Source organism: Novosphingobium sp. (assembly GCF_030699305.1).
Taxonomy (GTDB): Bacteria; Pseudomonadota; Alphaproteobacteria; order Sphingomonadales; family Sphingomonadaceae; genus Novosphingobium.
Genome location: NZ_JAUYNB010000008.1, coordinates 56,226 through 168,856 on the forward strand (window position 1 = coordinate 56,226; position 112,631 = coordinate 168,856).

The window sequence follows — 112,631 nt, forward strand, 5'->3', positions numbered from 1 at the left end:
ATGCGGGCCAACCATGATCCGGCGCGATGAAAAGTGATCGGCGTCAGCCAGCACTTTGGCCACGGTTTCATGGCTGTGGGCGATCCAGTGGCCGCCGTTGCGCGGGGTCCACAGCACAGGCGCCGGGTTGGCCCCCAGAATGTCACGCATGGAGCGCTGGTATTCCAGCCCGTCCACGGGGAAGTGAAAAAGATCGAAATCGATCACCCGGTTAGCCGGAACGTGCGCCGGATGGTCCAGTGTTGCAGTGGTCATGGTCTATGCTCCTCTCCTGCCGGTCCGCTGCTCAGGCAGCGTTCGGCCCGGTTCCCAAAAGTTCAGTCAAAATCGCAACCATCCGCTGTCCGGAACTGGTTCCGGGATCGCCCTCTCCCAGCCGCGCTTCGGTAATCAGCTGATGCGCCAGCGATTGCAGCAGCACCCCCAGCACGTCCGCCGAAACCCGGCTGGTCCCGGCGCGGGCGATGAACGCGGCGGCGAGCTGACGGGTGCGCACGGCGATTTCGGCGGAAAAGCCACGGTACCGTTCAGCCACGGCGGGGTTGCGCAAGGCTTCCAGCTGCAACTCGGTCGAGAACAGGAAGCCATCGGCATCGCGCGCAAAGGCATCGAACCGGTCCCGCAGCGCAGGCAGGACATCGGTCAGCGGACCGGCCGTATCGAGCAGCGCCTGCCAGACGTCGATTTCCGCTGCCTGATGCTGCGCCTGCAATTCCAGCAGCAATTCGTGCTTGTCCGCAAAGTTGGAATAGAACGCCCCGCGCGAATAACCGGCACGTTCGCTGATCCGGTCAATCGACGCCGCCGCCACCCCGCGCCGGGCAAATTCATGCCGCGCAGCCTGGGTCAGCCGGCCGCGGGTCTGCGCCTGGCTTTCGCTGCGGCTGAGGCGTTGGGTACGCATGTTCATTCGGATACATCCTTGTATCTGGATGCTTGTTGTTAGGCGCGTTCGGGGGCGGGTTTCCTTGACGCAGATCAAGCGCCGCGACCGCCTTTCCAGAATAATTGATTATACGTCAGTTTTCGATTGAGCCGCGCGGGCAGCGGCGTTACCGTCTCCCCAACTGAAACAGCGACAACACGGTGGGAGAGACAGATGGCAGCCGATATCCTGGGCTATGCGGACAAACGCGTGGCAGTAATGGGGTGCTTTTCCGGAACGGGTGAGGCCCTCGCCCGCCAGCTGGTGGCGCTCGGCGCGGAAGTGCACGGCGCGGATATCAAGCCGTCGCCGGTTGAAGGTCTGGCCTCGTTCACCACTGTCGACCTGAAGGATCCGGCCTCGATCGCGGCGGGTGTCGCCAGCATCGGCGGCGAGATCGACGCGCTGTTCAACGTGTCCGGCCTGCCACAGACGTTCCCCGGCGAAGATGTGGTGACCGTCAACTTCCTGGGCCTGCGGCTCTGGACCGAACTGTGGCTGCCGCGCATCCGCGCAGGCGGGGCCATCGTGACGGTCTCGTCGCTGGCAGGGATGCGCCATCTGCTGCGCCAGCCGCTGCTCAAGGAATTCATGGACCTGACCGACTTCGCCGCCGCGCGGGCATGGTACACCGCCAATGCCGAGCGGGCGGGCGATCCCTATACGCTGTCGAAGGAAGCGATCAACACCTGGACCCAGCAGCTCGCCCCCGGCCTGATGGCCCGCGATATCCGGATCAACTGCACCATGCCCAGCCCGATCGACACACCGATGCTGAACGATTTCCGCAAAGTTGCGGGCGATGCCGTGCTGGGCGCCTTTGCCAAGGCCAAGGGGCGATTTTCCACCGCGCTGGAACAGGCCTTGCCGCTCATCCTGCTGAACAGCGATGCCGCGCGCTTTATCAGCGGGGCCTGCGTTCCCGTCGATGCCGGATTGTCGGGAGGGTTGGCCACCGGCGTGCTCAACATGGAACAGATGCTGGCCGAAGCCGCAGCGGGGTGACGCTCAGCCGCGCGCGCCGAGCATATTGGCCAGAGTATAGGCCGCCGCTGCCTTGAGCGCGGCGTAGTTGATAGTCTGATCCTCGTGCGTGATCGGGCCGACTGCGGCGAGCCGTTCCAGCATCATCAGCACGGTCCCGGCGCAGGCCCGCGCTGACAGGTCGGCCGGGGTGCGCCCGGCGGCCTGCGCCCGCGCGATCTGTTCGGTCAACGCCGCCATCAGCGGGGTCGCCGCCAGCATCCGCGCCTTGTAGAACCGGTCATCCCCTTCTTCCGCCGCCAGATTGCGCACGCGGAAGATGGTGCTGTTGCTGTTCCATAGAGCCGTATAAGCCTCGACAAACGGCAGCGCATTCTTGTCAGCTCCGGGCGACAGCCAGTCCTGCCCCAGCAGCGCTTCCAGTTCGGGCGAGGTTTGCGAGGCGGTTTCCAGCGCGGCCAGCACCACTTCGGGCACGCCGCGAAAATAGACATAGAACGTCGCCGGAGAGGTATTGGCCGCGCGCGCCACGTCCACCACCGAAACATCGCGCAAACCGTGCGATTCCAGCAGATCGACGGTGATGTCGATCAGCAGCTGGCGGGTCCGTTCGCCCTTCGATCCGATCTTCTGGCCGTAGTGGTTATAGGCGTCCTGCTTTGGCCGGGGCGCAGGTCTGGACTTGGTTGGCGCGGTTGCAGTCATGTTCGTCGTTTTTCCGGGGGCCGAAATGCCCGGCCCGGTTGAAATCCCTTTGCCGATCGCTTGCCATAAGGCAAGAAATTGACGTAACGTCAATAGCTGGACGAGCGGGACCAACCACGCCGGACCATGCGGGAGAAGCGCAAAATGCACGAACTGGCAGGCAAAGTCGCGGTCGTTACCGGCGCATCGAAAGGCATGGGGCGGCATTTCGTGGCGGCGCTGGTCGATGCAGGGATGCAGGTTGCGTGCCTGGCCCGCGCTTCGACGGAACTGGACTCGCTGGCGGCGGAACTCGGCGATGCGGTGCTGGCAATCCCCTGCGATGTGGCCTCCTCCGCGCAGGCCAGCGCCTCCATCGCGCAGGCCGCGACCCACTTTGGCCGGATCGACGTGGTGGTGAACAACGCCGCGATCTATCACCCGTTCGCGTTCGATACCGGGTCGGACGAGATCATCCGCGCGCACATCGACGTCAACGTGCTGGGCGTCGCCTGGATCATCCGCGCCGCGATCCCGCACTTGCGCCTGACGCAGGGCCAGATTTTCACGATCAGCAGCGAATCGGTGCGCCTGCCCTTCCCGATGCTGGCGCTCTATGCGGCGACCAAGGCGGCGGTTGAGACCTTGTCCGAGGGCCTGCGCGAAGAGCTGCGCAGCGATGGCATCCGGGTCGGCATCCTGCGCTCCGGCTCGGTATCGGGCGGCGCTGGCGGGGCCAGCTGGTCCGATGAAACCAAGGCCGCGTTTTTCACCAAGATCCTCAGCACCGGCCATGCCGCGATGAGCGGATCGCCCGCCTCGCCCGAATCGATGGCCCGCGCGCTGGTCGCCGCGCTGGCCCTGCCGTGCGACATCAGCGTTGACCTGATCGAAGTCCGCGCCGCGCAGGAAGGCCTGCCCGAAGGCGCGAAAGCCGTCGCTGCCGGAGCCGCCGCTTGACCGCGCACCGCATGCCCTGGGGGCTGATCGCCGCGCTGTGGGTCGCCGAAATGGCCAGCGCGTTCGAAAGCGCAATGATCCTGGCCGCGCTGAAAGTGCTGGTGGCGCAGTTCCACGATCCGGCGCTGGTCGGCTGGCTGGTCACGGGCTTCCTGATTGTCGGGGCGGCAGCTTCGGCAGTCGTGGGGCGGCTGGGCGATCTCTATGGCCGCCGCCGGGTCCTGTTGATCGTGCTGACGCTGGGCGCGGTGGGATCGCTGATCAGCGCGGCCTCAAACTCGTTCGGGATGCTGCTGGCGGGCCGCGTGCTGCAAGGCGTCACCGCAACGATCCTGCCGCTGTGCATCGGACTAGTGCGCGAAAACCTGCCGGAAGACCGGGTGCCGAGCGGTATCGGGCTGATGATTTCCGGCGCGTCAGTCGGCACCGCTGCGGGCCTGATCGCTGGCGGCGTGATCGTTGATCACTTCAGCTGGCACGGGATTTTCGTTGCCAGCGCTGGCTTTTGCGCGGCGGCGTGGATTGCGGTGCGGGCGCTGGTGCCAGTATCGCCCGCCGGCGTTTCGGGTGAACCGATCGACTGGCTGTCCGGTCTGTTGTTCGCGCCCGGCGTCACGCTCGTCCTGCTCTACCTGATGGGCGGCAAAGCCTGGGGCTGGTCCAGTGCCCCGGCGCTGGGGCTGCTGCTGGCGGGAATCGCGCTTTGCGTCTGGTGGGTCCGCCTCAGCCTGCGCAGCGCCAATCCGCTGATCGATGTCCGCACGCTGGGCAACCGCGCCATCGCCGTCTGCTGCGGCGCCAGCGCGCTGGTGGCGATGGGGACGATGCAGATCACGGTGTTCTTCTCGCTGCTGCTGCAAGCCCCGACCTGGACGATCGCCGGGCTGGGCCTGACCGCCACGGTGGCGGGCCTGGCCAAGCTGCCATCCAACCTCACCTCGATCCTGGCCGGCCCGCTGGGCGGCTGGCTGACCGGGCGCGGCGGCGGGCGGTTCGCGATGGTCACCGGCGGCCTGATCACCACGCTTGGCTGGGTGCTGGTGATGATCGATGCCAGCAGCGTGCCGATCATCATTGCCGAACTGATCGTGATCTCGTTCGGCACGACGATGCTGTTCGCGGTCGCCCCGACGATCATCGCCGCCGCCGCCCCGCCGCAGCGCACCAGCGAAGTGGTGGGCATGCTGGGCGTGATCCGCAGCCTGTTCATGGGGATCGGATCGCAGCTTGTCGCCACCCTGCTGGCGGTGGACAGCGTGACGAACGGCCGGGAAACCTATCCCTCGCCGTTCGCCTATCAGGTCACGCTGGGCGCGATCATCGCGCTGTCGCTGGGGGCAGTCGCGGTGTCGCTGGCGCTGCCGGGCCGGAAAGTGCCGCGCTAGCGCGTCACTTCCACGCCCGCAGCGCTTGCAGCATCCGCTGGAAGTGGCGGCCGTTCCAGACGTCCTGGTCCTCGCCCCAGCCGATCTTGCCGTCATAGTCCCACCGCATCAGCTGGTTGGTGCCGTAACCGGCCTCGCTCATCCGGCTGATCGCAGTGCCTTCGATGGCCATCGTCCGGCCCAGCGTGTCGACCAGTTCGACCTGCATGTGGCTGCACCAGCCGGTTTCGGGATTGCGGAATGACCGCATCCGGCTGCCTTCCTTGGCCAGATTGCCGAACGTGCCATCGCGCAGCAGATAGCCGCCGTTCATCGGGCTCCACCCTTCGGCATCGCCATCCTGCGGACGGACAAAGCCCAGGAAGCCGCTGTCGCCATCGGCATGGCCGAAGATGTACTGGATCCGGCCCCGGCCGCGTTCGCGCTCGATCTCGCGCCAGCGCGCCCCGCCGGGGTGCTTCACCCGGTCCAGATCGGTGGCATAGTTCTGCTTCTTGCTTTGCGCATAAGGCCCGCCGCGCGGCCCCCAGGTGCGGTCGCGCACGCTCCATGAATCGAACGCGATATCCTCGCCGTTCAGGCGCATCGTGCCTTGCACCCGGCCCAGCTGGTCATAGTGCGGGGTCTGGATGAACGGCGGCTCACCCGGTTCGAACCGGCGCGGCGGATGGACACCGGTGAACACGAAATCGAGCGCGAAATCCCGATCCGGATCGGCATATTGCAGCTGATACTTCATGCCCGGCTCCAGCATTTTCAGGGTATAGCCGCCGCTGGGGAACGTGATGTCGCGCAAGTCCGGATTGTCCGGCATCGGCGCTTCTTCGACCTTCTTGTAATAGGCCATGCGGGTGGGATCATAACCCGCGTCGTCCCACACGAAGATCCGCCAGGTCACCGTCTTGCGGTTGGGATAGAACGGCGTGTGGATCCAGCAGCCGATCTTGCGCGCCGGAATGTTGAACGACCACCAGTTGGTTTCCGTTTCATAGGGATCGTCCGACAACTGGTGATAGCAGTCGTCCTCCGGCTTGAAGGCATAGGGATCGTTTTCAGGCGCGCTCATCAGGGCTCTCTTCCACTCACAGTTTCGCGCTAATAGTAAACCTGGTTATATATGTTTCAAGCCCTGTTCGGCAGATTGCACTTGACGGCACGGTCGTTTCAGGTGGAAAACTGACGCAACGTCAATAATGACCGCCCCACGGGAGATACCGCTTGCGCCCCCTGCCCGAACTTACGCCCGAAAACACCGCGTTCTGGACCGGTGGCGCGCGCGGCGAACTGATGATCGCCTGCTGTAATGATTGCAACACCGCGATCCATCCGCCGCAGATCGTCTGCCCGGCCTGCCTGTCGCGCAATGTCGCGGCGCGGGCGATGGCGGGAACGGGCACGGTCTATACCTTCACGGTCAACCATCAGCCCTGGCTGCCCGATATGGCCGTGCCGTTTGCGCTGGCCGTGGTCGATGTCGATGGCGCCCCCGGCGTGCGGGTGACCGCGCCGGTGATCTCGGACCAGCCTGAGACGGTTCAGATCGGCCAGCGGATGCAAATCCGGTTCGAGGCGGCAGGCGATGTCTGGCTGCCGAAATGGCAACCGCTTGAAACGGGAGCATGCGCATGACCATGGGCAAAGCCGCGATCACCGGCACCGGCATGTCGACCATCGGTCGCAACACCGGCCGCCCCGCGATGGATCACCTGCTCGAAGCCGCGCAGCAGGCGCTGGCCTCTGCCGGGCTGACCCGCGCCGATATCGACGGGATCTGCACCTATCCGGGCAAGACCGACAACTCCCCCGGCCAGTCCCCGCTGGGCACGGGCGAGGTGCGCGGTGCGCTGGGCCTCAAGACCCGCTGGCACAGCGCCGTCCCCGATGGCCCGGCGCAGATGGCCCCGATCATGGTGGCGGCGATGGCGGTGATGACGGGACAGGCGCGCCACGTGCTGTGCTTTCGCGCGCTGACCGAAAGCTCATCGCAAAGCGCGGGACGGCGCGCCAGTATTGCGGGGGCAGGCAAACCCCAGATTGGCGGCTGGCTCAGCTGGCTGGTTTCCGTAGGGGCCATGTCGGCCTCCAACTGGGCGGGCTGGATGGCCACGCGCTATTTCCACGAATTCGGGATGACGCGCGAGCATCTGGGCATGGTCGCCACCGGCCAGCGCCAGTTCGCGCTGATGAACCCGGCCGCCGTGATGCAAAAGCCGCTGAGCATGGCCGACTATCACGACGCGCGGATGATCTCGTCCCCGCTGGGACTGTTCGATTGCGATATCCCGATTGACGGCGCGGCGGTGGTGATTGTCTCCGCTGCGGACGCAGCCCGCGATTGCGCGCGTGCGCCATTGCGGATCGAGGCGCTCGGATCGGCGCTGCAATCGCAGGAAACATGGGACCAGCGGCCTGACCTTACCACCATGGGTGCGCACGATGCCAGCGCGGACTTGTGGGCGCGGACCGATTTCAAGCCCGCCGATGTGGATGTGCTGGCGCTTTATGACGGGTTCAGCATTTTTGTGCCGATGTGGCTGGAAGCACTGGGCTTCTGCGGCCACGGCGAGGCAAAGGACTTCATCGCCGCCGGCAACATCGGCCCCGGTGGGCGGTTCCCGGTCAACACCGGCGGCGGGCAACTGTCGGGCGGGCGGCTCCACGGGTTCGGCCTGCTCCACGAAGCCTGCCAGCAACTGTGGGGCGATACGGGAGCGCGGCAGGTGGCGGATGCGAAGACCGCCGTCTGCGGCATGGGCGGCGGGTTCATTGCCGGGGCCATGCTGCTCAACCGCGATTGAGTTTTGTCGGCAGCAAATCAACCACGCCCGTTCGTGTCGAGCGAAGTCGAGACACATCGCGCCGCGCCAGCGTGTCTCGACTTCGCTCGACACGAACGGGGGGTTAGTTTGAAAAAGCTACTGTACCGCCGATAATCGTTGCCCGCACCCGCTCGGCGCAGAGGTCAGCCAGCACATCGGTCATGGTGCCTGCACACAGGATCAGGTCAGCCGACGCGCCCACGGCAATCTCGCCCTGGGCATAGAGCGCCAGCGCAGCTGCAGCGGCAATCGCCTCGCCCTGCCCCAGCAGCTGGCCATCGCGAGTCAGCCGGTCGCGTGCAGTGCGCATGCCCAGCCACGGGTCGATGCCCGCATAAGGTGCGTCCGATCCGGCCCGCAGCGCAATGCCAGCGGCCAGCAGGCTGCCTGCGCGATAGAGTTCGTCCCACTGCTCCGCCCCCAGCGTCGCGCGATAGCGGTCCCCGCGGTCGTGAATGAAGGCCGGGTTGGTCACGACCGTCAGCCCGGCCTCGGCCATCACCGGGATGAAGGCGGCAGGGATCATACCGCCGTGTTCGATCCGGTCGCCGGCGCGCGCGCCGCCTGCCTGATCGAGCGCGGCGATGAACAGCGCCAGTTCCGCCTCGGTCACGCAGTGCGCGGCGACGTTTCGCCCGGCCTGCCGCGCCCAGCCGATCCGCGCAGCCAGCGCATCCAGCGCGGGCGGATCGCGTTCGTCGATCAGCAGCTTGAGCGGCCCCAGCGCATAGCCCGCCCCCGGCTTCAGCGCCTCGCTGCCCATCAGCACCAGCCGCTGCGGCAGCTTGCCCACCAGCAGCGCGGCTTCGGCGGGGCCGTTGTTGGCGCCCGCGTCGGTCAGCCCGGTCAGACCAAGTGCAGCCAGATCCTGCCCCAGTCCGGCCAGATCGGGCACGGCGGCGGGCAGCGCGGCGGCAAGCCACTGATCCTCGCGCCAGAACCGACCGGTTGGCTGCCCGTGCGCATCGCGCTCTGCGCCTGATGGCGGCGGCGTATCGCCGAGCAGCGCCAGCGCGGCGGAATTGAGCGCCCACAGCGCCCCGGTGCGGTCTTGCAGCCGCAGCGGGGTGCCTGCCAGCCACTGATCCAGCAGCGCGGCATCAGGCAACCCGCCCGCACGCTCGTCATAGCTCACCGCCCGGACCCACCCACCATGGCGCCGCCCCGCGACCAGCGCCTGAGCAACCGCCGCCGCATCGACCAGCCCGGTCAGGTCCACCGAATGCCGCCGCGCAGCAGTCGCCAGAATGTGCAAATGGTGATCGTGCAGCCCCGGCAACAGCACATCGCCGCGCCCGTCGATTTCCGCCGTGCCGCGCGGAAGGTTGCGGCCAATTGTGGTAATCCGTCCGTCCGCCAGCGCGAGATCGACTGCCGCCCCGCCCCACGGACGCACATCGCGCAGCACCAGCGTCATGCCAGCCGCTCCGCATAGGCCGCCGCGACCCGCGCCATTGCCATGTCGATCAGCCCGCGCTGGCCCGCCAGCACTGCCAGCGCGGCTTCCAGCCCGGTCAGCGGATCGGCCAGCGCATCGCCCAGGAAGCGCGGCTCGCCCTGCTCCCACCGGACCAGCCCGCCCGCCGCCGCGCAATCATCGCCAAACCCCACCCGCGCCGCGCCCGCCCCGGTGAAGCCGTGCGCGGTGATTGCCGCCCAGGTGAGGTGCGGGAAAGCCGCAGGCCTCAGCCCCAGCCGCGCAAGCGCAGCAGGCCGCGCGCTGGTGACCACCACATCGGCGTTGGCCAGTTCAGCCAACAATCGCTCGCGCCCACCGGGCGTGCGCAAATCGAGCGCCAGCCGCGCCTTGCCCGCATTGATCCGCGCATCGAGCCGCGGCGATCCCGCCGGGGTGGGATCGGGCCGCCCCACACTTTCGATCCGCAGCACCTCTGCCCCGGCCCGCGCCAGCAATCCCGCACAGAGCGGCCCGGCCCAGAGCGCCGACAGGTCCACCACCCGGCACGGAACCGTGCGGCCGCCCGGCGGCGCAAGGGCTTGCGGTGCACTTTCCCCCACCACAGCGACCGGCAGTTGCAGTTCCGCCGCGCGGTGCATGAAATCTGCCGCCGCGCTCTCCCGCGCTGCTGCCGTGACAGCCTCCCACGGATCGCCATCCCGTCCGGTCAGCGCCGGGATCAGATCCAGATCATCCTCGCGCGCCAGATTGAGGGCGATCCAGCCGTCCTGCGCGGCGATCAACCGGCAGGAACCGTTGGCCGAAACCCGCCCCGGCGCGGCCAGTCCGCCCGGCGCGTCGCGGGTCAGCAAATCTGGCGGAGACAGGCCCAGTCCGGCCAGTCGCAGCGCCAGCAACTCGTGCAACCGCTCCATCATGGTTCAATGCTGTGGATCAGACCCCAGTCAAACGCCTGCCCTGCCCCGATCCGGAACGCGCCGAGCGTCAGCCACAGCAGCCGGTGCCGTCCGATGGCGCGGGCGAGACTGACCGTGCCGCCCGCGCCGGGGATCAGCCCCATGCGCAGTTCGGGCAATTGCACAATCAGGTCGGGCGCGCCGGTTCGCCTCGCAGCGGCAGCGGGCACTTCGATGCCGGAGCCGATGCACGCGCCGTGCAGATGGGTTGCGGCCCGGCTCCCCAGCCGGTGCAGCAGCCGCCCGCAGGAGCGCTGGGTGCGGATCACGTGCGCGGCGGCGAGATCACGCGCGGTGCCGAATTCAGGCAAATCACCGCCGGTCGAAAAGCACCGCCCCTCACCGCGCAAGGTCAGGCTGGGCAGGCTGGGGTCTTCCAGCACGTTGGCAAGCGCCTCATACAGCGCATCGCGCATCGCGGCGGTCATGGCGTTGCGGTTGCCGGGCGAGGCCAACGTCAGGGTTACGTGATCATCGGCGCGGTCATAGCGCACCGGGTCAGCGGCTTGCGCACCGCTTTCGCCGTGCGGCGCGGCGGCCAGCCAGCGGGCGAACTCGGCCCCGCCCAGCAGCGTGGAATAGGCCAGCGATTCCAGCTCCAGCGCGGCTTCGAACTCCAGCCCCTCGCCCAGCCGCAGCACCCGCGCCAGCATGGCGGTAGCAATCGGGCTTTGCGCCGCCGTTGCCCGCACGGCCGCCAGCTGCGCATCCAGCCGGTCCGGCGCAATGCGGACCCACGGCGCGGGTGCATCAGCCCGGGTCGTGACCATGGCGTCGTAATCAGCGGGATCGAGCATGGGCAGCGCGCCCGCGCGGTCCACCGCAACGATCACCCCGCCTGCAGGCAGGGCATCGCCCGCCTCGACCAACACCAGCGGCGATCCGGTCAGCGGAGAGTGCGCTTCGGCGCCGATCAGGTCGGATGGAATGGTTGGCATCGCCTGTTCCATCGACCAAACGGGCCTGCCACGCAATGGGTCAGGCAATGGCCCCCTTGCCCTTCAGTTCCTCGATCCGGTCCCAGTCGAGGCCCAGTTCCATCAGGAACAGTTCGGTATGCTCACTGGCCTCTGGCGCGCGGGTGTTGGTGACGGCGGCCTTGTCGAACTGCACCGGGTTGGCGACCAGCTTGATCGGCGGGCCTCCGTCTGCGCTGTCGACTTCGAAGATCCAGCCGTTGGCCTGAACCTGTTCGTCGTGCTCGACATCGGCGGGGGATTGATAGGCCGCCCACTGGCCCTTCATCGTCTTCAGGCGTTCCAACCAATAGGCGAACGGCTGAGCGGCCATGGCCCGCTTCACTTCGGCAAAGGCGGCCGCAGAGTTTTCCCACAATTTCTCAATCGTCGAAAACCGGGGATCGTTCGCACAGTCCGAGATGCCAAGGTGGGCGAACGTATCCGCGATCAGCGGCGCGGGTGACAGCACGGTCAGGTTGATGAAGCCGCCATCACTGGTCTTGAACACGCCCATGAACGGATTGGTGCCAACCACGTCCTGCCCGGGCAGCGCGTTGGCGAACGGATTGACGTTCAGTTCCATGCACACATCGATGCTGCACGCGGTCGCCCAGATGCCCGATGACAGCAGCGAAACGTCCACCTCGGTCGCCTCGCCCGTGCGTTCGCGGTGGAACAGCGCGGCGGCGATCCCGCCCGCGATGTTCATGCCGCCGATAGTATCGCCGTAAGCCGGTCCCGGCTGGGTCAGCGGCCCTTCCAGTTCCCTCGGCGTGACCAGCACGGCTGATCCGCCGCGCGCCCAATAGGCCGTGGAATCGAACCCGCCCTTGTCGCGTTCCGGCCCCTTTTCGCCAAACGCCGACCCGCGCACATAGATGATGTTCGGATTGGCCGCGCGGATTTGGTCGACGTCGATCCCCAGCTTTTGCCGGGCCGATGGCAGGTAGTTGGTCAGGAACACATCGCAGGTCTTGGCGATGGCATAGATCAGCTCGCGGCCCTCGGCGGTCGAAATGTCGATTCCCACGCTGCGCTTGCCACGGTTGGGGTGCTGCATCAGCGAGGAGCGCTGCGGATTGACCGCCAGACGCTGCAATTCCTTGATCCCGCGCTGGGCATCGCCGCGCACCGGGTGCTCGATCTTGATCACGTCCGCGCCCCAGTCGGTCAGCACCGCGCCTGCCGCCGGAACGAACGTGAACTGCGCGACTTCAAGGACCCGCACGCCCTCCATTACCTTGGTCATGTCCTGCCCTTTCAAGCCGCGTGGAAGCTGATCACTTTTTGATAGGTGAACTCGTTCAGCCCATCCTCGCCATATTCGCGGCCATAGCCGGACCGCTTGATCCCGCCGAACGGCGCGTCGGACAGCATCGTGCCGCCGCCGCCATTGATCGAAACGCTGCCGGTCCGGATGCGCAGCGCCATTTCAAACGCGCGGCCCGCGTCAGCCGAACAGATCGCGCCGGACAGGCCGAAATCGCTGGCGTTGGCGAGCGCGATGGCTTCATCGTCATCGTCGAACCCGATCACGGCGCCAATCGGGCCGAACACTTCTTCCTGCGCCAGCCGGCTGTCGTTGCGGACATTGTCGAACAACGTCGGCTGGAAATAGAACCCCTTGTCCAGGCCGTCCGGGCGCTGCCCCCCGGCGACCAGCGTGGCGCCTTCATCCTGCGCGATGGCCACATAGCGTTCGGTCCGCTCGCGCGCGACGGCGCGGATCAGGGGGCCGTAATTGACCGTGGGGTCCGCCGGGTTACCGATCTTCAGATGGCCCAGCATGGCCTGCAAGGTCGCCACGAATTGCGGGCGCACCGAGTTGTGGACCAGATGCCGCGTGGTCAGTGCGCAGCCCTGCCCGCAATGGACGGTGAACCCGCCGAGCGCCGCCGCTGCCGCTTCCTGGATATTGGCATCGGCCCGCACGATCAGGGCCGATTTGCCCCCCAGTTCCATCACGATCCGCTTCAGCGTGGGCGCGCCCTGCGCCTGGATCATTTCGCCGACTTTGTCCGATCCGGTAAAGTGGACCAGATCGACGCGGGGATCGGTGGTGAGCAGCTTGCCCGCTTCGATATCGCCGGTGACGATGGACAGGACGCCCCTCGGCAGGCCGACCTCGTCCGCGATCTCGCCCAGGATAAGCGCCTGCATCGGGGTATAGGGCGACGGTTTCAGCACCACGGTGCAGCCCACCACCAGCGCGGGCACGACTTTGCCGATGTTGAGGAAGAACGGGAAGTTGTAGGGCGAAATCGCCGCCACCACGCCCACCGGCTCGCGGCTGACCACGCCCGTGCCCAGCGTCTTGCCGCCAGCGGCGTTGGGGGTCAGCTCGATCGGCAGCGGGGTGATCGCCGGGCGGCTCGCCAGTTCCACGGTGCGGCGAGCGTGCTTCATCGGGATGCCGTATTGCAGGAACTCGGCCAGCATCCGGGTCGATCCTGCCTCGGCCACGATCATGTCGACAATCTCGGCCTTGCGGGCGTCGATGGCGTCGAGGAACCGGGTCATCAGGGCCTGCCGCCGGGCCACGGGCCAATGCGGCCAATCGGTGTGATCGAACGCATGGCGCGCCGCTGCAATCGCGGCGTCAACTTGCGCGGCGCTGCCCACGGGAGCGTCGATCAACAGGCTTTCATCGGCCGGGTTGATCACCGGTTCGCGCGTTTCGGTCGGCTGCCATTCGCCGCCGATGTAGATGCAACCGGGGTGTTTCAGATAGGCCATCGTCGATCCTTCAAGACTTGGCGGCAACGTCCCAGACGATGGGCAGGTTGCGAATGGACAGCAGACCGGCGGTCACGGTGGTGTCCGCGCCGGGTTTCACCCGGAACGTCGGCACGCGGGCCAGAAATTCTTCCAGCAGGATGCGCAGTTCACGCCGGGCGAGATGCGCGCCAAGGCACAGATGGACCCCGCCAACGAAAGTGTAATGCCGGTTGGCGCTGCGGGCCGCATCGAACGTGCGAGGATCGTCGAACTGAGCGGGATCGAAATTGCCGCTCGTGTTGAGGCAGGTCATGTAATCGCCTGCTTTCAGCGTCACCCCGTCCCAGTCCAGATCCTGCTTCACCAGCCGGAACGAATTGACCAGCGGCTGCATGCGCAGGAATTCCTCGACCGCGCTGTGGTTCAGTTCCGGATGATCGCGCAGGCGCTGCTGAAGCGGCTGATCCAGCGCCATGCGGCGGAACATCTGACTGATCGTGGAGGCGACCGTATCCAGCCCGCCCAGCCACAGGAACCAGGTCATCCCGATGATCTCGTCCGCGCTCATCGGCTGACCATCGATCACGCCATTGGCGATATGGCTGCCCAGCTTGTCATCGGGGTTGGCCTGCTTGTCGGCGATTAATTCGCGCAAGTAGGCGATCACCTGCCGCACCGCCGCGCCCATCCGGGCGTGATCGCGCGAATGCAGGATTTCGTATTCCCACGCCAGGAACTGTTCGAACATCGCGAACGGCAGGCCCATCAGGTCCAGGAACACCCGCACCGGATAGACCCGGCCAAAGTCATACGCGATGTCGACTTCGCCGAGGTGCGCAAAGCTGTCGATCATTTCCACCGCCATCGCCCGCACTTTGGGTTCCAGAACCTTTAGCGCTACGGGCGTGAAATGGCCGTTCAGGAACTTGCGGTACTTGCCATGCTGCGGCGGATCGATCCCCAGCGGGATCGATGGAAACGTCTCTCCGGCGAGCGACTGGAACTGCGCCACGCCTTTGGTGGAGAAGGTATCGTTGTCCTCATAGACCCGGCGAATGTCCTCGTAATGCGCCACCGTCCAGGTGCCGGACGACTTGTCGCCGAACGGATAGGGGCTGTAGAGCAAACGCGGCACGCCGGGCGCGCGCAGCGCATCGGTTGGGGCATAGGGGTCCAGCAGGTCGTTCCGGCCACCACCCAGGGCAAACCGCACATCCACCACGCGATCGCGCGGGACATGTGCGGGGGCGGGTTCATCAACCCGCCATTCCGTCAGCATGCTCATGCCGAGGCGAACATCCGTTCGATATCGCCCGATGTGACCGCGCGGCGCGCCTTGCCGATGGCGTCCATGCTGTCGGTCTTCAGCCCGCCCAGATTGTGGCGCGGGGAAACGTCCACGTCCTTGCCCAGTTCGCGCAAGTGACCGACCGTGCAGTTCGCCTTGCCGCCGTTCAGACCGAAGGCGTCAAAGCTGTATTCGCGGATCACGTTTTCATGCGTGATCTTGTCCACCACCTTGGGGTCCAGCCCGTTGACCGACGCCCACAGGTATTCCGGCACATTCGGCCAGACGGTGTCCGAATGCGGGTAATCGCATTCATAGGCGACCATGTCGGCGTTCATGTAATCGAGGTTCTTGATCCCGAACTGGTCATCGATGAAGCAGCTGATGATGTGCCGCTTGAACACGTCGGACGGACGCTCTCCCGCAAAGTCGCTGAACGTCCATTCGTGGTGGTGTTCATAGGTGAAATCGGCCCGTTCCAGGAAGTACGGCACCCAGCCGATGCCGCCTTCGGACAGCGCCATGCGCAAGTCCGGATAGCGCTTCCAGAAGCTGGCGAACGTCCAGTCCGCCGCCGAATTGGCAATCGAGATCGGCATGGCCGTAATCCACGCGTCGATCGGGCTTTCCGGGCTGGGATGCATCGCCCGCGCGCCGGTGCCGATGTGGCAGTTGATCACGATCTTGTGATCGTTGCACGCCTTCCAGAACGGTTCCCAGTATTCGTTGTGGATGCTGGGCAGGCCGATGTTCGACGGGTTGTCGGAAAACGACACGGCGTGAACGCCAAGGTCGCTCATCCGCTTCAGTTCCTTCAGCGTTTCGGCCATATCCCAGGCGGGCACCAGACACATCGGGATGAACCGGCCCGGCGCGCTGGCGCACCATTCCTGCACGTGCCAGTCATTCCACGCCTGCACCGCCAGCAGCGATGCCGCCGGGTCTTTTTGCGCCATGCCGACAAACACCCCGCCCGCAAAGCTGGGCATGGTCGGGAAGTTCAGGCTGGCCAGCACGCCGTTGGCATTCATGTCATCGACGCGCAATTTCGGATCGTACGTGCCGGGGCGGAGCTGGTCGAACGTGGTCGGCTCCATCCCGTATTCGCTGCGCGGGCGGCCGACCACGGCATTCAGGCCGATGGTGGGAAAGCGCGCGCCGTTCCACTGCCAGATGTCCTTGCCATCTTCCTGGACAATGCGCGGGGCCTGATCCTTTTTGCCTTCGGGGTAATGCCGGATGAACGCTTCGGGCGGCTCGATCGCGTGATCGTCAACGCTGATGATGACCATATCGTCCATTTGCATCGCATCTCTCCTGCCTGGCCGCGCATCGCTCGCGACTCAAAAACTGATGATGTGTCAATTTATCCCATGGACGCGTTCGCTGCAATCGGATATTTCACACCTGGTTAGATAAGTGACGGCAGAGGACGAGGATGCACACCCCCACACCGCCCGCCCGGATCCTGCCCGCCGTGGACATGGACACCCTCCCCTACTGGACCGGCGGCAAGAATGGGCAATTGCTGATCCACCGCTGCGGCGATTGTGCCTATCTTGTGCACCCGCCGGTTCCGTTCTGCCCCGCCTGTGATGGCCGCAACGTCGCGCCGGTGCCGGTCTCAGGGCGCGGGCGCGTGACGACGTTCACGATCAACCACAAGCCATGGGTGCCCGGCCTGCCGGTCCCTTATGTGCTCGCGCTGGTCGAACTGGAGGAACAGGCCGACGTCCGGCTGGTCAGCAACATCACCCACTGCGATCCCGCCGAGGTCACGTTCGGCATGGCGGTTGAGGTTTATTTTGAGCCAGTTGAGGACTTGTATGTGCCGCTGTTCCGCCCGGTGGAGCGCCTCGCATGACCGGTTATACCGAAAAAAACACCGCGATCACCGGAATCGGCATGTCCGATGTATCGCGCGGGGCGACCAAATCGGCACTCGCGCTGACCGTCGACGCCTGTCTGGAAGCCATCGCCGACGCCGGCCTGACCCGCGCCGAGATCGACGGAATCGCCACCTGGCCGGGCGAACGCGCCGATGGATCGGGCTTCTCGGCGGTCGGCTGCGCGGCGGTGCAGGATGCGCTGCGGCTGAAGCTGGGGTGGTATGCCGGGGGCGGCGAAGCGCCGGGACAGTACGGCGCGGTGTTCAACGCGATCGGCGCCATATCCGCAGGATTATGCCGTAACGTTCTGATTTTCCGCACAATGTATGAGGCAACCGCGCGCAAGACCGCCTTCGCCAACGCGCTGCTGAAGGAAGGCCAGCGTCAGGCCGGACCGTTCGCGTGGTACGCTCCGTATTACACTTATGCCGCCTCGCTCCAGCAGGCGCTGTTCTTCAATCTCTATGTCCACAACAGCGGGATCACGCCTGAACAGGTCGCGCAGATCCCGATCAACCAGCGCCGCAATGCCGGACTGAACCCCAAAGCGGTCTATCGCACCCCGATCACGCTCGACGATTATCTGGCCTCCCCGATCATCGCCACCCCGCTGCGGCTGTATGACTGCGATGTGCCGTGCGACGGCGCGGTGGCGATCATCGTCTCGCGGCTGGACGTGGCCCGCACCTTGCGCAACCCACCGGTGCGGATCGAGGCAATCGGATCATCGATGCAGTATCGCAATTCGTGGACCCAGCTCGACGCGCTCGACACCCAGGCCCAGCCCAAAGTGGCTGAGATGATGTGGAGCCGGACCGACCTGAAACCCGCCGATGTCGATATTGCCCAGCTCTACGACGGGTTCACGTTCCACACGCTCAACTGGCTGGAAAACTTTGGTTTTTGCGAGCGTTACGGCGCCAAGGACTTCATCGAGGGCGGAAGGCGGATCGCGCTCGAAGGGGAACTGCCGGTCAATACTGGCGGCGGCGCGCTGTCGGGCGGTCGGCTTCATGCCTACGGCGCGGTCCACGAAGCCTGCACCCAGCTCTGGGGCCGGGGCGGCGAACGTCAGGTCAAGGGCGATCCGCAAGTCTGCGCCACCTCCACCGCAGGCGGACCGCTGGCCGGGGCGATGTTATTGGTGCGGGATTAGCCGAGCGAATCCACCACGCGGCTGCCCTCGCCCTCGCTCGTCCAGGTGGCGTTGGCGTTGTTGAGGTGCAGCCGCCAATGGGCCACAGCCTCCTCAACCTGGCCCGCTTCGATCAGGTCCACAACCTTTTCATAAGAACGCAGTCCGGCCCGGTTACCCTTGCGGCGCGCTTCCAGCGTGCGGACGTGGCGGCGCTGAAATTCACGCTGGTGCTTGGCAGCCAGATTCAGCAGCATCCGGCTCATGAAGGTCAGCGTCTTCAGGCCGGTGGAAGCGACCAGCGCCTGGTGAAACACTTCGACCTTTTCAATGAACTCTTCGAGCTTGTCCTCTTCCAGCAACGCCGCCATTTCGGCCAGCAACTTGCGCAACCGCACGATCGCACCGCCGCCCTTGTCCGTCGCCAGCCAGCGCACCACGGAAGGTTCGATCGCCAGCCGTGCCTGATAGAGGTCGGCAATGGTCGTGCCCTGTGCTTCGAGCATGTACCCGGCATAGCGCGATACCAGATCGACCGATGGCTTGTGCACTTTGGCCCCGGTCCGTGATCCGCGCACCACGCTGATCAGCCCTTCGGCTTCGAGAATCCTGAAAGCTTCGCGCAACGTGGGCCGCGAAATGCCCAGGCTATCCATCAACTGGCCTTCCGGAGGCAGGGTATCGCCCTCGTTCAGTTCGCCGCGAATGATCTGCGCGCGGATCTTGTCGGCCACGATCTCACTGGTCTTGGGAACGTGAATCCGCGTGGTCAGGCTGGTATCATCGTCATTGCCAAGCTGCATCGCACGCACTCCTCAACGGGCAGAACCCGTGTTCCCTAGCGCACAGATAGTAAACGTGGTTTTATAACTAAAGCAAAATCGGCAAGGCATGCGGACTTATCCGCCAAAGGTGAGCCCTTCGTTGAGGGTCCACTTGCCATTCCGCCCGCGAACCCAGCCACCTGCGGCCGAAGTTCCGCCATCCACTGGCAACACTGCGCCCGTTACATAGCTGGCCAGCGAAGAGCAAAGAAAAACAGCAACATCGCCGCATTCGGTGTCGTTGCCTTCACGCCCCAGCGGGATCAGCCGGTTCATCGCGTCAGCCTCGTCCGGCGCTGGCTTGCGCCAGCTGGCGGGATCGACCGGCCCCGCCCGGTTGCCCTGATTGCCCGGCGTAACCGTGTGATCCGGCGCAATACAATTCACCCGGATCCCGTGGCCGGACAGTTCTACCGCCATCGACTTGGTAAAGCTGACCATCCCGGCCTTGCACGCGCCATAGACGGCAAAGTTCGGCGCAGCGCGCTCTGCCTCGATCGAGGCGACGTTCAGGATGGCCCCGCCCCGCCCTTCGCGCACCATGATCGGCGCGGCGGCGTGGGTCGCGGCCAGCATCGACACCAGATTGATGTCGATATGCCGCCGCCAGCTGCGTTCGCTTTGCTCCAGAAACGGCCGCCCCGACACGCCGCCTGCGTTGTTGACCAGAACGTCGAGCCGACCGAACCGCGCATCGGTGGCCGCAATCGCGCTGCGCAGCGCCTCGGCGTCCATTGCGTCGCCCGGCAGGACCAACGCCTGCCGCCCCAGTTCCGCGATCCGCGCGGCGGTTTCCCGTGCGCGTTCCGGGATGATTTCAAACAGCGCGACATCGGCCCCGGCTGCCGCCAGTCCCAGCGCGATGGCGCGGCCAATCCCGCCGCCAGCCCCGGTGACAAACGCCACTTGCCCATCAAGGCGCCCGCGATCAGTCATCAAGGTCCACTCCCATCACCGCGCCGGTGACATAGGCCGCATAATCGCTGACCAGATAAGCCACCAGATTGCCGAGCGTTGCATCGTCTGCACGAGTCTGGACCGCGTTCACCCGGATGCCATCGCGTGCCCATTCGACGCCCAGCGTCTTGGTGAGATTGCCCAGCGCGCCCGCTGCGGCAGCCTGATCGGCACCAAGGGCCTGTTCCGGCGCACCAACGAACACCACCGCCCCGGCCTTGCCCGCCGCGCGGCGTCCAGCGGCAAAATCCCTGGCCAGCAGGAACCGCTGGTCCAGTCCGGCATCCAGCGTCGCGCGCCATTCGGCGTGGCTCAGTTCATGCGCCAGCCTGACCGGCGGCGGCGATGCAACGTGGACCAGAATGTCGCAATCGCCATCCGCCACCAGCGTTGCCCCCTGTGCGGCCAGCGCAGCGGCAATCGCGGGGCTTTCGCCCACCAGCCGCGCGGCGCGTCCATCAAGCCAGCCCATCAGCGCCACCCCCACGGACCTTCGGCCCGTTCGCGCGGCGGGACATAGTCCGGCATCATCAGCGACCGGCGCAGGCTTTCGCCGCCGTCCTGCAAGACCACCTGGCCCGTCAGCCCGGCCAGCAGCGGTGTGCAGGTCATCGCCGACAGCCAGCCAAATTCGTGGATCGAACCCGTGCGGCCCGCCGGGATCATGTTCTGCAAGACTTCGGTTCCCCCTTCACGGCGGCCAGCGGTGGACGTTTCATGCGGAAAGAACCCCGCTGCAATCGCGTTCACCCGGATGCCAAAGTCGGCCCAGTCACGCGCCATTTTCTTCGTCATCGTGGCCTGCGCGGTCTTGGCTGCGGCGGAATGCGCGTCGCCCGGAAAGCCGGTCCAGATATACTGCGCCGAATTGTTGATGATCGCGCCGCCCTGCCCCCGCGCGATACAGCGGCGGGCAAATTCGGTGGAGCACAGGAACGTCCCGTCAATCGCGATCCGCGTTACCGCGTTCCACGCGTTGACCGAGATATCCTCCGCCAGCACCGGAAAGTTCGCCCCGGCGTTGTTCGCCAGCAGGCTGACTGGGCCAAGCGCGCGCTCGGCCTCGTCAAACGCGGCGGAAACCTGTTCAGGCAGGCGCACGTCGCAGCTGATCGCGTGAACTTTGGTGCCCAGCGCCGCAATCCTGGCCGCGCCCTCCTCGGCCTTTTCGAGGCTGCGGCCCATGACCGCGACATTCGCCCCGCCCTGGCCAAACGCCATCGCCATCGCCAGCCCCATGCCCGATCCGCCCCCGCTGACCAGCACGGTCTGCCCGGCAAACACATCCGCCGGATAAGGCGGCGCGCCAAACGGCGGCGGTAGGGGCACGATGTGGTGGCTTGGCACTGGCATGATACTTGTTCTCCCGCACACAGGGTTGCGCAGCGTCCGGGGTCATGTCAAGACATAGATAACCAGGTTATACAAGATTGGCGAGCAGGAGTACGTATGGAAATCGTTGCGGAGGGGCTGGCTTTTCCCGAAGGCCCGGTGGTCATGGCCGATGGATCGGTCATCGTGGTCGAACTGGCGGGCGGGCGCATCACCCGCTGCTGGAACGGTCGCAAGGAAGTGGTGTGCGATATCGGCGGTGGACCGAACGGCGCGGCGATCGGCCCGGACGGCGCGCTTTATGTCTGCAACAACGGCGGGCTCGATATCGCAAAGTTCCAGAACGCGCGCGGCCCCGGCGCCGAAGGACGGATCGAGCGGGTGGACCTTGGCACCGGCCGGTTTGAGCGCGTATTCGATGCCTGCGATGGCACCCCGCTGCAATCGCCCAACGATCTGGTGTTCGATGCCGACGGGCAGCTGTGGTTCACCGATCTGGGCAAAAGCCACGACGGCATCCGCACCGCCAGCGGGCTGTTCACCTGCCTGCCAGATGGCAGCGCCATCACCGCGATTGACCGGCATCCGGTGTCCTACAACGGCATTGGCCTGTCACCCGATGGCAGCACGATCTATTGCGCCGATACCCATCAGGCGCGGCTTTACAGCTATCAGCGCAAAGTTGAACCGCAGCGCGCCACCTGGATCGCCACCGCGCCGGGACCGGTCGGGTTTGACAGTCTGGCAGTGACGGCCGCTGGCAATGTCTGCGTCGCGACGCTCTATGCTGGTGGCATCACCACGATCACACCTGACGGTCACACCGCGAAGCGCGATTTCGACGATCGCTTCACCACCAACATCGCGTTCGGCGGGGCGGATATGCGGTACGCCTTTATCACGTTGTCCGCGCAGGGGCGGATCGTCAAAGTGCGGTGGGACGAACCCGGCTTGCAGTTGAACTTCAATGGCTGATCTCGCGGCTGACCGGGACGCGATCCGCGATCTGCTGGCGCGCTATACCTACAACGGCGACCGGGGCCGGGTGGCGGAACTGGCCGCGTGCTTCGCCGCCGATGGCGTGATCGAATACCCCGGCAACCGCGCCGTCGGCCCCGCTGCAATCGCCGAAGCGCTGTCAGACCGGTCCGCGCCGCGCAATCCGGCGCTGACATTCGTGCGCCATCACATCACCAACCCGCTGATCGAAGTGGACGGCGATGCCGCCACGGCGCGCAGTTACTTCGCGGTTCACACCGATGCCGGGCCGGACCACAGCGGCACGTATAGCGATCAGTTGACGCGCACCGCGCAGGGCTGGCGCTTTGCCCGCCGGCTGGTGCGGATTGATTGGCAATCGCCGCAAACGCTGTTCCGGCCAATGGTCTCGCGCTGACGCCGGCTAGTCCGCCAGGATCAGCTTGACCTCGCGCCGCAGCAGCTTGCCCATTTCGTTGTAGGGCAGGCTCGGCACGAACAGGATGCGATCCGGCACCCGGCTAGAGCGCAGACGCGCGCGGATCAGTTCCTTCAGGTCATCGTCTGCCGGTTGATCGCAGCCCCCGCGCAGCACGGCAGCAACGCCCACGGCCTCGCCCCATTCGGCAGACGGGATCGCCACGGCGGCGACATCGGCGATCGCCGGATGGGTCAGCAACACATCCTCGATCTCGCCGGGTGAAATGTTTTCTCCCCCGCGCACGATCACATCATCGGCGCGGCCCGACAGGAACAGATAGCCATCCTCGTCCAGATACCCGGCATCGCGGGTCGGGAACCAGCCAGCGGCGTCGAGCGCGCTTTTTTCGCGATATTCGCCCGATACCTGATCGCCGCGCACGTAGATTTCGCCGGGCTGACCATGGGGCAGAACTTCGCCGCTTTCGCCCCGGATCTCCAGTTCGATGGTCGGCAAGGGCTTGCCGACCGAGGCGAGCCGGGCGCGCACTTTGGGATCGCTTGCCCCGTGCGCGGCGCGGTGTTCGTCCGGGCCAAGCAGCGCGACGGTGGAACTCGTCTCGGTCAGGCCATAGGCATTGGTGAACCCCGTATCCGGGAACAGGTCCAGCGCGCGGTGGATCAGTTCCAGTGGCATCTTGCCGCCGCCATAGGCAATCGACCGCAGCGAACCGATATCGGCGTGAACGCCCTTGTCCAGCGCGTGGATGATCCGGCTGAGCATCGTCGGTACGACGAACGCATTCGTCGCGCGTTCGGCATCGACCAGCTTCAGCCAGGCGTCGGGCGCGAAAGCGGGCAGCAGCACGATCCGGCGCTGGGCATAGATCGAGGAGATCAGCGCCGCGATTCCGGCGATGTGATAGGGCGGCACCGAAACCAGCGCCGCATCGCTATCCTCAGCCGAGGCGAATTCAACCGTGCCGAGAATGTAGGACACCAGATTCGAATGGCGCAGGATCGCCGCCTTGGGCGCGGCGGTGGTGCCGCTGGTGAACAGCTGGATCGCAACCCCCTCACCCGTGTCATAATCCGCGCCGTCGCTGGCAACCGCTTCCTGCGCAGCCAGCGTGAATTCGGCGCGCGGATAGACCACGTGGCCCTGATCGGGGACCAGCCGGGCCACCCGCGCCGCATCGCCGACGATCAGCGCCGGTGCGATCCGGCCCAGCAGCCCGGCCAGATCGGCATCGGCCAGCCGGTAGTTGAGCGGGCAATAGGGCACGCCCGCCAGCGCCGCGCCGAACAGCGCGATCACCGATGCTTCACTGCTCTCATCCAGCAGCGCCACATGGCTGGCGCCGGAATCGACGATCAGTTCATACGCGCCGCGCGCAGCGGCCAGCAGCTCAGCGTAAGTCCAGCGTTTGCCATCGCAGACCAGCGCGGTGCGATCGGACGCGGCATCGGCCGCCATTTCGAGCAGAAGAGCGATGTTCATCGGGAGTGTCGTTCCGGTTTCAGTCCGACGCCGGCAGCGGCTTGGCTTCCTTGAGCGCGAGCACCGTGCCATCGAGCGCGAGCGAGCCCTTGCCCGGCTTCACGCAGAGCAGTTCGGTCGTGCCAGCGGCATCGACATAGCGCTTGCCCATCACCGATCCGCCCGCGAAATCGGGGCTGAGGTCAGCTGCATCAGCGCCGCTTTCGCTCATCGCCGCGCCGCCGCACTGGATCGTGCCGCTGCCGCAGCGGATCACCACCACTTCGGTATCGCATGCGCTGCTTTTCAACCTGCTGCCGGGTTTCATGGACTTGCTCCCTTACCTTGCCGATTGTCTGGAATTGCTGGCGTCGGCCAGCGCCGTATAGGCTTTTACCGCATCACCGAACAGATCCGCGACCCGGCCGACGTCGGCGATCTTTTCCGGATCGGCGATCACGCCCATGTCCAGATTGTCGCCGCTGCGGCGCGAGGTGATGTTGAGAAACCGCCCGCTGCCGATGATCGGCACCGGAAAGTTGTGCCGCTGGCGATAACCGGCATAGCTGCGCCCGCCCGCTGGGCCGGGCACGTTCGACAGCGAGATATTGCCCGGCAGAACGCGGCGGCCGCTCGCCATTCGCTCGGCAAACATCACCCGGCGATCACGCGCGCCAAACGGTTTTTCCAGCGCATCGAGCAGCGCTTCGTCGTGCCCGGTGCGGCGCATTTCAGCCGCCATGCTGGCCTGAACCGCGCGCAGTCGCTCCAGCGGATCAGCCAGATGCGTGGCCAGATGGGGATGCTGAGCCACGATCCGGTTGCCAAAGCTGCCGTGTTCAGCGCGGCGATAGGACCGCGCGGAATTGATCACCGGCGGAGCAGCAGGAAGATCGTCGATCTCGATCAGGTAGTCCCGCAGCGCGGTTCCCGCACAGGCCAGGAACAGATCGTTGATCGTCGCGCCGAGCGCCTTGGCGGCAGCCTTGAACCCGGCAAGCGGAACGCTGAGCGTGGTGTAGCTGCGCTGCGCCGAAGTGGGGCCGGACAGTTTCAGCACCGGCGTTTCAGCCCGTTCCCCGGCATAGGCTTCCAGTGCAGCCAGCGCGGCCTTGCGGGCGGCCGACTGGGCGTTTCGGGTGGCTTCCTCGGCCGTAAAGCGGGCCTGCGACAGCGCGCGCCATGCATCCGGCGCGGGCAGCACGGCAGCGGCGGTGCGCGGCGGCGGCGGCGGGGCTTCGTCGCTCAGCAGGCGCAGAACTTCCTGAAACCCGATCCCGTCGGCGACCGCGTGGTGCAGCTTGAAATAGACCGCCGCCGTCCCGCCGGGCAGGTGCGGAAAGACATAGGCCATGAACGGCGGTTGCGACAGATCAAGCCGGACAAGGTTGAGCCGGGCGACTTCGGCGCGAAGCGCAGCCACATCAGGAGTCGGCGCAGCGCTGGTCACCACATGGCGGTCCAGATCAGCGGTGGCAACGTCCGCCCAGACATCGGAATCGTAACCGTCCGGCGCTTGCACCAGCCGCGCCAGCAGCGGCGTTGCGGGCAGGCGCTGGGCCAGCTGATCCCGCAGCCGCGCCGCCAGCCCATCCTGCTCCGCCGCTGGCACCTCCAGCAAGATCAGCGCACCGACGTGCATCGGGGACGCATCGGTTTCCGACAGGATCATGAAATGATCGTCGGGCCGCAGCCGGGTTACCCCCGGCACAAGATCAGCGCCTGCCATCGCTACCAGCCCGCCAGATCGGCCGCGCGGGCGCGGTGCTCCGCCGGGCTGCCCAGCCACGCGCGGTTGAACGCTGCGCGGCGGAACCAGTAGTTCAGGCCATATTCCCACGTATAGCCAATCCCGCCATGCGCCGCGATGGCTGCGCGGGTGGAGCGGACATAGACATCGCACAGATGCGCCTTGGCCATCGCCGCGGCGCGCGGGGCGTCGTCCAGCGCGGCATCGTGGGCATAGGCCGCATACCACACCAGCGCGCGGGCCGGTTCGGCATCCAGCGCCATCTGCGCCAGCTGATGCTTCAGGCCCTGAAACTGCCCGATCGGCTGGCCGAACTGTTCGCGCTCCTTGGCATAGGCCACCGAAATATCGGTGCAGTGCAGCGCGCCGCCGAGCGAATCCGCCGCAATCAGCACCAGCGCGGCATCGCAGATTTGCGCGGCCATTGGATCGCCCGCCGCGAACAATTCGTGCCGAACCGCGCCGTCGAAGGTCACCCGCGACACCGGACGGCTGCGGTCGGTCGGCTTGACCGGCTCGATGGTTACGCCCGCCCCGGCTTCGACCAGTGCCAGCCCGGTTTCGCGGCTGCCGACCAGGAACACCTGCGCGGCGCGCGCGCTTTGCACGTAAGGGCTGTTTCCCAGCGCCAGCGCGGCCACGGTCGTTGCGGCGACCAGCGCATCAAGGTGAGCGCGGGCTGCGGCATTGCCCGACCGCGCAACTGCCGCGACAGTCAGCAATTGCCCGATCAGCGGCCCCGGCGCAGCCGCCTCGCCCGCCACTTCGCTGACCAGCGCGGCATCGAGCAGCCCCATGCCGCTGTCCGGCAGCAGAATGCCGCCCAGCCCCAGCGCCATCAGCGCGTTCCAGCTGGCGGGATCGAAATCGTCTGCGCCATCGGCGAATGTGTGCAGCCGGTCCATCGGCCAGCAATCGGCCAGGGTGCCGCGCACGGCAGCCTGAATGGCGGTCTGCTCTTCGGACAGGTGAAACCGCATGCCTACTTCTCCGCGCTCATCGCCAGATCACGCGGCAGGCCCAGCCCGCGTTCGCCGATAATGTTGCGCTGGATGTTCGTCGTGCCCCCGGCGATCGAATTGCCCAGGCTGCCCATGATCTGATCCATCCACTTTTCCGGCCCGCGCGCCCCGCGCGGACCGCGTCCGCCCGCACCCGCCGGTTCGATAAAGGCATGTTCACCGATCAGGTCCTGCGCCAGCTGGGCCATTTCGTGCCCGATCTCGGTCAGGTAAAGCTTCATCATCAGCTGCACCGATCCGGCGTCCTCACCCGCCGCCGCGCAGGAAAACAGACGAAAGCTGGTATAGCGGTGCGACTGCACAAAGCCTTCGATCCGGACCAGCGAATCGCGCACCTGCGGATCACCGATCCGGCCGGTTTCCTGCGCCAGTTCGACCAGTTTCTTGAACTGGTTGCCCAGCCCGTCCGCGCTGCCGATGCTGGCGCGTTCGTGCTTCAGCGTGGTCCGGCTGACATACCAGCCCTGCCCGCGTGCCCCGACCTGCCAGCTGACCGGCGTCTCGGCGTTGTCGAAGAAGTATTCGCAGAACGTATTCGCGCCTTCCTCACCCGTCATCTGGCGGATCGGACGGCGGGTAATGCCGGGCTGGTCCAGATCGATCAGCAGATAAGTAATGCCATCGTGCTTGGCCGCATCGGGTTCGGTCCGCACCAGCATGAACATATGCGTGGATTGCATACCCTGGCTGGTCCAGATCTTCTGGCCGTTGATGATCCACCGGGTGCCGTCGGCCGAAAGTTCGCCCTTGGTCCGGACCGAGGCGAGGTCAGAGCCGGAACCGGGTTCGGAATAACCCTGCCCCCAGATGTAGTCGCCCTCGACCGTTGCCCGGATGAACAGCTCGCGCTGCTCGTCCGTGCCTTTTTCCAGCAAGGTCGGGACGGTCATGTTCATGCCGTTGCCGCCGACTTCCATCGGCGCGCGGGCGCGGCCAAATTCCTCGCGGATGACTTGCGCGCGGATCACGTCGACCGGCTGCTCCGACCCGCCGTAGCGCTTCGGGATCGAACGGTAGAGGTAGCCGCGATCGGTCGCGTTGCGGCGAAACGTGCGGATGAATTCTTTCAGGTCGCCGCCGCGCCGCTCACCGGGCTGCCAGCTGTCCACCAGGAAGCGGCGCACTTCTGCGCGAAAGGCTTCAGCCTCTGCTCCATAGCTCAGGTCCATTGCGATTCCTCTTGCGATGCGCCATTTGCACAGCGCAGGCTCCTATGCCTTACTTGTATCACTAGGTCAAACATCTCAAAGCGAATCCCATGACAGCAACCGAACCTTCCCCGCACCCGTTCCCGCCCTGCTATTATCAGCGCGACGGTGATCTCCATCGGCCGACCGCCCTTGCCCGCAGCCCGTGGGATTCCAAGGCCATCGCTGGCGGCCCGGTCAGCGCGCTGCTGGCCTGCGGGGCCGAGGATGCGGCGCTGGATGCGGACTTCGAGATTGCCCGCTTCTCGGTCGATATTTTCGGCAAAGTCCCGAACCAGCCGCTGACCATGGCGACGCAGGTGCTGCGCGATGGCCGCCAGACCAAACTGCACTGCGTGACCCTGCTGGCCGATGGCCGGCCCGTGGCGCAGGCGCACATCCTGCGCGTGCGGCGGATCGAAACGCCCGCATTCCCGGCGCCGCACGATTACCCGGCCCCGGAAACCGTGCCGGTTACCGAAGGCCCGCGCAGCGCGCGGATGGCCGGTGCCATCAGCCTGCGGCGTGTGCTGGGCGGTCCGGGGGATCCGGGGCGCGGTGTGGCGTGGCTGTCGATGGAGGGAGAAGTGATCGCCGGGCAACCATCGTCGAACTTTGCCAAGGCCTGCCTGTTCGCCGATTTCGGCAACGGCTTTGGCAACGCCACCGATGCGGGCGAATGGAGCTATGCCAACCTCGACATCACAATCCAGTTCCTGCGGATGCCGGTGGGCGACTGGTTCCTGCTGGATGCCGAAACCCACATGGCCGGCAACGGCCACGGCACCGCCCGCAACGTATTTGCCGATGAACAGGGCGTCTATGCCCGCGGGTTCCAGACGATCTTCGTCGCGCCCGGGCACTTGTCCGAAAGCGTGCCGCGCCCGCCCGCTTGAAATCAGCCTTTCGGCTTGTTTGTTTCCCGCCAGATCATCGCCGTCGCCTGCGTCGACAGGCCCATGTTCAGCGCTTCGGCATCGAATTGTGCTTCGAACGACCAGTCCTCGGCGTTGTTGAGGTTCTGCTTCATATAGCGGAAGCCCATGCGCGGGCCATCGGCCAACCGGTGTGCGGCTGTCAACGTTTCATCGCGCAGCACGGCATCATCGAACAGGCGGGTGTAAAGCCCCTTGGCAAAGGCTTCCTCGGCAGAGAGCTTTTCGCCCAGCAGGAACAGTTCGCGCGCCACGCCCGTGCCGACGATCTTGGTCCAGAACCAGGTCGATCCGAAATCCCCGCCCGCCCCGATCCGGTCGAACGCCGTCAGGAAACTGGCCGAGCGCCCGGCAAACCGCAGGTCGCAGGCCCCGGCAATGCCGATCCCCGCACCGGCCACCGGGCCGTTGACCATTGCGATGGTCGGCTTGCCCATTTCGTGCAGCAACCGCGATGTTTCCATGAACCCGCGCAGCCGGGCAAAGCCTTGCTCGGCCCGGCTGCCGGATTCGGGATTGGCCGGAACGACGGCCTTGTCCGCCCCGCCCTCTTTCAGGTCGCCCCCGGCGCAAAAGCCGCGGCCTGCGCCGGTGACCACGACGCAGCCCACGGATGGGTCGCGCGCGGCATCGGCGCAGGCATCGGCCAGCTGGGCCATGATCGAGCCGGTCAACGCGTTCAGCCGGTCAGGGCGATTCAGCGTGATGATCCGCACCCCGCCCGAATTCTCAAGTCGCACTTCGTCAGTCATGCAGCATTCCCGTTGTTGTCGCCCAGTTGGTTCGCGGCATTGCCGGGAGGCTTACTTGCCCCCCAGTTCCCAGTGCCGGGCCATCATCTGCGCGGCCTTGTGCGCCAGATCACGCGGGACGTCCCGATACATCGGCAGCGGGTTCGCCTTGGACGGCAGCGCGATGGTGGCGGTCGCCCGGACCGATTCCTCACCGCGCTGGTTGACGAACTTCACCGCGACATCGACCAGATTCTGCCCGTCTTCCGTCCGCTTGGCCAGCACTTCGCCGGTCACCATCTGGACGTCACCCATATAGTTGAACTTACGGATTTCGTCATGGACATGCAGGATGATGGCGTCGTCGCCGCACCAGTCGCTAAGGTACTGATACAGATAGTTTTCGCGCATTACCCCATAGTCATATGCCATCGGATTGCCGATCGCCTGCGCCCACTTCGGATCCCAGTGCAGCCGCTGCGCCACGTCGGGGATACCGTGTTCGTTCTTGACGTAGAATGCCGGAATCCGCTGGCGGTTCTTGTGTGCCAGCCGGTTGGCGGTGGGTGCATAGGGGACGAAGCCGTAACCGCCCGCGTGGAAGCAGATGACGTCGGTCACGGTCAGCGGGCCCTTGGCCTGCTTGCCCAGGGTATCGCCCTTTTCGACGTCTTCAAACCAGCGCTTGTTCGCACCCTGCACCTGTTCACCGGCATAGACCGCTTCAATCGCGGCAAATTCCTCGTCGGTATAGCTGGCCGGCTGGATCGACAGGTTCTTGCCCTTTTTCGCGGCTGTCTTGCGCTCGGTCAGCACGCGCAGGATGCGGTAAACCGCCACCACTTCGCCGCGCTGGTTGACCTTCACATCGCGGCGGACCGTAATCACCGATCGGCCGGCGAATTCGGACGCTTTCACTTCGCAGGTTTCATCACCGTTAAAGCTGTAGATCGTGTCGCCGGGGCGGACCGGGCGGTAGAAGTCCCAGGTCGACCCTGACACGAACACGTGAATGCCCTTGAACAGCGACTTGCGCAGGCGCTTGATCTCGTCCGGCACCGGATCGCCCAGCATCGGCCGGTTGATCACTCCGGTCATCATGCCTGGTGCAACAATTCCGCCCCAGCGGGTCTTTCGGGCATAGTCCGGATCGGTGAACAGCGGATTGTCATCGCCGCAGCCATGCGCAAAATTGCGGATGTTATCTTCGGTTGCGACCTGGATATACTCGCGCGTCCTGGCCGCCTGATCAAACCCCAGCAGCGCACGCTGCCGTTCGATGTCCTCGTCCGTGATCGAATAATCGACCGCTTTCTGCCACTCATCGCTTTGCAGGATATCCGCTTTCGGGGCGGTGGGCACTTCCGACATTCATTCTCTCCTTGATCCGAGTTGTATAACTAGGTAATAGAAGCTCGCGTTACAGGCAAGGGATTAAAGGATGACCGGAGTAAGGCGGATCAGCGACGCGCTGAAGGTGCGGGCACAGCACCAGCACGGCGAGATTGCGCACGATGGGGTCAACCGGAAAATCACGTATGCCGAATGGGACCGCGAAGCCGATGAAATCGGCGGCGGACTGGCGGCGGCAGGACTGGTTCCGGGGGACCGCGTGTTCCTGCCGATCAGCAATGCCCATGCCGTGGAAATGGCCATCGCCGTGTTTGCCGTATTCCGCGCGGGCGGGATCGCCTGCCCGATCAACACGCGCCTCAGCCCCAAGGAAATCGCCGACTTCGCCGAACTGACCACCCCGCGCTGGTGCATCACCGATGTTCCGGACGTGGTGAAGGACCTGACCCTGGACGGCAGCTGGACGGTGGACGCGATGCCGCGCGAACTGGCTGCGTTGCCCGATCAGGCCAGTCTTGATCCCAGCGCAGACGCCGAAATCCTGGGCACCAGCGGCACCACCGGCAAGATCAAGGGCGTCGTCGTGACGCATCCCGATCTGATGAAGGGCGTGACCGGCACCAACATGGACCGGTCGCGCTCCACGCTCAGCGCCTTGCCGCTGACCGGTTCGGGCGGGAACCTTGGCATTGTCATGCTGCCCGCGCGCGGCGGGGCAACCGCGATTACCCAGCCGAAATTTGATCCCAAGGGGTTCCTCGAACTGGTCAAGGATCGAAGGCCAAACCTGGTCTATCTGGTTCCCACGATGCTGCGACTGTTGCTCGATCACCCCGACGCGGCGAACTATGATTTTGCGGGCGTGAGGTACCTGATGACCGGCACTGCACCGTTGCCGCACGATTCGGTCAAGCGCGCCGCCGCGCTGTGGCCGCACCTGCGCATCCGCAACAGCTATGGCATGTCCGAAGGCGGAATTGGCATGGGCACCACCAGCCAGAAGCAAGTGCTCAAGCCCGGCTGCGTCGGCAGGATGCCCGATCACATGCAACTGCGTGATGAAGCCGGAAACGTCGTGACCCAGCCCGGCGTGGTCGCTGAAATCTTTGGCTTCCAGGCCCATCCGCGCCGTTACTGGAACGATCCGGACGCAACCGCCGCCAGCTTCGTCGGCGGCTGGACCCGGACCGGCGATCTTGGCTACGTCGATCAGGACGGCGATCTGATCATGGCCGGCCGGTCAAAGGAACTGATCATCCGCGGCGGGTACAATATCACCCCGCTGGAGATTGAAACCGCGCTGTACCTGCACCCGGCCGTCCAGCAAGCGGCCGTGGTGGGCGTGGAGCATGACGTGCTGGGCGAGGATATTGCTGCGGCCGTGACTTTACGCCGCGGCCAGTCCGCCACCCCGGACGAGATCATCGCCTTCTGCCGCAAGCATCTGGCCGACAACAAGGTGCCGCGCACGTTGCTGGTGCTGGATGAAATGCCGCTGAACCCCAACGGCAAGATCCTGAAAAAGGAACTGGTCGCCCCGCTGACCGCCGCCGCCAAGGCGCGCCGCCGGGCGGCCTGAGGTCGCCGCTACCGCAGCTGTTCGAACGGCACGTCCTTGTCCATCCGGATGTCGCCCGGCATGCCCAGCACGCGTTCGGCGATCTGGTTTTTCAGCACTTCGTCCGCGCCGCCCGCGATCCGCATCACGGTGGACCAGATGTAATCATGCTGGATCTCGCGCGTCTGGGCATCGTCCGCATCAGGGGCGATGGCATCCAGCCCGCGCAGTTCCAGCGCCAGCCCGCTCGTCCGCTGGAGGCGGCTGGCATAGGCCAGCTTGACCATCCCCGCCAGCGCACCGGGGTTTTCGCCCCGGCTGACCATCGTGCGCAGCCGCGCTTCGAAATACTTGCTGCCCTGTTCCTCGGCCAGCGCCTGCGCCAGTGCGAGCCGCACGCTGCTGCTGTCGAGCGCCGTGCCGCCATCCGCACCGGGCGTCCGCGCCGCGTAATCGAGCAGCGGCGTGACGGTTGACTTGTGGCTGCCACTGCCCAGCCGTTCGCCCATCAGCACGGTCATGCAGCAGGCCCAGCCCTCACCCACCGCGCCAACGCGGTTGGCATCGGGGATGCGGACATCGGTCATGAAGGTTTCGTTGAAGTCCGACGCGCCGGAAATCTGCCGGATCGGGTGGATCTCCACGCCGGGGGACTTCATGTCGACCACGAAGAACGTCAGCCCCTTGTGCTTGGGCACAGTCGGATCGGTGCGGACCACCAGAATGCCCCAGTCGCTGCGGTGCGCCCAGCTGGACCAGACCTTTTGCCCGTTGACCACCCAGTCATCGCCATCACGCACCGCCTTGGTCCGCAAGTTGGCAAGGTCCGATCCGGCGGACGGTTCGGAGAACAGCTGGCACCAGGTCAGATCACCTTTCAGCGTTGCTTCGATGAACTGGGCTTTCTGGGCATCATTGCCGTGCCTGGCGATAACGTTGATCGCCATGCCCAGCCCGATACCGATGTACGGCCCCTTGGGCAGGGTATAGCGCGATTCTTCCTCGGCAAAGACCACCGCCTCGATCACGGTCCCGCCGCGTCCGCCCAGCGCCTTGGGGAAGGTGATCCCGGCATAGCCGCCGTCATAAACGGCGCGCTGCCACGCGCGGCCCAGCCGGACCTCCTCGGCATCGTCAAGCGTCACCCCTTGCTGAACGACATGCGCGGGGGCGGTTGCGGCCAGCCATGCGCGCACTTCGGCGCGGAAGGCGGCTTCCTGGGGGGTATCGTTGAAATCCATGTCAGGCGGCCTCGTTCTGCGCTGCGCTGTGGTGGGCGATCAGGCGATCGGCCCAGTAGGAACGGTTGCCCAGATTGACCGCCAGCAGCCGCTCACGGCGATAGAAGAAGTGGCAGTTGGCTTCCTGGGTGTAACCAATCCCGCCATGCACCTGCAGGTTTTCACGCGCGCCCATTTCCAGCGCGGCGCTGGCGCTGAGCCGCGCGGCGGCGGCGGCGGCAGGCAAGTCAGCCGGTGCTTCGCCGGCCGCCCAGCCTGCATAGAACGCGTTGGAACGCGACAGTTCGACTTGCACCGCAAGGTCGGCCAGCTTGTGCTTGATCGCCTGATAGGATGCCAGTTGACGCCCGAAAATCTGGCGGTCCTGCGCATAGTCGCGGGCCATGGTGAGGCAGGCCTCGGCCGCGCCGGTTGCCTCGAACGCGGCTTGCACGGCGGCGCGGTCAAACAGCGTTTCCGGCGTGCCCGGTCCGGCCAGCAGCTCTGCCCCGGCCCCGGCAAAGTCGATCCGGTAGTGGCTGCGCAGCTGGTCGAAACTGGCCAGCTTGGTCCGCGTGACGCCCGGTTGATCCAGCCGGACCAGCACCAGTCCGGCACCTGTCAGCACCGCCGCCACACTGGCGATGCCCGCATCGGCCACCGGGGTCTTGGTCCCGGTCAGCCTGCCATCCGCAAACACCGCGCCGCGCGCCAGCGCCGGTCCCGGCCCTTCGGCGTAAGCAAAGGTGCCGACCACTTCGCCGCTGGCCAGCTTGGGCAGCCATTCGGCCTGCTGCGCCGCACTGCCCGCCAGCCGGATCGCATCGGCGCACAGCACGATCGAGGAGAAGAACGGCACGGCGGCGTTGGCGCGGCCCAGTTCTTCGCTGATCACGCCCAGGTCCAGCTCGGTCATGCCCAGCCCGCCGACCGCTTCGGGAATGTTCGCCCCCAGAAAACCCATCGCGCCCAGTTCGCGCCACAGCGGTTCGTCCCATTCGGCGGCGCTGTCGATCAGGCCGCGCAAGTGATCGAACGGGGTGCGTTCGGCCAGCAAACCGCGGGCCTGTTCGGCCAGCATTTTCTGTTCATCGGAAAGGTCGAAATTCATAGCGCGTCCTTAATCGGAAATCGTCTCGTACCAGGTCGTCGCCAGCGCCCCCATGGCATCGGCCATGATCGCGGTTTCGCGCGTGACGCGGTTGTGGCAGGCTTGCGCGGCGGCGGAAAAGTCTACCGCATCGGCCGCAATCGCCTCGGCCAGCGCGGTCCGCGCGCCCGCCAGCGAGGCCGGAGCACCGGGCAGCAGCGCCTTGATCTCGGCGAGTTCCGCCGCGTCATAGGCCGCGCCGTGGCTCGCGCGGTTCCGCCAGAACTTGACCAGCCGCGCCAGTTCCTTGGCCTTGGCCGCAGCGCGCTGGCTGGTCAGGCCGGGGACGATTTCATCCCGCAAGTCGGCCAGCGCAGTCGCAAAGAACCGGTCGGTCCAGTCAGGCTGGCAATCGGGCAGGACCGGATCGGTCAGCGCGATACCCGCCAGTTCCGCCACCGAGCGCACGATCACCCGCTTGTGCATGGTCCCGAACAACAGCGCCGTGCCGGTGCCGCCGCTGCTGGCATCCGCAGCGCTGGCCGAAGCCGCGCTGGCGACCGAGAAGCCCAGCTGGAAATAGAGCCGATGAAACTTCACCCGCGCCACATCGACCGGCGTGCCGCTGGCCGCTTCATAGGCCGCGAACACATCGCGCATCGGTACGAACGGCTGGATCAGGCTGCGCACCCAGATTTGCGCCAGATCCTCCATCGGGTCGCCCAGATGGCTCAGCTCCCAATCGACCAGCACGGTCACGCGGTTGTCTTCGAACAGGAAGTTGCCGGGACCGGCATCGCCGTGCAGCACCACCGATGGCCCGCGATCTTCGGGAATGTTGTCGGCCAGCCAGCTCAGCGCCAGCTGATAGATCGGGTCGGCCCCGTGGGCCAGATTGAGGCGGCGCAGTTCGGCGATCTTGGCGCGGATTCGCAAGGCGGGCGGTTCGCTGGCCTCGCCCAGCGCCGCCAAGGCCGGATGGCTGGCATCGACCCGGTGCAATGCAGCCAGCTGGCCGACGAAGTCCTGCGCCAGCGCGGCCTTGTCCTCAGCCTGCGGAAACCGGTCATTGCCGGTCACAAAATCGCTCAGCAGCGCCAGATGCGATGGAAATGCGCCAACCAGCCCTGCCGCTTTCACGCCCGAATCGGCCAGCGGCCCGGACAGCGCCGCCAGAATGGCCGTCTCGCGCTGAAAGAACGCCAGCCGTGAGGCATCGCCCGCGCGGGCATCCCACGCCAGATAGCAGCGCCGCTCGGCCCCGTCGGGATAGCGCAGCGTTACCTCTGCGCCCTGCCGCGACGCGCCGCCGCCACCGCGCGCTTGCTCAGCGGCGATGACACAGCCAGTCTGCTGTTCTACCTCTGCCCGTAAATCGGCAGGGATTGCGCTTGCCATCAGGTCATCCAGTTATATAACTACGTTTAACAGCATTACACACTTGCGCCGGGAGAGAGTCAAGCGTGACCTACGATACTATCCTGTTCGATGTCGCCGATCATGTCGCGACCATCACCATCAACCGCCCCGATGCGATGAACAGCTTCAACCGCCAGATGATGGACGATTTCGCCCGCGTCTGGCACGAAATTTCGTGGAACGACGACATCCACGTGTCCGTGCTGCGCGCCGCGCCGGGCCGGGCATTCTGCACCGGGGTCGATGTGAAAGGCGCGGTGGCGGGCGGCGATCAGCGTCCGGCGGTCGACCTCGACAACGTCTGGCACTGCTTCGATCCGGGCGACCGGCTAGGCCCCAAGTCGATGCATTGCTGGAAGCCGATGATTTGCGCGGTCCACGGCATGGCCGCAGGCGGCGCGTTCTATTGGCTGAACGAGGCGGACATCATCATCGCGTCCGAAGACGCGACCTTCTTCGATCCGCACGTGACCTATGGCATGACCAGCGCGCTCGAACCGATCGGCATGACCTACAAGATGCCGCTGGCCGACGTGCTGCGGATGGTGCTGCTCGGCAATGATGAGCGGATGAGTGCGGAATACGCCAAATCCATCGGGCTGGTCAGCGAAGTCGTTCCGCTGGACCGGCTGTGGGACCGCGCGCATGAAATGGCGCTGCAGATTGCGGCCAAGCCCCCGGCGGCCATCCAGGGTTCGATCAAGGCGATCTGGTCCAGCCTGGACATGCCCCGCTCGGTCGCGCTGGCCAACGCGCTGAAGTATCCGCAGATCGGCAATCCGGTGGGCGTGCCGCAGGTCGACCGCGCCGCGCTGATGGCCGACAAGGCCAAGAAATACACGATCCGTTGATGCCGCGCTGATCCGATGACCCACCCGCGTCTCCACGCCGCCGCCCATCCGGACAAGCCCGCCGTCGTGATGTCAGACGGCTCTGGCGGGTTGACCTATGCCCAGCTGGAAGACCGGGCGAACCGGGGCGCGCAACTGCTGCGGTCGCTGGGCATCGCGGCGGGTGACACGATCGCCTTCTGGCTGCCCAACTGCCCGCAAGTGTATGAAATCTATTGGGCCGGGCAGCGCGCGGGCGTTTACATCACGCCGATTGCGACCGCGCTGACCGCGGGTGAGGCGGACTATATCGTCGAGAATTCCGCCGCCCGGCTGCTGATCGCCGCGCCCGAGATTGCCGGGCTGGCCGATCTGCCGCCCCGCGCCGGGGTGACGCGGCTGACGCCCGCACAGTGGCGCGACGCGCTGGATGCGCAGCCGTCCGGGCCAATCGCGGATGAGGCGCCCGGCTTTCACATGGTCTATTCCAGCGGCACCACCGGGCGGCCCAAGGGCATCCGCCTGCCGCTGCCCACGGGCGCGGTCACGGCCAGCCACATGCTCGCCGATCAGCTGGCAAGCAGCTATGGGATCGGGCCAGACACGATCTACCTCTCGCCCGCGCCGCTCTATCACACCGCGCCGCTGGTCTATACCACCAGCGGCCAGAGGCTGGGTGCAACCGTGGTGGTGATGCCACGGTTCGAGCCTGAAGCCGCGCTGGCCGCGATTGAGCGGTTCGGCGTGACGGTGACCCAGATGGTGCCGACGATGTTCGTCCGCCTGCTGAAACTGCCCGCCGCAGTCCGCGCGCGGTATGACCTGTCCTCGCTCAAGGTGGTGGTCCACGCTGCCGCACCCTGCCCGGTGGAAATAAAGCGGCAGATGATGGAGTGGCTCGGCCCGATCATCCACGAATACTATGGCGGGTCCGAAGGCAACGGCTCGACCCGGATCGGGCCGGAAGAATGGCTGCGCAAGCCCGGATCGGTCGGCCAGGCGAGCTGGGGCACGGTCCATATCTGCGACGATGCCGGACACGAGCTGCCGACGGGCGAACCGGGGATCGTCTATTTCGAAGGCGGCTGGGACTTCCAGTACCTGGGTGATGACGCCAAGACCCGCGACAGCCGCAACCCGCTGCACCCCACCTGGTCGGCGCTGGGCGATGTCGGCTATCTCGATGCAGACGGCTACCTGTTCCTGACCGACCGCAAAAGCTACATGATCATTTCGGGCGGGGTGAACATCTACCCGCAGGAAGTCGAAGACCTGCTGATCACCCATCCCAAAGTGGCCGATGCCGCCGTGATCGGCGTGCCCAATGCGGACTTTGGCGAGGAAGTGAAAGCGGTGGTCCAGCCGGCCAATCCAGCCGATGCCACGCCCGCGCTGGCCGAAGAACTGATCGCGTTCTGCAAGGCCCGGCTCAGCCCGATCAAGTGCCCGCGCTCGGTCGATTTCGATCCGGCCCTGCCCCGGCTCGACAACGGCAAGCTGTACAAACGGCTGGTCAAGGATCGCTACTGGCCAAAGCCATCATGACCCGCACCCCGCTTTGGGAAGAAATGGTGCGCCCGACGGGATTCGAACCCATGGCCCCCAGATTAGGAATCTGATGCTCTATCCTGCTGAGCTACGGGCGCGCCGCAGGTCTCATAGTCGGCGGGGGCAGTGGTTGGCAATTGGCTGGTTGGCCTGATGACGATCAATTCAGCTTGTCCGGCGGTGCGACCGGAAATGGCAGGGGCAATACGGAAATGCCTTCCTCCACCAGCGCGCGGGCTTCGTCCGGTGTGGCCTGGCCGTGGACCAGTGCGGCGTCCTGCTCGCCATAGTGCATCGCCCGCGATACGTCGGCGAACTTGCCGCCGACCCACTTCGATTGCTTGAGCAGTTCGGCCTGCAATTCAGCCAGCTTGACGATGGCGGGATCAATCGCAGCCGGGGGGGCACCGGCCGCCAGCGGCTGGCCTGCCGCCGGGACTGTGCTGACCTGATTGCCCTTTTTCGGCACGGCCGGAGCCATCGGGGCTTTCGTCACCTGCGCAGAGCCGCATTGCGGGCAATCAACCAGACCCCGCCCGCGTTGCTCCTCAAAATCGGCGGACGAGGCAAACCAGCCTTCGAAATGGTGGCGATGCGGGGCACAGATCAGATCGAACACGATCATGCGATTGGCCGCTTGTTGGCCAGCGCTGGCAGCTGGGTCCGCACCTCTGTCAGGCGCGCGGAATGAAGCTCGGCGAAGCCAAGCCCGGAAGCGCTGCCGCCCATATCCAGCAGCACCTCGCCCCATGGGTCGACGACCAGACTGTGGCCGTAGGTTTCACGGCCGTCCTCGTGGTGGCCAACTTGCGCCGCCGCGATCACGAATGCGCTGGCCTCAATCGCGCGGGCGCGTTGCAGGATATGCCAATGGGCCGCCCCGGTCGGGACGGTGAAGGCCGCCGGGATGGCGATGGCATCGCATTGCAGCTGCCCCAGCGCTTCGAACAAGGCGGGAAACCGCAAGTCATAGCAGATCGCCAGCCCCAGCCGGCCGACCGGTGTCTGCACCGTTACCACGCTGTCGCCGGGGGCATAGGCGTTCGATTCGCGCCAGCTTTCGCCCGTCGCCAGATCGACATCGAACATGTGGATCTTGTCATACCGCGCCGCGATTGCGCCGCTGGAATCGATCACGAAGCCGCGGTTGGCCCACCGCCCATCGGCGCCTTCCACGGCCAGACTGCCGATATGCACCCAGATCCCCGCGCGGGCGGCGGCATCGCGCACGGCTGCCAGCATCGGGCTGGCGGCTTCCGGCACGACATGGCGGCCACCGCGCGCGCGGTCACGGTCCAGCAGGCCCGACATTTCCGGGGTGAACAGCATCGCCGCGCCGCCCGCCGTCGCCGCCTTGACGGCGTCCACCATGGCGTTCGCGTTGGCGGCCGGGTCGATCCCCGATGTCATCTGGAACAGTGCGATCCGGGTCATGATGCGTCTATAGCGCCAACAGCGGGTCCAGCTTGCCCGCCCGGTCCAGCGCGTGCAGATCGTCACACCCGCCGATTGCCCGATCATCGATCAGGATCTGCGGCACGGTCATCGCGCCGGGAACGCGTTCCTGCATCTCGGCCCGCCTGGGTCCGCCCAGAGTGATATCGTATTCAGTGTAGGACACGCCCTTGCCGTCCAGCAACGCTTTCGCCCGCACGCAATAAGGGCAGCCCCACTTGGTATAGATCTCGACCTTGGGCGTCGGCATGCACGGTCCTTCCGGTGTGACGCAGCGATGATTTCCGCGCGCCCCTTGAAAGCGCCGAGCGGTAACATATCTGGATTGCGGTGTCATGGTCCGCAAGGGGATGGCTCCGCTGGGAAGCGCCGGGTTCGGGCTTCCTGACAGGATCAGAATTGCTCATCGGAGGATTTTGCAATGAACCGTTTCGATTTTACGCCCTATCGCCGCTCGATGGTTGGCTTCGACCGCCTGTTCGACCTGCTCGAAAACCATTCGCGGCTGAACAGCGGGGATAATTACCCCCCCTTCAACATCGAACGGCGCGGTGATGACGCCTATCGCATCACGCTCGCCGTGGCGGGATTCAAACCCGCCGACATCGAAATCACCGCCCAGCAGAACCTGCTGGTCGTCCAGGGCCGCAAGGGCGATGAAACCCTGGCCGGGCAGTATCTGCATGTCGGCATTGCCCAGCGCGGGTTTGAGCGCCGGTTTGAACTGGCCGACTATGTGCGGGTGGACAGCGCCAATCTGGAAGACGGGATGCTGGCGATCGATCTGGTGCGCGAAGTGCCCGAAGCGATGAAGCCCAAGTCCATCCCGGTCGGCACACAAAAGTCGCTGAGCGTGGTGCGCGACGCCGACGTCGCCGCCGACACCGGCAGCGCCGCCGCCTGATTCCCGGCAAGCCGTGATCTGGCGGGCGGCACTGCGCCAAAAACTGGTTCGAGGCTGAAAAATTGAGGGGCGGAACCTTGCGGTTCCGCCCCCGCGATGCTTGCGCACCGCCCCGTCACAGCAATGATCGTCCGGGTCGCAGAAGACGATCAAGGCGCGACAAGCACATAAACCAGGTGTGCCCACCAGCCCGGTCTGAAACTGATACCAGCTTATGCCGTAAATCCACCAAACAGTCCCGCATTAATCGCGGTTACCATCCGGTTAGTGGCAAATTTATTCTTGCCACCAAGTCCTTAACGTCAAGCGGCAAGCTACCCTAGGGACAGGCCGGAAATCAGTTGTGACCAAAAGGTTGCCGGCAGGAAAGTTCTGTTCTGTGTGACCCAACCCGGCGTTGGCGCCGGTGTTGTTGCGAATCTCTCTTAACACCAATATCGCTACGGGCTTTCGCCATGGTCTGGCAAGATGTTTCTTTGGTTAGCATGAACTTGCAACCGATTGCGCACCGGATTTTCTGCAATCAGCCCGCACAAAGTCCTGCAGCTGCGCCGTTCAGACCAGCCTGGCCTGCTGCAGCGCGGCGGCGATGAAGCCTGCAAACAACGGGTGCGGATCGAACGGACGGCTTTTCAGTTCCGGGTGGAACTGCACGCCCACAAACCACGGATGATCCGGGCGTTCGACGATTTCGGGCAGCAAGCCGTCAGGCGACATGCCGGAAAACACCAGCCCGCCCTGCTCCAGCCGCTCCCGATAGGCGCTGTTCACTTCATAGCGATGCCGGTGGCGTTCGAAAATGCTGGTTGCACCGCCATACATCGCCGACACGTGGCTGTTACCCGCCAGCTTCGCCTCAAACGCGCCGAGCCGCATCGTTCCGCCCAGATCGGTGTCGGCGCCGCGCGTCTGCAGGCCTTCGGGGCTCATCCATTCGGTGATGATCCCGACCACCGGTTCGGTTGTTTCGCCAAACTCGGTCGATCCGGCCCCGGCAATGCCAGCGGTATTGCGAGCCGCCTCGATGCAGGCCATCTGCATGCCCAGGCAAATGCCGAAGAACGGCACCTTGCGTTCGCGCGCGAAGCGGACGCTGGCGATCTTGCCCTCTGACCCGCGAATGCCGAATCCGCCGGGCACCAGGATGCCGTGCATCGGCTCCAGCTTGGCGGCGATTTCGGCGTCATCGGCCTCAAACAGTTCCGCATCAAGCCACTTGATGTTGACCCTGACCCGGTTGGCCATGCCGCCGTGCACCAGCGCTTCGTTGAGCGACTTGTAGGCATCCGGCAGGCCGACATACTTGCCGACCACGCCAATCGTGACTTCGCCTTCGGGGTGCTGATACCGGTCGACGATATCTTCCCAGCGCGACAGTTCCGGCTCCGGCGCTGTCATTCCGAAGTGGTAGAGCACTTCGGCATCCAGCCCTTCGGCGTGATACTGGAGCGGCACCGAATAGATGCTGGAAGCGTCCAGCGCCGGGATCACGGCCTGCTTGCGCACATTGCAGAACAGCGCGATCTTGGCGCGTTCGATCTCCGGCAGCGGCTTTTCGCAGCGGCACAGCAAGATGTCGGGCTGAATGCCAAGCCCGGTCAGTTCGCGGACCGAATGCTGGGTCGGCTTGGTCTTCAATTCACCGGCGGCCGCGATGTAGGGCACCAGCGTGACGTGGACGAAACAGGTCTGGTCGCGCTCCAGCTCGTTATGCAGCTGGCGCAGCGCTTCGATGAAGGGCAGCCCTTCGATGTCGCCGACCGTGCCGCCGATTTCGCACAGCACGAAATCGAGGTCTTCGGTTTCGGTCTTGGCGAAATCCTTGATCGCGTCGGTGACGTGCGGGATGACCTGCACGGTCGCGCCCAGATAATCGCCCCGGCGTTCTTTCGCGATGATGTCGCGGTAAATCCGGCCAGAGGTGATGTTGTCAGCCTGACGCGCCGAAACGCCGGTGAAGCGTTCGTAGTGCCCCAGATCGAGGTCAGTTTCCGCCCCGTCATCGGTCACATAGACTTCGCCGTGCTGATACGGGCTCATCGTGCCGGGATCGACGTTCAGATAGGGATCGAACTTGCGAATGCGGACCTTGTAGCCGCGCGCCTGCAGCAGCGCAGCAAGGCTTGCCGCCATGAGACCTTTGCCGAGCGAGGAGACCACGCCGCCGGTGATGAAAATGAACCGCGCCATGGGAATTGCGCCTTAATCCGAACAAGGGGGACCGGGCAAGTCAGGCTTGCCACCAATCCACAGTTGAAATGAACCACGCCAGCCGTTCGCGCGCGGCGGTCAACTGCCCCCGCGCGCGGTGTCAGCGCCTGGTCGTTTGGTTTACTGCTTGGTCGCGCTGCCCAGCGGGTCCACCGGAGCCGTCGAGGCCGGGGCAGGAGCCGGTGCCAGTGCGCCGCCGGGAGCCGGCTGCGCCGCCGCGCCCAACGGATCGACCGGCGCAGGAGCGACCGGTGCAATCCCACGCTCAAGCGAGGTATCGAGTTCGCGGCTGGTGGTGGTGCCGACCGCCAGCACGGCCAGCACGATGCTGAGCACCACGAACAGCACGGCCAGCACTGCGGTCGAACGCGTGAGGAAATCCGCCGCGCCGCGCGCGGACATCAGCCCGGTCGGACTGCCGCCGACCCCCAGCCCGCCGCCTTCGGACTTCTGCATGAGAATGATCGCAACCAGCAATGCGGCTACGATCGCCTGGACGACGGTAAGGAAGATGAACAGGGACATGGCTTTCCTGCGATAAACAGCAATAGCGGCGCATCTAGGCGCGCGCGGGCCGGCTTGCAAGCCGCAGGCGGATTATTCGCTGGCGGAGCCGCCTGCTGCCACCACGATCGCCAGGAAACTCTCGGCCGTCAGGCTCGCCCCGCCGACCAGTGCCCCGCCGACCTCGTCCGCGCTCAGCAGTTCGACCGCATTGCCTGCATTGACCGAGCCGCCATAGAGGATCTGCACGCCCGCGCCGTCCTCGCCGTAGATTGCGATCAGGCGCGCGCGAATCGCACGGTGCATGGCGCTGACATCATCGACCGAGGGCACACGCCCCGTGCCGATTGCCCAGACCGGTTCATACGCCACGGTGACTTTTGCGGCGATGTCCGCGCCTGTCGGCAGCGATCCCTGCAGCTGGGCGCAGACCACGGTTTCGGCCTGCCCGGCGTCGCGCTCTGCCTCAGTCTCACCGACACATACGATGACTTCCAGACCGGCATCGAGCGCGGCCTGGGCCTTGGCCAGCACGACCGCATCGGTTTCACCGTGCATCGCGCGGCGTTCGCTGTGCCCGACAATGGTAAAGGTCGCCCCGGCATCCTTCAGCATCGCGGCAGAGATATCGCCGGTATAGGCGCCTGCGGCCTGAACATGGCAATCCTGCCCGCCGACGGTTATTTCCTGCACCGCTTCGGCGAGCGGATTGACCAGCGTGAACGGCGGCGCGATCGCCACCTGCACCCCGGAAGCACGCGCTGCGCCGCGATCGATCGCCCTGGCTTCAGCCAATAACGCGCGCGTTCCGTTCATTTTCCAGTTACCGACGATGTAAGGGCGGTTCGCCATGAAGTGTCCCTGTTCTATCTATACTTCTGCCGCCAAAGTGTCGGTGGCGGTCATTTGTTCCAGCGCCTAAGCAAGCTTCGGGACGCTTGTCAAAGCCCGCAAGGATGCGGAACATGGCATTGCTGTGACAGGTTCGGCAATCGGGGGTAGCTGGTCCTGCGCCATTGCGGGAAGTGCGTTTGACGCTTAAAGCGGCCATGAAACTGCCGGTTTGCGGGCGCGATTCCGGCCATAAGGGTTTGACGACAAACACATGATTCAGTTCATTCGCAGCATGTTCTCATCAAAGCTGGGTGCCTTTCTGGCGCTTGGCTTTGTTGCCCTGATTGCCTTGGCATTCGCAGGCGGGGATATTTCTTCGACGGGTTCGTTCGGCGGCAATACCGGCGGCGACCGGGTGGCGACCGTGGGCAAGGGCCGGATCGATTCTGCCGAACTGGAACAGGCCAGCGCACGCGCTGTGGATAATCTGCGCGATCAGGACCCGACTCTGTCGATGGCCAGCTTCGTCAATCAGGACGGCGTCACCCGCGTGCTCGATAACCTGATCGACATGACCGCGATCCGTGCCTTTGGCGAAGCCCATGGCATTCACATTTCAAACCGGCTGGTCGACAGCGAAATTGCCAAGATCCCGGACGCGCGCGGGATTGACGGGAAAGTCAGCGATGCCAGCTACCGGGCGTTTCTGGCTCAGCGCCGGTTGACCGATGCGCAGTTGCGCAGCCAGATCGCGCAAAGCCTGATGGCCCGGCAACTGATCGGCGGGACCGAACTGGGCGTGGCCGTCCCCAATGAACTGGCGGTGCGTTATGCCGCCGTGATCACCGAACGCCGGACCGGCCAGATCGCGCTGCTGCCGTCCGCCGCGTTCGCACCGAAGACCGCACCGGCCGACGCCGATCTGGCTGCGTGGTACAAGACCAACCAGAAGGACTATGTCCGCCCGGAAAGCCGCGTGCTGCGTTATGCGGTGTTCGATGACAAGGCGCTGCGCACCGTGCCGGCCCCGACCGAGGCGGAAATCGCCGCGCGATATAACGCCAGCAAGGCGCAATACGCCGCTTCCGAATCGCGCCAGATCGTGCAGCTGGTGCTTCCCACCGATGCTGCGGCCAAAGCGATCATGACCGAAATCAGCACCGGCAAATCGCTTGAAGCCGCTGCCACGGCCAAAGGGCTGTCGGTGGCGCAGCTGGGCCTGATCGGACGCGAAAAGCTCTCCGGCCAGACCAACGCCGCTGTCGCCGATGCCGCTTTCGCAGCGGCCAAAGGCAAGGTGATCGGCCCGCTCAAGACCCCGCTGGGCTTTGCCCTGCTGCGGGTCGACGGGATCGACGGCAAGCCCGCGCGGACGCTTGAACAAGCGCGCGGCGAACTTGTTACCGTGCTGACCGCTGAAAAGCGCCGGGCCGCGCTGACCGATTTCTCCGCCTCGATCGAAGACCAGTTCGACAACGGCGGGTCGCTGACCGATGTCGCCAGGGAACTGGGCCTGACGCTTTCCTCAACCACGCCGCTGACGGCAGACGGTGCGGTGCTGGGCAAGCCCGGCGAAACCGCTCCGGCAGCGCTGGCGCCGGTCGTGCAGACCGCGTTCGCGATGGAATCGGAAGGCCAGCCGCAACTGGCCGAAGTGGAAGCGGGCAAGACGTTCGTGATCTTCGATGTCGAACGGATCAACGCGTCCAGCGCCCCGCCGCTGGCCGAAGTGAAGCCGCTGGTCATTGCCGAATACCAGCTCGCCAAGGGCGCCATTGCGGCCCGCGATGCGGCCAAGAAGCTGGAAGCCGCGCTGAAAAAGGGCGGTGATCTGACGGCTGCGATGGCCCAGCTCGGCGTGCCGCTGCCCCCGGTCGACAAGGTCGATCTGGAGCGGGAACGGTTGCAGGCAATGGGTGAACAGACCCCGCCGCCGCTGGCCTTGCTGTTTGCGACCGCCAAGGGTTCGGTCAAGCTGATGGCCGCGCCGCGCAATCGCGGGTGGTATGTGGTCAAGGTCACCGACGTGATCCCCGGCAAGGTCGATCCGGCCGATCCGCGCCTGCCGGAGTTCCGCCAGACGTTCCAGCAGATCACCGGTCAGGAATACTCCGCCCAGCTGGTTGCCGCGATGCGCAAGGACGTGGGCGTGAAGCGCAACGAAGCGGCCATCACCGCCGCCGCAAACCGCCTCAAGGGCGGGAACTGATCCGGGATCGGCAATGTCCGCAGCGCGGCCTGAAAACTGGGATGCAGCTGCCGCTGCGCTGGCTGCCGGTCGCCCGGCGCTGGTCTGGCGGCAACTGATCGCCGATACCGAAACCCCGGTTGGCGCGGCGGTCAAGCTGATCGAGGATGGACGCGGCGATTTCCTGCTCGAAAGCGTCGAAGGCGGCGAAGTGCGCGGGCGCTTCAGCTTGCTGGGGCTGGACCCGGACCTGGTGTTCCGGGCGACCGGCGCGGCCTGCGAAATCAATCCGGACTGGCGCACCGACCGCAGCGCCTTCACCGCCCTGCCCGGTGACAGCCTGAGCGAACTGCGCGCGCTGGTCGCCGCCTGCCGGATCGACGTTCCGGCGGCGCTGCCACCCGTGCTGGCCTGCCTCGTCGGGTATTTTGGTTATGAAACCTATGGGCTGGTGGAAAAGCTGCCACGTCCGGCGGAAAATCCGCTGGAACTGCCGGACATGCTGTTTGTTCGCCCGGCGCTGATCCTGGTGTTCGACCGGCTCAGCGACGCGCTCTATTGCGTCGCGCCGGTCTGGCCCGCAGCCGGAACGCCGCAGCACCGGCTGGAAGCCGCGCAGGACCGGATCGACTCCGCACTGCGCCGGCTCGCGCAGGCTGCGCCAATGGTAACCAGCGATGCCGCCCTGCCCGAACCGGCGCTGGTCCCGACCATGGCGCCCGGCCAGTATGCCGCGATGGTGGCCCGCGCGCAGGACTATATCGAGGCGGGCGACATCTTCCAGGTCGTGCTGGCGCAGCGCTTTACCTGCCCGTTCACCCTGCCGCCGCTGGCGCTGTATCGCGCGCTGCGCCGGGTCAATCCTTCACCGTTCCTCTATTTCCTCGACCTGCCGGGTTTCGCGCTGACGGGCTCGAGTCCGGAAATCCTGGTCCGCGTGCGCGACGGCGAGGTCACCATCCGGCCGATTGCCGGAACCCGCCCGCGCGGCAAGACGGCGGAAGAGGACAAGGCCAACGAAATCAGTCTGCTGGCCGATCCCAAGGAACGCGCCGAACATCTGATGCTGCTCGACCTGGGCCGCAACGATGTCGGCCGCGTGGCCAGGGCCGGATCGGTCCGCGTGACCGACAGCTACACGATTGAGCGTTACAGCCACGTCATGCACATCGTGTCCAACGTGGTCGGCCAGCTCGACAGCGATCAGCACGATGCCATCGATGCCGTGTTCGCAGGCTTTCCCGCCGGGACGGTCAGCGGCGCGCCCAAAGTCCGCGCGTGCGAGATCATCGCCGAACTCGAACCGGAAACGCGCGGGGCCTATGCGGGCGGGGTTGGCTATTTCGGGCCGGACGGCAACCTCGACAGCTGCATCGTCCTGCGCACCGGGGTGATCAAGGATGGGCTGCTGCACGTGCAGGCGGGCGCGGGAATCGTGGCGGACAGCGACCCGGCCTATGAACAGCGCGAATGCGAAGCCAAGGCCAGCGCGCTGATCGCGGCCGCGCGGGAAGCGGTAAAGGTGGCCAGTCAGGCCGGTTTCGGGCAATAGGCATTCCATGATCCTGGTCATCGACAATTACGACAGCTTCACCTGGAACCTGGTCCATTACCTGATGGAACTGGGGGCCAAGGTTGAGGTTGTGCGCAACGATGCCATGACCGCGCAGCAGGCGATTGACACGGGCGCGCAGGGCTTTCTGCTCTCGCCGGGGCCATGCACCCCGAACGAAGCCGGGATCAGCCTGGACCTCGTCGGGGCCTGCGCTGCTGCGGGCAAGCCGCTGCTGGGGGTGTGCCTGGGACACCAGTCGATCGGGCAATACTTTGGCGGCAAGGTCGTGCGCGGCGGGCTGATGCACGGCAAGGTTTCGCCGGTCAGCCACGACGGCACGGGCCTGTTCCGCGGCCTCCCCTCGCCCTTCATGGCCACCCGCTATCACTCGCTGATCGTGCAGGATATTCCCGGCAGCCTGATCGTCAACGCCACCAGCGATGATGAACACGTGATGGGGTTCCGCCACCGCGATCTGCCGATCCACGGCGTCCAGTTCCACCCGGAAAGCATCGCGACCGAACATGGCCACGCCATGCTGGCCAATTTCCTGGCCGTCTGCGGGATCGCGGCGCGCGAGCTGGCATGACACTCTCGCTTGACATGGCCGAGGCGCTGTTCGGGCGAATGCTCGATGGCGGGATGGCCGACGATGAGATCGCCGCCACCCTGATCGAACTGGCCGACCGGGGCGAAACCGCCGCCGAAGTCGCCGGGCTGGTCCGGGCGATGCGCGCCCGGATGAAGCGGATTGCCGCGCCCGCCGGCGCGATTGACGTCTGCGGCACCGGCGGTGACGGCCAGCACAGCCTGAATGTATCGACCGCCGTGGCGCTGGTCGTCGCGGCCTGCGGCGTGCCGGTGGCGAAGCACGGCAACCGCGCGGCGTCCAGTCAGGCAGGCGGCGCGGACACGCTGGAGGCGCTGGGCCTCAACCTCGCCCGTGCGTCGGAGATGGCCGAGCAGACCCTGCCGGATCTGGGCATTGCGTTCCTGTTCGCGCAGGCCCACCACCCCGCGCTGGCCCGCGTCGGCCCGATCCGCAAGGCGCTGGGGCGGCGCACGATCTTCAACTTGTGCGGGCCGCTGGCCAATCCGGCCGGTGTCACCCGCCAGCTGGTCGGCGTCGCGCATCCGGCGCTGATCGCGCTCTACCGCGACACCATGCAACTGCTGGGCACCGAAGCGGCGCTGATCGTATCCGGGGCCGAGGGGCTGGACGAGCTTTCCATCGCCGGAACCAGCTACATGGCCGCGATCGGCCTGACCGGCATCGGGGCCGAGATCACCCCGGACAACGCCGGGCTCGCGCCGCACCCGCTCGACGCGCTGCGCGGCGGGGATGCGGCGTTCAACGCCGCTGCGCTGCGCCAGTTGCTGCTGGGCGAGCCGGGTGCCTACCGCGATGCCGTTCTGCTCAATTCAGCCGCTGCCCTGCTGGTGGCGGGCGAGGCTGAGGATTGGCTTGAAGGCGTCGAGGAAGCCGCCGAAGCGATTGACAAGGGGCTGGCCAAGGGCCTGCTCGACTGCTGGATTGATACGGTTCGCTAAGGCCGCGCGCCCCGGACCGCGATGGGATCACCAATGGACAAGCTGACCGAAATCTGCACCACCAAGCGCGCGGAAGTCGCCGCCCGCAAGCCGCTGGCGAGCCTGGCCGATCTGGCCGCCCGCGCCGCGACGCAGACCGCGCCGCGCGGCTTTCGCGCCGCGCTGGAGGCAAAGGCCGCCGATGGTTTCGCCCTGATTGCCGAGATCAAGAAGGCCAGCCCGTCGAAGGGGCTGATCCGCCCGGATTTTCATCCCGCCGATCATGCCCGCGCCTATCAGGCCGGCGGCGCGGCGTGTCTTTCAGTGCTGACCGACGCGCCCTATTTCCAGGGGCATGAGGATTACCTGATCGCCGCCCGCGCGGCCTGCGATCTGCCGGTCCTGCGCAAGGATTTCATGGTCGACACCTGGCAAGTCGCCGAAGCGCGCGCGATTGGCGCCGACGCGATCCTGATCATCGTCGCCGCGCTGGACGACGGCGAGATGGCCGAGATCGAGGCCGCCGCGCTGGAGCTCGGCATGGACGTGCTGGTCGAAGTCCACAATGCGGACGAGATGGAGCGCGCAGCGCGGCTCCGGTCGCGCCTGATCGGGGTCAACAACCGCGACCTGAAGCGGTTCGTGACCGATATCGGCACGACCGAACGGCTCGCCCCGCTGGCTCCGGAAGGGACGCTGCTGGTCAGCGAAAGCGGCCTCGGCGGCCATGCCGACCTGCTCCGCCTGTCCCGCTGCGGCGTGCGCACGTTCCTGGTCGGCGAAAGCCTGATGCGTCAGGACGATGTCGCCGCTGCAACCCGGGCGCTGCTGCATGGCTGATCTGACCCACCTCGACGCGGACGGACACGCCCGGATGGTCGATGTCGGCGGCAAGGCGGCGACCGCGCGCGTGGCCGTGGCTACGGGCCGGATCACGATGAGCGCCGCCGCCCTCACCGCGATCCGCGACGGCACCGTGCCCAAGGGCGATGTCCTCGCCGCCGCGCGGATCGCCGGGATCATGGCCGCGAAGAAAACCGCCGACCTGATCCCGCTGTGCCATCCGCTGGCGCTCGATGCCGTGACGGTCAATTTCGAGATCGAAGCCGCAGCGATGCGCGTCACCGCCACCGCCAGCCTGACCGGCAAGACCGGCGTCGAAATGGAAGCCCTGACCGCCGCCAGCGTCGCGCTGCTGACGGTCTATGACATGGCCAAGGCGGTCGACAAGGGCATGGTGATCGAGGGCGTCCGCCTGATCGAAAAGCGCGGCGGCAAGTCGGGCGACTGGTTCGCTCCTGCCTGATTGCGCAAGGGCGGTTGCTGCGGTGGAACAAAATGCGATCAATTGCCCCCAAAATGGCGGAATTGCTTGACGCACGAATCGAAGTTGCTTAATTGTTCCGCATTCGTTCACTGAACGGTGCAGGAACATTTCCGTTCCCCGCGCATCGTTTGCAAAGGAGTGATGCGCGCATGCTGACCCGCAAGCAGCACGAGTTGATCCGCTTCATCCAGGTCCGCCTGGAAGAGACCGGCGTCTCCCCCTCGTTTGAGGAAATGAAAGAGGCGCTGGACCTCAAGTCGAAGTCGGGCGTGCACCGCCTGATCTCTGCGCTGGAAGAACGCGGGTTCATCCGCCGCCTGCCCAACCGGGCGCGCGCGCTGGAAGTGCTGCGCCAGCCCGAAGATGTCGGGACCAAGCCCGCGCCGCGAGCCGCCAACGTCAACAGCGCCGCCGCCGTGGTCCGCCCGCCAGAGGCAAAGCCTGCTCCGGCCAACGACGTGATCGAGATCCCGCTGCACGGCCGCATCGCCGCCGGTGTCCCGATCGAGGCGATGGAAACCGCCGCGATGTTGCCGGTGCCTGCTGCACTGCTCGGCGCGGGTGAGCATTACGCGCTGGAAGTGTCGGGCGATTCGATGATCGAGGCCGGCATTCTGGACGGCGATTATGCGCTGATCCGCCGCACCGACAGCGCCCGCGACGGCGAAATCGTCGTCGCGCTGGTGCGGGGTGAGGAAGCGACCCTGAAATACCTTCGGCGCGAAGGTGGCATGGTCCGGCTGGACCCTGCCAACGCAGCCTATGAACCGCAAATCTACAAGCCCGGCGAAGTGCTGGTGCAAGGCAAACTGGCCGGGCTGCTTCGCCGCTATCACTAGACGCGGCGCTGCGTTCCGTCAGTTCGAAGCGCCCGCGGCCCCGACTGCGGGCGTTTTCGTATCCGGAACGTCACCGGAATCAGCCGCCGCCACTCACGGGGTGTAGAGCGGCACGGTTGTTGCCGGGGCCGGAGCAGGAGTTGGCGCTGGTTCCGCCGCCGTGGCTGCACCTGACGGCGGCGCGGGGCGCGGTCCGGCCCGAAACGCTGGCGGCGGGGCCCACCAGCCGTGTTGGCCCTGACTTTCAGCGACGGTCCGGACCGTGCGGGCGGACAGGTCAATGGTCAGCCCGCCAGTTTGGTCGAGCATCCGCCGGTCAGCCTTCAACCAGCGGGGGCGGCAGCTGCGCGGCAGATAGCGGTCTGAAATGACGATATCGGTTCGGTCGCAGGCGGCGGCCAGTTCACGTTCGGCGGCCATGTCCTTGCCGCGGGTCATCAGCAAGTCCCAGCTGCGCCCGCCCCGAACCAGACGGATCGCGCAGAAATCGGGATTGCAGCGGGCACCGCGCCATTGGCTGAGGGCGCGCGTCTCGCCCGCCATGCCCGCCAGCTCGGTCAGGTTATCCTTCGCAAAGTCGCTGCGGGAATCGCGCAGCATCAACAGTTCTTCAGGCACTTCTCCGGTGATCCCGACATGGCGTCCGTCGCTGGAAATGAGCACATCGGGCGGCTGCAACGTGGTCAACAGCAGCGCGCCGAGACCGGCGGGGATCAGTCCGGCCAGCCGGATCCGGCCATGCCATAGCGCCAGCCACACCCCCCCGGCCACGAACAAAGCGAACGCCCCCTGCCCCATGCTGGGCATCCGGGTCACCGCGCCGGGCATTGCGGCTGTCCAGTGCGCCAGCCCCAACAGCGCCTCCAGCGATTTGCCGGTCAGCCACCAGAACGGCGCCCCTGCCCCGACCAGATCGAACAGCAACGCCAGCGCGATCAGCGGCATCGACAGGAACGTGGTGAGCGGGATTGCCACCACGTTGGCCAGCGCCCCGTAAACGCCCGACTGGTGAAAATGAAACAGCCCGATCGGCATCAGCGCCAGCTCGATCACCAGCCCGGTCAGCACCACCGCCGCCAGATTGCGCAAACCGCGTGCCCACCAGGGCTCCTCACGCGGGGCCATGAACGCCCGCATCCGGGCCGTGCCATGCAGCGCAATGATCGACGCAACGGCGGCAAAGCTCATCTGAAAGCTGGGACCGATCAGCGCCTCTGGCCACAGCAGCAGCACTGCAAATGCCGCCGCCGCCAGCAGCCGCAGCGACAGCGGCTCGCGCCCCAGTGCCAGCGCGCCCAGCACCAGCACCGCGCCGATGCAACTGCGAATCGTCGGCACTTCGGCACCGGTCAGCAGGGTATAGCCAATCCCGGTCAGCGCCCCGGTCGCCGCCGCCACCAGCGGAATGCGCACCCGCAGCGCGAGCCAGCCCCACAGTCCCAGCAGCCGGCTGGCCAGAAAATACGCCGCCGCAATTATTGCGCTGACGTGCAGCCCGCTGATCGACAGCAGATGGGTCAGTCCGGAATGGCGCATCGCCTCGTCATCGGTCTCGGCAATGGCCCCCCGGTCGCCGCTCGCAAACGCGGCCGCGATCGTGCCGGGCGATCCGGCCAGGTTGCTGCGGACGTGCGCCGACAGGAACCGCTGTGACCGCCGCAGCGCGCTGTTCTGCTCGGCCGGAGTGGTCACGGTCACCTCGCCCAGCACACTGCCGGTCGCGGCCAGGCCAGAAAACCAGGCTGCCCGCGCAAAGTCGTATCCGCCCGGCAGCATCGGCGGAGCGGGCGGCATCAGCCGCGCGCGCAGCCGCACGCTCGCCCCTTCGGCAATCGCGGGATTGTCCTGCGCCAGTGGCAGGTTGACCCGCACCCGGATCGCGCGTCCGTCCTCCGGGTTGCGCGTGGCCAGCAACAGCCGGACGCGGCCTTCGGCGGGCTGCTCGATCCGGTGGATCACTTTGGCGGCCAGCACCGTCACCATCGGGCGGCTGATTGCGGGCGTTCCGACCACTGCGGATTTCCCCCAGACCAGCAGGCAACCCAGCGCCACCATCAGCGCCAGTGTCGCCAATGCCTGCCGGAGATAGGGAAACCGCCCGTCCGGCCGCAGCGCCGCCAGTGCCCCCAGCGCCACCCCGCCGCAGGCGGCCAGCAGTCCCAGCCACTGCCAGTGATTGGCCAGCAAAAACCACGCGGCAATTCCAGCACCGAACGCCGCCACCAGCCACGGCGCGCGATCAAACCCGGCGCGTTCAAGGAATTGTTCAAGGCTCGCAAGGCCGCTTGCCAAGCTTGCGCGGTTGCGCCAAGGACTTTGCTGCAATGCAGCGCCGTCAGGCGGTTCGTTGCCCATGGGGACGGTTGACGGCGCGCTGCTGGCCATGCCCCAAATGACAGGATGGACGGGTTGATGGCAAGCACAAGCGTAACCGGCGGAGCAGTGGCAGATGGCCGCGGCGTCGTGACGCGGTTTGCGCCCTCGCCCACCGGCTATCTGCACATTGGCGGCGCGCGCACCGCACTGTTCAACTGGCTGTTTGCGCGCCATCACGGCGGCAAGTATCTGCTGCGGATCGAAGATACCGACCGCGCCCGGTCCACCGAACCGGCGATCGAAGCCATTTTTGACGGGCTGGAATGGCTCGGCCTGGCCGGCGATGAACCGGCCGTCTTCCAGTTTGCGCGGTCTGACCGCCATGCCGCCGTGGCCCACCAGCTGCTCGAATCGGGCCACGCCTATCGCTGTTACCTGACGCCCGAGGAACTGTCCGCCCGGCGCGAGGCCGCGCAGGCAGAGCGGCGGCCGTTCCGGATCGTCAGCGAATGGCGCGATGCCGATGCGGCGACCTGGCCTGAAGGCCAGCCTTATGTCGTGCGAATCAAGGCCCCGCGCGAAGGCGAAACCGTGATCGCGGACCTTGTCCAGGGGTCGGTCACGGTCGCGAATGCCGAACTGGACGATTTCGTCCTGCTCCGGTCCGACGGCACGCCGACCTATATGCTGGCAGTGGTGGTTGACGATCACGACATGGGCGTCAGCCACGTGATCCGGGGCGACGATCACCTCAACAACGCGTTCCGCCAGCTCGCGATCATCGACGCAATGGGCTGGCCCCGGCCGTTTTATGCCCATATCCCGCTGATCCACGGCTCGGACGGGGCGAAACTGTCCAAGCGCCACGGCGCGTTGGGGGTCGATGCCTATCGCGACGAACTGGGCATTCTGCCCGAAGCGATGTTCAACTATCTGCTCCGGCTGGGCTGGGGCCACGGCGACAGCGAAATCATCAGCCGCGAACAGGCGATCGAGTGGTTCGATATCGACCACGTCGGGAAAAGCCCGTCGCGGTTCGACCTCGCCAAGCTTCAGAACCTCAACGGGCATTACCTGCGTGAGGCCGATGATGGCCGTCTGGCCGAACTGGTGGGCGGCCGGATGACCGGCGCGCTCGACCTCGATCTGCTCACCCGTGCAATGCCGGTGCTGAAAGTGCGCGCCAGGGATGTGAACGAACTGGCGGCCAGCGCCGCATTCCTGTTCGCCCAGCGTCCGCTGGCGCTGGAACCCAAGGCCGAAGCGCTGCTGACCGGCGATGCGCGCGCGTTGCTGGGCCAGATTTCCGCGCGACTGGGCGATGAGGCCGACTGGACGCTGGAAGCGCTCGAAGCCGCGCTCAAGGCAATGGCCGAGGAATTGGGTCTTGGGCTGGGCAAGCTTGCACAACCCTTAAGGGCCGCGCTAACGGGGCAGTCAACCTCCCCGGGTATTTTCGATGTGCTGGTTCTGCTTGGGCGGGACGAAAGTCTGGCGCGGATTGCCGCGCAGGCGATCGTCGCCTAGAGTTGATACAGCTTTTATGGAGTAAGACAGGTGGGGAATCAGGTTAAGCTGGGCACCGGCAGCGGTGAGTTTGAATATCCCGTGCTTTCGGGCAGTGTCGGTCCGGATGTGGTCGATATTCGCAAGATGTATGCCCAGACGGGCATGTTCACATATGACCCCGGCTTTACCAGCACCGCCAGCTGCGAAAGCGCGCTGACCTATATCGACGGCGACGAAGGCGTGCTGCTGCACCGCGGCTATCCGATTGGTCAGCTGGCCGAAAATTCCAGCTTCATGGAAGTCAGCTACCTGCTGCTGAACGGCGAACTGCCGAGCGCCGACGAACTGGTGAAATTCGAAACGACGATCACCCGTCATACCATGCTGCATGAACAGCTGGCCACGTTCTACAACGGGTTCCGCCGGGATGCCCACCCGATGGCGATCATGTGCGGCGTCGTCGGCGCATTGTCGGCGTTCTACCATGATTCGACCGACATTTCGGACCCGACCCACCGCAAGGTCAGCTCGCACCGCCTGATCGCCAAGATGCCGACGATTGCGGCAATGGCGTACAAGTATTCGGTCGGCCAGCCGTTCGTCTATCCGGACAACAAGCTGTCCTACACCGGCAACTTCCTGCGCATGACCTTCGGCGTTCCGGCCGAAGAGTATGAAGTGATCCCGGCAGTCGAACGGGCGATGGACCGGATTTTCATCCTTCATGCCGATCACGAACAGAACGCCTCGACCAGCACCGTGCGCCTGGCCGGTTCGTCGGGCGCGAACCCGTTTGCCTGCATCGCGGCGGGCATTGCCTGCCTGTGGGGTCCGGCGCATGGCGGCGCGAACGAAGCCGCGCTCAACATGCTCAAGGAAATCGGCACGCCCGACAAGATCCCGCACTATATCGAGCGCGCGAAAGACAAGAACGATCCATTCCGCCTGATGGGCTTTGGCCACCGCGTCTACAAGAACTACGATCCGCGCGCGACGGTCATGCAGAAAACCGTGCGTGAAGTGTTCGACGCGCTGAAGGTCACCGATCCGCTGTTCGAAACCGCGCTGCGGCTGGAAGAGATCGCGCTGAACGATCCCTACTTCGTCGAAAAGAAGTTGTTCCCGAACGTCGATTTCTATTCGGGCATCATCCTGTCGGCGATCGGCTTCCCGACCACGATGTTCACCGCGCTGTTCGCACTGGCGCGGACTGTTGGCTGGGTGGCGCAGTGGAACGAAATGATTTCCGATCCCGGCCAGAAGATCGGCCGCCCGCGTCAGCTTTACACCGGCCCGACGCAACGCGATTACATCGACGTATCGAAGCGTTGATTGACTGGTGCCGCGGGTTCCCGGCGGGAACCTGCGGCCGTCAGCCACCATGCTGAACCTGCTGCGCGCCTTTCACTACATGGTGGCGCTGGTGGCTATCGCCATCGGCATCAAGTGGATCGCACGGGGGCTGGGCTATCTTGACTAGCAGGTAATCGGCTCAGCCCTCGGCTGGGCCGGTTTCGTTTTCGCGCCCGTCACTTACGGAAGACCCGTCACTTACGGAAGAATCGTGCCCCGTGGTCGGGGCCTGCGCCAGCAGATCGGCCGGCACGTCCAGTATGAACCGTGCGCCCTGACCGGGGGCGCTGTCGATGCTCAGGTCACCGCCCATCGCCCGCGCCAAGCGGCGGGAAATGTACAGGCCCAGACCGGAGCCACCTTCATCGCTGCGGCCCAGCCGTTCAAACTTTTCAAACACCCGCGCCTGCTGGTCCGGCGACAAACCCGGCCCCTGATCGGCAACGATCAACCGGGCGCGCGCGCCCGCATCTTCCAGCCTGATCCAGATCTGCGAATTGTCCGGTGAATAGCGGATGGCGTTGCCAACCAGATTGAGCAGCACCTGCAGCACGCGCCGAAATTCGGCAATCGCGGGCAGATGCTCGCCCAGACGGGGGGCGTCGATCGTGATCCCGCGTTCCTGCGCGCGGACCCCCAGAATGCCTGCGGCGCGGCGGGCCACGTCGGCCAGATCGATCCGGTCCGGCGCGGTGTTGAAATCCTCGGCCTCAACCACTTCAAGGTCGGCCAGATCCTCGACCAGTGCCAGCAAGTGCTGTCCGGCTGCGGCGATATCAGCGGCATACTGGCTGTATTCATCCGCCAGCGGACCGGCCAGCCGGGTCCGGATCGTTTCGGCATTGGCAATGATCCGCGCGATCGGCTGGCGCAGCACGGGCGCGATATCCCGGCCGACCAGCCCTGGCCCGTTCTGCGGCATGACATTGGCCGGAAGCACGGCGGACGGTCGCGCAATGGCCGGAAGCGGCTGCTGGGCGGTCAGGCAAAGTTCAAAGCCCGCCGGTTCGCCGCCGGGTTGCAGTTGCGGAAACAGGCTGGCACGCCAGACACGCGGCGACGCCGGGATATCGAGCGTTGCCCCATCGAGCAACCGCCAGTGCAGCGGCTGGCGATGCGCACTCCCGGCGATGGAGACGAAATCGGTCCACGGCTGGCCTGCGCCTGCGCGCATCGCGTCAGCCAGGTCAGCCAGATCCGCAGCGCTTGAGTCCACCGCCAGCACCCGCTGCTGCGCGTCGAGCCGGGCCACCAGCTCCGCCACGGCCTGATCAATCGCGGCGCGGCGCTCTGCCGCTGCCTGCATATCCTCTGGCGGAAGCGGCACCGCCTGCCAGCTGCGCAAGGCAATCGTGCAACTGCCACTGGCCGTATCCGGCGTGACTTCAACCCATGCGGTGATGGCGTCCTGCCCGTCGGTGGCCTTGATCGTGCGGGCCAGCTTCAGTCCGTATTCGCGCGCCTTGCGGACCACTTCCAGCAGCGCCGGAATCGCAACGGTGCCCGGTATTTCACCGCCGCAGCGCCGCTGCAGGCCCGCCAGCGGCTCATCCGCGCTGATCAGGCGTCCGTCGCCATCACATTGCGCTTGCGCCAGAAAGGAACTGTCCGGTGTCATGGATCAAGCGCCGGGATAAGCGACCGAACGGGCCAGCAGCGCCGCTGCACGGTCTGCCCCCAGCACTTCGAATCCTTCGGGCAGGCTGACTTCGGGGTGGAGCGAAACGAACTGTTCTTCCACCGCCTGCGGCTTCAGCCCCGAAGCGCGCAGCGCCAGCGCCAGCCGGGCAAGCTGCCCTTCATTGGTGGAAAGCACCGCCGTATCGCGCGATTGCCCCGATGCCAGCGACAGCGCGCTGAGGAACATCGCCGCTCCGGCATGGGTGATCGACAGGGCTGCGGTTGCACCGCCGCCCATCCCCGCGATCAACCGCGCAATCAGGCCAAGGCGGCTGCGGCTTTCGTCATATTGCACGCGCACCGCGGTTTCCGCCGCGACCCGGTGGACTTCCTCTGCCCCCTGATGCGTGCGCAGCGCCTGAAGCGCGGCGTGCAGGAGATCGGCGGGCAGTTCCGAAAGCGGCAACTGCATCCGCCGCTGGTTCTGCACGAATCGCGCCTGCGCGGCCAGCAGCGCCATGGCGGTCGCCCCGGTCGCGCCATCGGCCGAGGCCACCAGCGCCTGCACCAGCGGTGACAGCACGGGATCGAGCGCCAGCCGGGCCTGCAACCGCTCGGTCAGTTGCCACTCCAGCGCCAGCGCGTGCGTGTGGGCCAGGAATGCCGGATCGCTGATGAAACCATAGACCATCGCGTCATAGGCGTCGCCCGGATGGTCCCGCGCATCGGGTTGGCCAGCCGCTGCGCCAAGCGCATCCAGCAACTGCCGGGCGACATCGTGCATCATTCCGCGCACCCGCGCGATGATCTCGTCACTGAACAGCGAATGGTCATCATTCGCCAGCAAATGGCGCAAGATCGGCGCGATCGTTCCGATCAACGCATCGCCATGCGCCAGATCTTCCCTGAGGGCGGCTTCCACCTGCGGATTGGCCGAAACGTTGGCAATGGTGTCATTCATTGGCCTGCCATAGCGCGCCTTGGTTAAGGCGGCGTTAGCCGCGCCTTCAGGCTGGAAACCAGAATTCCGCCAGCGGCCAGCGCCAGCGCCGCGAGATGAACCGCCTCGCTACCCACGCCCGCCATCACGGCCACGGCCAGGCTCAGCCCCACAACGGCCCGATCCTTGAGCCAGACGGTCCACCGATGATCGATCGCGGTCGGCAGAATGCGCAGCAGCGCGAACAGCATCAACGGCGGAAACAGGCGGTCCGGATCAAACGGCGCCCCGGCCGGCGCGGCATTCCAGGCCAGCAGCGCAACCATGATCCCATCGATCAGCCAGCCATAAGCGGCGCGGCGGCTCAGGCCGATGCCGCCGCGATCCGCCGCATCGCTCTGAATGCGGGCCAGCATCACGGCCGCCTCGCGCACGATCCACCCCAGCGCGCAGCAGATCAGGCCAAGCGGAACCAGCCCGAACCAGCCCGATCCAAGCCCCAGCACGGCCAGCACGACCGCCGCGATAACCACCGACCCCGCCCCGCTTCCGGCATGGAGCAGGCTGGGGCCGTACGCGTGAACCGCGCTGCGGGCGATCCCGCGCGACAGGTTCAGCGCTTCCCCGCCCCCGGTACGCTGCCTGATCCACACCGGTTCAAGCGCCTGGGCGTCCGCCTCACTGCGGATCAGCGACCAGAATACCCCATCCTGACCGAGCGGCGGCAACGGACGCTGGGGGATTCCGGCTTGCAGGGCGATGCGTTGCAGCGCTGAAATGGCGTCACAATCCGCCGGCAGTTCCGCCATGCGTTCAACCAGCCTGCCCGGCACCCGCATGGCCGCAGCGGCGGCGTGGTTGAGGTCAATCCGTTCAAACCCGGCGGCCAGACCTTGCTCGATCGGCTGCACCAGCACGCCCTGCCCTTGCCCCAACAGGGCCACCGCTTGCGGCGCAGACACGAACAGGCCGTCGCCCAGCGCGATCAGTTCATCCGCAGCGGTCACCAGACCCAGCAACGCCCGGGCACCGTGGATCACGTGAAAGCTGACCCCCGCAGCTTCGGCTTGATGTTGCAACCCGGCGACTTCGGGTGACATCCCGGCGGCCAGACAGATCACCCGTTCGCATTGCAGCGCCAGCGCCAGCGTCAGTTGCTGCTGAGCAACACTCAGGCCGCCAACGCGCAGGAACGCACGCGGAGGGCCACTGGGCGCAGTTGGTTCAAGCAGGGAAAGCAGGGCGACCCGCAGCGTCTTTCTCCGCGCATTTCGGGAACAGACGCGCGTTGTAGGAGTTTGGCATCGCGATGCCAAGCCAAAGCTGCGCGGCCATCACGCGGCGGCGGAAAACTCATCCAGGAATGCCTGAATCCGGCGCACCACAGTCGGTTCGCCGGGGGCTGCATCCAGCGCCTCATCCGCCAGCAGGATCAGCGGTTCGGCATGGAAACTGGCAGCCAGTCCCTTCAGCCGCATCGCCGCCATCTGCCAGTTGCCATCGCAGCGCGAGCGCCGCAGCAGATCGACCTGCCGTCCAAGGCTGTCGATAAACGCCAGCCGCAGCTCGGCAAACAGCGCAGAATCCTCGCCAGCAGCAGCAGCAAGGGTCGCGTCAAGGGCTCCAGATTCGTATGCCATGCAAACGGGTTTAGGCGAAACTGGTTAAACTGGGGTTTATCCACAAGCGGTCCGTGGTAAGCTGACGTCATGTCCGGGGGATCACGCATCATTGCGATCGACGCAGGTGGGGAAAATACCCCTCCTGATGAACAACTTGCCAGCAATTCAGCGGCTGTTTCGGTGCAAGAAGACGAACCCGAATGGGGCCCCGAATGGGCCGAGGATATGCCGCAGCGGGCGCCGCGCAACTGGTTCGGCCTGATCGCCGCCGCTTTGGCCGTGGCCGCAATCGCGGGCTGGAGCGCGCTGTTCTTCATCGTCAACCGCGCGAATCTGAGCACTGGCGGAACACCCGCGCAGTGGTCTGGCTGGATTCGCGACTGGTCGATTCCCGTGCTGCTGGTCGCCGCACTCTGGCTGGTCGCCATGCGCAACAGCCGCCGGGAGGCTACGCGCTTTGGCGATGCAGCGCGGTTGCTGGCCAATGAATCCACCCGGCTTGAGCAGCGCCTGATCACCGTGAACCGCGAACTGAGCCTGGCCCGCGAATTCATTGCCGCGCAGTCCCGCGATCTGGAAGCGCTGGGGCGGATGGCGGGTGAACGCCTGTCCGAACACGCCGCGCAGCTGGCCAGCCTGATTCAGGACAACGGCACCCGGATCGACACGATCGGCACGGTCAGCGAGGCCGCGCTCGACAACATGGAGAAGCTGCGCAGCCAGCTGCCCGTGATCGCCAGTTCGGCCAAGGATGTCACCAACAACATCGGCAACGCCGGCCGCACCGCGCACAGCCAGCTGGAAGACATGGTTTCGGGCTTCAACAAGCTCAACCAGTTCGGTCAGGCGAGCGAACGGCAGGTGCGCCAGCTGCGGGAACTGGTCGATCAGACGCTGGCTGAATTCACGCGTCAGGCGGACCAGATGGAAACCACCGCCACGCAGCGCTTTGCCGCGCTGCATGACAGCGGAGCGGAGTTCCGGACCCAGCTCGAAACCGCCGAAGTCGAAGCCCTCGGAGCCGTGCGCAGCCGCGCGCAGGCGCTGCATTCGGAACTGGATGCCGCGCGCGCGCTGCTCGATAGCCATGAAGCGGAAAGCCTCACCTCGCTGCGCTCACGCCTGACTGCGGTCCGTGATGAAAGCGCCGCGATTGCCCGCAGCCTGCGCGACGGCGAAGGCGCTGCGACCGACGCCTGGCACGAGGCAGTCACCCGGCTTGAAACCGACCTGCGCGAAGCGATCGACCGGGTTGGCGCGATTGATGAAAAGGCGATGGAATCCGCCCGCGCCCGGCTGGCGCAACTGGCGGACGAGGCTGAGACGGTCGACAAGCGGATGGCCGAACGCGATCAGCTGTTCAGTGACGAGCTGGAGCGCCGCCAGACCGATATGGACGCCCGTCAGACGGCCTTCATCGCTGCACTGCGCGCGCAAATGGGCGAACTTGACGCCGAACTGACCGCTCGTCAGGCCGAGCATGAACAGCAATCGCGCGCACTGGTTGACCATACCGAAACGATCAGCAGCCAGTTGGGCCAGTTCAGCCAGCGAATGCGCGAAATCGCCGAACATGGCGGTACCGCCAAGGCGGACATCGCCGCCGCGCTGGAAACTCTGACGCAGAACCTTGCCGCCAGCCGTCAGGCGCTGGCCGGCACGGACAGCGCCATTGCCGGATTGACCGACGACAGCGTGCGCTTGCTTGAGCTGATTCAGGCCAGCATGCACCATTCCGCCGAGGAATTGCCCGCCGCGATCCGCATCAGCGATGCCCGGCTGGCCGAGCTGGAAACCCGCGCACTCAGCCTGCGATCAACGCTGGAGGTTGCCGAAAGCCGCGGCGAAGCGCTGGGCGGCTATGTCCGGCAAAGCAAGGCCGATCTGGCCGATGCGGTCGGCACGGCTGAACACCTGCAAGCCGCCATGCACGCCCAGTCCACCGCCCAGGCGGCCACTCTGACGCAGCTGCACAGCGCGCTGGAAATCGCCCGCAGCGCGAGCGAGGCGCTGGCCGAACAGGCCCAGACCGAACTGCGCGGTGCCATCGATGCACTGACCGGTTCGGCGCGCGATGCCGTGGCCGGGATCGAGACGATGAGCGCGGCGGCGATTGCCGCGCTGGCTGACCGGCTGGGCGAAGCCAGCGGAGCGGCGATCGAACAGGCGATGCGCACCCGCGCCGCTGAAATTGCCGGACAACTGGAACAGGCCGCCGCCCACGCTGCCGGGGTCAGCCGCGAGGCGGCGGTGCAACTGCGCGATCAGCTGGCGAAGGTGAACGAACTGGCCGGGAACCTGGAACGCCGGGTCGCCCAGACCCGCGCGCGGGCCGAAGAGCAGGTCGACAACGATTTCGCCCGCCGGGTGGCGCTGATCACCGAATCGCTCAATTCAAACGCCATCGACATCGCCCGCGCGCTGGACAGCGATGTGACCGACACCGCCTGGGCCGCCTATCTGAAAGGGGACCGGGGCGTATTCACCCGCCGCGCGGTGCGGCTGATCGACAATCCCGAAGCCAAGGCGATTGTCGCCCTGTATGAGGGGGACCGTGATTTCCGCGATCATGTCAGCCGCTATATCCACGATTTCGAAGCGATGCTGCGCCAGCTGCTGTCCACCCGCGATGGCCACGCGCTGAGCGTGACGCTGCTATCGTCGGACATGGGCAAGCTCTACGTCGTGCTGGCGCAAGCAATCGAGCGGCTGCGCAACTAAGGCCAGTTAACGCAGACCAGCCAGCTTGCCGACAATGTTGATGTCATCCGTGCTGATCCAGCCGTTGACATAATTGGTATAGAACAACCCGAACAGGATCACTGACAGCACCGTGGTGCGAAACACGATCTTGCGCGGTTCAAACCGGGCCGGAGCGCTTTCGGACTGGCCGGGAACTTTCGCGATCCCGGCCTCTTCATGGGTGCGCACGCCGAACGGCAGCACGAAAAATGCGCACATCACCCAGAACAGCGGGTAGATCACAATTATCGAAGTCCAGTTCATGGCGTCATACCTCTGGCAAAATTACACGGACCTGGGGCTTCTTGCCGCACCAGCGCGTCGCCGCACGGCGGGCGGCCAGCCGCGCCGCTTCGCTGATTGCCTCGCGGTCGTGGCGCGCGCCGCCTTTCAGCTTGGCCAGTGCCGCCGCGACATCCTGCCGCGCTTCGGTCACGAAATCATCGTAGTCCTCATCCAGCGGCAGCCCGACGCCCTCAACCTGCGCGTGGCCCTTGGCATCCAGCACGACGATCACCAGCCCGTTCAGCGCCAGTCGCCGCCGCATGACGATAGCCTCGCCATCGGCCGGCGTGATGATATCGCCGTCCAGCACCAGCCGCCCGGCGCGCACTTCCTTGATCTTGCCCGGCTTGCCCGGTGCCAGCCGCACCAGATCGCCGTTGCGCTGATCGACCGCCTGCTTGATCCCGCAGGACCGGCCAAACCGCGCCTGTTCCCGCATATGGCGCACCTCGCCGTGCACCGGAACCAGGATTTCGGGGCGAATCCAGCCGTAGAGCGTTTCCAGTTCCGGCCGTCCGGGGTGACCGGACACGTGAATGCCGTTCTCCCGGTCGGTCACCAGCGTGACCCCGCGCGCAGCAAGGCGGTTCTGAATCCGGCCAATCGCCAGTTCATTGCCGGGGATCTGGCGACTGGAAAACAGCACGACATCGCCTGATTCCAGCGCGATCGGATGGTTATCCTCAGCGATGCGGGCCAGCGCGGCGCGGGGTTCACCCTGCCCCCCGGTCGCCACGATCAGCACTTCGCCGCGCGGCAGGTTCATCGCGCTGTCGAAGTCGATCACATCGGGCAGGTCCACCAGATAGCCGCAGGATTTGGCCGTCCGAATGATCCGGTCAAGCGAGCGCCCTGCAACGCAGAGCTGGCGGTTGCTGGCCTGCGCGACTTCGCCCAGCGTTTGCAGGCGCGCCACGTTGGAGGCAAACGTGGTGACCAGCACCCGCTTGCCGTGATGATGCTTGATTTCCGCCATCAGCGCATCGCGCACCCCGCCTTCGGAACCCGATGCGCGGGGATTGAACACATTGGTGGAATCGCACACCAGCGCCAGCACGCCCTGATCGCCGATTTCGGTGAGTTCCTCAGCCGTTGCCGGAACACCGATCAGCGGCTCGTCATCGAGCTTCCAGTCGCCGGTATGGAACACGCGGCCATACGGTGTCTCGATCACCAGCGCGTTGCCTTCGGCAATCGAGTGCGCCAGCGGGACATAGCGAATGCCGAACGGCCCAAGCTTGAATTCATCGAGATGGTCGATGACGTTCAGTTTGACCTCTTTGGCGACGCCGGCTTCCTGAAGCTTTTCATGCACCAGCTTGGCGGTGAACGGGGTGGCATAGAGCGGAACCCCCAGATCGGCGGCGAAGTATGGCACCGCGCCGATGTGATCTTCATGCGCGTGGGTCAGCACGATGCCGATCAGGTCCCTGGCGCGCTCCTCGATGAAGTCGAGGTCGGCGAACACCAGTTCGGTGCCGGGGTATTCGTTCGCCCCAAAGGTCATCCCCAGATCGACCATCAGCCATTTGCCTTCGCAGCCATAGAGATTGACGTTCATGCCAATCTCGCCAGAGCCGCCAAGCGCGCAGAACAGGAGTTCGTTGCCGGGTTTCATATCAATTTACGCCTTTCGGGCCTTCTCGGCGAGGATCGCCATGCCTTCCAGCGTGAGGTCGGGATCGACCGCATCAAACATGCTGGTATGCTTTTGGAACAGGATGGCCAGACCGCCGGTGGCGATGACCTTGGCCGGACGGCCGATTTCGGCGCGCATCCGCGCGATCAGGCCTTCTATCATGGCGACATAGCCCCAGAACACCCCGATCAGCATCTGATCTTCGGTGTTGCGGCCAATCACGCTGTCGCTGCGCGGGCTTTCAATCGCAATGCGCGGCAATTTCGCGGTGTTGCCAACCAGCGCGTCCAGCGACAGGTTGATCCCCGGTGCGATCGAGCCGCCCTTGTAAGCCCCGTTGAAATCAATCGCATCGAACGTGGTCGCCGTGCCGAAATCAACCACGATCAGATCCCCCGGATACTTGGCATGGGCCGCAATCGCGTTGACCGCGCGGTCCGCGCCGAGCGAGCGCGGCTCATCCACGTCGATTTCCATGCCGTAATCGGCCGGAGCCTGCCCCGTGACCAGCGCCGGCACCTTGAAATACTTGTCGGCCAGCACTTGCAGGTTGTGCAAGGCGCGCGGGACCACCGTGGAAATGATGATCTGGTCGACCGCCGTGCGGGCGAACCCTTCAATCTCCATCAGCTGCATCAGCCACACCGCGTATTCATCGCCGGTGCGGCGCGGATCGGTTGCGATCCGCCAGCGCGATTTGATCGTCAGCCCTTCGAACAGCGCGAAGACGACATTGGTGTTTCCCACATCGATGGCGAGCAGCATTTCCTGTCCTTCAATTCAATTCGCGAGCCGAACCTCGCCCGCGTGGATGGCACGGGTCGTGCCGTCCGCCAAGCGCAGTTGCAAGGCCCCATCGGTTCCCAGCCCGGCGAATGTGCCGCGCAAGAGATCCTCGCCGGGTTCACCGACCAGCAGCGGCGTGCCCTGCGGGTGCCCGGCCAGCAACCAGCGCCGGACCAGCGGCTCCAGCCCGAAAGTGCGCCAACGCTCAACCTCGACATCGAACTGCCGCGCCAGTGTGGCGGCGAACAGATCCCGGTCGGGCGCGGGTCCAAACTGCGCCAGCGCAATCGTCGCCCGGTCGGCCAGCTCCGGCGCGGCTGCCAGATTGACCCCGATCCCGACGATCACCCCGGTTCCGGCGGCTTCAAGCAGGATGCCGCACAGTTTGGCCCCGCCGATCATAACGTCGTTGGGCCATTTCAGTTCCGGCCGGTGCGGCGGGGGGATCAGCGCTCCCACCGCTTCGTGGACTGCCAGCCCGGCAACCAGCGCCAATGTGCCGGGGGGCGGATCCCCTGCCCGGCGCTCGACCACGGTCGAGCCCATGAAATTGCCTGCGCCGTCGAACCAGACCCGCCCCTGCCGTCCGCGCCCGGCGGTCTGGCGGTTGGCAATCAGCCAGTGCCCTTCGGCAACGCGGTCCCCGGCAGCGATCCGTGCTGCGAGGTCCGCGTTGGTCGATCCGGTTTCGGGCAGGACTTCGAGGCGCGTCACCCGGTCAGGCGTGGAACAGCACTGCCGCTGCCGTCGCCGCCAGCGCCCCAAGGCACTTCGTCAGCAGATAGCCCGCAGGCGAGATGAACAGCGCGCACAGCGCCAGCAGCGCCTGATGAATCCAGTCGCTCTGCCCCACGGCCTTGTTCGCCGGTTCATCGAAGTACATGACCTTGACGACCTTGAGGTAGTAGAACGCCCCGATCACGCTCGCGGCGATCCCGATGGCGGCGAGCGGGATCAGCCCCGCCTGCACCGCCGCCTGGAACACCACGAACTTGCCCCAGAACCCGAACAGCGGCGGGATCCCCGCAAGGCTGAACATGATCATCGCGATACACGCCGCCAGCACCTTGCGGTGGCTGGAAAGCCCGGCGATGTCCGCCAGTTCCTCAACCGGATTGCCATCCGCATCCTTGAGCATCAGCACCGCCACAAACCCGCCGATGGTCATCGCGACGTAAATCGTCAGATAGACCAGCATCCCAGCCGCGCCTTGCGGAGTCGCGGCGGCCAGACCGATCAGCAGGAAGCCGACGTTGTTGATCGACGAATAGGCCAGCAGGCGCTTGAGGTTGGTCTGCCCGATCGCGCCGAGCGCGCCGACCACGATCGAGGCCAGCGCGGCGAAGATCACAATCGGCTGCCACGCGGAAACCTGCGTGCCGAACGCCTGGAGCGAGACGATCATCGTCAAACCCAGCGCAGCGACCTTGGGGGCAGAAGCAAAGAAGGTCGTCACCGGGGTCGGTGCGCCTTCATAGACGTCGGGCGTCCACATGTGGAATGGCACGGCGCTGATCTTGAACGCCAGCCCGGCCAGCACGAACACCAGCCCGAACGTCGCGCCGGTGGACAGGCCGCCTTGCAGCGCGGTCGCGATCCCGGCGAAGTCGATGGTGCCGGTGAACCCGTAAGTCAGGCTGATCCCGAACAGCAGGATCCCGCTGGCCAGTGAACCCAGCACGAAATACTTGAGGCCCGCTTCGGCCGAACGGTCATCGCTGCGCAGGAACGCCGCCAGCACGTATGCCGCAAGCGAGTTCAGCTCCAGACCGATATACAGCGTCAGCAGGTTGGTGGCCGAAACCATGATCCCCATGCCCATCACCGCAAACAGCACCAGCACCGGATATTCCGGGCGATAAGCCCCAAGCCGTTCAAAGAACGCCGGTGCCACCAGCAACGAGGCACCCGCCGCCGCATAGATCAGCAGTTTGGCGAAGGCCGCAAACGCGTTGGCTGAATAAAGGCCAGAGAATGCGAGCGTCTCAGGGCCGTGCGCCCCGCTCCACAGCGTCGGGACAACCAACACGGCGCAGCCCGCCAAGGTGGCGACCGACAGCCAGGTAATCACGCGGGCATCCCGGTCACACCTGGCCCAGGCAGACGCCAGCAGCAGGATCAGCCCGGCGATGCTGAGCAGAAGTTCAGGCGCAACAAGGCGCAGTGACTGCAACCAGTCCATTAATGCGCCCCCTCGGCATGTGCGGCAGCAGGTTCATGAGATTGCGCGGCAGCCTGCGGCTGTCCGGCAATAAGCTGGGCATCGCCGGCCGGGCGAGCGCGGGCAAGGCGCGCATCGAGCGCGGCAATGTCCGCCCGCATCGGGGCCAGGAAGCTTTCGGGATAGACCCCCATCCACAACACGACCGCACCGATCACCCCCAGCATCCAGAATTCCCGGCGGTTCAGATCCGGCATCGCGGCGGCATCGGCGTTCTTCTGTTCGCCAAAGCAGATCCGGCGATAGAGGTACAGCATATAGCCCGCGCCCAGAATGATCCCCGTGCCGCAGACCAGCGCCACCAGGCTGGATACCTGATAGATCCCGACCAGCGCCAGAAACTCACCAACGAAGCCGCTGGTGCCCGGCAGGCCAACCGAGGCCATCGTGAACAGCATGAAGAAGATCGCATACTTCGGCATGTTGATCGACAACCCGCCATAGCGGCTGATCTCGCGGGTATGCAGGCGGTCATAGATCACGCCAACACACAGGAACAACGCGCCCGCGACCAACCCGTGGCTGAGCATCACGATCATCGTGCCTTCCAGCCCCTGCACGTTGAACGCGAACAGGCCAACGGTCACGATCGCCATGTGCGCGACCGACGAATAGGCAATCAGCTTTTTCATGTCGTGCTGGACCAGCGCGATCAGCGAGGTCACGACCACCGCGATCATCGACAGCCAGAACACCAGCCAGGCAAAGTGTGCGGACGCTTCCGGGAACATCGGCAGCGAGAAGCGGATGAAGCCATAGCCGCCCATCTTGAGCAGCACGCCCGCCAGGATCACTGACCCGGCGGTCGGCGCCTGCACGTGGGCATCGGGCAGCCAGGTGTGGACCGGCCACATCGGCATCTTCACCGCGAAGCTGGCAAAGAAAGCCAGCCACAGCAGCTTCTGCGCCTCGACCGGGAAGTCATAGGCCATCAGTGTCGGGATGTCGGTGGTGCCCGCCTCGTTCACCATCCACAGCATCGCGATCATCATAAGCACCGAGCCAAGCAGCGTGTAGAGGAAGAACTTGTAGCTGGCGTAGATCCGGTCCGCGCCGCCCCAGATGCCGATGATCAGGTACATCGGGATCAGCCCGGCTTCGAACATGATGTAGAACAGGAACAGGTCCTGCGCCGCGAACACGCCGATCATCAGCGTTTCCATCAGCAGGAACGCGGCCATGTATTCGCCGACGCGCTTGTCGATCGAATGGCTGGCCAGAATGCAGATCGGCATCAGGAACACCGACAGCATGATCAGCATCAGCGCGATACCGTCGATCCCCAGTGCCCAGCTGAAGCCCGCAAACAGCGGAACCTTTTCAACAAACTGCCACTGCGCGCCGCCGATATCGTAGTTCGCCCAGAGCAGCGCGCCCAGCACGAAATCGATCAGCGTCGCGATCAGCGCGATGGTCCGTGCGGCCTTCGCTTCGACCAGCAGACACGCCACCGCTGCCACCAGCGGCACCAGCAGCATTACCGAGAGGATGGGAAAATCGGCCATCACTTCACCATCACCCAGCTGATCGCCGCCGTCAGACCCAGCAGCATCACCAGCGCATAACTATAGAGGTAGCCCGACTGGACCTTCTTCGCGAACCGGCTGCCCTGTTCCACGGCCCAGGCCGCGCCGTTGGGACCGAACCGGTCAATCAGCCCGATGTCACCCAGCTTCCAGAACTTGTCACCCAGCCAGAACGCGGGGCGGACGAACAGGAAATTGTAGAGCTCGTCGAAATACCACTTGTTGTAGAGGAACTTGTGCAGAATGCCGAACTGCGCGACGAATGCGGCAGGCAGCGAGGGCTTGCGGATATAGGCAAACCACGCGGTCGCCAGACCCAGCAGCATCACGATGCTGGCCGACAGCTTCACCCACAACGGCACTTCATGCATCGCGTGCATCAACTGCGCGTCATAGGCGATGGAACTGCCCCAGAATTCGGCGCTGTCCAGGAACCCGTGGCTGAACACGAAACCGGCAAACACCGCGCCCAGCGCCAGCACGCCCAACGGAACGAGCATCGGCAGCGGGCTTTCATGCGGGTGATACCCGGCGGTGCCGTCATCGTCCCTGGCATGGCCATGGGCCTGATCGTCATGCCCGTGCGCTGCATGGCCGTGGCCGTCATGCATGGCATGCTGGATATGTTCCGACTGCGCCCAGCGCGGCTTGCCATAGAAGGTCAGGAAGATCAGGCGCCACGAATAGAAACTGGTCAGCAGCGCAGCGAACACGCCCACCCAGAACGCGGTCTGCCCCGCGTCTCCGCCACTGGCGAAGGCGGCTTCAAGGATCGCGTCCTTGGAATGGAAGCCTGCAAACCCGGCGTGGAGCCAGTATACACCAACCCCGGTGATCGCCAGCGTGCCGGCCATCATCGCCCAGAACGTCAGTGGGATGTGTTTCCGCAAGGCCCCGTAATAGCGCATGTCCTGTTCGTGGTGCATCGCGTGGATCACGCTGCCCGCCCCTAGGAACAGCAGCGCCTTGAAGAAGGCGTGCGTGAACAGGTGGAACATCGCCGCGTTGTAGGCGCCGACGCCAGCGGCAAAGAACATGTAACCCAGCTGCGAACAGGTCGAATAGGCGATGACTCGCTTTATATCCCACTGCGTCGTGCCGACGGTGGCCGCGAACAGGCAGGTGGCCGCGCCCACATACGTGACCATGTTCATCGCCACTTCGCTGGTTTCGAACATCGGCGACAGGCGGCAAACCATGAACACACCGGCGGTGACCATCGTCGCGGCGTGGATCAGCGCCGACACCGGGGTCGGGCCTTCCATCGCGTCCGGCAGCCAGGTGTGCAGGCCCAGCTGCGCCGATTTGCCCATCGCACCGATGAACAGCAGGATGCACAGGATCGTCATCGTATCCCAGCGATAGCCCAGGAACCCGATGGTCGAGCCCGCCATGCCCGGCGCGCGCGCCAGGATTTCAGGGATCGAAACGGTGTTGAACACCAGGAACGTGCCGAAAATGCCCAGCATGAACCCAAGGTCACCGACGCGGTTGACCACGAAGGCCTTGATCGCGGCTGCGCTGGCCGAGGGTTTCTTGAACCAGAACCCGATCAGCAGGTACGAGGCGAGGCCCACCCCTTCCCAACCGAAGAACATCTGGACCAGATTGTCGGCCGTCACCAGCATCAGCATGGCGAAAGTAAACAGCGACAGATAGGCGAAGAACCGGGGCTGATCGGGATCTTCCGACATATAGCCCCAGCTATAGAGGTGGACCAGCGCCGAGACCGAGGTGATGACCACCAGCATGATCGCGGTCAGCGTGTCGACCCGCAGCGCCCAATCGAAGATCAGACTGCCGGACTGCACCCACATCAGCACCGGCACGACATACGCCACAGCGCCGCCGGTCAGAAAACTGATGAAGATCGGCCACGACAGCGCGCAGCTGATGAACAGCGCGCCCGTGGTGATCGCCTTGGCGGCGACGTTGCCAAGCTGCCGGTTGCCCAGACCCGCGACAATCGCGGCCAGCAGCGGCAGGAAGACGATGAGAAGGATCGGATCCAAGATGGCTTACCCCTTCATCTGGTTGACGTCGTCGACCGCAATAGTGCCGCGGCCGCGGAAATAGATGACCAGGATCGCCAGGCCGATCGCCGCTTCGGCCGCTGCCACGGTGAGCACGAACATCGCGAAGATCTGGCCGGTCAGGTCACCCAGGAAGCTGCTGAACGCAACCAGGTTGAGGTTCACCGACAACAGGATCAGTTCGATCGCCATCAGGATGATGATGACGTTCTTGCGGTTGAGGAAGATCCCCAGCACGCCCAGCACGAACAGGATCGAGCTGACGACGACATAGTGTTCGACGCCAATCACAGTTGGACCCCCTTGCCCACTTCCGGCTGCATGTTGACGGTCGCGTCCTCAGGCCGGCGCGCGACCTGGCGCGAAATGTTCTGGCCACGCACGCCGCCGCGCTGACGGTGGGTCAGCACGATTGCGCCGATCATCGCCACCAGCAGGATGATCCCCGCCGCTTCGAACAGGAACAGATACTTGCTGTAAAGCAGCGCCCCGATCGCCTCGATGTTCGAAGCGCCCGCCGCTGTCGTCGCGGTTCCGTCGGGCGTGCCCAGCTGGATTCCGCCCGCGCGCTCTGCCCCGATGCCCAGCACCAGTTCGCTGACCAGCACGATTGCCAGCAGCAGCCCCAGCGGGAAGTTCTTGACGAAGCCCGCGCGCAATTCGGTGAAATCAATGTCGAGCATCATCACGACGAACAGGAACAGCACCGCGACCGCGCCGACATAGACGATCACCAGCAGCATCGCGATGAATTCGGCGCCGACCAGAACCATCAGGCCGGCCGCGTTGAAAAAGGCAACGATCAGCCACAACACCGAATGGACCGGGTTGCGCGCCGTGATGGTGAGCGCCCCGGCGGCAATCGTCAGCGAAGCGAACAGATAGAAGGCAATGACCTGAATCATGGTTGCGAGCCCCTATCGATACGGCGCATCGGCTTCAAGGTTCGCGGCAATCGCCCGCTCCCACTTGTCCCCGTTCGCCAGCAGTTTGGTCTTGTCGTAGAGCAGTTCTTCGCGCGTTTCGGTCGCGTATTCGAAGTTCGGCCCCTCGACGATGGCATCGACCGGACAGGCTTCCTGGCAGAAGCCGCAGAAGATGCACTTGGTCATGTCGATGTCGTAACGCGTGGTGCGGCGGCTGCCGTCAGCGCGCGGTTCGGCTTCGATGGTGATGGCCTGCGCCGGACAGGTCGCCTCGCACAGCTTGCACGCGATGCAGCGTTCCTCGCCATTGGCATAGCGGCGCAGCGCGTGCTCGCCCCGGAAACGGGGGCTGAGCGGATTCTTTTCGAACGGGTAGTTGATCGTCGCCTTGGGCTTGAAGAAATACTTCAAGGTCAGCCAATGCGCCTTCACGAACTCCCACAGCGTGAAGCTCTTGATGAGCTGTGCGACGGTCATGCGAAGTGTCCCGTATACATCAGATAGCCGCTCACGACGACCACGAACCCAAGCGAAACCGGCAGGAACACCTTCCAGCCAAGGCGCATCAGCTGGTCATAACGATAGCGCGGAACGGTCGCCTTCACCCAACTGAAGATGAAGAAGAAGAAGAATATCTTCGCGAACAGCCACAGCCAGCCCGGCACCAGATAGAGCACCGGAATGTCCAGCGGCGGCAGGTAACCGCCAAAGAACAGCGTGGCGTTGAGCGCGCACATCAGCAGCACGTTGGCATATTCGCCCAGCCAGTAGAGCGCGAAGCTCATCGACGAATATTCGGTCTGGTAACCGGCAACCAGTTCCGATTCCGCTTCGGTCAGGTCGAACGGCGCACGCTGCGTTTCAGCGAGCGAGGAGATCAGGAACATCACCCACATCGGGAACAGCAGCGGGTTCGCGACGAAGCCGTTGATGATCCAGACATGCGATTTCTGCGCCTCGACGATTTCGCCCAGGTTGAACGAACCGGCCCACAGCACGACGCAGATCAGGATGAACCCGATCGAGACTTCATAGGAAATCATCTGCGCCGACGCGCGCATCGCCGAGAAGAACGGATACTTGGAGTTGGACGCCCAGCCCGCCATGATCGTGCCGTAAATCCCCAGCGACGAAATCGCGAGGACATAGAGCAGCCCGACATTGATATCGGCCAGGATCGCGCCCGAATTGAACGGGATCACCGCCCAGGCCAGCAGCGCGACCGTGAAGGTGATGATCGGCGCGATCAGGAACAGGGCCTTGTTGGCGGCCGACGGGATAATGGTTTCCTGCAGGAATACCTTCAATCCGTCCGCAAACGACTGGAGCAGACCGAACGGGCCGACCACGTTGGGGCCGCGCCGCAGCGCCATCGCCGCCCAGATCTTGCGATCGACATAGATGATCATCGCCACCGCCAGCATCAGCGGCAGGGCAATCAGCAGGATGCCGCAGATCGTGGCGACAAACCACGCCCACTCATACGACATGCCCAGGGTCTGGAAGAACTCGGTCATTCCGCGGCCTCCGCAAACGCTTCACCGTGCAGCAGTTCCGCCGAGCAGCGCTGCATCGTAGCGCTGGCACGGGCAATCGGGTTGGTGAGGTAGAAATCCTTGATCGGATAGGCATCGATCACGCCTTCCGACTTGGCCTTCGCCGCTTTGGGCAGCGCGCCGTAATCGGCCAGTCCTTCACGGCCCAGCGCCGGAACCGCAGCCGCCATCGCACTGCGCAGCGCTTCGAAGCTGTCGAACCCGACCGAAACACCCAGCGCATCGGCCAGCGCGCGCAGGATCGTCCAGTCCTCGCGCGCGTCGCCGGGGGCGAACACGGCCTTGTCGGAGCGCTGCACGCGCCCTTCGGCGTTGACATAGGTACCCGGCTTTTCGCTGAACGCTGCTGCAGGGAGGATGATATCCGCTGCGTGCGCGCCCTTGTCACCGTGGTGGCCGATGTACACGACGATGCTGTCCGCGAACTTCGTGAAGTCCACTTCGTCCGCGCCCAGCGCCAGCACCAGCTTGGGCTTGGCGGCGGCCAGATCGGCGATCCCGCCCGGCTGCGCATAGCCCAGCATCAGCCCGCCCATGCGGCTGGCCGCCATGTGCAGGACGTTGAACCCGTTCCAGTCCTCACGGACCAGCTTGTACTTGTCAGCCAGCGCCAGACACGCACCCAGCGCGCCCTTGCCAAGGCCAGCCCCGCCGAGGATCAGCGCGGGCCGCGCCGCGCCCTTCAGCGCGTCGGCTGCGTCCTTGGGCAGCTTGTCCAGCACGGCCAGATCGTTGCCGAGGAACGTCGCCGGATAAGTGGTTTCCCACTCCGGCCCCACGACGAAGAACTTCGCCCCGGCCTTTGCCGCCTTGCGCAGCCGCGAATTGACCAGCGGCGCTTCCCAGCGGACATGGCTGCCGACGATCAGCACCACATCGGCGGTTTCAATGCCCGACAGCGTCGAGTTGAAATTGACCGCCGCGAGGTTCGAGCAGTCATACGACAGCCCGGTCTGGCGGCCTTCGAGCAGGCTGGAACCCAGCGCGCCGGCCAGCGCCCTGGCCGCAAACATCGTTTCGCAATCAACCAGATCGCCCGCGACAACCGCGATATCCTTGCCCGGATTGACCTTGGCGACGGCGGCAAACGCCTCGTCCCAGCTGGCCGCGACCAGCTTGCCGTCACGGCGGATCCATGGGCGGTCGAGGCGGCGGCGGGTCAGCCCGTCAACCTGGAAGCGCCCCTTGTCGGACAGCCATTCCTCGTTCACGTCATCGTTGATGCGCGGCAGGATGCGCAGGGCTTCGCGGCCCCGGCTGTCGATCCGGATGTTCGCGCCAATGGCGTCGGACACGTCGATCGACAGCGTCTTCTTCAGTTCCCACGGCCGCGCTTCGAACGCATAGGGACGGCTGGTCAGCGCGCCGACCGGGCACAGGTCGATCACGTTGGCCGACAGCTCGTGCGTCGACGCCTTTTCCAGATACGTGGTGATCTGCATGTTCTCACCGCGATAGAGCGCGCCGATTTCATCCACGCCCGCGATTTCCTCGCTGAAGCGCACGCAGCGGGTGCACTGGATGCAGCGGGTCATCACGGTCTTGATCAGCGGGCCCATGTACTTTTCAGTCACTGCGCGCTTGTGCTCATGATAGCGCGAGCTGCCCCGGCCATAGGCGACCGACTGGTCCTGCAGATCGCACTCACCGCCCTGATCGCAGATCGGGCAATCGAGCGGGTGGTTGATCAGCAGGAATTCCATCACGCCTTCGCGCGCCTTCTTGACCATCGGCGAATCCGTGCGGATTTCCTGACCTTCGGCGGCGGGCAGCGCGCAGGAGGCCTGCGGCTTGGGCGGTCCCGGCTTCACTTCGACCAGACACATCCGGCAGTTGCCGGCGATGCTGAGCCGTTCGTGATAGCAGAAACGGGGGATTTCCTTGCCGGCAAGCTCGCAGGCCTGCAGGACGGTTGCGCCTGCCGGAACTTCGAGTTCAACGCCGTCGACGGTAACCTTGGGCATTACTGGGCGGCTCCCGAAGGCTGCGCGGCGCTGGCCAGGCGATAATACGCCACCGCCAGTGCGCCCCGCAGGGTCATGCGATCAAATCCAATGGTCTGGCCTGCCGGAAGGCAGCCAGCCAGCGAAGGGGCAACGGCCTGCAACGCGGCCAGTTCGGCCTGCGATGCGGCGGGCGTGGCGAACAGCGCACGGACCGGCGCACCGGCGGCGCGGGTTACGCATTCGGCCATTTTCGCGCGGGCGACTTCGCCCTGCTTTTCTTCAAACTTGCGCTGCTGCGCGGCGACCCGCTCAGGCGGCAGATCGCTGCCGTTGCGGTCGGTCAGGCGGACCGGCCACGGCTCGGCATAGGTCAGTGCGGGCACTCCGTCGAAGCTGGTTGCGGTCAGCCGGTCCAGCCCGCGCGCCACCAGCGCATCGGCCATCGCGCCTTTCAGCGACGCGTCGTTGAACCGGGCCACGGTCACGCGATCGGCCAGACATTCCTTCTGGACCAGACGCTTGCCATCATCGCTGCGGGTGTCGAGGAACTCGCCCGAGAGCAATGCCTTGCTGGCGATCTCGCCCTCACGCTTGACGATGCAAGTGCCGTAAAAGCCCAGCGCCGCGCGGATTTCAGCCGGATCGGCCGCCCGTGCGGTGCGCGCATCAGCGTGCTGACCAGCGGCCAGCACCGTGACGGCAAGCAAGGCGTAAAGCGGCTTCACTCGGCCGCCTCGCGCACGTTTTCGGCAATGCGTCGTTCGATTTCGGGGCGGAAGTGGCGGATCAGGCCCTGGATCGGCCAGGCCGCAGCATCGCCGAGCGCGCAGATGGTGTGGCCTTCGACCTGCTTGGTCACGTCCCACAACATGTCGATTTCCGACACGTCGGCATCGCCGGTGCGCAGGCGTTCCATCACCCGGTACATCCAGCCCGTGCCTTCGCGGCACGGCGTGCACTGGCCGCAGCTTTCATGCATGTAGAAGTGGCTCAGGCGGCTGATCGCGCGGACGATGTCGGTCGACTTGTCCATCACGATGACGGCGGCGGTGCCAAGGCCGGAGCCGACTTCGCGCAGGCCGTCGAAGTCCATCGGCGCGTCCATGATCTGCGCCGCCGGGACCAGCGGAACCGACGAACCGCCGGGGATCACCGCCAGCAGGTTGTCCCACCCGCCGCGAATGCCGCCGCAATGCTTTTCGATCAACTCGCGGAACGGGATCGACATCGATTCCTCGACCACGCACGGCTTGTCCACGTGCCCGCTGATCTGGAACAGCTTGGTGCCCTTGTTGTTGTCCCGCCCGAAGCTGGAGAACCACGCGGCCCCGCGCCGCAGGATCGTAGGCGCAACCGCGATCGATTCCACGTTGTTGACCGTGGTCGGGCAGCCATAGAGGCCCGCACCGGCCGGGAACGGCGGCTTCAGGCGCGGCTGGCCCTTCTTGCCTTCCAGGCTTTCGATCATCGCGGTTTCTTCGCCGCAGATATAGGCGCCCGCGCCGCGGTGGACGAAGACGTCGAAGTCATAGCCCGAACCGCAGGCGTTCTTGCCCAGCAGCTTGGCGGCATAGGCTTCCTGCACGGCGGCGGAGAGCGTTTCGGCTTCGCGGATATATTCGCCGCGAATGTAGATATAGGCCGCGCGCGCGCGGATCGCGAACCCGGCCACCAGCGCGCCTTCGATCAGCTTGTGCGGATCGTGACGGATAATTTCGCGGTCCTTGCACGAGCCCGGTTCGGATTCGTCGGCGTTGATGACCAGGAAGCTGGGACGGCCGTCCTTGCTTTCCTTGGGCATGAACGACCACTTCATGCCGGTCGGGAACCCTGCCCCGCCCCGGCCGCGCAGCCCCGACGCCTTCATTTCGTCAATGATCGCATCCTGCCCGCGCGCGAGCAGGGCCTTGGTATCGTCCCAGTCCCCGCGCGCCTGCGCGGCTTTCAGGTTCCACGGCTGATAGCCGTAGAGGTTGGTGAAGATGCGGTCCTTGTCAGCCAATGCCATCAGATCGCTCCCTGCGAGAGGAAGTAAAGAACGGCCACCACGATCAGTGCGATCACCCCGAGCTTGATCACGCCGGTGAGAACTTTCCAGGCAATGACAATCGCGATCAGGGCAACGATTATGGTCCCGATGGTCATGCCCACTCCCCCCGGTAATCGTGGTTGGCTTTGACCATCTCTTTGAGCGTCGTCGGTCCGCCCAGCGGTTCGACCGTGTGGCGGCCCGGCTCCTGCGTTCCAGTCTTGGGCGACTGGCCCGCCGCCAGCGCATCGAGCACGGTATCAAGCCGCTCTGCCGTCAGGTCTTCGAAGTTGTCGTCGTTGATCTGGACCATCGGCGCAGAGGCGCAGTTGCCCATGCATTCGACTTCGGTCAGCGTCCACAGCCCGTCAGCGGTGGTGTGGCCCTTGTGCATCCCGCGCGATTTGCACGCGGTCATGATGTCGTCCGAACCGCGCAGCATGCACGGCGTGGTGCCGCAGACCTGCACGTGGAACCGGCCGACGGGCACAAGATTGTACATCGTGTAGAAGCTGGCGACTTCGACCACCCGGATGATCGGCATGTCGAGCTGCGCGGCGACGTATTCCATCACCGGGATCGGCAGCCAGCCCTGCGTGCCGGTTTCCGCGCCGACCTGGCGCTGCGCCAGATCGAGCAGCGGCATCACGGCGGAGCGCTGACGCCCCGCTGGATAGCGCGCGATGATTTCCTGCACCAGGATCGCGTTTTCCCTGGTCCAGGCAAAGCCCGCCCAGCGCGCACGCAGTTCGGGGGTATCAGGTTCGAGATGACGGTCAGCCATTAGCGGACGAACTCCACGCGGGCGCATTTGTCGCCCTCGAAGGTATAGATTGCGAATACGTCGAACGGTTCGCTCTGCGCGCTGCGCCAGACCCGTTCGTGCAGGATGACATAATCACCCAGCGCCTTGCGATCGATGATTTCGGCGCGGTTTTCCGGGAATTCGGCGAACATCTTCTTCAGACCTTCGCGGGTTCCTTCGCGCCCCTCGCGCACCACGGCCCCGCGATAGCCCGCTTCGCAGGCATCCTCGGTCATCAGTGCGACATAGGCGTCGGCATCCTGCGCGTTGTAGTGCGCGATCATCGTTTCAGCGATGGCGGTCCGGTCAGCCACGGGCCATTCTCCGTTCAAGCAGGCGGCCCAGGGCCACCCCGACCGTGCCGGTAAAGGCGGTCGACAATACTTCCTTCGGCGATGAAGTGCCGTGGAAGGCATAGAGATACGCCGCCACTGCCGAAGCGAAGGCCGCGAACACCGCCACAAAAATCAGGACTTCACGCAGCATCAGCGGTCACACTCCCCGAACACGACGTCGATCGCGCCAAGGATAGCGGTCGCGTCGGGCAGCATGTGGCCCTTGCACATGAAGTCCATCGCCTGAAGGTGCGAGAACGCGGTCGGGCGGATCTTGCAGCGGTACGGCTTGTTCGAGCCGTCCGAGACGAGATAGACGCCGAATTCGCCCTTGGGGCTTTCAGTCGCCACGTAAACTTCACCCGCCGGAACGTGGAAGCCTTCGGTGTAGAGCTTGAAGTGGTGGATCAGACTTTCCATCGACTGCTTCATCTCGGCGCGCTTGGGCGGCGAGACCTTGCGGTCGTCAGAAGCCACGGGGCCGGACGGCATATCGCGCAGGCACTGCTTCATGATCCGGGCCGACTGGCGCACTTCCTCGACGCGGACCATGAACCGGTCATAGCAATCGCTGTTGGTGCCGACCGGAATGTCGAATTCCATGCGGTCATAAACGTCGTAGGGCTGGCTCTTGCGCAAGTCCCACGGAATGCCCGCGCCGCGGATCATCGGGCCGGAGAAGCCCCAGGCCAGCGCGTCTTCCTTGCTCACCACGGCGATATCGACATTGCGCTGCTTGAAGATGCGGTTGTCAACGACCAGGCTCATCGCGTCCTCGAACAGCGTCGGCAGACGCGTATCGAGCCATTCGCCGATGTCGACCAGCAGCTTTTCCGGCACGTCCTGATGCACGCCGCCGGGACGGAACCACGCCGAGTGCATCCGCGCGCCAGACGCGCGTTCGAAGAAATTGAGGCAATCCTCGCGGATTTCGAACATCCACAGGTTCGGCGTCATCGCGCCGACGTCCATCACATGGCTGCCCATGTTGAGCATGTGGTTGCAGATGCGGGTCAGTTCGGCGAACAGCACGCGCAGGTATTGCCCGCGCAGCGGCACTTCGACGTTCAGCAGCTTTTCGATTGCCAGCACATAGCTGTGCTCCATCGCCAGCGGCGAGCAATAGTCAAGCCGGTCGAAATAGGGCAGCGCCTGCAGATAAGTCTTGTGCTCGATCAGCTTTTCAGTGCCGCGGTGCAGCAGTCCGACATGCGGATCGACCCGTTCGATGATTTCACCGTCCAGTTCCAGCACCATGCGCAGCACGCCGTGCGCCGCCGGGTGCTGCGGACCGAAATTGATCGTGTAGTTGGTGATGACTTCATCGCCAGTGGTCGGCGATTGTTCCAGCTGAAGGCTCACGATTTGGCTCCTTCTGCCTTTTCATCACCCGGCAGCACGTAATCCGCGCCTTCCCATGGGCTCATGAAGTCAAACTGGCGCAGGTCCTGAGCCAGTTGCACCGGTTCATAGACCACGCGCTTGTCTTCCTCGGAATAGCGCAGCTCGACATAGCCGGTCAGCGGGAAGTCCTTGCGGAAGGGATGCCCTTCGAAGCCGTAGTCGGTCAGGATGCGGCGCAGGTCGGTGTTGCCGTCGAACAGGACGCCGTACATGTCGAACACTTCGCGTTCCAGCCAGCCCGCGACCGGCCAGAGCGTCGTCACGGTCGGCACCGGGGTATCCTCGGCGGCGCAGGTCTTGACGATCACGCGGTGGTTCTTCGTGACGGACAGCAGGCAATAGACCACCTCGAACCGTTCTGCCCGGTCCGGATAATCAACGCCGGCGATTTCCATCAGTTGCTGATATTCATGCTCGTCACGCAACGTCCGCAGCGCATTGGCGATTTCGGCGCGCGCGACGGTAATCACGACTTCGCCGTGCTCCTCGCGCCCGGCGATGAACTTGTCGCCCAGCGCGGCGGTAAGCGCAGCGAGCACGCCTTCGTTCGAAGCGAACTTCGGGGCGGAATGGATTACTGCCATCGGACCAGCCCCCCTCAGCGTTCCAGCGTGCCAGCGCGGCGGATTTTCCGCTGCAACTGCATTACGCCGTAGAGCAGCGCTTCGGCGGTCGGCGGGCAACCGGGGACATAGATGTCCACCGGCACGATCCGGTCACACCCGCGCACGACCGAATAGCTGTAGTGGTAATAGCCGCCGCCGTTGGCGCAGCTGCCCATCGAGATCACATACTTCGGGTCCGACATCTGGTCGTAAACCTTGCGCAGTGCCGGAGCCATCTTGTTGCAGAGCGTGCCCGCCACGATCATCACGTCCGACTGGCGCGGCGACGCGCGCGGGGCAACGCCAAAGCGTTCCATGTCATAGCGCGGCATGTTGACGTGGATCATCTCGACCGCGCAGCAGGCCAGACCAAAAGTCATCCACCACAGCGAACCCGTGCGCGCCCACTGGAACAGATCCTCGGTGCTGGTGATAAGGAAGCCCTTGTCATGCACTTCGGCGTTGAGATCGTTGAAGAAACCCTGATCGGGCGCGGTCACGGCCGCGCCAGCAGACGGGCCGCCCAGCGGCTGGCCAGCAGCGTTGACGAGCGGAGTGGTCATTGGCGTGCTCATTCCCAGTCCAACGCCCCTTTCTTCCAGGCATAGATGAAGCCGATCACCAGTTCGGCCAGGAACACCATCATGGTCACCCAGCCCGCCCAGCCGGTCTGATCGAGGCTGACGGCCCACGGAAACAGGAACGCGGCTTCGAGATCGAAGATGATGAACAGGATCGCGACGAGGTAGAACCGCACGTCGAACTGGCTGCGCGGGTCTTCGAATGCGGGGAAGCCGCATTCATACTCGCTGAGCTTTTCCGCGTTCGGGTTGTGCGTGCCGGTCAGGCGCGCGACGCCCATCGGCAGGAACACGAACAGCGATGACAAGGCGAGCGCGATCCCCAGGAAGATCAGGATCGGCAGATATTGCGAGAGGTCGACCACGGATAACCCTCTTGGGAGCCTGACTCGGCGTTGCAAACGGTTGACCGCGCCCTAGTCCCGGCATGGCCCCGGCGCAAGTGGGGGATGCCCCGATATTCCCGCAAAAGTTACCGAATTCCGGCCCGCTCCCCCGGTTTCTGGCCCGGTTTCTGGCCGGGGGAGCGGGGAATGGTCATTTCTTCAGTTCACGCGCGAGCGTGGCATGGGTGGACTTGCCATAGGGCGGCTTCAGCCCGGCCAGCTTGGCCACGTCCAGTTTCGGCTGGCGATAGACCGCGCGGGCGTGGCTGAACGTCTTGAATCCGTCTGCCCCGTGATAATTGCCCATGCCCGAAGGGCCGACCCCGCCGAACGGCAGGTCTTCCATCGCGTTGTGGAACACCACGTCGTTGACCGTGGCCCCGCCGGAAATCGTCCGGCCCAGAACTTTTGCTTCCTCGGCCTTGTCCTGCCCGAAGTAATACAGCCCCAGCGGACGGTCGTGGGCGTTCACATAATCGATGGCCTGATCGATGCTGTCATAAGTCATCACCGGCAGCACGGGTCCGAAGATTTCCTCCTGCATCACCTTCATGTCGTCGGTCACGCCGCGCACGATGGTCAGCGGCATCTTGTTGCCGTTGGACGCGCTGAAATCCTCACCGCCGGGGTTCACCTCGATCAGCTCTGCCCCCTTGTCCTTCGCATCGGCGAGATAGCCCTGGAGCCGCTCGTAATTGCGGCCATTGACCACAGATGTGTAGTCATCGTTCTGGAGCAGCGTGGGATACATCGCCGAAGCCCCGCGCGTGATGCTTTCGATCACTTCGTTTTCCTGATCCTTTGCGACCAGCAGGTAATCCGGCGCGAGACAGATCTGCCCGGCGTTGAGCATCTTGCCCAGCGCAATGCGTTCGCCCGCCTGCGCCTTGTTGGCGCTGCGCCCCACGAACGTCGGCGATTTTCCGCCCAGTTCCAGCGTGACCGGCACCAGATTGTCGGCGGCGGCGCGCATGATGTGCTTGCCCACGCTGGTCGCGCCGGTGAAGATCATGTGATCGAACGGTAGTTTCGAAAACGCCGTGCCGACTTCCACGCCGCCAGTGAACACCGCAATTTCGTCCTCGGCAAAATACTGCGGCACCATTTCGGCCATGAGATCGGCGACCCGCTCGGTAAACTCGGACGGTTTGACCATGGCGCGGTTGCCCGCTGCCAGAATCCCCGCCATCGGCACCATCACCATCCCCACCGGGAAGTTCCACGGCGCGATCACGCCGACGACGCCCTTGGGCTGATAGACCACGTTGGCCCTGGCCCCCAGCCAGCCCAGCGGGAACGTCGGCTTGCGCTTTTCGGCGCGCGACCACGCCTCGAAATGTTTGCGCGCGTGTTTCAGCGCGCTGACCGACGGCATGATATCGGTCATCAGCGTCTGTTCGGTGCTGCGGTGGCCGAAATCGGCGGACACCGCCTTGGCAAAGGCGTCCTTGTGGTCGATCAGCAGCGCGATGGCCCGGTCGATCCGGTCACGGCGGACCGACAGGGGCTCCGGCATGGCGGCGGTAAAGGCAGTGCGCTGCTTTTCCAGCACGGCTTGCATGCGGGCGATTTCGGTGTCGGACACGATGGCTCTCCGATTTTGATTTGCCACTGTTCTTGCCGATCGCTGCGGGCTTGGCAAGCGGCAGGCGGGGCGCGGTCCGGCGCATGCACGATTGCCATCGCCGCAGTGCAGCATTATGCCGCCGGGGGACTCAAGTTTCCAAACCAACTCGAAAGGCGCAGCCATGGCCACTTTCTCCGCAAACGACCCCGTTGTCATCCTGTCCTATGCCCGCACCCCGATGGGCGGCATGCAGGGCGAATTGTCCGACGTTTCGGCGCCTGAACTGGGCGCAGTGGCCGTCAAGGGCGCGGTCGAGCGTTCGGGCGTCGATGGCGCCGCGATCGAACGGATCTACATGGGCTGCGTGCTGTCCGCTGGTCTGGGACAGGCCCCGGCCCGTCAGGCTGCGCTGAAGGCCGGACTGCCGATGTCGGTCGAAGCAACCACCGTCAACAAGATGTGCGGATCGGGCATGCAGGCGCTGATCATGGGCGCCGAAGCGCTGGCATCGGGCAGCATCGATTATGCCGTCGCGGGCGGCATGGAATCAATGACCAACGCGCCGTATTTGCTGAAAAAGCACCGGTCAGGCGCGCGGATCGGGCATGACACCGCCTTTGACCACATGTTCCTCGACGGGCTGGAAGACGCCTATGAGCCGGGCCGCGCGATGGGCAGCTTTGCCCAGGTCACGGCGGACGAATACCAGTTGACCCGCGAAGCGCAGGATAACTTCGCCATCGCCTCGCTCACCCGCTCGCAGGAAGCGACCGCCAGCGGCAAGTTCGCGCGCGAAATCGTCCCCGTGACGATCAAGACCCGCGCCGGTGAAGTGACCGTCAGCGAAGACGAACAGCCCAAGAAGGGCCGTCCGGACAAGATCCCGGCGCTCAAGCCCGCCTTCGCCAAGGACGGCACGATCACCGCCGCCAACGCCTCGTCGATCTCGGACGGTGCCGCCGCAATGGTCATCACCCGCCAGTCGGTGGCCGATGCCAACGGCCAGCAGCCGGTTGCCCGGATCGTCGCGATGGCCGCGCATGCGCATGAACCGGCCAAGTTCACGACCGCCCCGGTCGGCGCGATCACCAAGGTGCTGGACAAGGCCGGGTGGAGCGCGGCGGACGTCGACCTGTTCGAAGTCAACGAAGCGTTTGCCTGCGTCACCATGTTCGCGATGCACGATCTGGGCATCCCGCATGACAAGGTGAACGTCCACGGCGGGGCAACCGCGCTCGGCCATCCGATCGGCGCTTCGGGCGCGCGGATCATGGCGACGCTGATTTCGGCGCTCCAGACTTACGGCAAGACCAAGGGCGTGGCCGCGCTGTGCATCGGCGGCGGTGAAGCCACGGCCGTGGCCGTCGAACTGGTCTGATTGGTGATCCCGGCGGGCGGGCGGAGCCTTCAGGGTTCCCCCGCCCCCCACACCCGGGCCTGTTCGACAAAGCCCTTGCGTTCGCCAATGCTGAACGCGCACCACCCGTTGGCGCATTCCCCCAGCAGGCCGGTCACCCCCGGTTCCAGCCGCCACAGCAGCTTTGCGCCGGGTTCGGCGCTGTCCCGCATCGCGGCAGTTCCCGCGCCCTTGATATAACCGCCGCGCTGGCGGGTCAGGAACCGGGCCATCATCCAGCCTTGCGCGCCATCGGGATCCTGCACGAGCCGCCAGCCTTCCTTCAGCCGCAGCACCTTGATTGGCAGCTGCGGGCGGCGATAGACCCAGCTGATCCGGTAATCCTCGCCCGGACCGGCGCGCATATTCACTTCCGAGGCACGGATTGACGCCCAATAAGGGACTTTGGCGTCCTGCGCCGTGGCCGGAGCCGCCCATGCCATAAAACCGGCCAGCATACTGGCCACAATGCAACGCTTGATCATGCCTGCCAGATAGCGCGCGCTTGCCCCGCCGTTCAAGCGGCTTGACCCATCCCCCCTGCGCGGCCTAGCGAACAGTCGATGCCGATCGTGACCGACACCCCCACCACCCGCCGCGTTGCGGGAAAGCCCCGCGTCCATGTGACGCGCCGCCTGCTGCCGTCGGTTGAGGCGCGGATGGCTGAATTGTTCGATGTCACGCTGAACGAGGAAGATCGTCCGCTCAGCCGCGCCGAACTGGTCGCGGCGCTGCGCGGGTCCGATGTGCTGGTGCCGACCGTAACCGACCGGATCGATGCAGCCATGCTGGCGGAAGCGGCGGACGGGACGGACGGATTGCGCACCGGCCTGATTGCCAATTTCGGGGCGGGGATTGAACATATCGACCTGTCCGCAGCCCGCGCGTGCAAGGTGATCGTCACCAACACCCCCGGCGTGTTCACCGATGACACCGCCGATCTCACCATGATGCTGATCCTGTCGGTCCCGCGCCGGCTTGGCGAAGGGAGCCGTCTGGTGCGCGATGGCCGCTGGACGGGGTGGGCACCATCGCAGATGCTGGGTCACCGGATTGGCGGCCGGCGGCTGGGGATTGTCGGGATGGGCCGGATCGGTCAGGCCGTGGCTCACCGCGCCCGCGCGTTCGGGCTGGAGATCGTCTATCACAACCGGCACCGCCTGCCTGCCAGCATCGAGAACATGCTGGGTGCGCGCCATGAGGCCGATCTGGACCGGCTGATCGCAGAAACGGATATCCTGACGCTGCACTGCCCGGCCAGCCGCGACACCCACCGGCTGCTGGACGCGCGCCGGATCGCGCTGATGAAGCCGGACGCCTTTGTCATCAACACCGCGCGCGGTGACCTGATTGACGAAGAGGCGTTGATCGCGGCGCTGCAATCCGGCCACCTCGGCGGCGCGGGGCTGGATGTCTATGCCAGCGAACCGGCGGTCGATCCGCGCCTGATAGCACTGCCCAATGTCATCACCCTGCCCCATCTGGGCAGCGCCACGATCGAAGGCCGCGAACACGCGGGCGAAAAGGTCGTCGCCAATATCCGGTTCTGGGCCGATGGCCACCGCCCGCCCGATCAGGTGCTGGAAGGCTGGGCCTGAACCCGAATTACGACGTTTGACCGGTTTTCCGTGCAACATTGGTTCACGTCACGGCTTGCGCCCACTGCAATCGTTGCTTTAAGCCGCTTCGTTGAATGACGACCGCGCTGCGTGCGTGTGGGGGAGAATATCCGGATGCGTAACCTGCTGGCCCTTGGGCTTGGACTTGCCGGGGCGCTGCTGCCCGCTGCTGTCAGCGCGCAAGGCGTTGAAGTTGCAGCGGAAGACGTGGCCGACACCGGCGATACCGCGTGGATCCTGATTTCCACCGCGCTGGTGCTGATGATGACAATGCCGGGGCTGACGCTGTTCTACGGCGGGCTGGTGCGCGCCAAGAACTTCCTGTCCGTGCTGGTGCAGGTCGGCGCGATTGCCGCCATCGCCTCGCTGCTGTGGATCATCTGCGGCTATACGCTGGCGTTCGGCAATGTGACGAACGGCTGGTTTGGCGCAGGCAATGCCTGGATGCTGATCGATCTGGGCAACGTCCGGGCCGGAACCGCCGTGCCGGAAAGCGCGTTCGCCATGTTCCAGCTGACGTTCGCGGCGATCACACCCGCGCTGATGGCAGGCGCCTGGGTTGACCGGGCGCGGTTCGGCTGGGTCGTGGCGTTCTGCGCGCTGTGGGGCCTGCTGGTCTATGCCCCGGTGGCGCACTGGGTGTGGGGCGGAGGCTGGCTGGCGACGACGATGGGCACGCTCGATTTTGCGGGCGGGATCGTCGTTCACACCACGGCCGGTGTTTCCGCGCTGGTCGCCGCGATGCTGCTGGGCAAACGGCAGGGGTTCCCCAAGACGCTGATGCTGCCGCACAGCCCGTCACTGACAATGGCCGGGGCGGCGCTGCTGTGGGTTGGCTGGTTCGGCTTCAATGGCGGCTCGGCCCTGGCCGCCAACGACGATGCCGCCAGCGCGATCATCAACACCCATGCCGCCGCCGCGACCGCCGCACTGGTCTGGCTGCTGATCGAAAAGTTCACCGTCGGCAAATCGACCAGCGTCGGCTTTGCCACCGGTGCGATTGCTGGGCTGGCCACGGTTACCCCGGCGGCCGGGTTCATTTCTCCGGGCGCGGCGATCCTGTTCGGCGCACTGGCGGCGCTGGCGTGTTACCCGATGATCCAGATCGTGAAAAAGCGGCTGGGCGTGGACGATTCGCTCGATGTGTTCGCCGTCCACGGGATCGGCGGGATTGTCGGCTCGCTGCTGCTGGGCGTGTTCCTCTCGGCTGACCTTGGCGGAACCGGTTATGCCGAAGGCACGTCGATGGCCTCGCAAGTCGCGGCGCAGTTCGTCGGCGTCGGGGTGGTGGCGATCTGGTCAGCCGTGGTCAGCGCGGTGATCGCGGTGCTGGTCAGCCTGGTGCTGCCGATGCGCGTCAGCGAAGAAGAAGAGCGTGAGGGGCTGGACCTGACCAGCCACGGCGAGCGCGCGTGGGAACTGGACTGACCCGGCGCGCCATCGCGGCCTGAACCGAAACAGGGCGGCGGAACCAAAGTTCCGCCGCCCTGTTTTGCAACCCCGGTGGGGCCAATCAGTCCCCGGCCAGAATCCGGTCGACCAGTTGCTTCACCGTGGGGGTGAAGTTGTTGGAATAGAACGGGTCCTGCTTGAAGCGATAGGCCGCATGGCCTGCAAACATCAGGTTCCGGTCCAGATCACCGCCGTGGGCGACTTCCTGCAAGGTCTTCTGGATGCAGAAGCTGCGCGGATCGGCCAGCCGACCGGTGGAGTAATCGTCGTGGTCTTTCCACGATGAGAACCCGCAGTGCGACAGGCAACCCATGCATTCCTTCTGGTCCTGCTGAATCACGCCGCGTTCTGCGGGCGATACGAAGATGATCGTATCATCCGGCGTGCGCAGCGCCTCGGTAAAGCCAGCACCGAACCAGGCCCGCGCGCGCGCCAGATCCGCCGGGGCGACCCAGAAGTTCTTGCCGCGCACTCCCACATCAAGCTGCGTGGTATGCTCCCCCGCCGACACCTTGGAATAGGGAATCTGGCGTTCCGAACGCCCTTCCAGTTCCCGCAGGAACGGATTGCGCACGGCTGAGCTGTAAAAGCCGGTCGGTGAGAAGCGGTGCAGCAGCACATCGCCCGGTTCCAGCGTGCGCAGATGGTCCTTCCACGCCTGCGGGATCGGGCTTTCCTGCGTCAGCAGCGGCCGCGTGCCGAACTGGAACGCGATGCTGCCCAGTTCCGGATTGTCGATCCAGTTTTCCCATTCGCGCAGGCACCACACCCCGCCCGCCATCACGATCGGCACGCTTTCCGCCACGCCTTCGGCGCGCATCGTCTCGCGCAGTGCCTTGACGCGGGGATAGGGATCTTCCGGCTTCTTCGGGTCCTCTGCATTAGACAGGCCGTTGTGACCGCCTGCCAGCCAAGGGTCTTCATAGACCACGGCGGCCATCAGTTCTGGCACTTTGTGATAGGCCCGCTTCCACAGCGCACGAAATGCGCGGGCAGAACTGATGATCGGCAGGTAGTTGACGTTATACCGCTGCGCGATTTCGGACAGCTTGTAGGGCATTCCGGCACCGCAGGTGACCCCGGCCACCAGCCCGCGGGTGCGTTCCAGCACACCTTCAAGGATCGGCTGCGCGCCGCCCATTTCCCACAGCACGTTGATGTTGATCGCGCCCTGCCCGCCCGCAATCTCATGCGCGCGCTGGACCTGTTCGACCGCGCCGACAATGCCATACTGGATCAGCTGTTCGTGGCGTTCCTTGCGGGTCAGCCCGGCATAGACTTGCGGAACGATCTTGCCGGTCGGATCATAGCTGTCGGCGTTCACCGCGCTGACAGTGCCGATGCCGCCCGCAGCCGCCCACGCGCCCGAACTGGCGTGGTTCGATACCGCGACGCCCTTGCCTCCTTCGATCACCGGCCAGACTTCCCGGCCACCGTAAAGGATCGGCTTCAAACCCTTGAAACTCATTGCGCTCCCGTCTTCCCCTTGGCCGTATTGCACGGCTTGATTGCAGCAGGCTCCGGCCGCTCGCCGATCACCTCGAACTGCGCATAATAGCCCTTTAATTCCGGCTTACGGACAAATTCCACCAAGCGGAAGCCCACCGCCTGAAATTCACAGAAAAGCAGCGCCGGGGGCAAACCGTGCTGGTCGGTCGACCGGTCGATGTCGACGACGACCACCTGCCCGCCCGGACGCAGCGCCGGGCGCAGCCGCCACAGGAAGGCGTAAGGCTCACCCACTTCATGGTACATATGGACCAGAAAAATCCGGTCAAAGCTGTTTGCCGGCAAACGCGGATCGTCCGGTGCGCCGAGCTTGATCGAGACGTTGTCGAGCCGTTCGCGCTCAATCCGCTGGCCCAGTCGCTGGATCGCGCCGGGATCAATGTCGACCGCCAGGACGCGCCCCTTCATCCCGACGCGTTCAGCCAGACGGACGGTATAATACCCCTCGCCCGCACCGATATCGGCTACGGTGGTGCCAGCACCAATCCGCGCCAGATCCATCACAACCTCGGCCTCGCCCAGATTGTCGCGCTGATCCTCTGTCGATACTTCATACGCGCCAAGCGCCGAGACCGGGCGATAGGGGCGCGGAAATTCGCGCGCGGTTTCCGCGCGGTCGGCATCGGACTGGGAACTGTTGCAGCCCGTGATCGCCGCAAAGGCAGCCAGGACAGCGACAACCCGTCTCAATCGACGTCCTCCACCTGCACCTTTTCACCGGTTACCCGCTGCGCCAGCGCGGCTGCCATGAACGGGTCCAGCGCGCCGTCGAGCACATCGTCGGGCGCGGTCGAGGTTGTCCCGGTCCGCAAGTCCTTGACCAGCTGATAGGGCTGAAGCACGTAGGAGCGGATCTGGTGGCCCCAACCGATTTCGGTCTTCGCCTGATACTCCCCCGAAGCGTCCGCCTCACGCTTGGCGAGTTCCGCCTCATACATTCGGGCCTTGAGCATGTTCATCGCGGTCGCCCGGTTCTTGTGCTGGCTGCGATCGTTCTGGCTGGCCACGACGATCCCGGTCGGCACGTGGGTAATGCGCACCGCCGAATCGGTGGTGTTGACGTGCTGACCACCGGCACCCGACGCGCGGTAGGTATCGATCTTCAGATCGGACGGATTGATTTCGATGTCGATATCGTCATCGATCACCGGATAGACCCAGACCGAACTGAAACTGGTGTGGCGCCGGGCCGAGCTGTCATACGGGCTGATCCGGACCAGCCGGTGCACGCCGCTTTCGGTCTTGGCATAGCCATAGGCGTTTTCGCCCTTGATGTGCAGCGTCGCGCTTTTGATCCCGGCCTGTTCGCCAGCGTGGTAATCGACCAGTTCGACCTTGTAGCCATGGCGTTCGGCCCAGCGTGTGTACATCCGCTGGAGCATCTCGGCCCAGTCCTGGCTTTCGGTGCCGCCCGCCCCGGCGTGCACTTCAAGATAGGCATCGTTGCCGTCAGCCTCGCCCGCCAGCAGCGCCTGGACCTTGTCGGCATCGGCCCGCTCCGCCAGCGCGGCGAGAGCAGACAGCCCTTCCCGCACGGTGGCCTCATCCGCTTCGAGTTCGCCCAGTTCAACGTATTCGACCGCATCCGACATGGCCTGGCTGATCTGCCTGACCGTGCCGATCGACGCCTCAAGCCGGCGCCGTTCACGCATGACCGCTTCGGCGTCCTTCGGATTGTCCCATAGCTTGGGATCTTCAACCCGCGCGTTCAGTTCATCAAACCGGCGCAGCGCCCGCTCCCAGTCGAGGAACTTGCGGACCAGCGCCAGCGCGGCGTTGATGCGGTCAATATGGGCCTGCCCTTCGGCACGCATGAGGATAATCTCCGATCAATTTCGAACCAGCGCACTAGCCGGATTGCCTGCAAAGTAAAGGCCCGCCCGTTGCCGGACAGGCCTTGTCACCACCGAACGGCCGGGGCGATCACCGCACTGGCTGGTGCGTTATCCCTTGCGCTTTGGCTTCATCGCCTGAACCGCGTCCAGCGTGCGCTTCACGTGCTCGGCATAATTCATGTTGGTGTAAACCATCCGCACTTTGCGATCCCGGCCGATGACATAGCTGGTGCGCGAGGTCAGCCCGGTGGGCGTGCCATCGGCCTTGGCCAGTGCCACCTTGTAGGCCGCGATGATCGCGGGGCTGGCGACCCCGACGGGGAAGGCATCGCGGCACGCCTCGGTCGAGAAGCGGACCTGGGTGTCGATGGTATCCGCCGACAGGCCGATCACGGTGGCCCCGGCTTTGCGAAACTCTGGCATGGCTTCGGCAAAACCGTGCGCTTCCAGCGTGCAGCCCTGGGTGAAGCTCTTGGGATAGAAATACAGCACCACCGGCCCCTTGCGCAGCGCGGCGTTCAGGTTGAATCCGAAGACCTTGCCCGCCAGCGCGCCCTGCGTGGCGAATCCGGGCGCTTTCGCCCCTTGCGGCAATTCTGCGGAGGCGGGCGCGGCGAGCGCAAACGCGGCGGCGACGAACGGGGCGAGCAAAGTGCGAACTGTTTTCATTGCCGCAGCTTGCGCGCGGACACCGGCAATGTCCAGACCGCCGAAAGCCGGGGTTACTGAACGGTCACGCTGCTGTCGGCGGCAATACTGGGCGATGCGTCCGGCGCGGCTTCGCCAGCGGCATCCGCTTCCGCAGCCGGGGCCGACCCCCGCCTGATCACGGCCAGCAACTGGTCCCGCTGGGACGCCAGTTCATCCCGGCGGGTCGTCCGCCGGGCCTCGGTATCGGCCTTGAACGCTTCCCAGATGATTGAGGATTTGGGATCGTTGGTCGGGCTGCCCGCAAAGAGTTGCTTGCCGCTGACCCGGTCAACCTTGACCATGTGGATCCCCGGCGGCGCGATGAACGGCACGCTGCTCCACCGCGCGCGGCTGCCTTGCACGAACTGCTTGAAAATCGGCGCGGCGAATGTCCCGCCCTGGACGTAACCGCCCAGCGAGCGTGGCTGATCGAAGCCGATATACACAGAGCTGACGATGTTCTGCGAACCGCCCGCGAACCACACATTGGTCGGACCGGTGGTCGTCCCGGTCTTGCCGAACAGCGGCAGCCCCAGATCGCGCAGCACCACGGCCGTGCCGCGGGTCACGACGCCTTCCAGCATATGGACCACCTGATAGGCCGTGCGCGGATCCATCACCTGCCGGCCACGCTGACCAAGGCGCGGCATCGGTTTGCCATCCCACTGATCCATGCTGCACTGGACGCAGCGCCGCGTGTCGGCGCGCCAGATCACCTTGCCGTTCCGGTCCTGCACGAAATCAACCAGCGAGGGGGTATACTGCACCCCGTTGTTGGCCAGCGCGGCATAGGCGTTGGTCATCTGGAGCACGGTGGTATCGCCCGCCCCCAGCGCGAACGACAGGTATGGCTGATACTTGCCAATTCCGACATCGCCGATGGTCTTGACCACATTATCCATGCCCGCGTCGTTGGCGATCCGGATGGTCATCAGGTTGCGCGACTGTTCCAGCCCCCAGCGCATGGTGTGGGTGCCGCCCGCCCCGCGCATGTCGAAGTTGCGAAAGCACTTCTGCCCCAGTTTCGCGCCCTGATAGACGCAGAACTGGCCGTCCAGCACTTCACTGGCCGGGGTCATCCCCTGATCCAGCCCGGTGGCATAGACAAACGGCTTGATAGTCGATCCGGGCTGACGCAGCGCCTGCGTCGCGCGGTTGAAGCTGGCCAGGCCGCTGTCAAACCCGCCCTGCATCGCCAGCACCCGGCCGGTGCGCGGATCCTGCGCGACAATGCCGCCGGACACTTCGGGGATGGTGCGCACGCCCCAGGCATTGCCCACCGGTGCGACGGCAATCACATCACCGGCGCGCAGCGCGGGCGGCAGGCCGGTCAGCGGCGCAGTCTTGCCATCGGCAAACCCGATTGTCGCCTGTGCGCCGGTCCGGCTGACCACGATGCCAACGCGCCAGTCCTGATAATTGATCGACTTGTTCAGCGCCACCAGCGGCCCCAGCCACTTGTCCCCGCTCAATTTCACGTGCTCGATCGGCTTGGTCCACGCGCGGCCGGCGTGATAGCGCATCAGCCCGGCGCGCAAGGCGTCCTGCGCCGATTTCTGCAATTGCCGGTCAAGCGAGGTTCGCACCCACAGCCCGCCCGCATAGACGCTGTTCGGCCCATCCTCGGCCTTTTCGCCATACTTTTCCATCAGCGTCCGGCGCACTTCCTCGACGAAGTAGCCGACCGACGGGTCATAGCTCTCTACCCGGCGCGGAATTACGCCGAGTGGCTGCGCTTTGGCGGCGGCGGCTTCGGCCGGAGTGGCCCAGCCATTGTCGACCATCTGCCCCAGCACATAATCGCGCCGCTCCAGCGCCTGATCGGCATACTGCGCGCGGCCATAACGTTCCGGAGCCTTGGGCAGGATCGCCAGAAACGCCGCTTCATGCAGTTGCAGTTCGCCGACATCCTTGCCGAAATAGGCCCGCGCCGCCGCCTGCACGCCAAAGCTCTGACGGCCCAGCGGAATCTCGTTGAGGTAGAGTTCGAGGATCTGGGGCTTGCTCAGCACCCCCTCGATCCGGCGCGCAACGATCATTTCCTTGAGCTTGCGCGTGATCGAGTATTCGTCCCCGATCAGAATGTTCTTGGCAACCTGCTGGGTAATCGTCGACCCGCCCTTGGCGCGTTCACCCGAACCGAACTTGGTCACGTAATCAATCACCGCCCCGGCCAGTCCGGTGTAATCCACGCCGCCGTGGCTCCAGAACGTCTTGTCCTCCGCCGACAGATAGGCGTTCACCAGCGGCTTGGGGAAATCGACATAACGCAGTTGCACCCGGCGTTCGCGGGCATAGGAATAGACGATCTCGCCGTCCACGCCGCGCACCATCGTCGGCAACGGCGGCTGATAGGTCAGCAAGGTGTCCGCAGACGGCAGCGAGCGGGTCACCATGGCCCACAACAGCACGTTGAATACAACAAGCAGGGCCAGCGCATAACCGCCCAGCCGGAACCACTTGCTGGACCGCCAATGCTCGCCCGCCCAGCGCCCAACGCTCAATCCGGAAAACCAGTCCCCGATCCGGGTGAACAGGGTTCCGGCATCGCGCCGAATGCGCAGGCGAACGGATTCTTGAGGCTCGGCTTCCGACATCGAAGCGGCTCTAGCATGGTGAAAGCGCGCTTTGCCAGCGCCTTTCAGCCAACTATGCCCGGTTGCCGCTTCAGGTGCCGATCTGCGGCACAGCCTGCCGGGCGAAGTAGACGCGGATCGCCTTGCCCAGCACTTCGGCAATCGCCGTGCGGCCAGCGACTGAATTCAGCCGCGCCAGATCTTCCGGGTTGTTGATATAGCCGCTTTCGAACAGGACCGACGGCACATCCGGCGATTTGAGCACCACGAATGCCCCCGATTGCCCGGTCCGTTCCCGGAACGGCAAGCGCCCTTCGCCCTCGCGCAGGATCAGGCTGGCCAGTTCTTCCGAGCGGGAGTTGGCCAGCCGCTGCGACAAATCGACCAGCGTCGCGTTCACGGCATCGGTTTGCGCCTCAAGCCTGATCCCGTTGACTTCATCCGCCGCATTTTCGCGCGCGGCCATGCGCTCGGCCGTTTCGTTGCTGCCCCGATCCGACAGGGTATAGACGGTCGCCCCGCGCGCACCGGTGCCGGTTTCGGTGCTGTCGGCATGGATCGAGATGAACAGGTCCGCACCCAACCGCCGTGCAATGTTGTAGCGATCGCTCAGCACCAGAAACCGGTCATCGTCGCGGGTCAACGCCACCCGCACCCCGCCGCCGCGCAGCAGTTCGTCGCGCAGCGCGATCGCCATCGCCAGCGTCAGTTGCTTTTCCTTGACCGCCCCCGCCCCGGCGCCGGGATCCCTGCCGCCATGGCCAGCATCGATCACCACCAATGGCCGGCTGGCATCGGCCGGGCCAAGGATCTGCGGCAGGTTGCCGCCATTGTCGGTCGGCGGCAGCAGGACCGTGACGACGTAATCCCAGCCCCGCCCGGGGGCGCCGTAAATCCGGTCAACCGTCACCATCCCGGCGAACACTGCGACCGGCGCGATAAATATCAGAACCAGGAACAAGGCGCGCTGCATCGGGTCGTGACTAGAGTCTGTCGGCGTCCCGCGCAATCTTCCGTGGCTGATCTTCACCGGTTTGTAATGAACTTGCCGCAATTGAACGGTGGTGCTAGGCACCGCTGCACCGAACATTGCGGCACCTGTTGGTTCAGGCCGCCGCACACTTCGGGGGGAGTATTCCGGGGCCAATTATCCCGGAATCACACAGGTTGATGCTGGAATGAGAAGCCGTTTGCCGTCCTGTCCGTCGCAGCCCGTATCGGGCTGGGCGCTGCGGATGGCTGGTTCTGCGCTGCCCCTATCGCTGCGCCTTTTCTCTCCCGCAGACACGCACGACGCCGCCGGGACGCCCTTTGCTGGCACCGGCTTATCACACACCGCCGCCTGCCTGCCGGGGCTTCGCCCCGCTGGACGCGGCTGTTCCGCTTACAATCGCGCCGGCCCGCCAGCCTCAGGCCTTCTTGCAAGGCCGCAGCGGCCGCCGCGCGCACGGAGAATTCATAATGACCCAGCGCATGCTGATCGATGCGCGCCACCGCGAGGAAACTCGGGTGGCGGTGCTAAAAGGCAACCGAATTGAAGAATTCGATTTTGAATCTGCTGAACACAAGCAGATCAAAGGCAACATCTACCTCGCCAAGGTAACCCGCGTCGAACCGTCGCTGCAGGCGGCGTTCGTCGATTTCGGTGGCAATCGCCACGGCTTCCTGGCGTTCAGCGAAATCCATCCGGATTACTACCAGATTCCGAAGGAAGATCGCGAAGCCCTGCTCGCCGAAGAAGCCGCCCATGCCGAGGAAGAGGCCGCCCTGCGCGCCATCGCCGAGGGTGAGGAAGATTTTGTCGGTGACGATGAACTGGGCGAAACCCTGGCCGACGACATGGCCGGGACCAGCCACGAACCGCATCACGACGATGACTTTGGCGGGGTGACCGAAGTCGACACCGCCGAAAAGGATGAAGTCGCCACCATCGAAGACGGCCTGATCGAAAACGCCTTCGACCACGAGGGCGAAGAAGCGGCCGAAGACGATGGCGGTGACAACCGTCGGCGCGGCCGGGGCCGTCGCCGTCAGGGCAACGGTGGGCGCGGCCATGCCAAGGAAGCCGACGAACTGCGCGCCAAGCGCATGGCGCTGCGCCGCCGTTACAAGATCCAGGACGTGATCCAGCGCCGCCAGGTGCTGCTGGTGCAGGTCGTGAAGGAAGAACGCGGCAACAAGGGCGCGGCGCTGACCAGCTACCTCAGCCTGGCAGGCCGGTATTGCGTGTTGATGCCCAATTCCAGCCACGGCGGCGGGATTTCCCGCAAGATCAGTTCGGCGACCGATCGCAAGCGGCTGAAGTCGATCATCGCCGAGATGGATCTGCCCAAATCGATGGGCTGCATCGTCCGCACCGCCGGGCTGCAACGCACCAAGACCGAGATCAAGCGCGATTTCGATTACCTCGCCCGGCTGTGGGACGAGATCCGCGAAAACACGCTGAAATCGTCCGCTCCGGCGCTGATCCATTCGGACAGCGATCTGATTAAGCGCGCGATCCGCGACATCTACAACCGCGAGATCGAGGAAGTCGTGGTCGAGGGTGAACACGGTTACCGCGCTGCCCGCGATTTCATGAAGCTGCTGATGCCGAGCCACGCCAAGCGGGTGAAGGCCTATTCCGATCCGGTCCCGCTGTATCAGCGCTATGGCGCGGAAGACCAGCTGAGCGCGATGTATGATCCGGTCGTCCAGCTGAAGAGCGGCGGCTATATCGTCATCAACCCGACCGAAGCGCTGGTGTCGATCGACATCAACTCCGGCCGTTCCACCAAGGAACACGGGATCGAAGCGACCGCGCTGTCCACCAATCTGGAAGCCGCGCGCGAAATCGCCCGGCAACTGCGCCTGCGCGACATGGCCGGGCTGGTGGTGATCGACTTTATCGACATGGAGTACAGCTCCAACGTCCGGAAGGTCGAAAAGGCGATGAAGGACGCGCTCAAGAACGACCGCGCCCGCATCCAGGTCGGCCGGATTTCCAGCTTTGGCCTGATGGAAATGAGCCGCCAGCGCCTGCGCACCGGTGTGCTCGAAGCGACCACGCGCGGCTGCCCGCACTGCGATGGGACCGGACTGGTCCGCACCGCATCGAGCGCCGGGCTGTCGGCGCTGCGGTTGATCGAGGAAGAGGCCGCCAAGGGCAGAGGCTCGGTGATCTCGCTCTACGCGTCGACCGAAGCGGCGGTTTACCTGCTCAACGCCAAGCGCGCCGATCTGGCCGAGATCGAGGACCGTTACGGGGTCCGCGTGGAAGTGCTGCCCGAAGGTGAGAACGAAGGCGCGAAGATGCGCGTCGTTTCGTCCGGCCCGCGTCCGGAATTCGTGCCCCGGTTTGAGCCGATCGTCGACGATTTCGAAGACGATATCATCGTGGAAGACGATGATGATGTTGATGATGACGACATCGAGGCCGAAGCTGAGGACCGCCGGGAGCGTGGTTCCGACGACAGCGATGACCAGGGCAAGCGCCGCCGCAAGCGTCGCCGCCGGGGTGGCCGGGGCCGCGACGATGAGCGCGGCGGTGATGAAAGCACCGCCAGCGACACCGCCAGTGTTTCGGCCAGTGCATCTGACAGCGCATCTGCCAGCATGGACGATGCCGAGGGTGACGAAGAAGCCGACAGCGATGGCGAAACCGGTAGCGACGAAGGCGACAACGGCGAAGCGCCGCGCAAGCGCCGCCGTCGCGGTCGGCGTCGGCGCGGTGGCCGCGGTCGCGGTGAAGGTGAAAATGGCGAGAACGGTGAGCATGCCGAAGGTGAAGAGGCTGAAGCCGACGCACCGGCCGTTGCCGACACCGCCGTTGCAGCAGCTTCGCCCGCCGCACCTGCCGAACCGCTGGCTGAGGAAGCTCCGGCCAAGCCCCGGCGCGGACGCCGCAAGAAGGCCGATGTTGCCGCTGACGCGGAACCTGCGGCTGACGCTGTCGAGGTAGTGGCCGAGCCGGTTGCCGAAGTCGCACCGGAACCGGTTGCGGACGAAGCCCCGGCCAAGCCCAAGCGGACCCGCCGCAAGAAGGTGGACGCCGCTGCCGAAGCGGAACCGGTTGCCGAAGCTGCACCCGAACCGGTTGTGGAAGAGGCTGCGGCCAAGCCCAAGCGGACCCGCAAGAAGAAGGCGGAACCAGTTGAAGCAGACGCGATCGAGGTGCCGGTGGATACCGCATCTGCCCCGGTCGAAGCCAGCGCCGGCGAATCGCCGCGTCGCGGCTGGTGGCAGCGCACGTTTGGTGAGTAACCCTCAGAAAACCTGACGGGCACCACGTCTGACAGGCACAAAAAAGGCCGCCGAAGCACCTGCTTTGGCGGCCTTTTGCTGTTCCGGATGGGCAGGCTTCAAGCTGGCCGGACAGCCGCACCCCATTCCATCCAGCCCGCCCAGCGCGGGGCTTTGGGGATGTAGCGTTCCCCCAGTGCGTCAACGGCAAAGCCCGCCTTGCCCACTGCCGAGCTGACCGGCCGGGTCAGGTGGCAACCCCCGGCCAGGCGTTTCCACACCGGTTCGATCCGACCCTGCCATTTGCGCACACCGGCATCGGGCGCCCTGCCATGTTCGGCATAGAGCAACCGTCCCCCCGGTTTCAGGATGCGGCGCAGTTCGTGCAGGGTCTGGGCCTGATCACCGACCGAACAGAGCGTGAAAGTGCACACCACGCTGTCGAAACTGGCATCATCGAACGGGATCGCTTCGCCAAAGCCGGGGCGGATGTCGGCAGCCCAGCCCTTTTCCGCTGCGGCGGCACGGGCATAGTCCAGCCCCTTGGCCGATGGGTCCATGCCGGCAAACGATGTCACTTTGGCCCGGTCATAGAATTGCTGGTTGATCCCGCCGCCGCAGCCGATCTCGAACACCGCGCCGCTGGCCAGCGGCACCACCTGTTCGCGCAGCTCCATGATCCCCGGTGCGCTGCACGCGCACTGGATGAAGCGCGGCACGATATGATCTTCATACCAACTGCCCAGACCCATCGATTCCCCCCCAAAATGCTGTTTTCAGGCAGGTATGATGCCACAATCCGGCGAAGGGAGAAGCAGTAAGGCGCGTCTGCCGGAAAAAAGTGGTCAATCAAAATGCAATGCGCTGACCATCCCAGGCAAAGCAGTGGCCGCTGTCCGCAGGCGTCAGGGTATCGAGCACGTCGAGCAGATAGCCCGCGCTTTGCGCCGGACTGAACAGCTTGCCGGGCGCGACGCCGCGCTGGAACGGGGCCGAAAGCCCGGTATCGACCGTTCCGGGATGGAGCGTCACCGCCAGCGCCTCGCGGTGGGTGCGGCCCAGTTCGATCGCGGCGGTGCGGACCAACATGTTGAGCGCCGCCTTGGCCGCCCGGTAGCTGTGCCAGCCGCCCAGCCGGTTGTCCGAGATCGAGCCGACCCGCGCCGACAGCGCCGCGAACACGCCGCGCCGGTCGCGGGGCAGCAGCGGCAGGAAATGCTTTGCGACCAGCGCCGGTCCGATCGCATTGATGGCATAGGCGTCCGCCATGGCGGCGGGATCGAGCGCGCGCAGGGACTTTTCCGGCCCGCTCCCGTCATCCAGCGTCAGCGCGCCGGTGGCCACCAGCACCAGGTCCAGCGGGCCATCGGCCGCAATCGCGGCAGCGGCTGCGGCGATGCCGGGTTCGTCCCGCAGATCAAGCGGCAGAACCCGCATTGCGCCAGCAGCCACCCGCTGCGGTGAGCGGGCCAGTGCATAGCACTCGCCAACCCCGCGTCGCTGCACCAGTTCGTCCAGGAAGGCCGCGCCGATCCCGCCGCTCGCTCCGATAATCGCTGCGCGTACTGTCATGGGCAGAAGATGGGAACGGCACGGCGCGACTGCCAGTAGCAGCGCGATTCTATTGCAGGCGTACGGCTCAGTTCTTCGCCATGGCAGCCGGCGGGCATGAAAATTTGGTGAATTTTCAGCAAACATTTGTCTGCGTTCGGTCGCGGGGCTAAGCATGGTGGGGATGGACCCGCACACAAACCATTCAAGCAACATGAAAATGTTGCCTCAGCTGACTGAAAAGCAGCGGGAAGTATTGGTGCAGGTCGCGGACAATCGCACCAGCAAGGAAATCGCGGCGTTGCTTGGTATCTCCGAGTCGGCGGTTAATCAGCGGATCGAGATGATCCGTGCCCGGCTGGGCGGAATCCCGCGCGGCCAGTTGGCACGACTGTATCGCCAGGAACTTGAGAACTTTCAGCGGATTTCCGCCACTTTTCCGCCAACATGGCAGAAAATCCAGCTTCCCGAAACCGGGCCGGAAAGCGAGGGAGGCGGCTCGGAAAGTATTTCGTTACCGGGTCCTGTCGGGTCGCAACCAGGTCGGGCACCGGAGCGGAATGGGTCGCAACTTTCCTCTGCATCTATCCCGGGTGAGCCTTCATGGCTCACCCGGGACACAACCGGGACCGCCGTGGTGCGCGGCGTGGCCATCACCGCCCTCATTCTGCTTGGCATGATCGTGGCGGCGATCATCACCAGTCTGATCGGTTAGGCTGGCGGGGCGACCGGAACGTTCCGGGCCAGCGCTGTCCTGCGGTAAATTTCCCCAACGACCACCTTGCCCCGCCGCAATGAATCGCTAGAGAGATGCGCACGGCGACGCTCAGCGCCGCGCAGCGACAGGGACTGATCATGGCGACTTTCACTCTTCCCGCGAACAGCAAGATCAACGGCAAGGCCGTTCATCACAAAGCCGATGGCGCTGCGCAGGCGAAGAAATTCACGGTCTATCGCTATGACCCCGACAGCGGCCAGAACCCGCGGTACGATACGTTCGAAATCGATCTCGACAATTGCGGGCCGATGGTGCTCGACGCGCTGATCAAGATGAAGTCGGAGATGGACCCGACCTTGACGTTCCGGCGGTCCTGCCGCGAAGGGATCTGCGGGTCCTGCGCGATGAACATCAACGGCCGCAACGGGCTGGCCTGCACCACCGCGATCGAAGACCTGAAGGGCGATGTGCGCATCACCCCGCTGCCGCACATGGAAGTGATCAAGGACCTGGTGCCCGATTTCACGCACTTCTATGCGCAGTATGCTTCGATCCGCCCCTGGCTGCAAACCGTCAGCACGACGCCGTCGGGCAAGGAACGGCTCCAGTCGCCCGAACAGCGTGAACAGCTGGACGGCCTGTATGAATGCATCCTGTGCGCCTGCTGCTCAACCTCGTGCCCCAGCTACTGGTGGAACAGCGACAAGTTCCTCGGTCCGGCGATCCTGCTCCAGGCCTATCGCTGGCTGGCCGACAGCCGCGATGAAATGACCGGTGAGCGACTGGACGAACTGGAAGATCCGTTCCGGCTCTATCGCTGCCACACGATCATGAACTGCGCCAACGTCTGCCCCAAGGGCCTGTCCCCGGCGCGCGCGATCGCGGAAATCAAGAAGATGCAGGCCGAACGGCACGTCTGAATGAGCGACGACAAGCCGCGGATTCGCTACGTCCCCGATCCGGACAATCCGGGTTGGCACACCTGGAACCTGGCCGACGACACCCGCTTCAACGCCCAGACCATGGGTCACATGCTGGTGCGCAAGGATGGCGATAAGCTGTGCCGGGTGCGGATGTTCCCCGAACGCCGCCACACCAACCTGCTCGACATGGTCCACGGCGCGATCACGCTGGCCTTGATGGATGTCGCGCTGTTCGCGTCAATGCGGATCCTGCTGGAAGGCGATGCGGCGGGATCGGTGACGCTGGAACTGTCCAGCCAGTTCATCGGCGCAGGCCGCCCGGGCGTGCCGCTTGACGCACTGGTCGAGGTGATGCGCGAGACAAAGCGGCTGGTGTTCATGCGTGGCACTGTGGTGCAAGGCGAAGCTGACGATCATATGGTCGCCTCGTTCTCGGGGATCGTGCGCAAGCCGTCGGGCAAATGACCCGGATTCTGGCGCGCTATGAAGCACTGGTTGCCGCCGGTGAACTGCGGCCCGATCCCGAACAGCATGCCGCCGCGCAGCACCTGGGCCGGTTGCAGCAGGAGCTTGAAACCCCGCCCGCAACTGGCCTGCTGAACAAATTGTTCGGCAACAAGCCCGCCCCTGCCCCGCGCGGGATTTACCTGTGGGGCGGGGTCGGGCGCGGCAAGTCGATGCTGATGGACCTGTTCCATGACAGCCTGGCCATCCCGGAAAAACGCCGCGCCCATTTTCACGCGTTCATGCTGGAAGTCCACGCCCGGCTGCGCGAGGCGCGCAAGAGCGAAACCGGCGATCCGATCCCGCCCGTCGCGGCCGCGCTGGCCGATGGCATGCGGGTGCTGGCATTCGACGAGATGGTGGTGAACAATTCCGCCGATGCGATGATCATGTCGCGGCTGTTCACCGCATTGATCGTCCAGCACGGGGTGACCATCGTGACCACCTCGAACCGCGCGCCATCGCAGCTTTACAAGGATGGGCTGAACCGCGAACACTTCCTGCCGTTCATCGCCCTGATCGAGCGGCAGCTTGATGTCATGGCGCTGAACGGCCCGGTCGATTACCGGCTGGAACGGCTGGGCGGGATCGGCACCTGGCACACCCCGCTGGGCAATGCTGCCACCGCGCAAGTGCGCGAGGCGTTCTTCCGGCTGACCGACTATCCCCCGGAAGACAGCGCCCATGTGCCATCCGCCGAACTCGATGTCGGCGGCGGGCGGATCCTGCACGTGCCCAAAAGCCTGAAGGGCGTTGCGGTGTTCAGTTTCAAACGCCTGTGCGCGGAAGCGCGCGGCGCGTCGGACTATCTAGCCATCGCCCAGACCTATCATACGGTGATTCTGGTCGGCATCCCCCGGATGGGGCCGGACAACCGCAACGAGGCGGCGCGGTTCGTAACGCTGATCGACGCGCTGTATGAACACAAGGTCAAGCTGCTTGCCACTGCCGATGCCGCGCCGGAGCAGCTTTATTCAAGCGGCGACGGGCGGTTCGAGTTCGACCGCACCATCAGCCGCCTGATGGAAATGCAAAGCGCCGACTACCTCGCCGCCGGGCACGGCGAGGAGTAGGGCCGAGCAGCCGCCTAGATTTCAAGCCGCGCGGTAACGCGGATGTCCCGCCCGGCCAGCGGCGCGTAATCCTTCAGAAATGACGCATGGCGGCGCGCCGTCACGTTGAACAGGTTGTTCGCCGACAGCGTAAAGCTCAGCGGGCGCTCCTTGCCCCATGGCCGCAGCGCGATTTCGGCATTGACGCTGGTGTAGCCGGGCGTTGTCGTTTCGAACGCAGCGACGCGGTCTTGCTGCGTCACGTGTTCCACTTCTGCCCGCAGGTCCAGTTTCGGGGAATGCGCCGACAGGCCTCCCAGCAGCCGCAGCGGCGGGATGCGCGGCGCCGGTCCCTGGCCGGTGATCTCGGCATGGACCCAGTCGGCCAGGGCATCGGCCTTGATCGTCCACGTCCCCGGCTTGGCCAGTGTCACCTCACCCTGCACTTCAAACCCATAGAGCTTCGCATCGGCCTGGCTGATCTGATAGACCGGCAGGCCGTCTTCCATGCCGCCGGTGCGGGCTTCGTAGATGAAGTTGCCGAACCAGCTGTGATAGATCGACGCTTCGATATCGAAGCCGTTCCCACTGCCGCGCAAAATGGCCTCGACACTGGTCGCGCGCTCCTTGCGCAGCGCCAGATTGCCGATTTCATAGGTTTCAGTGCCATGGTGCGGGCCGTTGGCGAACAGTTCTTCGGCGGACGGGGCGCGCTCTGCCCGTGACAGGTTGGCCCCGATCTTCCACCCCGGAGCAAAATCATAGGCCGCACCGACCGATCCGGAGAACGCATCATAGGTTCGCACGGTTGGCGTGAACTGCGCCTGATCCGGCAGCGGCTTTGCCTCAAGGCGGGAATGCTCGAACCGCAGGCCCGCTTCCAGCCGCACCGGCCCGCGCTGCAACTGCTGGACGGTGAACAGCCCGACCTGCCGGGTATCATTGCGCGGCAGATAGGCTTCATCGCCCACGACATTGAAATCGCGCAGGACAAACTGCGCCCCGCTGGCTCCGGTCCAGCCTGCACGATCAGCCTGAACGAGTTCGAGGCGGCCTTCCATGCCCTTGTTGAAGAACGAGGTTCCGATGGCGCCTTCCGGATCGATTTCGGCGTGGCTGTAGTTGCCATAGGCATAGCGGAAGGCAATCCGGTCCAGCAGATCATCCTTCACCAGCACTTCGGCGCGGGCATCAATCCGGTCCTGCTTGAGGTGCAGCACGGGGGCTTCCTGATGCTGGCCGGGCAGGGTCGCCAGCCGGATCGGGATGCCATAGCGGCTGTCATAGCGGCTGTAGGCCACGCCAATACTGCCGCCGTCGTTGATATAGGCCAGCCCGGCCCCGGCGGTCCAGGTCCGCGCCGCACTGTTGGGCAAGCGCCCTTTCACCCCGGCATTGGCGGCGAAGTCGATTTCCTCGTCTTCATGGCCGTGGTCTTCGTCGTCGTGCGGCAACAGGCTGGATGCCAGCGCCTCGGCCCGCAGCGCCGGGGTCAGCGCATAGCCGCCGATGCGCAGGTCATTCGACTTGAAATAGGACCCGTCGAAATGGGCCACCCAGCCGCCGCCCAGGGCCACATCGGTCGACCCGCTGAGCGACCGCTCATCCGCGGCCGAGCCATAGCTGCCCAGCATCGACAGATGGACCGGTTCGTCCGGCACCGCGACCGGGATGCGGTGGTCGATCACATTGACCACCCCCCCGATTGCCGCCGAACCGTATTGCAGCGATTGCGGCCCGCGCAACACTTCGATCCGGCGCGCCAGCAGCGGGTTGATGGCCGAGGCATGGTCAGCCGAAGTGTTGGACACGTCGATCGAGCCGATCCCGTTGGACAGCACGCGCACGCGCTCTCCCTGCAGGCCGCGCAGCACCGGGCGCGAAGCACTGGGACCGAACGAGGAAGCCGATACGCCGGGCGTATGCGCCAATGTATCGCCGATGGACGAACGCAGCGCCGCGGTCAGTTCCTCGCCCCGCAACACCGCCACGCCCGACAGCACGTCCTTGCGCGACACCTGCACCGCACCGGTCACCACGATGTCCCGGTCATCATGGGTGTGATAGACGTCGGCTGCGTCATCGTGATCCACGGCCTGCGCAAATGCGGGCGCAGCGGCGCTGGCCAAGGCGGCGGCAAGACTGGTGCTCAACAGAAACTGCGGGTTCATTTTTGCTCCGTTCGGGTATGGCCGCGCGCTGATACGGCCCTGCTATTCCCGCTGATAGCCGGAATTAGATAATGTTACAACATTACATTGATGGGCAGCGGACTACTCCCCGCAACTCTTGAACGGTCTGACGCAATCCCCATGTTCCAGTCATTCCGGCGCCAACACCCCGCCGAGGTGGATTGCAGACATGATCGAACTTCGCCCTTTCGCCAGCCTTGGTCATGCCGATCACGGCTGGCTGGACGCCACCCATCATTTCAGTTTCGCCAATTATCACGATCCGGCCCGGATGGGCTGGGGCCGGATCCGCGTGTGGAACGATGATACCATCGCGGCGCAAAGCGGATTCCCGCCGCATCCGCACAGCGACATGGAAATCATCACGTTCGTGCGGACCGGGGCGATCTCGCATCGGGACAGCCTGGGCAACGTTGGCCGCACCGCAGCCGGCGATGTTCAGGTGATGAGCACCGGAACCGGGATCACCCACGCCGAATTCAACCTGGAAGATGCCACCACGACCCTGTTCCAGATCTGGATTCTGCCGGATCGCACTGGCGAACAGCCCGGCTGGGGGCAGCGTGCGTTTCCGCGCGGAGAACGGGCCGGGCGCTGGGAAGTGGTCGCCAGCGGCGAACCCGACCGGGACGATGCCCTGCCGATTCGCTGCGACGCGCAGGTTGTCGCCGCAACGCTGTCAGCCGGTGACAGCATCACTTATCCGGCTGATCCATCCCGCCACCAGTATCTGGTTGCCCCGACCGGTAGAGTTCGCGTCAACGGCCAGCTGGCCAACCCGCGTGACGGGGTGGCAATCACCGGAGAGATGGCGATCACCGTCGAGGCGCTGGACGACGCCGTAGTCGTGCTGGTGGATTCGCGCTAGGCCACGCTGGCAGCGCGCGGCAGTCTGGACTGCGCGGCGGCCAGCCGGTGCATCAGCTTGAGATCCTGCTCGCGCAATTGCAGCGCGGCATCGGCCCAGTGATCGACGATATCGCACAATTCACCCAACGTGATCTCGTTTGCCCGGCGACTGGCGCGCCGCGCGCCGACCAGACCGCTATGGCGCCGCACGGACCTGGCAATGTAATCCTGCACGGCCGCAACGCCTGCACCCGGTTCAGCCAGCTGATGGACGATCCCGAGTTCGAACATCTGTTCCGCCGTGAAGGTTTCGTTGCTGAGGATCAACCGATCCGCCATCGCTCCGCCCAGTTTGCGCGACAGGATCGCGTGCGCGCCCATGCCGGGGAACAGGCCGAACATCACTTCGGGCAGGCCAAAGGTCGATCCGCGTTCGGCAATGATATGATCAAATGACATCAGCGCTTCAAACCCGCCGCCCAGCGCCTGCCCCTGCACCAGCCCGATGGTCAGGATCGGCAGATCGAGCGCGTTGATGTTGCGGTGCAGGATTTCGACGCAGCGATAGCCATACATCGCCAGCGCATCGCGGTTGCCGCTGCGGATCAGCGCCTCGAACAAGGCAAGGTCCCCGCCGAAACAGAACACCCCCGGCGCACGGCTGCCCAGCACCAGATATTTCAGCGGCACCTGACCCGGCTTGAAATTGTCGGCGATCAACCGCTGCCAGTTATCAAAATCGCCCAGCATCGACGGGGTGAAACTGGGGCGGCCGGTTGGCGCCATGAACGTCCAGAGCGTTTCGCGCGGTTCGTCATAGAGCACGTCCAGCTCATTCAACGCCAGCAGTTCCGGCGGAACCGCCAATCGCTGCGCGGACTGCGTGACCAATTCGTCATGCTCGTCCGGCAAGCCGATAGCGGGGCCATCAGTACCATCAGAGGAGCGGACGCCGCCTCCGAGATCGCCTGAAATACGATCCATATACCCCTCTAGCGAATAATAAAGTTCCCACCGGCCACGATGCCAAGGCACTTTGGTCAAGCACAGACTAAGCCACGCAAGAGTCGCTTGGCAAAGGAAATCTTAACCTTTTTGCGCGGCATGAGTCCCATTTCCGGTCACTCACTGCGCAATCGCAACATGACATTGCCCGCGATCATCGCCGCCGCGGCGACCGCCAGCATCGGCCAGATATGCGGCCAGATCAATTCGCCCGGCAGCCCTTTCAGAAACAGCGCGTGGCAGATCGTCAGCATATGGCTGAGCGGATCGACCCGCGAAACCAGTTGCAGCCATTCCGGCATGCCATCGACCGGACTGGCATAGCCCGACAGCAGCATCATCGGCACAATCACCAGGAACCCGCCCAGAAACGCCTGCTGCTGGTTTTGCGACACGGTGGAGATCGCCAGGCCGATTCCCGTGATCGCCAGACTGAAACTGGCAATCGCCGCCAGCATCCACAGCAGCGAACCGTTGAACGGCACATCCGACACCAGCGGTATGATCAACACATACAGCCCGCCATTGAACAGCCCGACGCACAGCGCCGGGACGCATTTGCCCAGCAGGATTTCCCAGTGCCGCATCGGCAGGGCCATCAGTTCGTCATAGGTGCCGAACTCCCGCTCGCGGGCAATCGCCTGGACGGAAACCGACAGCACGATCACCGTGGTGATCAGCGTGATCATCCCCGGCAGCGTGAACCAGCGGTATTCAAGGTTCGGGTTCCACCAGTGCCGCGCGATCACTTCCGGTTCCGGGTGTGCGCTTTCCGGGCGGAGCATGGTGCCGGTGTCGTTGGCGATATCCGCGAGGTAACCGGCCACGATCTGCGCCGCGTTGATTCGCCGCCCATCCAGCAGCAGGCCCATTTCCGCCGTTTCGCGCCGGGCATATTGCGCCGACAGATTCGGCGGGATGACCAGCCCGGCAATCACTTCGCGCTGTTCGATCCCGTCCCGCAGGGCCGCCTCGCTCGGATAGAAATCGATCTGCCGGATGTTCCGGCTGCCCCCCAGCGCGGCGAGGAACTGTTCCGATGCGACGCCGTTGTCGCGGTTGACCACCCCGATATCGATATTGCGCACTTCCAGCGTGGTCGCGAAGCCGAACAGGATCAGCTGGACGATCGGCGAAATGACCAGCGTGGTCAGCACCCGCCGGTCGAGCAGCACGACTTTCAGTTCTTTCAGCGCCATCGCCTTGACGCGGACCCACCAGCTCATGCGATCCTCCGCGTGATCGCGCGGGTCACGCGCAGGAAGAAAAAGCCCCCGAACAGCAGCAGGATCGCGATGTTGGGCAGGAACAGCTTCCACACGTCCCCAACCAGAAACACGCTTTGCAGCGACGGGATCAGATAGCGCGCCGGGACGATGTAGGTCAGCCACTGGATTGCGGTCGGCATCGAATCGATCTCGAACAGAAAGCCGGACAGCAGCAGCGACGGCAGGAAGCCGGACAGCAGCGCGAACTGGGTGGAAACGAACTGGTTCTTCGTGCCGGCCGAAATCAGCAGCCCCTGCCCCAGCACCGCCGCCAGGAACGCCGAGGCAATCAGGAACAGCGCCAGCACGGAACCATGGAACGGCAGGCCGTACCCAAACACCGCCACAACCACGCAGAGCGCGGTCGAGGCCAGACCCAGCACGTAATAGGGAATGAGTTTGCTCAGCACGAGCGCGGGGATCGAAATCGGCGTGGCCAGCAAGCCTTCCATCGTGCCGCGTTCGTATTCGCGCGCCATGATCAGCGCGGTCAGCAGGCTGCCGATCATCGCCATCACGATCCCGATCGCGCCCGGCACCAGCATGTAGCGGCTCTCCAGACCCGGATTGTAGGTATAGCGCGGCAGGATCTTCAGCACCGGGGTAACCGGAATATCCAGCTCCCCGGCCTCCGCCTCGACCCATTCCTTCAGCGCGCCGCGTAAATGGCCGGTCAGGAACGTCGCGGTGTTGACCTGGCTGCCATCGGTGATCAGCTGCACGTCAAGTGGCTGCAACCGCACCAGCCCGGTTTCGAACCCGTCCGGGATGACCACGATCCCGCGCAGCGCGCCGGTTTGCATCCCGCGTTCCAGCGCGGCGACCGACGGGCCTTCCTCGATCCGGAAATAGGAATTGCGCGACAGGGTGTTGATGAACTCACGCGAGGCGCGGGTGTGATCCTGATCGACCACGCCGGTGCGGGTGCCGTGCACGTCCAGCGTCACCGCGCTGCCGAACAGGAACATCAGGATCAGCGGCATCAGCACGACCAGCCCGAAGGTTGACGGGTCCAGCCAGACTTGCGCCCATTCCTTGGCCCGGATCGCTCCGGCGCGGCGCCACAGCAGCGGATCGCGCGCGCTCATGCCGCCGCCCCGGCACTGGCGCGCTGGGCCATGATCAGGGCGATGAACGCATCTTCCAGCGTCGCCGCAGCGCCGCCCTGCCGGGCATGCCGCTTCAGTTCGGCCGGGGTGCCGTGGGCAATCGCCTCGGACTGGTTGACCAGCAGCAGCCGGTCGCAGTTCTCGGCCTCGTCCATGAAGTGCGTGGTCACCAGCACCGCCGTGCCGCGCGCGGCAATCGCGTTGATGTGGTGCCAGAACTCCCGCCGGATCAGCGGATCGACGCCCGATGTCGGCTCATCCAGAAACAGCACCGGCGGCGTATGCAGCACCGCTGCCCCCAGCGCGAGCCGCTGCTTGATCCCCAGCGGCAGCAGCCCGGTGCCGGTGGCAAAGTAGGGTTCCAGCCCCAGCGCCCCCACCACCCGCTCGATCGCCGCGCTCGCCGCGCTGCCGGCAAGTCCATAGGCCCCGGCCACGAACTTCAGGTTCGCGGCCACCGTCAGATCGCCGTAAAGCGAGAACTTCTGCGGCATATACCCCATTGCTTCGCGCGCTTCGGCCCGCGCGGTCAGCAGATCGCGCCCGGCGACCGTGCCGCGCCCGCTGCTGGGGGCAAGCAATCCGCACAGCATCCGGAAGGTGGTTGATTTGCCCGCACCATTGGGACCGAGCAGGCCAAAAATCTCGCCCGGTGCCACCGTAAAGGAGATGTCCTGCGCAGCCGTGAAATCGCCATACCGCCGGGTCAGGCCAACCGCGGCGATCGCCGCGCTGTTTTCCCCGCCGGTCCGCAGCGGAAACGCCTCGGCCAGCGCGCTGGGGGTCAGCACAGCGCCATCGTCCAGCGTTGCGGCAAAGCCTTCTTCGGCCGTGGCGGGAACGGGTTGCCAGTGGTCTCCGGCCGGAGCCGCCCCGGTCCGCGAAACCACCCGCAACCCCGCCCCGACGATGTTCGCGGTGATGACGCCGGGCAGCTCCAGCGTGGCTTGCAGGGTCTGCCGCCGCCCGGCATCCGACAGCGGCGCAAAATACACTTTCCCGCTGGCGCGCTGGGCCAGACCGGCCGGTGGTCCGGCATAGCGCACCTGCCCATCGTGCAGCAGCAGCACTTCGTCGCAGCGTTCGGCATCCTCAAGGATCGAGGTCGTCCAGACCACGCTCCGGCCCGGACCAGCCAGTTCCTGCGCCAGTTGCCAGATTTCCAGGCGCGACACCGGGTCCACCCCGACCGACGGTTCATCCAGCAGGATCAACGGCGGCGCAGCCACCACGGCGCAGGCCACGGCGAGCTTTTGCCGCATCCCCCCCGACAGCTTGCCCGATGGTCGATCGCGAAACGCACCCAGCCCGGTCAGGCGATAGAGCT

Annotated in this window: 106 protein-coding genes, 1 tRNA gene and 1 pseudogene (2 of these 108 cut by a window edge); 34 read left to right on the forward strand and 74 right to left on the reverse strand. The window is 65.1% G+C overall.

Annotated elements, in window-relative coordinates; genetic code table 11:
- On the reverse strand, positions 1 to 255 hold the beginning of the coding sequence (locus Q8Q53_RS02100) for a cytochrome P450 (RefSeq protein ID WP_305700092.1). 960 nt of this gene lie to the left of the window's left edge; the window shows 255 of its 1,215 coding nt (coding positions 1-255); its start codon is at positions 253 to 255; its stop codon lies off the left edge, out of view.
- 31 nt (positions 256 to 286) lie between these two features.
- Positions 287 to 910, reverse strand: a complete 624-nt coding sequence (locus tag Q8Q53_RS02105; RefSeq protein WP_305700093.1) for a TetR/AcrR family transcriptional regulator — start codon at positions 908 to 910, stop codon at positions 287 to 289.
- 189 nt (positions 911 to 1,099) lie between these two features.
- Here Q8Q53_RS02105 and Q8Q53_RS02110 point away from each other — a divergent pair, with 189 nt between their 5' ends.
- Positions 1,100 to 1,930 carry a coniferyl-alcohol dehydrogenase gene (locus Q8Q53_RS02110; RefSeq protein ID WP_305700094.1) on the forward strand — a complete coding sequence of 277 codons (831 nt, stop codon included), beginning with the start codon at positions 1,100 to 1,102 and terminating at the stop codon, positions 1,928 to 1,930.
- A 3-nt stretch (positions 1,931 to 1,933) separates the two neighbouring features.
- Here Q8Q53_RS02110 and Q8Q53_RS02115 read toward each other — a convergent pair whose 3' ends face one another.
- A complete protein-coding gene (locus tag Q8Q53_RS02115; protein ID WP_305700095.1) occupies positions 1,934 to 2,614 on the reverse strand; it encodes a TetR family transcriptional regulator in 681 nt (226 codons plus the stop codon).
- Positions 2,615 to 2,758: 144 nt separating this feature from the next.
- Between Q8Q53_RS02115 and Q8Q53_RS02120 the strand changes: the two genes are divergently transcribed.
- Together Q8Q53_RS02120 and Q8Q53_RS02125 are read left to right on the forward strand one after the other, a co-directional pair.
- Positions 2,759 to 3,553, forward strand: coding sequence for an SDR family oxidoreductase (locus tag Q8Q53_RS02120; protein WP_305700096.1), 795 nt, complete (start codon positions 2,759 to 2,761; stop codon positions 3,551 to 3,553).
- Positions 3,550 to 4,938, forward strand: coding sequence for an MFS transporter (locus Q8Q53_RS02125; RefSeq protein ID WP_305700097.1), 1,389 nt, complete (start codon positions 3,550 to 3,552; stop codon positions 4,936 to 4,938). Before Q8Q53_RS02120 ends, Q8Q53_RS02125 begins: the two co-directional genes overlap by 4 nt.
- 4 nt (positions 4,939 to 4,942) lie before the next feature.
- Here the strand turns inward: Q8Q53_RS02125 and Q8Q53_RS02130 are convergent, their stop codons facing one another.
- Positions 4,943 to 6,004, reverse strand: coding sequence for a hypothetical protein (locus Q8Q53_RS02130; protein WP_305700098.1), 1,062 nt, complete (start codon positions 6,002 to 6,004; stop codon positions 4,943 to 4,945).
- Positions 6,005 to 6,156: 152 nt separating this feature from the next.
- Here Q8Q53_RS02130 and Q8Q53_RS02135 point away from each other — a divergent pair, with 152 nt between their 5' ends.
- Together Q8Q53_RS02135 and Q8Q53_RS02140 are read left to right on the forward strand one after the other, a co-directional pair.
- A complete protein-coding gene (locus Q8Q53_RS02135; RefSeq protein WP_305700099.1) occupies positions 6,157 to 6,567 on the forward strand; it encodes a Zn-ribbon domain-containing OB-fold protein in 411 nt (136 codons plus the stop codon).
- Positions 6,564 to 7,736, forward strand: a complete 1,173-nt coding sequence (locus tag Q8Q53_RS02140) for a thiolase family protein (protein ID WP_305700100.1) — start codon at positions 6,564 to 6,566, stop codon at positions 7,734 to 7,736. Before Q8Q53_RS02135 ends, Q8Q53_RS02140 begins: the two co-directional genes overlap by 4 nt.
- A 103-nt stretch (positions 7,737 to 7,839) precedes the next feature.
- Here Q8Q53_RS02140 and Q8Q53_RS02145 read toward each other — a convergent pair whose 3' ends face one another.
- From Q8Q53_RS02145 to Q8Q53_RS02175, 7 genes are read right to left on the reverse strand one after another with little or no spacing between them, the layout of a single operon-like run.
- Positions 7,840 to 9,174, reverse strand: a complete 1,335-nt coding sequence (locus Q8Q53_RS02145; protein WP_305700101.1) for an amidohydrolase family protein — start codon at positions 9,172 to 9,174, stop codon at positions 7,840 to 7,842.
- Positions 9,171 to 10,091 carry a CoA transferase gene (locus Q8Q53_RS02150; RefSeq protein WP_305700102.1) on the reverse strand — a complete coding sequence of 307 codons (921 nt, stop codon included), beginning with the start codon at positions 10,089 to 10,091 and terminating at the stop codon, positions 9,171 to 9,173. Before Q8Q53_RS02150 ends, Q8Q53_RS02145 begins: the two co-directional genes overlap by 4 nt.
- Positions 10,091 to 11,083, reverse strand: coding sequence for an enoyl-CoA hydratase/isomerase family protein (locus tag Q8Q53_RS02155; protein WP_305700103.1), 993 nt, complete (start codon positions 11,081 to 11,083; stop codon positions 10,091 to 10,093). Before Q8Q53_RS02155 ends, Q8Q53_RS02150 begins: the two co-directional genes overlap by 1 nt.
- A 28-nt stretch (positions 11,084 to 11,111) precedes the next feature.
- Positions 11,112 to 12,341: a CaiB/BaiF CoA-transferase family protein gene (locus Q8Q53_RS02160; protein ID WP_305700104.1), complete on the reverse strand. Its 1,230-nt coding sequence runs from the start codon at positions 12,339 to 12,341 to the stop codon at positions 11,112 to 11,114.
- Positions 12,342 to 12,352: 11 nt separating this feature from the next.
- Positions 12,353 to 13,828, reverse strand: coding sequence for an aldehyde dehydrogenase family protein (locus Q8Q53_RS02165; protein ID WP_305700105.1), 1,476 nt, complete (start codon positions 13,826 to 13,828; stop codon positions 12,353 to 12,355).
- Between the two features lie 10 nt (positions 13,829 to 13,838).
- Entirely contained in the window at positions 13,839 to 15,095 is a 1,257-nt protein-coding gene (locus tag Q8Q53_RS02170; protein ID WP_305700106.1) for a cytochrome P450, read from the reverse strand.
- Positions 15,092 to 16,405, reverse strand: coding sequence for an amidohydrolase family protein (locus tag Q8Q53_RS02175; RefSeq protein ID WP_305700107.1), 1,314 nt, complete (start codon positions 16,403 to 16,405; stop codon positions 15,092 to 15,094). Before Q8Q53_RS02175 ends, Q8Q53_RS02170 begins: the two co-directional genes overlap by 4 nt.
- A 131-nt stretch (positions 16,406 to 16,536) precedes the next feature.
- Between Q8Q53_RS02175 and Q8Q53_RS02180 the strand changes: the two genes are divergently transcribed.
- Positions 16,537 to 16,962 (forward strand): Zn-ribbon domain-containing OB-fold protein, encoded by a 426-nt coding sequence (locus Q8Q53_RS02180; protein WP_305700108.1) that lies wholly within the window; start codon positions 16,537 to 16,539, stop codon positions 16,960 to 16,962.
- Positions 16,959 to 18,143, forward strand: a complete 1,185-nt coding sequence (locus tag Q8Q53_RS02185) for a thiolase family protein (protein WP_305700109.1) — start codon at positions 16,959 to 16,961, stop codon at positions 18,141 to 18,143. Before Q8Q53_RS02180 ends, Q8Q53_RS02185 begins: the two co-directional genes overlap by 4 nt.
- On the opposite strand, the gene Q8Q53_RS02190 is transcribed toward Q8Q53_RS02185, so the two are convergent.
- The 4 genes from Q8Q53_RS02190 to Q8Q53_RS02205 all read right to left on the reverse strand — a co-directional run bounded on the left by Q8Q53_RS02190 (position 18,140) and on the right by Q8Q53_RS02205 (position 21,256).
- Positions 18,140 to 18,925, reverse strand: a complete 786-nt coding sequence (locus Q8Q53_RS02190) for a FadR/GntR family transcriptional regulator (protein ID WP_305700110.1) — start codon at positions 18,923 to 18,925, stop codon at positions 18,140 to 18,142. The two genes, Q8Q53_RS02185 and Q8Q53_RS02190, sit on opposite strands and share 4 nt — an antisense overlap.
- A gap of 96 nt (positions 18,926 to 19,021) precedes the next feature.
- Complete coding sequence (locus tag Q8Q53_RS02195; protein WP_305700111.1) at positions 19,022 to 19,882, reverse strand: SDR family NAD(P)-dependent oxidoreductase; 861 nt, start codon at positions 19,880 to 19,882, stop codon at positions 19,022 to 19,024.
- Positions 19,875 to 20,375 carry an SDR family oxidoreductase gene (locus tag Q8Q53_RS02200; protein WP_305700112.1) on the reverse strand — a complete coding sequence of 167 codons (501 nt, stop codon included), beginning with the start codon at positions 20,373 to 20,375 and terminating at the stop codon, positions 19,875 to 19,877. Before Q8Q53_RS02200 ends, Q8Q53_RS02195 begins: the two co-directional genes overlap by 8 nt.
- Positions 20,375 to 21,256 (reverse strand): SDR family oxidoreductase, encoded by an 882-nt coding sequence (locus Q8Q53_RS02205; RefSeq protein ID WP_305700113.1) that lies wholly within the window; start codon positions 21,254 to 21,256, stop codon positions 20,375 to 20,377. Before Q8Q53_RS02205 ends, Q8Q53_RS02200 begins: the two co-directional genes overlap by 1 nt.
- A gap of 96 nt (positions 21,257 to 21,352) precedes the next feature.
- Between Q8Q53_RS02205 and Q8Q53_RS02210 the strand changes: the two genes are divergently transcribed.
- The gene (locus tag Q8Q53_RS02210) at positions 21,353 to 22,210 is read left to right on the forward strand and encodes an SMP-30/gluconolactonase/LRE family protein (protein ID WP_305700114.1); all 858 of its coding nucleotides are present in this window, start codon (positions 21,353 to 21,355) and stop codon (positions 22,208 to 22,210) included.
- Positions 22,203 to 22,631: a nuclear transport factor 2 family protein gene (locus tag Q8Q53_RS02215; protein WP_305700115.1), complete on the forward strand. Its 429-nt coding sequence runs from the start codon at positions 22,203 to 22,205 to the stop codon at positions 22,629 to 22,631. The genes Q8Q53_RS02210 and Q8Q53_RS02215 overlap by 8 nt, the downstream gene beginning before the upstream one ends.
- 6 nt (positions 22,632 to 22,637) lie before the next feature.
- Here Q8Q53_RS02215 and Q8Q53_RS02220 read toward each other — a convergent pair whose 3' ends face one another.
- From Q8Q53_RS02220 to Q8Q53_RS02240, 5 genes are read right to left on the reverse strand one after another with little or no spacing between them, the layout of a single operon-like run.
- Positions 22,638 to 24,134 (reverse strand): class I adenylate-forming enzyme family protein, encoded by a 1,497-nt coding sequence (locus Q8Q53_RS02220; RefSeq protein ID WP_305700116.1) that lies wholly within the window; start codon positions 24,132 to 24,134, stop codon positions 22,638 to 22,640.
- Positions 24,135 to 24,153: 19 nt separating this feature from the next.
- The gene (locus tag Q8Q53_RS02225) at positions 24,154 to 24,441 is read right to left on the reverse strand and encodes a hypothetical protein (protein ID WP_305700117.1); all 288 of its coding nucleotides are present in this window, start codon (positions 24,439 to 24,441) and stop codon (positions 24,154 to 24,156) included.
- A 12-nt stretch (positions 24,442 to 24,453) separates the two neighbouring features.
- Positions 24,454 to 25,842 carry a wax ester/triacylglycerol synthase domain-containing protein gene (locus Q8Q53_RS02230; RefSeq protein ID WP_305700118.1) on the reverse strand — a complete coding sequence of 463 codons (1,389 nt, stop codon included), beginning with the start codon at positions 25,840 to 25,842 and terminating at the stop codon, positions 24,454 to 24,456.
- A gap of 2 nt (positions 25,843 to 25,844) precedes the next feature.
- Entirely contained in the window at positions 25,845 to 26,843 is a 999-nt protein-coding gene (locus tag Q8Q53_RS02235; RefSeq protein ID WP_305700119.1) for an acyl-CoA dehydrogenase family protein, read from the reverse strand.
- Between the two features lie 2 nt (positions 26,844 to 26,845).
- A complete protein-coding gene (locus Q8Q53_RS02240; protein WP_305700120.1) occupies positions 26,846 to 28,054 on the reverse strand; it encodes an acyl-CoA dehydrogenase family protein in 1,209 nt (402 codons plus the stop codon).
- A gap of 89 nt (positions 28,055 to 28,143) precedes the next feature.
- Between Q8Q53_RS02240 and Q8Q53_RS02245 the strand changes: the two genes are divergently transcribed.
- The gene (locus tag Q8Q53_RS02245; protein WP_305700121.1) at positions 28,144 to 28,968 is read left to right on the forward strand and encodes a thioesterase family protein; all 825 of its coding nucleotides are present in this window, start codon (positions 28,144 to 28,146) and stop codon (positions 28,966 to 28,968) included.
- A 2-nt stretch (positions 28,969 to 28,970) separates the two neighbouring features.
- Here the strand turns inward: Q8Q53_RS02245 and Q8Q53_RS02250 are convergent, their stop codons facing one another.
- Positions 28,971 to 29,759: an enoyl-CoA hydratase-related protein gene (locus Q8Q53_RS02250; protein ID WP_305700122.1), complete on the reverse strand. Its 789-nt coding sequence runs from the start codon at positions 29,757 to 29,759 to the stop codon at positions 28,971 to 28,973.
- Positions 29,760 to 29,810: 51 nt separating this feature from the next.
- Positions 29,811 to 31,109, reverse strand: coding sequence for a MaoC family dehydratase N-terminal domain-containing protein (locus Q8Q53_RS02255; protein ID WP_305700123.1), 1,299 nt, complete (start codon positions 31,107 to 31,109; stop codon positions 29,811 to 29,813).
- A gap of 70 nt (positions 31,110 to 31,179) precedes the next feature.
- On the opposite strand from Q8Q53_RS02255, the gene Q8Q53_RS02260 reads away from it, so the two are divergent.
- The gene (locus tag Q8Q53_RS02260) at positions 31,180 to 32,670 is read left to right on the forward strand and encodes a class I adenylate-forming enzyme family protein (protein WP_305700124.1); all 1,491 of its coding nucleotides are present in this window, start codon (positions 31,180 to 31,182) and stop codon (positions 32,668 to 32,670) included.
- Positions 32,671 to 32,678: 8 nt separating this feature from the next.
- Here Q8Q53_RS02260 and Q8Q53_RS02265 read toward each other — a convergent pair whose 3' ends face one another.
- The 3 genes from Q8Q53_RS02265 to Q8Q53_RS02275 are packed head-to-tail and all read right to left on the reverse strand — an operon-like array spanning position 32,679 to position 36,357.
- Positions 32,679 to 33,890 carry an acyl-CoA dehydrogenase family protein gene (locus tag Q8Q53_RS02265; RefSeq protein ID WP_305700125.1) on the reverse strand — a complete coding sequence of 404 codons (1,212 nt, stop codon included), beginning with the start codon at positions 33,888 to 33,890 and terminating at the stop codon, positions 32,679 to 32,681.
- Between the two features lies 1 nt (position 33,891).
- Positions 33,892 to 34,980: an acyl-CoA dehydrogenase family protein gene (locus Q8Q53_RS02270; protein ID WP_305700126.1), complete on the reverse strand. Its 1,089-nt coding sequence runs from the start codon at positions 34,978 to 34,980 to the stop codon at positions 33,892 to 33,894.
- A gap of 9 nt (positions 34,981 to 34,989) precedes the next feature.
- Complete coding sequence (locus Q8Q53_RS02275) at positions 34,990 to 36,357, reverse strand: phosphotransferase family protein (protein WP_305700127.1); 1,368 nt, start codon at positions 36,355 to 36,357, stop codon at positions 34,990 to 34,992.
- Positions 36,358 to 36,422: 65 nt separating this feature from the next.
- Here Q8Q53_RS02275 and Q8Q53_RS02280 point away from each other — a divergent pair, with 65 nt between their 5' ends.
- The gene (locus Q8Q53_RS02280; protein ID WP_305700128.1) at positions 36,423 to 37,229 is read left to right on the forward strand and encodes an enoyl-CoA hydratase/isomerase family protein; all 807 of its coding nucleotides are present in this window, start codon (positions 36,423 to 36,425) and stop codon (positions 37,227 to 37,229) included.
- 15 nt (positions 37,230 to 37,244) lie between these two features.
- Positions 37,245 to 38,753 carry an acyl-CoA synthetase gene (locus Q8Q53_RS02285; protein WP_305700129.1) on the forward strand — a complete coding sequence of 503 codons (1,509 nt, stop codon included), beginning with the start codon at positions 37,245 to 37,247 and terminating at the stop codon, positions 38,751 to 38,753.
- Between the two features lie 24 nt (positions 38,754 to 38,777).
- Here Q8Q53_RS02285 and Q8Q53_RS02290 read toward each other — a convergent pair.
- The 4 genes from Q8Q53_RS02290 to grxC all read right to left on the reverse strand — a co-directional run bounded on the left by Q8Q53_RS02290 (position 38,778) and on the right by grxC (position 40,461).
- A tRNA-Arg gene (locus tag Q8Q53_RS02290) sits at positions 38,778 to 38,854 on the reverse strand.
- 62 nt (positions 38,855 to 38,916) lie between these two features.
- The gene (locus Q8Q53_RS02295) at positions 38,917 to 39,381 is read right to left on the reverse strand and encodes a DUF1178 family protein (protein WP_305700130.1); all 465 of its coding nucleotides are present in this window, start codon (positions 39,379 to 39,381) and stop codon (positions 38,917 to 38,919) included.
- Positions 39,378 to 40,190 carry a carbon-nitrogen hydrolase family protein gene (locus Q8Q53_RS02300; RefSeq protein WP_305700131.1) on the reverse strand — a complete coding sequence of 271 codons (813 nt, stop codon included), beginning with the start codon at positions 40,188 to 40,190 and terminating at the stop codon, positions 39,378 to 39,380. Before Q8Q53_RS02300 ends, Q8Q53_RS02295 begins: the two co-directional genes overlap by 4 nt.
- A 7-nt stretch (positions 40,191 to 40,197) precedes the next feature.
- The gene (gene grxC / locus Q8Q53_RS02305) at positions 40,198 to 40,461 is read right to left on the reverse strand and encodes a glutaredoxin 3 (RefSeq protein WP_305700132.1); all 264 of its coding nucleotides are present in this window, start codon (positions 40,459 to 40,461) and stop codon (positions 40,198 to 40,200) included.
- Between the two features lie 171 nt (positions 40,462 to 40,632).
- Here grxC and Q8Q53_RS02310 point away from each other — a divergent pair, with 171 nt between their 5' ends.
- Positions 40,633 to 41,115 carry an Hsp20 family protein gene (locus Q8Q53_RS02310; protein WP_305700133.1) on the forward strand — a complete coding sequence of 161 codons (483 nt, stop codon included), beginning with the start codon at positions 40,633 to 40,635 and terminating at the stop codon, positions 41,113 to 41,115.
- A 555-nt stretch (positions 41,116 to 41,670) separates the two neighbouring features.
- Here Q8Q53_RS02310 and Q8Q53_RS02315 read toward each other — a convergent pair.
- The 3 genes from Q8Q53_RS02315 to tpiA all read right to left on the reverse strand — a co-directional run bounded on the left by Q8Q53_RS02315 (position 41,671) and on the right by tpiA (position 44,682).
- Positions 41,671 to 43,305 (reverse strand): CTP synthase, encoded by a 1,635-nt coding sequence (locus Q8Q53_RS02315; protein WP_305700134.1) that lies wholly within the window; start codon positions 43,303 to 43,305, stop codon positions 41,671 to 41,673.
- Between the two features lie 141 nt (positions 43,306 to 43,446).
- A complete protein-coding gene (gene secG, locus Q8Q53_RS02320; RefSeq protein WP_371136486.1) occupies positions 43,447 to 43,851 on the reverse strand; it encodes a preprotein translocase subunit SecG in 405 nt (134 codons plus the stop codon).
- Between the two features lie 72 nt (positions 43,852 to 43,923).
- Positions 43,924 to 44,682 (reverse strand): triose-phosphate isomerase, encoded by a 759-nt coding sequence (gene tpiA / locus Q8Q53_RS02325; RefSeq protein ID WP_305700135.1) that lies wholly within the window; start codon positions 44,680 to 44,682, stop codon positions 43,924 to 43,926.
- A gap of 253 nt (positions 44,683 to 44,935) precedes the next feature.
- On the opposite strand from tpiA, the gene Q8Q53_RS02330 reads away from it, so the two are divergent.
- The 7 genes from Q8Q53_RS02330 (at position 44,936) to lexA (ending at position 52,103) form a co-directional block, all read left to right on the forward strand.
- Positions 44,936 to 46,873, forward strand: coding sequence for a peptidyl-prolyl cis-trans isomerase (locus Q8Q53_RS02330; RefSeq protein ID WP_305700136.1), 1,938 nt, complete (start codon positions 44,936 to 44,938; stop codon positions 46,871 to 46,873).
- A gap of 13 nt (positions 46,874 to 46,886) precedes the next feature.
- Positions 46,887 to 48,404 (forward strand): anthranilate synthase component I family protein, encoded by a 1,518-nt coding sequence (locus Q8Q53_RS02335; protein WP_305700137.1) that lies wholly within the window; start codon positions 46,887 to 46,889, stop codon positions 48,402 to 48,404.
- 7 nt (positions 48,405 to 48,411) lie between these two features.
- Complete coding sequence (locus Q8Q53_RS02340) at positions 48,412 to 48,996, forward strand: aminodeoxychorismate/anthranilate synthase component II (protein WP_305700138.1); 585 nt, start codon at positions 48,412 to 48,414, stop codon at positions 48,994 to 48,996.
- The gene (gene trpD, locus Q8Q53_RS02345; RefSeq protein WP_305700139.1) at positions 48,993 to 49,958 is read left to right on the forward strand and encodes an anthranilate phosphoribosyltransferase; all 966 of its coding nucleotides are present in this window, start codon (positions 48,993 to 48,995) and stop codon (positions 49,956 to 49,958) included. The genes Q8Q53_RS02340 and trpD overlap by 4 nt, the downstream gene beginning before the upstream one ends.
- Positions 49,959 to 49,991: 33 nt before the next feature.
- Positions 49,992 to 50,777 (forward strand): indole-3-glycerol phosphate synthase TrpC, encoded by a 786-nt coding sequence (gene trpC / locus Q8Q53_RS02350; RefSeq protein WP_305700214.1) that lies wholly within the window; start codon positions 49,992 to 49,994, stop codon positions 50,775 to 50,777.
- Complete coding sequence (gene moaC / locus Q8Q53_RS02355; RefSeq protein ID WP_305700140.1) at positions 50,770 to 51,243, forward strand: cyclic pyranopterin monophosphate synthase MoaC; 474 nt, start codon at positions 50,770 to 50,772, stop codon at positions 51,241 to 51,243. Before trpC ends, moaC begins: the two co-directional genes overlap by 8 nt.
- Positions 51,244 to 51,413: 170 nt before the next feature.
- Complete coding sequence (gene lexA / locus Q8Q53_RS02360) at positions 51,414 to 52,103, forward strand: transcriptional repressor LexA (protein WP_305700141.1); 690 nt, start codon at positions 51,414 to 51,416, stop codon at positions 52,101 to 52,103.
- Between the two features lie 93 nt (positions 52,104 to 52,196).
- Here lexA and Q8Q53_RS02365 read toward each other — a convergent pair whose 3' ends face one another.
- Complete coding sequence (locus tag Q8Q53_RS02365) at positions 52,197 to 54,395, reverse strand: ComEC/Rec2 family competence protein (protein ID WP_305700142.1); 2,199 nt, start codon at positions 54,393 to 54,395, stop codon at positions 52,197 to 52,199.
- A 120-nt stretch (positions 54,396 to 54,515) separates the two neighbouring features.
- Here Q8Q53_RS02365 and gltX point away from each other — a divergent pair, with 120 nt between their 5' ends.
- The 3 genes from gltX to Q8Q53_RS02380 are packed head-to-tail and all read left to right on the forward strand — an operon-like array spanning position 54,516 to position 57,408.
- Entirely contained in the window at positions 54,516 to 55,946 is a 1,431-nt protein-coding gene (gene gltX, locus Q8Q53_RS02370; RefSeq protein ID WP_305700143.1) for a glutamate--tRNA ligase, read from the forward strand.
- 30 nt (positions 55,947 to 55,976) lie between these two features.
- Positions 55,977 to 57,260, forward strand: a complete 1,284-nt coding sequence (locus Q8Q53_RS02375) for a citrate synthase (RefSeq protein WP_305700144.1) — start codon at positions 55,977 to 55,979, stop codon at positions 57,258 to 57,260.
- Positions 57,261 to 57,267: 7 nt separating this feature from the next.
- Positions 57,268 to 57,408, forward strand: coding sequence for a hypothetical protein (locus tag Q8Q53_RS02380; RefSeq protein ID WP_305700145.1), 141 nt, complete (start codon positions 57,268 to 57,270; stop codon positions 57,406 to 57,408).
- 12 nt (positions 57,409 to 57,420) lie between these two features.
- On the opposite strand, the gene Q8Q53_RS02385 is transcribed toward Q8Q53_RS02380, so the two are convergent.
- From Q8Q53_RS02385 to Q8Q53_RS02400, 4 genes are all read right to left on the reverse strand, one after another.
- Positions 57,421 to 58,899 carry a HAMP domain-containing sensor histidine kinase gene (locus Q8Q53_RS02385; RefSeq protein ID WP_305700146.1) on the reverse strand — a complete coding sequence of 493 codons (1,479 nt, stop codon included), beginning with the start codon at positions 58,897 to 58,899 and terminating at the stop codon, positions 57,421 to 57,423.
- A 3-nt stretch (positions 58,900 to 58,902) separates the two neighbouring features.
- Positions 58,903 to 59,862 (reverse strand): hypothetical protein, encoded by a 960-nt coding sequence (locus Q8Q53_RS02390; RefSeq protein ID WP_305700147.1) that lies wholly within the window; start codon positions 59,860 to 59,862, stop codon positions 58,903 to 58,905.
- Between the two features lie 23 nt (positions 59,863 to 59,885).
- Complete coding sequence (locus Q8Q53_RS02395) at positions 59,886 to 60,962, reverse strand: hypothetical protein (protein ID WP_305700148.1); 1,077 nt, start codon at positions 60,960 to 60,962, stop codon at positions 59,886 to 59,888.
- A gap of 213 nt (positions 60,963 to 61,175) precedes the next feature.
- Positions 61,176 to 61,481 carry an Hpt domain-containing protein gene (locus Q8Q53_RS02400; RefSeq protein ID WP_305700149.1) on the reverse strand — a complete coding sequence of 102 codons (306 nt, stop codon included), beginning with the start codon at positions 61,479 to 61,481 and terminating at the stop codon, positions 61,176 to 61,178.
- A gap of 162 nt (positions 61,482 to 61,643) precedes the next feature.
- Between Q8Q53_RS02400 and Q8Q53_RS02405 the strand changes: the two genes are divergently transcribed.
- On the forward strand, positions 61,644 to 64,184 hold the full coding sequence (locus Q8Q53_RS02405) for an ATPase (RefSeq protein WP_305700150.1): 2,541 nt from the start codon (positions 61,644 to 61,646) through the stop codon (positions 64,182 to 64,184).
- Between the two features lie 6 nt (positions 64,185 to 64,190).
- Here the strand turns inward: Q8Q53_RS02405 and Q8Q53_RS02410 are convergent, their stop codons facing one another.
- The 23 genes and pseudogenes from Q8Q53_RS02410 to Q8Q53_RS02520 all read right to left on the reverse strand — a co-directional run bounded on the left by Q8Q53_RS02410 (position 64,191) and on the right by Q8Q53_RS02520 (position 84,853).
- Positions 64,191 to 64,469, reverse strand: a complete 279-nt coding sequence (locus tag Q8Q53_RS02410; protein ID WP_305700151.1) for a DUF1467 family protein — start codon at positions 64,467 to 64,469, stop codon at positions 64,191 to 64,193.
- Between the two features lie 4 nt (positions 64,470 to 64,473).
- Positions 64,474 to 66,108 carry a ribonuclease J gene (locus Q8Q53_RS02415; RefSeq protein ID WP_305700152.1) on the reverse strand — a complete coding sequence of 545 codons (1,635 nt, stop codon included), beginning with the start codon at positions 66,106 to 66,108 and terminating at the stop codon, positions 64,474 to 64,476.
- Positions 66,109 to 66,114: 6 nt separating this feature from the next.
- Positions 66,115 to 66,894 (reverse strand): type III pantothenate kinase, encoded by a 780-nt coding sequence (locus Q8Q53_RS02420; RefSeq protein ID WP_305700153.1) that lies wholly within the window; start codon positions 66,892 to 66,894, stop codon positions 66,115 to 66,117.
- Between the two features lie 15 nt (positions 66,895 to 66,909).
- The gene (locus Q8Q53_RS02425; protein WP_305700154.1) at positions 66,910 to 67,629 is read right to left on the reverse strand and encodes a biotin--[acetyl-CoA-carboxylase] ligase; all 720 of its coding nucleotides are present in this window, start codon (positions 67,627 to 67,629) and stop codon (positions 66,910 to 66,912) included.
- 4 nt (positions 67,630 to 67,633) lie between these two features.
- Positions 67,634 to 69,097 (reverse strand): NADH-quinone oxidoreductase subunit NuoN, encoded by a 1,464-nt coding sequence (gene nuoN / locus Q8Q53_RS02430; protein ID WP_305700155.1) that lies wholly within the window; start codon positions 69,095 to 69,097, stop codon positions 67,634 to 67,636.
- Entirely contained in the window at positions 69,097 to 70,641 is a 1,545-nt protein-coding gene (locus Q8Q53_RS02435) for an NADH-quinone oxidoreductase subunit M (protein WP_305700156.1), read from the reverse strand. The genes nuoN and Q8Q53_RS02435 overlap by 1 nt, the downstream gene beginning before the upstream one ends.
- Positions 70,641 to 72,674 carry an NADH-quinone oxidoreductase subunit L gene (nuoL, locus tag Q8Q53_RS02440; RefSeq protein WP_305700157.1) on the reverse strand — a complete coding sequence of 678 codons (2,034 nt, stop codon included), beginning with the start codon at positions 72,672 to 72,674 and terminating at the stop codon, positions 70,641 to 70,643. The genes Q8Q53_RS02435 and nuoL overlap by 1 nt, the downstream gene beginning before the upstream one ends.
- Before the next feature lie 6 nt (positions 72,675 to 72,680).
- Positions 72,681 to 72,986, reverse strand: coding sequence for an NADH-quinone oxidoreductase subunit NuoK (gene nuoK / locus Q8Q53_RS02445; RefSeq protein ID WP_305700158.1), 306 nt, complete (start codon positions 72,984 to 72,986; stop codon positions 72,681 to 72,683).
- On the reverse strand, positions 72,983 to 73,600 hold the full coding sequence (locus Q8Q53_RS02450) for an NADH-quinone oxidoreductase subunit J (RefSeq protein ID WP_305700159.1): 618 nt from the start codon (positions 73,598 to 73,600) through the stop codon (positions 72,983 to 72,985). The genes nuoK and Q8Q53_RS02450 overlap by 4 nt, the downstream gene beginning before the upstream one ends.
- A 12-nt stretch (positions 73,601 to 73,612) precedes the next feature.
- Positions 73,613 to 74,098: an NADH-quinone oxidoreductase subunit NuoI gene (gene nuoI, locus Q8Q53_RS02455; protein ID WP_305700160.1), complete on the reverse strand. Its 486-nt coding sequence runs from the start codon at positions 74,096 to 74,098 to the stop codon at positions 73,613 to 73,615.
- Positions 74,095 to 75,138, reverse strand: coding sequence for an NADH-quinone oxidoreductase subunit NuoH (gene nuoH / locus Q8Q53_RS02460; protein WP_305700161.1), 1,044 nt, complete (start codon positions 75,136 to 75,138; stop codon positions 74,095 to 74,097). Before nuoH ends, nuoI begins: the two co-directional genes overlap by 4 nt.
- Positions 75,135 to 77,141 (reverse strand): NADH-quinone oxidoreductase subunit NuoG, encoded by a 2,007-nt coding sequence (nuoG, locus tag Q8Q53_RS02465; RefSeq protein WP_305700162.1) that lies wholly within the window; start codon positions 77,139 to 77,141, stop codon positions 75,135 to 75,137. The genes nuoH and nuoG overlap by 4 nt, the downstream gene beginning before the upstream one ends.
- Entirely contained in the window at positions 77,141 to 77,848 is a 708-nt protein-coding gene (locus Q8Q53_RS02470; protein WP_305700163.1) for a hypothetical protein, read from the reverse strand. Before Q8Q53_RS02470 ends, nuoG begins: the two co-directional genes overlap by 1 nt.
- Positions 77,845 to 79,131, reverse strand: a complete 1,287-nt coding sequence (gene nuoF, locus Q8Q53_RS02475) for an NADH-quinone oxidoreductase subunit NuoF (RefSeq protein ID WP_305700164.1) — start codon at positions 79,129 to 79,131, stop codon at positions 77,845 to 77,847. The genes Q8Q53_RS02470 and nuoF overlap by 4 nt, the downstream gene beginning before the upstream one ends.
- Entirely contained in the window at positions 79,131 to 79,268 is a 138-nt protein-coding gene (locus Q8Q53_RS02480) for a hypothetical protein (RefSeq protein WP_305700165.1), read from the reverse strand. Before Q8Q53_RS02480 ends, nuoF begins: the two co-directional genes overlap by 1 nt.
- Positions 79,265 to 79,936, reverse strand: a complete 672-nt coding sequence (gene nuoE / locus Q8Q53_RS02485; protein ID WP_305700166.1) for an NADH-quinone oxidoreductase subunit NuoE — start codon at positions 79,934 to 79,936, stop codon at positions 79,265 to 79,267. The genes Q8Q53_RS02480 and nuoE overlap by 4 nt, the downstream gene beginning before the upstream one ends.
- Positions 79,936 to 80,241: a nuclear transport factor 2 family protein gene (locus tag Q8Q53_RS02490; RefSeq protein WP_305700215.1), complete on the reverse strand. Its 306-nt coding sequence runs from the start codon at positions 80,239 to 80,241 to the stop codon at positions 79,936 to 79,938. Before Q8Q53_RS02490 ends, nuoE begins: the two co-directional genes overlap by 1 nt.
- Before the next feature lie 22 nt (positions 80,242 to 80,263).
- Positions 80,264 to 80,443, reverse strand: coding sequence for a hypothetical protein (locus tag Q8Q53_RS02495; RefSeq protein ID WP_305700167.1), 180 nt, complete (start codon positions 80,441 to 80,443; stop codon positions 80,264 to 80,266).
- Positions 80,443 to 81,654 (reverse strand): NADH-quinone oxidoreductase subunit D, encoded by a 1,212-nt coding sequence (locus tag Q8Q53_RS02500; protein ID WP_305700168.1) that lies wholly within the window; start codon positions 81,652 to 81,654, stop codon positions 80,443 to 80,445. The genes Q8Q53_RS02495 and Q8Q53_RS02500 overlap by 1 nt, the downstream gene beginning before the upstream one ends.
- A gap of 14 nt (positions 81,655 to 81,668) precedes the next feature.
- Positions 81,669 to 82,280, reverse strand: a pseudogene (locus tag Q8Q53_RS02505) (NADH-quinone oxidoreductase subunit C); the annotation flags it as partial.
- A gap of 14 nt (positions 82,281 to 82,294) precedes the next feature.
- Positions 82,295 to 82,876 carry an NADH-quinone oxidoreductase subunit B family protein gene (locus Q8Q53_RS02510; RefSeq protein WP_371136487.1) on the reverse strand — a complete coding sequence of 194 codons (582 nt, stop codon included), beginning with the start codon at positions 82,874 to 82,876 and terminating at the stop codon, positions 82,295 to 82,297.
- On the reverse strand, positions 82,873 to 83,247 hold the full coding sequence (locus Q8Q53_RS02515; RefSeq protein ID WP_305700171.1) for an NADH-quinone oxidoreductase subunit A: 375 nt from the start codon (positions 83,245 to 83,247) through the stop codon (positions 82,873 to 82,875). Before Q8Q53_RS02515 ends, Q8Q53_RS02510 begins: the two co-directional genes overlap by 4 nt.
- A gap of 172 nt (positions 83,248 to 83,419) precedes the next feature.
- Complete coding sequence (locus Q8Q53_RS02520; protein WP_371136488.1) at positions 83,420 to 84,853, reverse strand: coniferyl aldehyde dehydrogenase; 1,434 nt, start codon at positions 84,851 to 84,853, stop codon at positions 83,420 to 83,422.
- 163 nt (positions 84,854 to 85,016) lie between these two features.
- Between Q8Q53_RS02520 and Q8Q53_RS02525 the strand changes: the two genes are divergently transcribed.
- A complete protein-coding gene (locus Q8Q53_RS02525; RefSeq protein WP_305700173.1) occupies positions 85,017 to 86,213 on the forward strand; it encodes an acetyl-CoA C-acyltransferase in 1,197 nt (398 codons plus the stop codon).
- A gap of 29 nt (positions 86,214 to 86,242) precedes the next feature.
- On the opposite strand, the gene Q8Q53_RS02530 is transcribed toward Q8Q53_RS02525, so the two are convergent.
- Entirely contained in the window at positions 86,243 to 86,716 is a 474-nt protein-coding gene (locus tag Q8Q53_RS02530; protein WP_305700174.1) for an SH3 domain-containing protein, read from the reverse strand.
- Between the two features lie 78 nt (positions 86,717 to 86,794).
- On the opposite strand from Q8Q53_RS02530, the gene Q8Q53_RS02535 reads away from it, so the two are divergent.
- A complete protein-coding gene (locus Q8Q53_RS02535) occupies positions 86,795 to 87,829 on the forward strand; it encodes a D-glycerate dehydrogenase (RefSeq protein WP_305700175.1) in 1,035 nt (344 codons plus the stop codon).
- A 135-nt stretch (positions 87,830 to 87,964) separates the two neighbouring features.
- A complete protein-coding gene (locus Q8Q53_RS02540) occupies positions 87,965 to 89,278 on the forward strand; it encodes an ammonium transporter (RefSeq protein WP_305700176.1) in 1,314 nt (437 codons plus the stop codon).
- Between the two features lie 85 nt (positions 89,279 to 89,363).
- Here the strand turns inward: Q8Q53_RS02540 and Q8Q53_RS02545 are convergent, their stop codons facing one another.
- From Q8Q53_RS02545 to Q8Q53_RS02570, 6 genes are all read right to left on the reverse strand, one after another.
- Positions 89,364 to 90,770, reverse strand: coding sequence for a nitronate monooxygenase family protein (locus Q8Q53_RS02545; RefSeq protein WP_305700177.1), 1,407 nt, complete (start codon positions 90,768 to 90,770; stop codon positions 89,364 to 89,366).
- On the reverse strand, positions 90,767 to 91,501 hold the full coding sequence (locus Q8Q53_RS02550) for a class I SAM-dependent methyltransferase (RefSeq protein WP_371136489.1): 735 nt from the start codon (positions 91,499 to 91,501) through the stop codon (positions 90,767 to 90,769). Before Q8Q53_RS02550 ends, Q8Q53_RS02545 begins: the two co-directional genes overlap by 4 nt.
- Complete coding sequence (gene prfB / locus Q8Q53_RS02555) at positions 91,498 to 92,625, reverse strand: peptide chain release factor 2 (RefSeq protein WP_305700178.1); 1,128 nt, start codon at positions 92,623 to 92,625, stop codon at positions 91,498 to 91,500. The genes Q8Q53_RS02550 and prfB overlap by 4 nt, the downstream gene beginning before the upstream one ends.
- A gap of 129 nt (positions 92,626 to 92,754) precedes the next feature.
- Positions 92,755 to 93,315, reverse strand: a complete 561-nt coding sequence (locus tag Q8Q53_RS02560; RefSeq protein WP_305700179.1) for a peroxiredoxin — start codon at positions 93,313 to 93,315, stop codon at positions 92,755 to 92,757.
- Positions 93,316 to 93,368: 53 nt separating this feature from the next.
- Entirely contained in the window at positions 93,369 to 95,933 is a 2,565-nt protein-coding gene (locus Q8Q53_RS02565) for a penicillin-binding protein 1A (protein ID WP_305700180.1), read from the reverse strand.
- 70 nt (positions 95,934 to 96,003) lie between these two features.
- The gene (locus Q8Q53_RS02570; RefSeq protein ID WP_305700181.1) at positions 96,004 to 96,885 is read right to left on the reverse strand and encodes an N-acetylmuramoyl-L-alanine amidase; all 882 of its coding nucleotides are present in this window, start codon (positions 96,883 to 96,885) and stop codon (positions 96,004 to 96,006) included.
- 488 nt (positions 96,886 to 97,373) lie between these two features.
- On the opposite strand from Q8Q53_RS02570, the gene Q8Q53_RS02575 reads away from it, so the two are divergent.
- Positions 97,374 to 100,154, forward strand: a complete 2,781-nt coding sequence (locus tag Q8Q53_RS02575; protein ID WP_305700182.1) for a ribonuclease E/G — start codon at positions 97,374 to 97,376, stop codon at positions 100,152 to 100,154.
- Positions 100,155 to 100,252: 98 nt separating this feature from the next.
- On the opposite strand, the gene Q8Q53_RS02580 is transcribed toward Q8Q53_RS02575, so the two are convergent.
- Both Q8Q53_RS02580 and Q8Q53_RS02585 read right to left on the reverse strand, forming a co-directional pair.
- Positions 100,253 to 100,885 (reverse strand): class I SAM-dependent methyltransferase, encoded by a 633-nt coding sequence (locus Q8Q53_RS02580; RefSeq protein WP_305700183.1) that lies wholly within the window; start codon positions 100,883 to 100,885, stop codon positions 100,253 to 100,255.
- A gap of 97 nt (positions 100,886 to 100,982) precedes the next feature.
- A complete protein-coding gene (locus tag Q8Q53_RS02585; protein WP_305700184.1) occupies positions 100,983 to 101,705 on the reverse strand; it encodes an SDR family NAD(P)-dependent oxidoreductase in 723 nt (240 codons plus the stop codon).
- A 199-nt stretch (positions 101,706 to 101,904) separates the two neighbouring features.
- Between Q8Q53_RS02585 and Q8Q53_RS02590 the strand changes: the two genes are divergently transcribed.
- The 4 genes from Q8Q53_RS02590 to zapE all read left to right on the forward strand — a co-directional run bounded on the left by Q8Q53_RS02590 (position 101,905) and on the right by zapE (position 104,902).
- Positions 101,905 to 102,399: a helix-turn-helix transcriptional regulator gene (locus Q8Q53_RS02590; protein ID WP_305700185.1), complete on the forward strand. Its 495-nt coding sequence runs from the start codon at positions 101,905 to 101,907 to the stop codon at positions 102,397 to 102,399.
- 140 nt (positions 102,400 to 102,539) lie between these two features.
- A complete protein-coding gene (locus Q8Q53_RS02595; RefSeq protein ID WP_305700186.1) occupies positions 102,540 to 103,322 on the forward strand; it encodes a succinate dehydrogenase iron-sulfur subunit in 783 nt (260 codons plus the stop codon).
- Positions 103,323 to 103,790, forward strand: a complete 468-nt coding sequence (locus Q8Q53_RS02600) for a PaaI family thioesterase (RefSeq protein WP_305700187.1) — start codon at positions 103,323 to 103,325, stop codon at positions 103,788 to 103,790.
- Positions 103,787 to 104,902 (forward strand): cell division protein ZapE, encoded by a 1,116-nt coding sequence (gene zapE / locus Q8Q53_RS02605; RefSeq protein WP_305700188.1) that lies wholly within the window; start codon positions 103,787 to 103,789, stop codon positions 104,900 to 104,902. The genes Q8Q53_RS02600 and zapE overlap by 4 nt, the downstream gene beginning before the upstream one ends.
- Positions 104,903 to 104,916: 14 nt before the next feature.
- Here zapE and Q8Q53_RS02610 read toward each other — a convergent pair whose 3' ends face one another.
- Positions 104,917 to 107,052 carry a TonB-dependent receptor gene (locus Q8Q53_RS02610; RefSeq protein ID WP_305700189.1) on the reverse strand — a complete coding sequence of 712 codons (2,136 nt, stop codon included), beginning with the start codon at positions 107,050 to 107,052 and terminating at the stop codon, positions 104,917 to 104,919.
- Positions 107,053 to 107,242: 190 nt separating this feature from the next.
- Between Q8Q53_RS02610 and Q8Q53_RS02615 the strand changes: the two genes are divergently transcribed.
- A complete protein-coding gene (locus tag Q8Q53_RS02615; protein WP_305700190.1) occupies positions 107,243 to 107,941 on the forward strand; it encodes a pirin family protein in 699 nt (232 codons plus the stop codon).
- Here the strand turns inward: Q8Q53_RS02615 and Q8Q53_RS02620 are convergent.
- The 4 genes from Q8Q53_RS02620 to Q8Q53_RS02635 form a co-directional block, all read right to left on the reverse strand.
- Positions 107,938 to 108,906, reverse strand: a complete 969-nt coding sequence (locus tag Q8Q53_RS02620; RefSeq protein WP_305700191.1) for a crotonase/enoyl-CoA hydratase family protein — start codon at positions 108,904 to 108,906, stop codon at positions 107,938 to 107,940. The genes Q8Q53_RS02615 and Q8Q53_RS02620 overlap by 4 nt on opposite strands.
- A gap of 137 nt (positions 108,907 to 109,043) precedes the next feature.
- The gene (locus tag Q8Q53_RS02625; RefSeq protein WP_305700192.1) at positions 109,044 to 110,153 is read right to left on the reverse strand and encodes an ABC transporter permease; all 1,110 of its coding nucleotides are present in this window, start codon (positions 110,151 to 110,153) and stop codon (positions 109,044 to 109,046) included.
- On the reverse strand, positions 110,150 to 111,283 hold the full coding sequence (locus Q8Q53_RS02630; protein ID WP_305700193.1) for an ABC transporter permease: 1,134 nt from the start codon (positions 111,281 to 111,283) through the stop codon (positions 110,150 to 110,152). The genes Q8Q53_RS02625 and Q8Q53_RS02630 overlap by 4 nt, the downstream gene beginning before the upstream one ends.
- A protein-coding gene (locus tag Q8Q53_RS02635) for an ATP-binding cassette domain-containing protein (RefSeq protein WP_305700194.1) crosses the window boundary here: on the reverse strand, positions 111,280 to 112,631 show its 3' portion. Its footprint extends 370 nt past the window's final position; only the last 1,352 of its 1,722 coding nucleotides appear in the window; the start codon falls outside the window, past its right edge; its stop codon occupies positions 111,280 to 111,282. Before Q8Q53_RS02635 ends, Q8Q53_RS02630 begins: the two co-directional genes overlap by 4 nt.

Coding starts and splice junctions, on each gene's coding strand:
- Q8Q53_RS02105 (WP_305700093.1), bottom strand. CDS start 910: ATGAACATGCGTACCCAACGCCTCAGCCGCAGCGAAAGCCAGGCGCAG.
- Q8Q53_RS02110 (WP_305700094.1), top strand. CDS start 1,100: ATGGCAGCCGATATCCTGGGCTATGCGGACAAACGCGTGGCAGTAATG.
- Q8Q53_RS02115 (WP_305700095.1), bottom strand. CDS start 2,614: ATGACTGCAACCGCGCCAACCAAGTCCAGACCTGCGCCCCGGCCAAAG.
- Q8Q53_RS02120 (WP_305700096.1), top strand. CDS start 2,759: ATGCACGAACTGGCAGGCAAAGTCGCGGTCGTTACCGGCGCATCGAAA.
- Q8Q53_RS02130 (WP_305700098.1), bottom strand. CDS start 6,004: ATGAGCGCGCCTGAAAACGATCCCTATGCCTTCAAGCCGGAGGACGAC.
- Q8Q53_RS02140 (WP_305700100.1), top strand. CDS start 6,564: ATGACCATGGGCAAAGCCGCGATCACCGGCACCGGCATGTCGACCATC.
- Q8Q53_RS02145 (WP_305700101.1), bottom strand. CDS start 9,174: ATGACGCTGGTGCTGCGCGATGTGCGTCCGTGGGGCGGGGCGGCAGTC.
- Q8Q53_RS02150 (WP_305700102.1), bottom strand. CDS start 10,091: ATGGAGCGGTTGCACGAGTTGCTGGCGCTGCGACTGGCCGGACTGGGC.
- Q8Q53_RS02155 (WP_305700103.1), bottom strand. CDS start 11,083: ATGGAACAGGCGATGCCAACCATTCCATCCGACCTGATCGGCGCCGAA.
- Q8Q53_RS02160 (WP_305700104.1), bottom strand. CDS start 12,341: ATGACCAAGGTAATGGAGGGCGTGCGGGTCCTTGAAGTCGCGCAGTTC.
- Q8Q53_RS02165 (WP_305700105.1), bottom strand. CDS start 13,828: ATGGCCTATCTGAAACACCCCGGTTGCATCTACATCGGCGGCGAATGG.
- Q8Q53_RS02170 (WP_305700106.1), bottom strand. CDS start 15,095: ATGAGCATGCTGACGGAATGGCGGGTTGATGAACCCGCCCCCGCACAT.
- Q8Q53_RS02175 (WP_305700107.1), bottom strand. CDS start 16,405: ATGCAAATGGACGATATGGTCATCATCAGCGTTGACGATCACGCGATC.
- Q8Q53_RS02180 (WP_305700108.1), top strand. CDS start 16,537: ATGCACACCCCCACACCGCCCGCCCGGATCCTGCCCGCCGTGGACATG.
- Q8Q53_RS02185 (WP_305700109.1), top strand. CDS start 16,959: ATGACCGGTTATACCGAAAAAAACACCGCGATCACCGGAATCGGCATG.
- Q8Q53_RS02190 (WP_305700110.1), bottom strand. CDS start 18,925: ATGCAGCTTGGCAATGACGATGATACCAGCCTGACCACGCGGATTCAC.
- Q8Q53_RS02195 (WP_305700111.1), bottom strand. CDS start 19,882: ATGACTGATCGCGGGCGCCTTGATGGGCAAGTGGCGTTTGTCACCGGG.
- Q8Q53_RS02200 (WP_305700112.1), bottom strand. CDS start 20,375: ATGGGCTGGCTTGATGGACGCGCCGCGCGGCTGGTGGGCGAAAGCCCC.
- Q8Q53_RS02205 (WP_305700113.1), bottom strand. CDS start 21,256: ATGCCAGTGCCAAGCCACCACATCGTGCCCCTACCGCCGCCGTTTGGC.
- Q8Q53_RS02210 (WP_305700114.1), top strand. CDS start 21,353: ATGGAAATCGTTGCGGAGGGGCTGGCTTTTCCCGAAGGCCCGGTGGTC.
- Q8Q53_RS02215 (WP_305700115.1), top strand. CDS start 22,203: ATGGCTGATCTCGCGGCTGACCGGGACGCGATCCGCGATCTGCTGGCG.
- Q8Q53_RS02220 (WP_305700116.1), bottom strand. CDS start 24,134: ATGAACATCGCTCTTCTGCTCGAAATGGCGGCCGATGCCGCGTCCGAT.
- Q8Q53_RS02225 (WP_305700117.1), bottom strand. CDS start 24,441: ATGAAACCCGGCAGCAGGTTGAAAAGCAGCGCATGCGATACCGAAGTG.
- Q8Q53_RS02230 (WP_305700118.1), bottom strand. CDS start 25,842: ATGGCAGGCGCTGATCTTGTGCCGGGGGTAACCCGGCTGCGGCCCGAC.
- Q8Q53_RS02235 (WP_305700119.1), bottom strand. CDS start 26,843: ATGCGGTTTCACCTGTCCGAAGAGCAGACCGCCATTCAGGCTGCCGTG.
- Q8Q53_RS02240 (WP_305700120.1), bottom strand. CDS start 28,054: ATGGACCTGAGCTATGGAGCAGAGGCTGAAGCCTTTCGCGCAGAAGTG.
- Q8Q53_RS02245 (WP_305700121.1), top strand. CDS start 28,144: ATGACAGCAACCGAACCTTCCCCGCACCCGTTCCCGCCCTGCTATTAT.
- Q8Q53_RS02250 (WP_305700122.1), bottom strand. CDS start 29,759: ATGACTGACGAAGTGCGACTTGAGAATTCGGGCGGGGTGCGGATCATC.
- Q8Q53_RS02255 (WP_305700123.1), bottom strand. CDS start 31,109: ATGTCGGAAGTGCCCACCGCCCCGAAAGCGGATATCCTGCAAAGCGAT.
- Q8Q53_RS02260 (WP_305700124.1), top strand. CDS start 31,180: ATGACCGGAGTAAGGCGGATCAGCGACGCGCTGAAGGTGCGGGCACAG.
- Q8Q53_RS02265 (WP_305700125.1), bottom strand. CDS start 33,890: ATGGATTTCAACGATACCCCCCAGGAAGCCGCCTTCCGCGCCGAAGTG.
- Q8Q53_RS02270 (WP_305700126.1), bottom strand. CDS start 34,980: ATGAATTTCGACCTTTCCGATGAACAGAAAATGCTGGCCGAACAGGCC.
- Q8Q53_RS02275 (WP_305700127.1), bottom strand. CDS start 36,357: ATGGCAAGCGCAATCCCTGCCGATTTACGGGCAGAGGTAGAACAGCAG.
- Q8Q53_RS02285 (WP_305700129.1), top strand. CDS start 37,245: ATGACCCACCCGCGTCTCCACGCCGCCGCCCATCCGGACAAGCCCGCC.
- Q8Q53_RS02295 (WP_305700130.1), bottom strand. CDS start 39,381: ATGATCGTGTTCGATCTGATCTGTGCCCCGCATCGCCACCATTTCGAA.
- Q8Q53_RS02300 (WP_305700131.1), bottom strand. CDS start 40,190: ATGACCCGGATCGCACTGTTCCAGATGACATCGGGGATCGACCCGGCC.
- grxC (WP_305700132.1), bottom strand. CDS start 40,461: ATGCCGACGCCCAAGGTCGAGATCTATACCAAGTGGGGCTGCCCTTAT.
- Q8Q53_RS02310 (WP_305700133.1), top strand. CDS start 40,633: ATGAACCGTTTCGATTTTACGCCCTATCGCCGCTCGATGGTTGGCTTC.
- Q8Q53_RS02315 (WP_305700134.1), bottom strand. CDS start 43,305: ATGGCGCGGTTCATTTTCATCACCGGCGGCGTGGTCTCCTCGCTCGGC.
- secG (WP_371136486.1), bottom strand. CDS start 43,851: ATGTCCCTGTTCATCTTCCTTACCGTCGTCCAGGCGATCGTAGCCGCA.
- tpiA (WP_305700135.1), bottom strand. CDS start 44,682: ATGGCGAACCGCCCTTACATCGTCGGTAACTGGAAAATGAACGGAACG.
- Q8Q53_RS02330 (WP_305700136.1), top strand. CDS start 44,936: ATGATTCAGTTCATTCGCAGCATGTTCTCATCAAAGCTGGGTGCCTTT.
- Q8Q53_RS02335 (WP_305700137.1), top strand. CDS start 46,887: ATGTCCGCAGCGCGGCCTGAAAACTGGGATGCAGCTGCCGCTGCGCTG.
- Q8Q53_RS02340 (WP_305700138.1), top strand. CDS start 48,412: ATGATCCTGGTCATCGACAATTACGACAGCTTCACCTGGAACCTGGTC.
- trpD (WP_305700139.1), top strand. CDS start 48,993: ATGACACTCTCGCTTGACATGGCCGAGGCGCTGTTCGGGCGAATGCTC.
- trpC (WP_305700214.1), top strand. CDS start 49,992: ATGGACAAGCTGACCGAAATCTGCACCACCAAGCGCGCGGAAGTCGCC.
- moaC (WP_305700140.1), top strand. CDS start 50,770: ATGGCTGATCTGACCCACCTCGACGCGGACGGACACGCCCGGATGGTC.
- lexA (WP_305700141.1), top strand. CDS start 51,414: ATGCTGACCCGCAAGCAGCACGAGTTGATCCGCTTCATCCAGGTCCGC.
- gltX (WP_305700143.1), top strand. CDS start 54,516: ATGGCAAGCACAAGCGTAACCGGCGGAGCAGTGGCAGATGGCCGCGGC.
- Q8Q53_RS02385 (WP_305700146.1), bottom strand. CDS start 58,899: ATGACACCGGACAGTTCCTTTCTGGCGCAAGCGCAATGTGATGGCGAC.
- Q8Q53_RS02390 (WP_305700147.1), bottom strand. CDS start 59,862: ATGAATGACACCATTGCCAACGTTTCGGCCAATCCGCAGGTGGAAGCC.
- Q8Q53_RS02400 (WP_305700149.1), bottom strand. CDS start 61,481: ATGGCATACGAATCTGGAGCCCTTGACGCGACCCTTGCTGCTGCTGCT.
- Q8Q53_RS02410 (WP_305700151.1), bottom strand. CDS start 64,469: ATGAACTGGACTTCGATAATTGTGATCTACCCGCTGTTCTGGGTGATG.
- Q8Q53_RS02415 (WP_305700152.1), bottom strand. CDS start 66,108: ATGAAACCCGGCAACGAACTCCTGTTCTGCGCGCTTGGCGGCTCTGGC.
- Q8Q53_RS02420 (WP_305700153.1), bottom strand. CDS start 66,894: ATGCTGCTCGCCATCGATGTGGGAAACACCAATGTCGTCTTCGCGCTG.
- nuoN (WP_305700155.1), bottom strand. CDS start 69,097: ATGGACTGGTTGCAGTCACTGCGCCTTGTTGCGCCTGAACTTCTGCTC.
- Q8Q53_RS02435 (WP_305700156.1), bottom strand. CDS start 70,641: ATGGCCGATTTTCCCATCCTCTCGGTAATGCTGCTGGTGCCGCTGGTG.
- Q8Q53_RS02450 (WP_305700159.1), bottom strand. CDS start 73,600: ATGATTCAGGTCATTGCCTTCTATCTGTTCGCTTCGCTGACGATTGCC.
- nuoI (WP_305700160.1), bottom strand. CDS start 74,098: ATGACCGTCGCACAGCTCATCAAGAGCTTCACGCTGTGGGAGTTCGTG.
- nuoH (WP_305700161.1), bottom strand. CDS start 75,138: ATGACCGAGTTCTTCCAGACCCTGGGCATGTCGTATGAGTGGGCGTGG.
- nuoG (WP_305700162.1), bottom strand. CDS start 77,141: ATGCCCAAGGTTACCGTCGACGGCGTTGAACTCGAAGTTCCGGCAGGC.
- nuoF (WP_305700164.1), bottom strand. CDS start 79,131: ATGGCATTGGCTGACAAGGACCGCATCTTCACCAACCTCTACGGCTAT.
- Q8Q53_RS02480 (WP_305700165.1), bottom strand. CDS start 79,268: ATGACCATCGGGACCATAATCGTTGCCCTGATCGCGATTGTCATTGCC.
- nuoE (WP_305700166.1), bottom strand. CDS start 79,936: ATGGCTGACCGTCATCTCGAACCTGATACCCCCGAACTGCGTGCGCGC.
- Q8Q53_RS02490 (WP_305700215.1), bottom strand. CDS start 80,241: ATGATCGCGCACTACAACGCGCAGGATGCCGACGCCTATGTCGCACTG.
- Q8Q53_RS02495 (WP_305700167.1), bottom strand. CDS start 80,443: ATGCTGCGTGAAGTCCTGATTTTTGTGGCGGTGTTCGCGGCCTTCGCT.
- Q8Q53_RS02510 (WP_371136487.1), bottom strand. CDS start 82,876: ATGAGCACGCCAATGACCACTCCGCTCGTCAACGCTGCTGGCCAGCCG.
- Q8Q53_RS02525 (WP_305700173.1), top strand. CDS start 85,017: ATGGCCACTTTCTCCGCAAACGACCCCGTTGTCATCCTGTCCTATGCC.
- Q8Q53_RS02530 (WP_305700174.1), bottom strand. CDS start 86,716: ATGATCAAGCGTTGCATTGTGGCCAGTATGCTGGCCGGTTTTATGGCA.
- Q8Q53_RS02535 (WP_305700175.1), top strand. CDS start 86,795: ATGCCGATCGTGACCGACACCCCCACCACCCGCCGCGTTGCGGGAAAG.
- Q8Q53_RS02540 (WP_305700176.1), top strand. CDS start 87,965: ATGCGTAACCTGCTGGCCCTTGGGCTTGGACTTGCCGGGGCGCTGCTG.
- Q8Q53_RS02545 (WP_305700177.1), bottom strand. CDS start 90,770: ATGAGTTTCAAGGGTTTGAAGCCGATCCTTTACGGTGGCCGGGAAGTC.
- prfB (WP_305700178.1), bottom strand. CDS start 92,625: ATGCGTGCCGAAGGGCAGGCCCATATTGACCGCATCAACGCCGCGCTG.
- Q8Q53_RS02560 (WP_305700179.1), bottom strand. CDS start 93,315: ATGAAAACAGTTCGCACTTTGCTCGCCCCGTTCGTCGCCGCCGCGTTT.
- Q8Q53_RS02565 (WP_305700180.1), bottom strand. CDS start 95,933: ATGTCGGAAGCCGAGCCTCAAGAATCCGTTCGCCTGCGCATTCGGCGC.
- Q8Q53_RS02570 (WP_305700181.1), bottom strand. CDS start 96,885: ATGCAGCGCGCCTTGTTCCTGGTTCTGATATTTATCGCGCCGGTCGCA.
- Q8Q53_RS02575 (WP_305700182.1), top strand. CDS start 97,374: ATGACCCAGCGCATGCTGATCGATGCGCGCCACCGCGAGGAAACTCGG.
- Q8Q53_RS02580 (WP_305700183.1), bottom strand. CDS start 100,885: ATGGGTCTGGGCAGTTGGTATGAAGATCATATCGTGCCGCGCTTCATC.
- Q8Q53_RS02585 (WP_305700184.1), bottom strand. CDS start 101,705: ATGACAGTACGCGCAGCGATTATCGGAGCGAGCGGCGGGATCGGCGCG.
- Q8Q53_RS02590 (WP_305700185.1), top strand. CDS start 101,905: ATGTTGCCTCAGCTGACTGAAAAGCAGCGGGAAGTATTGGTGCAGGTC.
- Q8Q53_RS02595 (WP_305700186.1), top strand. CDS start 102,540: ATGGCGACTTTCACTCTTCCCGCGAACAGCAAGATCAACGGCAAGGCC.
- Q8Q53_RS02600 (WP_305700187.1), top strand. CDS start 103,323: ATGAGCGACGACAAGCCGCGGATTCGCTACGTCCCCGATCCGGACAAT.
- zapE (WP_305700188.1), top strand. CDS start 103,787: ATGACCCGGATTCTGGCGCGCTATGAAGCACTGGTTGCCGCCGGTGAA.
- Q8Q53_RS02610 (WP_305700189.1), bottom strand. CDS start 107,052: ATGAACCCGCAGTTTCTGTTGAGCACCAGTCTTGCCGCCGCCTTGGCC.
- Q8Q53_RS02615 (WP_305700190.1), top strand. CDS start 107,243: ATGATCGAACTTCGCCCTTTCGCCAGCCTTGGTCATGCCGATCACGGC.
- Q8Q53_RS02620 (WP_305700191.1), bottom strand. CDS start 108,906: ATGGATCGTATTTCAGGCGATCTCGGAGGCGGCGTCCGCTCCTCTGAT.
- Q8Q53_RS02625 (WP_305700192.1), bottom strand. CDS start 110,153: ATGAGCTGGTGGGTCCGCGTCAAGGCGATGGCGCTGAAAGAACTGAAA.
- Q8Q53_RS02630 (WP_305700193.1), bottom strand. CDS start 111,283: ATGAGCGCGCGCGATCCGCTGCTGTGGCGCCGCGCCGGAGCGATCCGG.